This is a genomic window from Camelimonas sp. ID_303_24 (assembly GCF_053543495.1).
In genome coordinates, this window is sequence record NZ_JBLLJM010000012.1 from 1 (window position 1) to 99,772 (window position 99,772).

Annotated in this window: 86 protein-coding genes, 2 tRNA genes, 2 pseudogenes and 1 CRISPR repeat array; of the genes and pseudogenes, 58 read left to right on the forward strand and 32 right to left on the reverse strand. The window is 66.9% G+C overall.

Annotated features, from left to right (window positions below):
- Nucleotides 1-773: pseudogene (locus ACERNI_RS12210) on the reverse strand (hypothetical protein); the annotation flags it as partial.
- Nucleotides 774-865: 92 nt separating this feature from the next.
- Here ACERNI_RS12210 and dusA point away from each other — a divergent pair.
- The 6 genes from dusA to ACERNI_RS12240 all read left to right on the forward strand — a co-directional run bounded on the left by dusA (nt 866) and on the right by ACERNI_RS12240 (nt 6,653).
- Nucleotides 866-1,912, forward strand: a complete 1,047-nt coding sequence (gene dusA, locus ACERNI_RS12215; RefSeq protein WP_448833567.1) for a tRNA dihydrouridine(20/20a) synthase DusA — start codon at nt 866-868, stop codon at nt 1,910-1,912.
- Between the two features lie 149 nt (nt 1,913-2,061).
- The gene (locus tag ACERNI_RS12220; RefSeq protein WP_448833568.1) at nt 2,062-2,562 is read left to right on the forward strand and encodes a MaoC family dehydratase; all 501 of its coding nucleotides are present in this window, start codon (nt 2,062-2,064) and stop codon (nt 2,560-2,562) included.
- Nucleotides 2,563-2,774: 212 nt separating this feature from the next.
- Nucleotides 2,775-3,809, forward strand: a complete 1,035-nt coding sequence (gene cobT, locus ACERNI_RS12225; protein WP_448833569.1) for a nicotinate-nucleotide--dimethylbenzimidazole phosphoribosyltransferase — start codon at nt 2,775-2,777, stop codon at nt 3,807-3,809.
- Nucleotides 3,806-4,354: a thermonuclease family protein gene (locus ACERNI_RS12230; RefSeq protein WP_448833570.1), complete on the forward strand. Its 549-nt coding sequence runs from the start codon at nt 3,806-3,808 to the stop codon at nt 4,352-4,354. Before cobT ends, ACERNI_RS12230 begins: the two co-directional genes overlap by 4 nt.
- A 920-nt stretch (nt 4,355-5,274) precedes the next feature.
- Complete coding sequence (locus ACERNI_RS12235) at nt 5,275-5,889, forward strand: glutathione S-transferase family protein (RefSeq protein WP_448833571.1); 615 nt, start codon at nt 5,275-5,277, stop codon at nt 5,887-5,889.
- Nucleotides 5,890-5,891: 2 nt separating this feature from the next.
- Nucleotides 5,892-6,653, forward strand: a complete 762-nt coding sequence (locus tag ACERNI_RS12240) for an MBL fold metallo-hydrolase (RefSeq protein ID WP_448833572.1) — start codon at nt 5,892-5,894, stop codon at nt 6,651-6,653.
- Nucleotides 6,654-6,758: 105 nt separating this feature from the next.
- Here ACERNI_RS12240 and ACERNI_RS12245 read toward each other — a convergent pair whose 3' ends face one another.
- Nucleotides 6,759-7,637, reverse strand: coding sequence for an NAD(P)-dependent oxidoreductase (locus tag ACERNI_RS12245; RefSeq protein ID WP_448833573.1), 879 nt, complete (start codon nt 7,635-7,637; stop codon nt 6,759-6,761).
- A 377-nt stretch (nt 7,638-8,014) separates the two neighbouring features.
- Here ACERNI_RS12245 and ACERNI_RS12250 point away from each other — a divergent pair, with 377 nt between their 5' ends.
- The 4 genes from ACERNI_RS12250 to ACERNI_RS12265 all read left to right on the forward strand — a co-directional run bounded on the left by ACERNI_RS12250 (nt 8,015) and on the right by ACERNI_RS12265 (nt 12,386).
- A complete protein-coding gene (locus ACERNI_RS12250) occupies nt 8,015-9,193 on the forward strand; it encodes an Mrp/NBP35 family ATP-binding protein (protein WP_448833574.1) in 1,179 nt (392 codons plus the stop codon).
- A gap of 598 nt (nt 9,194-9,791) precedes the next feature.
- Complete coding sequence (locus ACERNI_RS12255; RefSeq protein WP_448833575.1) at nt 9,792-10,121, forward strand: hypothetical protein; 330 nt, start codon at nt 9,792-9,794, stop codon at nt 10,119-10,121.
- A gap of 248 nt (nt 10,122-10,369) precedes the next feature.
- Nucleotides 10,370-11,458 carry a TRAP transporter substrate-binding protein gene (locus ACERNI_RS12260; RefSeq protein ID WP_448833576.1) on the forward strand — a complete coding sequence of 363 codons (1,089 nt, stop codon included), beginning with the start codon at nt 10,370-10,372 and terminating at the stop codon, nt 11,456-11,458.
- Between the two features lie 553 nt (nt 11,459-12,011).
- Nucleotides 12,012-12,386, forward strand: coding sequence for a gamma-butyrobetaine hydroxylase-like domain-containing protein (locus ACERNI_RS12265; RefSeq protein WP_448833577.1), 375 nt, complete (start codon nt 12,012-12,014; stop codon nt 12,384-12,386).
- 222 nt (nt 12,387-12,608) lie between these two features.
- Here ACERNI_RS12265 and ACERNI_RS12270 read toward each other — a convergent pair whose 3' ends face one another.
- Nucleotides 12,609-13,193, reverse strand: coding sequence for a L,D-transpeptidase (locus ACERNI_RS12270; RefSeq protein WP_191320130.1), 585 nt, complete (start codon nt 13,191-13,193; stop codon nt 12,609-12,611).
- A 311-nt stretch (nt 13,194-13,504) separates the two neighbouring features.
- On the opposite strand from ACERNI_RS12270, the gene ACERNI_RS12275 reads away from it, so the two are divergent.
- Nucleotides 13,505-13,579 (forward strand) — tRNA-Val (locus tag ACERNI_RS12275).
- Between the two features lie 207 nt (nt 13,580-13,786).
- Here ACERNI_RS12275 and ACERNI_RS12280 read toward each other — a convergent pair.
- The 4 genes from ACERNI_RS12280 to gph form a co-directional block, all read right to left on the reverse strand.
- On the reverse strand, nt 13,787-15,013 hold the full coding sequence (locus ACERNI_RS12280; RefSeq protein ID WP_448833578.1) for an ABC transporter substrate-binding protein: 1,227 nt from the start codon (nt 15,011-15,013) through the stop codon (nt 13,787-13,789).
- Between the two features lie 264 nt (nt 15,014-15,277).
- On the reverse strand, nt 15,278-16,477 hold the full coding sequence (locus tag ACERNI_RS12285; RefSeq protein ID WP_448833579.1) for an ABC transporter substrate-binding protein: 1,200 nt from the start codon (nt 16,475-16,477) through the stop codon (nt 15,278-15,280).
- A gap of 245 nt (nt 16,478-16,722) precedes the next feature.
- The gene (locus tag ACERNI_RS12290; RefSeq protein ID WP_448833580.1) at nt 16,723-17,535 is read right to left on the reverse strand and encodes an enoyl-CoA hydratase/isomerase family protein; all 813 of its coding nucleotides are present in this window, start codon (nt 17,533-17,535) and stop codon (nt 16,723-16,725) included.
- A 186-nt stretch (nt 17,536-17,721) separates the two neighbouring features.
- The gene (gph, locus tag ACERNI_RS12295; protein WP_448833581.1) at nt 17,722-18,417 is read right to left on the reverse strand and encodes a phosphoglycolate phosphatase; all 696 of its coding nucleotides are present in this window, start codon (nt 18,415-18,417) and stop codon (nt 17,722-17,724) included.
- 205 nt (nt 18,418-18,622) lie between these two features.
- Between gph and ACERNI_RS12300 the strand changes: the two genes are divergently transcribed.
- The 7 genes from ACERNI_RS12300 (at nt 18,623) to ACERNI_RS12330 (ending at nt 25,851) form a co-directional block, all read left to right on the forward strand.
- Nucleotides 18,623-19,018 (forward strand): hypothetical protein, encoded by a 396-nt coding sequence (locus ACERNI_RS12300; protein ID WP_448833582.1) that lies wholly within the window; start codon nt 18,623-18,625, stop codon nt 19,016-19,018.
- A 174-nt stretch (nt 19,019-19,192) separates the two neighbouring features.
- Nucleotides 19,193-19,888 carry a ribose-5-phosphate isomerase RpiA gene (rpiA, locus tag ACERNI_RS12305; RefSeq protein ID WP_448833583.1) on the forward strand — a complete coding sequence of 232 codons (696 nt, stop codon included), beginning with the start codon at nt 19,193-19,195 and terminating at the stop codon, nt 19,886-19,888.
- Nucleotides 19,889-19,890: 2 nt separating this feature from the next.
- Nucleotides 19,891-20,487 (forward strand): GNAT family N-acetyltransferase, encoded by a 597-nt coding sequence (locus ACERNI_RS12310; RefSeq protein ID WP_448833584.1) that lies wholly within the window; start codon nt 19,891-19,893, stop codon nt 20,485-20,487.
- Nucleotides 20,488-20,714: 227 nt separating this feature from the next.
- Nucleotides 20,715-21,221, forward strand: coding sequence for a DUF2059 domain-containing protein (locus tag ACERNI_RS12315; protein WP_448833585.1), 507 nt, complete (start codon nt 20,715-20,717; stop codon nt 21,219-21,221).
- A 276-nt stretch (nt 21,222-21,497) separates the two neighbouring features.
- Complete coding sequence (locus ACERNI_RS12320) at nt 21,498-22,781, forward strand: O-antigen ligase family protein (protein ID WP_448833586.1); 1,284 nt, start codon at nt 21,498-21,500, stop codon at nt 22,779-22,781.
- A gap of 57 nt (nt 22,782-22,838) precedes the next feature.
- The gene (gene gor, locus ACERNI_RS12325; RefSeq protein WP_448833587.1) at nt 22,839-24,203 is read left to right on the forward strand and encodes a glutathione-disulfide reductase; all 1,365 of its coding nucleotides are present in this window, start codon (nt 22,839-22,841) and stop codon (nt 24,201-24,203) included.
- Between the two features lie 262 nt (nt 24,204-24,465).
- Complete coding sequence (locus tag ACERNI_RS12330; protein ID WP_448833588.1) at nt 24,466-25,851, forward strand: class II 3-deoxy-7-phosphoheptulonate synthase; 1,386 nt, start codon at nt 24,466-24,468, stop codon at nt 25,849-25,851.
- Nucleotides 25,852-26,068: 217 nt separating this feature from the next.
- Here ACERNI_RS12330 and ACERNI_RS12335 read toward each other — a convergent pair whose 3' ends face one another.
- A complete protein-coding gene (locus ACERNI_RS12335; RefSeq protein ID WP_448833589.1) occupies nt 26,069-26,680 on the reverse strand; it encodes a cysteine hydrolase family protein in 612 nt (203 codons plus the stop codon).
- 206 nt (nt 26,681-26,886) lie between these two features.
- Here ACERNI_RS12335 and gltX point away from each other — a divergent pair, with 206 nt between their 5' ends.
- Nucleotides 26,887-28,221, forward strand: a complete 1,335-nt coding sequence (gene gltX, locus ACERNI_RS12340) for a glutamate--tRNA ligase (protein ID WP_448833590.1) — start codon at nt 26,887-26,889, stop codon at nt 28,219-28,221.
- A gap of 484 nt (nt 28,222-28,705) precedes the next feature.
- On the opposite strand, the gene ACERNI_RS12345 is transcribed toward gltX, so the two are convergent.
- On the reverse strand, nt 28,706-29,911 hold the full coding sequence (locus ACERNI_RS12345; protein ID WP_448833591.1) for a DUF2865 domain-containing protein: 1,206 nt from the start codon (nt 29,909-29,911) through the stop codon (nt 28,706-28,708).
- A 560-nt stretch (nt 29,912-30,471) separates the two neighbouring features.
- Here ACERNI_RS12345 and ACERNI_RS12350 point away from each other — a divergent pair.
- From ACERNI_RS12350 to cimA, 4 genes are all read left to right on the forward strand, one after another.
- Nucleotides 30,472-31,074 carry a CreA family protein gene (locus ACERNI_RS12350; protein ID WP_448833592.1) on the forward strand — a complete coding sequence of 201 codons (603 nt, stop codon included), beginning with the start codon at nt 30,472-30,474 and terminating at the stop codon, nt 31,072-31,074.
- A gap of 212 nt (nt 31,075-31,286) precedes the next feature.
- Nucleotides 31,287-33,053: a cysteine--tRNA ligase gene (cysS, locus tag ACERNI_RS12355; RefSeq protein ID WP_448833646.1), complete on the forward strand. Its 1,767-nt coding sequence runs from the start codon at nt 31,287-31,289 to the stop codon at nt 33,051-33,053.
- A 9-nt stretch (nt 33,054-33,062) separates the two neighbouring features.
- Nucleotides 33,063-33,584: a GNAT family N-acetyltransferase gene (locus tag ACERNI_RS12360; protein WP_448833593.1), complete on the forward strand. Its 522-nt coding sequence runs from the start codon at nt 33,063-33,065 to the stop codon at nt 33,582-33,584.
- The gene (cimA, locus tag ACERNI_RS12365; RefSeq protein WP_448833594.1) at nt 33,581-35,176 is read left to right on the forward strand and encodes a citramalate synthase; all 1,596 of its coding nucleotides are present in this window, start codon (nt 33,581-33,583) and stop codon (nt 35,174-35,176) included. Before ACERNI_RS12360 ends, cimA begins: the two co-directional genes overlap by 4 nt.
- A gap of 201 nt (nt 35,177-35,377) precedes the next feature.
- On the opposite strand, the gene ACERNI_RS12370 is transcribed toward cimA, so the two are convergent.
- The 3 genes from ACERNI_RS12370 to ACERNI_RS12380 form a co-directional block, all read right to left on the reverse strand.
- Nucleotides 35,378-35,983: a hypothetical protein gene (locus ACERNI_RS12370; RefSeq protein ID WP_448833595.1), complete on the reverse strand. Its 606-nt coding sequence runs from the start codon at nt 35,981-35,983 to the stop codon at nt 35,378-35,380.
- Nucleotides 35,984-36,659: 676 nt separating this feature from the next.
- Complete coding sequence (locus tag ACERNI_RS12375) at nt 36,660-37,889, reverse strand: ABC transporter substrate-binding protein (RefSeq protein ID WP_448833596.1); 1,230 nt, start codon at nt 37,887-37,889, stop codon at nt 36,660-36,662.
- 347 nt (nt 37,890-38,236) lie between these two features.
- Nucleotides 38,237-38,887, reverse strand: a complete 651-nt coding sequence (locus ACERNI_RS12380) for an LOG family protein (protein ID WP_448833597.1) — start codon at nt 38,885-38,887, stop codon at nt 38,237-38,239.
- 99 nt (nt 38,888-38,986) lie between these two features.
- On the opposite strand from ACERNI_RS12380, the gene ACERNI_RS12385 reads away from it, so the two are divergent.
- The 6 genes from ACERNI_RS12385 (at nt 38,987) to yacG (ending at nt 46,025) form a co-directional block, all read left to right on the forward strand.
- Nucleotides 38,987-40,411, forward strand: coding sequence for a LysM peptidoglycan-binding domain-containing protein (locus tag ACERNI_RS12385; RefSeq protein ID WP_448833598.1), 1,425 nt, complete (start codon nt 38,987-38,989; stop codon nt 40,409-40,411).
- A 571-nt stretch (nt 40,412-40,982) separates the two neighbouring features.
- Nucleotides 40,983-42,905, forward strand: a complete 1,923-nt coding sequence (locus ACERNI_RS12390) for an ABCB family ABC transporter ATP-binding protein/permease (RefSeq protein ID WP_448833599.1) — start codon at nt 40,983-40,985, stop codon at nt 42,903-42,905.
- A 562-nt stretch (nt 42,906-43,467) separates the two neighbouring features.
- Entirely contained in the window at nt 43,468-44,166 is a 699-nt protein-coding gene (locus ACERNI_RS12395; RefSeq protein WP_448833600.1) for a phosphatidylserine decarboxylase, read from the forward strand.
- A 16-nt stretch (nt 44,167-44,182) separates the two neighbouring features.
- The gene (gene pssA, locus ACERNI_RS12400) at nt 44,183-45,070 is read left to right on the forward strand and encodes a CDP-diacylglycerol--serine O-phosphatidyltransferase (RefSeq protein ID WP_448833601.1); all 888 of its coding nucleotides are present in this window, start codon (nt 44,183-44,185) and stop codon (nt 45,068-45,070) included.
- 49 nt (nt 45,071-45,119) lie between these two features.
- The gene (locus ACERNI_RS12405) at nt 45,120-45,752 is read left to right on the forward strand and encodes a Maf-like protein (RefSeq protein WP_448833602.1); all 633 of its coding nucleotides are present in this window, start codon (nt 45,120-45,122) and stop codon (nt 45,750-45,752) included.
- Nucleotides 45,753-45,788: 36 nt separating this feature from the next.
- Entirely contained in the window at nt 45,789-46,025 is a 237-nt protein-coding gene (gene yacG, locus ACERNI_RS12410; protein WP_448833647.1) for a DNA gyrase inhibitor YacG, read from the forward strand.
- A 287-nt stretch (nt 46,026-46,312) separates the two neighbouring features.
- Here the strand turns inward: yacG and ACERNI_RS12415 are convergent, their stop codons facing one another.
- Nucleotides 46,313-46,492, reverse strand: coding sequence for a hypothetical protein (locus ACERNI_RS12415; RefSeq protein ID WP_448833603.1), 180 nt, complete (start codon nt 46,490-46,492; stop codon nt 46,313-46,315).
- A gap of 561 nt (nt 46,493-47,053) precedes the next feature.
- Here ACERNI_RS12415 and ACERNI_RS12420 point away from each other — a divergent pair.
- Together ACERNI_RS12420 and ACERNI_RS12425 are read left to right on the forward strand one after the other, a co-directional pair.
- Nucleotides 47,054-47,863 (forward strand): SDR family NAD(P)-dependent oxidoreductase, encoded by an 810-nt coding sequence (locus tag ACERNI_RS12420; RefSeq protein WP_448833604.1) that lies wholly within the window; start codon nt 47,054-47,056, stop codon nt 47,861-47,863.
- 213 nt (nt 47,864-48,076) lie between these two features.
- Complete coding sequence (locus tag ACERNI_RS12425) at nt 48,077-48,841, forward strand: SDR family NAD(P)-dependent oxidoreductase (RefSeq protein ID WP_448833605.1); 765 nt, start codon at nt 48,077-48,079, stop codon at nt 48,839-48,841.
- 152 nt (nt 48,842-48,993) lie between these two features.
- On the opposite strand, the gene ACERNI_RS12430 is transcribed toward ACERNI_RS12425, so the two are convergent.
- Together ACERNI_RS12430 and ACERNI_RS12435 are read right to left on the reverse strand one after the other, a co-directional pair.
- On the reverse strand, nt 48,994-49,968 hold the full coding sequence (locus tag ACERNI_RS12430; RefSeq protein WP_448833648.1) for an LLM class flavin-dependent oxidoreductase: 975 nt from the start codon (nt 49,966-49,968) through the stop codon (nt 48,994-48,996).
- A gap of 85 nt (nt 49,969-50,053) precedes the next feature.
- Nucleotides 50,054-50,299, reverse strand: coding sequence for a hypothetical protein (locus ACERNI_RS12435; RefSeq protein WP_448833606.1), 246 nt, complete (start codon nt 50,297-50,299; stop codon nt 50,054-50,056).
- Nucleotides 50,300-50,323: 24 nt separating this feature from the next.
- Between ACERNI_RS12435 and ACERNI_RS12440 the strand changes: the two genes are divergently transcribed.
- Nucleotides 50,324-50,701, forward strand: coding sequence for a hypothetical protein (locus ACERNI_RS12440; RefSeq protein ID WP_448833607.1), 378 nt, complete (start codon nt 50,324-50,326; stop codon nt 50,699-50,701).
- Nucleotides 50,702-50,744: 43 nt separating this feature from the next.
- On the forward strand, nt 50,745-51,521 hold the full coding sequence (locus ACERNI_RS12445; RefSeq protein ID WP_448833608.1) for an SDR family NAD(P)-dependent oxidoreductase: 777 nt from the start codon (nt 50,745-50,747) through the stop codon (nt 51,519-51,521).
- 217 nt (nt 51,522-51,738) lie between these two features.
- Here ACERNI_RS12445 and ACERNI_RS12450 read toward each other — a convergent pair whose 3' ends face one another.
- Nucleotides 51,739-52,995: an ABC transporter substrate-binding protein gene (locus ACERNI_RS12450; protein ID WP_448833609.1), complete on the reverse strand. Its 1,257-nt coding sequence runs from the start codon at nt 52,993-52,995 to the stop codon at nt 51,739-51,741.
- A 300-nt stretch (nt 52,996-53,295) separates the two neighbouring features.
- Here ACERNI_RS12450 and ACERNI_RS12455 point away from each other — a divergent pair, with 300 nt between their 5' ends.
- On the forward strand, nt 53,296-53,685 hold the full coding sequence (locus ACERNI_RS12455; RefSeq protein WP_448833610.1) for a VOC family protein: 390 nt from the start codon (nt 53,296-53,298) through the stop codon (nt 53,683-53,685).
- A gap of 84 nt (nt 53,686-53,769) precedes the next feature.
- A complete protein-coding gene (locus tag ACERNI_RS12460; RefSeq protein WP_448833611.1) occupies nt 53,770-54,225 on the forward strand; it encodes a PaaI family thioesterase in 456 nt (151 codons plus the stop codon).
- Between the two features lie 118 nt (nt 54,226-54,343).
- Here ACERNI_RS12460 and ACERNI_RS12465 read toward each other — a convergent pair whose 3' ends face one another.
- Nucleotides 54,344-54,562: a hypothetical protein gene (locus tag ACERNI_RS12465; RefSeq protein WP_448833612.1), complete on the reverse strand. Its 219-nt coding sequence runs from the start codon at nt 54,560-54,562 to the stop codon at nt 54,344-54,346.
- A gap of 267 nt (nt 54,563-54,829) precedes the next feature.
- Between ACERNI_RS12465 and ACERNI_RS12470 the strand changes: the two genes are divergently transcribed.
- From ACERNI_RS12470 to ACERNI_RS12500, 7 genes are all read left to right on the forward strand, one after another.
- Nucleotides 54,830-55,102 carry a hypothetical protein gene (locus ACERNI_RS12470; RefSeq protein ID WP_448833613.1) on the forward strand — a complete coding sequence of 91 codons (273 nt, stop codon included), beginning with the start codon at nt 54,830-54,832 and terminating at the stop codon, nt 55,100-55,102.
- On the forward strand, nt 55,099-55,731 hold the full coding sequence (gene msuE, locus ACERNI_RS12475; RefSeq protein WP_448833614.1) for an FMN reductase: 633 nt from the start codon (nt 55,099-55,101) through the stop codon (nt 55,729-55,731). The genes ACERNI_RS12470 and msuE overlap by 4 nt, the downstream gene beginning before the upstream one ends.
- A 20-nt stretch (nt 55,732-55,751) precedes the next feature.
- Complete coding sequence (locus tag ACERNI_RS12480) at nt 55,752-56,717, forward strand: aliphatic sulfonate ABC transporter substrate-binding protein (RefSeq protein ID WP_448833615.1); 966 nt, start codon at nt 55,752-55,754, stop codon at nt 56,715-56,717.
- A 26-nt stretch (nt 56,718-56,743) separates the two neighbouring features.
- On the forward strand, nt 56,744-57,955 hold the full coding sequence (gene ssuD / locus ACERNI_RS12485) for an FMNH2-dependent alkanesulfonate monooxygenase (RefSeq protein WP_448833616.1): 1,212 nt from the start codon (nt 56,744-56,746) through the stop codon (nt 57,953-57,955).
- A complete protein-coding gene (locus ACERNI_RS12490) occupies nt 57,952-58,854 on the forward strand; it encodes an ABC transporter permease subunit (RefSeq protein WP_448833617.1) in 903 nt (300 codons plus the stop codon). Before ssuD ends, ACERNI_RS12490 begins: the two co-directional genes overlap by 4 nt.
- Nucleotides 58,855-58,865: 11 nt before the next feature.
- Nucleotides 58,866-59,693 (forward strand): ATP-binding cassette domain-containing protein, encoded by an 828-nt coding sequence (locus tag ACERNI_RS12495; RefSeq protein WP_448833618.1) that lies wholly within the window; start codon nt 58,866-58,868, stop codon nt 59,691-59,693.
- Nucleotides 59,694-60,080: 387 nt separating this feature from the next.
- Nucleotides 60,081-61,298, forward strand: a complete 1,218-nt coding sequence (locus ACERNI_RS12500) for an ABC transporter substrate-binding protein (RefSeq protein WP_448833619.1) — start codon at nt 60,081-60,083, stop codon at nt 61,296-61,298.
- A 327-nt stretch (nt 61,299-61,625) separates the two neighbouring features.
- Here ACERNI_RS12500 and ACERNI_RS12505 read toward each other — a convergent pair whose 3' ends face one another.
- From ACERNI_RS12505 to ACERNI_RS12515, 3 genes and pseudogenes are all read right to left on the reverse strand, one after another.
- Nucleotides 61,626-61,757 carry a YegP family protein gene (locus ACERNI_RS12505; protein ID WP_448833649.1) on the reverse strand — a complete coding sequence of 44 codons (132 nt, stop codon included), beginning with the start codon at nt 61,755-61,757 and terminating at the stop codon, nt 61,626-61,628.
- Between the two features lie 36 nt (nt 61,758-61,793).
- Nucleotides 61,794-61,955: pseudogene (locus ACERNI_RS12510) on the reverse strand (YegP family protein); the annotation flags it as partial.
- Nucleotides 61,956-62,136: 181 nt separating this feature from the next.
- On the reverse strand, nt 62,137-63,312 hold the full coding sequence (locus tag ACERNI_RS12515; protein ID WP_448833620.1) for an NAD(P)/FAD-dependent oxidoreductase: 1,176 nt from the start codon (nt 63,310-63,312) through the stop codon (nt 62,137-62,139).
- Between the two features lie 64 nt (nt 63,313-63,376).
- Here ACERNI_RS12515 and ACERNI_RS12520 point away from each other — a divergent pair, with 64 nt between their 5' ends.
- A complete protein-coding gene (locus ACERNI_RS12520) occupies nt 63,377-63,730 on the forward strand; it encodes an ArsC family reductase (protein ID WP_448833621.1) in 354 nt (117 codons plus the stop codon).
- Nucleotides 63,727-64,764: an oxygen-dependent tRNA uridine(34) hydroxylase TrhO gene (gene trhO, locus ACERNI_RS12525; protein WP_448833622.1), complete on the forward strand. Its 1,038-nt coding sequence runs from the start codon at nt 63,727-63,729 to the stop codon at nt 64,762-64,764. Before ACERNI_RS12520 ends, trhO begins: the two co-directional genes overlap by 4 nt.
- Nucleotides 64,765-64,769: 5 nt before the next feature.
- Here the strand turns inward: trhO and ACERNI_RS12530 are convergent, their stop codons facing one another.
- The 5 genes from ACERNI_RS12530 to ACERNI_RS12550 all read right to left on the reverse strand — a co-directional run bounded on the left by ACERNI_RS12530 (nt 64,770) and on the right by ACERNI_RS12550 (nt 71,949).
- Nucleotides 64,770-66,494 (reverse strand): ABC transporter permease, encoded by a 1,725-nt coding sequence (locus ACERNI_RS12530; RefSeq protein ID WP_448833623.1) that lies wholly within the window; start codon nt 66,492-66,494, stop codon nt 64,770-64,772.
- A 101-nt stretch (nt 66,495-66,595) separates the two neighbouring features.
- Complete coding sequence (locus ACERNI_RS12535; protein WP_448833624.1) at nt 66,596-67,621, reverse strand: Fe(3+) ABC transporter substrate-binding protein; 1,026 nt, start codon at nt 67,619-67,621, stop codon at nt 66,596-66,598.
- A gap of 160 nt (nt 67,622-67,781) precedes the next feature.
- Nucleotides 67,782-68,828, reverse strand: a complete 1,047-nt coding sequence (locus ACERNI_RS12540; RefSeq protein WP_448833650.1) for an ABC transporter ATP-binding protein — start codon at nt 68,826-68,828, stop codon at nt 67,782-67,784.
- Nucleotides 68,829-69,242: 414 nt separating this feature from the next.
- A complete protein-coding gene (locus ACERNI_RS12545) occupies nt 69,243-69,701 on the reverse strand; it encodes a carboxymuconolactone decarboxylase family protein (protein WP_448833625.1) in 459 nt (152 codons plus the stop codon).
- 445 nt (nt 69,702-70,146) lie between these two features.
- Nucleotides 70,147-71,949 carry a cytochrome c biogenesis protein DipZ gene (locus ACERNI_RS12550; protein ID WP_448833626.1) on the reverse strand — a complete coding sequence of 601 codons (1,803 nt, stop codon included), beginning with the start codon at nt 71,947-71,949 and terminating at the stop codon, nt 70,147-70,149.
- A gap of 292 nt (nt 71,950-72,241) precedes the next feature.
- Between ACERNI_RS12550 and ACERNI_RS12555 the strand changes: the two genes are divergently transcribed.
- The 3 genes from ACERNI_RS12555 to ACERNI_RS12565 all read left to right on the forward strand — a co-directional run bounded on the left by ACERNI_RS12555 (nt 72,242) and on the right by ACERNI_RS12565 (nt 77,587).
- On the forward strand, nt 72,242-72,829 hold the full coding sequence (locus ACERNI_RS12555; RefSeq protein WP_448833627.1) for a hypothetical protein: 588 nt from the start codon (nt 72,242-72,244) through the stop codon (nt 72,827-72,829).
- 216 nt (nt 72,830-73,045) lie between these two features.
- A complete protein-coding gene (locus ACERNI_RS12560) occupies nt 73,046-74,335 on the forward strand; it encodes an efflux RND transporter periplasmic adaptor subunit (protein ID WP_448833628.1) in 1,290 nt (429 codons plus the stop codon).
- Nucleotides 74,336-74,347: 12 nt separating this feature from the next.
- Nucleotides 74,348-77,587, forward strand: a complete 3,240-nt coding sequence (locus tag ACERNI_RS12565; RefSeq protein WP_448833629.1) for an efflux RND transporter permease subunit — start codon at nt 74,348-74,350, stop codon at nt 77,585-77,587.
- Nucleotides 77,588-77,678: 91 nt separating this feature from the next.
- Here ACERNI_RS12565 and poxB read toward each other — a convergent pair whose 3' ends face one another.
- The gene (poxB, locus tag ACERNI_RS12570) at nt 77,679-79,415 is read right to left on the reverse strand and encodes a ubiquinone-dependent pyruvate dehydrogenase (protein WP_448833630.1); all 1,737 of its coding nucleotides are present in this window, start codon (nt 79,413-79,415) and stop codon (nt 77,679-77,681) included.
- Nucleotides 79,416-79,740: 325 nt separating this feature from the next.
- Here poxB and ACERNI_RS12575 point away from each other — a divergent pair, with 325 nt between their 5' ends.
- Both ACERNI_RS12575 and ACERNI_RS12580 read left to right on the forward strand, forming a co-directional pair.
- Nucleotides 79,741-80,793, forward strand: coding sequence for a phosphotransferase family protein (locus tag ACERNI_RS12575; protein ID WP_448833631.1), 1,053 nt, complete (start codon nt 79,741-79,743; stop codon nt 80,791-80,793).
- Between the two features lie 91 nt (nt 80,794-80,884).
- A complete protein-coding gene (locus ACERNI_RS12580; RefSeq protein WP_448833632.1) occupies nt 80,885-81,238 on the forward strand; it encodes a nuclear transport factor 2 family protein in 354 nt (117 codons plus the stop codon).
- Between the two features lie 168 nt (nt 81,239-81,406).
- On the opposite strand, the gene ACERNI_RS12585 is transcribed toward ACERNI_RS12580, so the two are convergent.
- From ACERNI_RS12585 to ACERNI_RS12595, 3 genes are all read right to left on the reverse strand, one after another.
- Nucleotides 81,407-82,960 carry an acyl-CoA synthetase gene (locus tag ACERNI_RS12585; protein ID WP_448833633.1) on the reverse strand — a complete coding sequence of 518 codons (1,554 nt, stop codon included), beginning with the start codon at nt 82,958-82,960 and terminating at the stop codon, nt 81,407-81,409.
- A gap of 116 nt (nt 82,961-83,076) precedes the next feature.
- Nucleotides 83,077-83,721, reverse strand: a complete 645-nt coding sequence (locus ACERNI_RS12590) for a TetR family transcriptional regulator (protein ID WP_448833634.1) — start codon at nt 83,719-83,721, stop codon at nt 83,077-83,079.
- Between the two features lie 793 nt (nt 83,722-84,514).
- Nucleotides 84,515-85,936: direct repeats of the CRISPR family, unit length 32 nt; unit sequence GTCGCCCCCTACGCGGGGGCGTGGATCGAAAC.
- A gap of 109 nt (nt 85,937-86,045) precedes the next feature.
- Nucleotides 86,046-87,275, reverse strand: coding sequence for an MFS transporter (locus ACERNI_RS12595; RefSeq protein WP_448833635.1), 1,230 nt, complete (start codon nt 87,273-87,275; stop codon nt 86,046-86,048).
- A gap of 313 nt (nt 87,276-87,588) precedes the next feature.
- Here ACERNI_RS12595 and ACERNI_RS12600 point away from each other — a divergent pair, with 313 nt between their 5' ends.
- Nucleotides 87,589-87,873, forward strand: coding sequence for a hypothetical protein (locus tag ACERNI_RS12600; protein ID WP_448833636.1), 285 nt, complete (start codon nt 87,589-87,591; stop codon nt 87,871-87,873).
- A gap of 451 nt (nt 87,874-88,324) precedes the next feature.
- Here the strand turns inward: ACERNI_RS12600 and ACERNI_RS12605 are convergent.
- Nucleotides 88,325-88,410: transfer RNA gene (locus ACERNI_RS12605), tRNA-Leu, on the reverse strand.
- A gap of 468 nt (nt 88,411-88,878) precedes the next feature.
- Here ACERNI_RS12605 and lipB point away from each other — a divergent pair.
- The gene (gene lipB, locus ACERNI_RS12610) at nt 88,879-89,655 is read left to right on the forward strand and encodes a lipoyl(octanoyl) transferase LipB (protein WP_448833637.1); all 777 of its coding nucleotides are present in this window, start codon (nt 88,879-88,881) and stop codon (nt 89,653-89,655) included.
- Nucleotides 89,656-89,757: 102 nt separating this feature from the next.
- Nucleotides 89,758-91,365, forward strand: coding sequence for a carboxyl transferase domain-containing protein (locus ACERNI_RS12615; RefSeq protein ID WP_448833638.1), 1,608 nt, complete (start codon nt 89,758-89,760; stop codon nt 91,363-91,365).
- Nucleotides 91,366-91,618: 253 nt separating this feature from the next.
- Here ACERNI_RS12615 and ACERNI_RS12620 read toward each other — a convergent pair whose 3' ends face one another.
- Nucleotides 91,619-92,392 carry an FkbM family methyltransferase gene (locus tag ACERNI_RS12620; protein ID WP_448833651.1) on the reverse strand — a complete coding sequence of 258 codons (774 nt, stop codon included), beginning with the start codon at nt 92,390-92,392 and terminating at the stop codon, nt 91,619-91,621.
- A gap of 507 nt (nt 92,393-92,899) precedes the next feature.
- Here ACERNI_RS12620 and map point away from each other — a divergent pair.
- Together map and radC are read left to right on the forward strand one after the other, a co-directional pair.
- Nucleotides 92,900-93,706, forward strand: a complete 807-nt coding sequence (map, locus tag ACERNI_RS12625; protein ID WP_448833639.1) for a type I methionyl aminopeptidase — start codon at nt 92,900-92,902, stop codon at nt 93,704-93,706.
- 139 nt (nt 93,707-93,845) lie between these two features.
- A complete protein-coding gene (gene radC, locus ACERNI_RS12630; protein WP_448833640.1) occupies nt 93,846-94,559 on the forward strand; it encodes a RadC family protein in 714 nt (237 codons plus the stop codon).
- 91 nt (nt 94,560-94,650) lie between these two features.
- Here the strand turns inward: radC and ACERNI_RS12635 are convergent, their stop codons facing one another.
- Nucleotides 94,651-95,253: an exopolysaccharide biosynthesis protein gene (locus tag ACERNI_RS12635; protein WP_448833641.1), complete on the reverse strand. Its 603-nt coding sequence runs from the start codon at nt 95,251-95,253 to the stop codon at nt 94,651-94,653.
- 576 nt (nt 95,254-95,829) lie between these two features.
- Here ACERNI_RS12635 and ACERNI_RS12640 point away from each other — a divergent pair.
- The 4 genes from ACERNI_RS12640 to ACERNI_RS12655 all read left to right on the forward strand — a co-directional run bounded on the left by ACERNI_RS12640 (nt 95,830) and on the right by ACERNI_RS12655 (nt 99,715).
- Complete coding sequence (locus tag ACERNI_RS12640; RefSeq protein ID WP_448833642.1) at nt 95,830-96,315, forward strand: CidA/LrgA family protein; 486 nt, start codon at nt 95,830-95,832, stop codon at nt 96,313-96,315.
- Entirely contained in the window at nt 96,312-97,046 is a 735-nt protein-coding gene (locus ACERNI_RS12645; RefSeq protein ID WP_448833643.1) for an LrgB family protein, read from the forward strand. The genes ACERNI_RS12640 and ACERNI_RS12645 overlap by 4 nt, the downstream gene beginning before the upstream one ends.
- 116 nt (nt 97,047-97,162) lie before the next feature.
- Nucleotides 97,163-99,190 carry an ATP-binding protein gene (locus ACERNI_RS12650; RefSeq protein WP_448833644.1) on the forward strand — a complete coding sequence of 676 codons (2,028 nt, stop codon included), beginning with the start codon at nt 97,163-97,165 and terminating at the stop codon, nt 99,188-99,190.
- Nucleotides 99,191-99,283: 93 nt separating this feature from the next.
- Complete coding sequence (locus ACERNI_RS12655; protein ID WP_448833645.1) at nt 99,284-99,715, forward strand: DUF1489 family protein; 432 nt, start codon at nt 99,284-99,286, stop codon at nt 99,713-99,715.
- The last annotated feature ends 57 nt before the right edge of the window (nt 99,716-99,772 follow it).

Sequence of the window (99,772 nt, forward strand, 5' to 3'; positions counted from 1 at the left end):
CGCAGGACAATCAACTTCGCCCGCTTCGTACACCTCGCGGCAATAAGGGTCTGGATGCGATGAATGTCGATCAGTCCTAGTATCCGGTCACCCTCGTAGTCCTCCCACCGGATCCGCGTAATTTCCTCGATCCGGCGCGTCGAGAAAATGGCGAAGGCGAGAATGTGCATCATGGGAGAGGCATTGGCCCGCCGCTCCATGAAGTGCTTCATCAGCCTGTCGAGTTCGTCGAGGGTAGGGCGACGGTCGCGCTCGTTGCTTCTGGCGATGAGGCCGAGACGCCGGGCCACCGCAAGGGCGTCGACCATGGCATGTTTGTCCAGAGGATAGTCCCATGCCGGCTTTGCGACTTCCATCACCGCCGACAGGCCGCTGAGATAGCCTGCGACCGTCGACGCCTTCCGGGTCTTCGCGAGGTCGCTCGCAAAATCCACGATGCGCTGGCTTGTAATGTCATCGCACCGCGTCTCGGCGAATTCTGATTTGCTCAGGAAGTCCATGACCTGAGCGCGAGACGGGCCGATGGATCGCTTGTTCTCGGCTGTAAACCGCTTGATGGCGTCGGCGAGCGTGATGACTGGCCGCGATGCCCGGTCGAGCGCTCCGGGCTCGCGTAGCTCCGTTTCCCGCTTGGCGATCCAGGCAGCGGCAATCTGCTTCCTGTCAAACGTCTTGCTTTCGCGGTATACGATGTCACCGCCCCGCATGATGACAATTTTCGCCATATAGGCGTTGCTGCCATCCTTGCGTTTGCGGGTAAGGATCGTTCCCATCGGTTGTTACAAGCCCCAAGCGGTTGTTACTTTGTAACGACTAGCCCGAAAAAATGCCCCTGAAAACCGAAAAATACGCAGCCATACGCACCATGACAGACGCCGCCGGACAGCCGGAAACCCAAGGCACGCCAACGATTCCCGCCAATCCCTCGCCCTGGCGTTTCTGCGTGGCTCCGATGATTGACTGGTCGGATCGGGAATGCCGGTTCTTTCACCGGCTGATGAGCCGTCGCGCCCGTCTTTACACGGAGATGATCACAACCGGGGCCATCATTCATGGCGACCGGGCGCGGTTGCTGGGGTACAGCGGGCAGGAGCATCCTGTCGCCATCCAGCTTGGCGGCAATGATCCGGCGGTCCTGGCGCAGTGCGCCCGTGTTTGCGCTGATCTGGGCTATGACGAGATCAACCTCAATGTCGGCTGTCCGTCAGATCGGGTGCAGGATGGGGCTTTTGGCGCCTGTCTGATGCGGCAACCGGCGCTGGTGGGTGATTGCGTCGCCGCCATGAAGGCGGCGGTGCGCATCCCGGTCACGGTGAAGTGCCGCATCGGCGTTGATGATCAGGATCCGGAAGTCGCGCTTGAGGAACTGACCGGCGCCGTCGTCACTGCCGGCGTCGACGCTCTCATTGTGCACGCGCGCAAGGCCTGGCTGCAGGGGCTGTCGCCGAAGGAAAACCGCGACATCCCGCCGCTCGACTATGCGCGGGTCCATCGCCTGAAACAGGCCTGGCCCGATCTGCCGGTCGTCCTTAACGGCGGCCTTGGGTCGATCGGGGAGGCGGCGCCGCATCTGTCGGGGCTCGATGGCGTCATGCTGGGGCGCGCCGCTTACCAGAATCCGGGCCTGCTGCTGTTGGTCGATCCAGAACTGTTCGGCGATGCGCCGCCCGTGGCCTGTGAGCGCGCCGCGCTGGAGGCGCTGCTGCCCTACATCGACGAACGCCTGGAGGCGGGTCTGCGTCTGTCTCAGATCACCCGCCATTTGCTGGGGCTGTTCCCCGGGCAGCCTGGCGCCCGGGCTTTCCGCCGCCATCTCGCCACGTACGCCACAAAGCCTGGCGCGGACCGGCAGGTGCTCATTGATGCGATGAATCTGGTGCGGCCCTTCCCGGAGCGCGTCGCGGCGCAGTAGGGCGCTTGCCGCCCTCCCGCAAGGCTGGCAGTCTTCCCGGCAAGCATTCCCTGCAAGGCGAGCGCCTTCGTTCGCTGGGAAAATGCTTCAGGCAAAATCAGGGTGATGCGGCGCAGAACGACCGGCCACCTGAGCAACGGGAGAACGCCATGGCCGATGCAGCGCACGCCGATGCGGGGCAGCAACCGAAATTCGATCCGCTATCGCGCCCGCTTGTGCCGCTGCGGGGTTTTGACGAGTTGAAGGTGGGCGAGCGTTATCCATGCCCGGCGCGCACCATAACCATGGCGCATTTCTCGGCGTTTCAGGTGGTCAGCGGCGACAATCACCCCATCCACTACGACAGGGACTATTGCCAGGCGACCGGCTACCCGGACCTTCTGGCCCACGGCCTGCAGGTGCTGAGCGCCACGGCGGCGGGCGCGGGGCTGTTTCCGCATGTGATTGGCCCGAAGCTGGTTGGCTTCGTCGAGGTGCAGGCCAGGTTCCTCAAGGGCGTTTTTCCAGACGACACCCTGTACCCGTTGCTTGAAATCACCGAACTGGTCCGCCAGCGCAGCACTGGCCTCGTGCACATGCGCGCCACGGTGGAGAACCAGAAGGGCGAACTGGTGCTGGATGGGCGTCATTCCTATCTGCTGCGGCTGTAGGGCCACGCGTAACGGCGAGCATGTCTCTGGAGCCCGCTGGCGCCCTTCACCCGGAGGGCGGCGGGGAGTATAGCAGCGGGCATCCAGACGCCGTTGGCGTCTTCAACCATTCAGGTTTTGGGGCGGTTCTCGCTCCGCCAAATCGGGTTCGGGCCAGCGGGCCGGCCAGCTGCGCCGGTGGGACGCTGGCGCGCGCCGGCAACAGGAACGACATGGCCCCCAGCTTTTCAGGACTTCCGTTCGACGACATCCGCCACATGATTCGTGAATTGCCGGGGCCGGATGTGGACGCCGCCGCCAATGTGCGCGAACGCGACGCAGAACTGACCAAGCCGGTGGGCTCGCTGGGGCGGCTGGAATCGCTGGTGGAATGGCTGGCGGCCTGGCAGGGACGCTCGAAGCCGTCGGTCAACCGGCCGGTGGTGTGTGTGTTCGCCGGCAATCACGGCGTGACGGCGCGCGGCGTCTCCGCCTATCCGCAGAGCGTCACCCGACAGATGCTGGAGAATTTTGCCGCCGGCGGCGCCGCGATCAACCAGATCTGCGCCGCTTACGATCTGGGCTTCAAGGTGTTCGATCTGGCGCTGGACGTGCCGACCGGCGACATCACCTGCGAGGACGCGCTGGACGAGAAATCCTGCGTCGCCACCATGGCTTTCGGCATGGAGGCCATTGCTGGCGGAACCGATCTGCTGTGCCTTGGCGAACTTGGCATTGGCAACACCACCGTCGCCGCCGCGATTTTCGCCGCGCTCTATGGCGGCGATGCGGCCCATTGGGTTGGGCGCGGCACTGGCGTCGATGACGCGGGCCTGGCGCGCAAGGTTGCCGCCGTCGAGGCGGCGCTGGCCCACCACGGCGCCAATCTGAAGGACCCGCTGGAGATTTTGCGCCGCATCGGCGGCCGGGAGATCGCAGCGTCCGCCGGCGCCATTCTGGCGGCGCGGGCCCAGCGCATTCCGGTGGTGATCGACGGCTATGTCATTACCGCAGCCGCCGCCATCCTGCACGCGCTGGAGCCGACGCTGATCGACCATTGCGTCGCCGGTCACTGTTCGGCGGAGGGCGCGCACGCCGATGTGCTGGCGCGGATTGGCAAAAAGCCGATCCTTTCTCTGGGCATGCGCCTTGGCGAAGGCACAGGGGCGGCGCTGGCCGCTGGCGTCATCCGCGCCGCCGTTGCCTGCCACAACGACATGGCCACGTTCGCGATGGCGGGCGTCGCCGGCAAGGACGTTTCCGGGTGAGCCGCCGGTCGCGCCAGGGGGCGTTTTTCTCCCCCAGGCGCTTCAGCGCCTCCGATGTGCTGCTGGCGGCGTCGCTGCTCGCAGCGTGCGCCGCCGTGGTTACCATGTTGCCCGAGAAGGAGAAGGGCGAACTGCTGCAGGGGCGGGCGCGGGCCATCGACGGCGATTCCGTCCGCCTGAATGGCGTGGAAATCCGCCTCGCCGGGCTGGATGCGCCGGAGCTGCGCCAGACCTGCGAGCGCAACGGCCAGAGCTGGAATTGCGGCGAGGCCGCCCGCAGTTTCCTTGCCACGCGTCTTGGCCGCGCCGAGGCAAACTGCCGGAGCCAGGGGCTGGACCGTTATGGCCGCACCCTGGCGGTCTGCTCGGTGATGGGAGAGGACATCAACGCCGCCCTGGTTCGCGAGGGCATGGCGGTGTCCTATGGCGCTTATGGGCGCGAAGAGGCGGAGGCGCGCGCGGCGCGGCGCGGCGTCTGGGCCGGGCAGTTCATGACGCCGCAGGAGTGGCGGCGGCTGCATCCACGCCGCGACCGGAGCCCCTGAGGCTGGAACCCTGGCTCTTTGCCCAGGCATGCATGGGTATTCCACCCGGCAGTTGGGTTGCGGCAATGGCGGGCTTTGCAGGCCGCGGCTGCGCCAGCAGGCTCAGGGCGCGTTGTGGTGGACGCACGCAGCTTCCGCAAAACAGTCGCGAACGACGATATATGCTCCCATCGCATGGCATGTTTTTCACCCATGCGTCATCGATCTCGTCTTACCTAAAGTCATGTGCGCTGGCGCACGTACGCAAGGGAGTGGGCGCCGTATGGTCAAGCCATCAAATCCCGACGACCTCCGTAGAGATTTGACACAGCCCCCCTGAAGGCGTCGCGTTCCCCCCACGCGGCGCCTTTTCTTTTGCGTCGCCGCGATCTGCGACTGCCGCAAGGCCCCGGGCAGCCGCAGCTGCGTATCCTGGGGGGCAAGGGCCGGGCAGGGCGCGCCGGGACGCGACCCGCGCCAGATCAGGACGCTACGGAAAATCCGGATGTCGACGACAGAATTTTGTCGCAGCCGGGAACCTCACGGCGCTGTCGACGTTAAGCATAGGATCGCAGCGATCATTCTGATCCTGACCCCGATCTTGAGACCCTCCTGACTACAGGGCATGTCACGCCGTGGTGTAACGTCACCCGGCGATGCATGCCCTTTTTCTTTGACGCCTTTCGCTGAAGAGTTTTCCTGGCATGTCGCGGATCACCAGGGGCGAATCCGTTTCACCCATCTCTGGCGGCGCCAATCCATGCGCCGCGCAATTTGGCGGGAGGCGTTTGCTGGAGCAGCGGCTTGCCTGCATCGCGCGCTGGCGCGGCGGCCCCGCTTCGCCCCGTGCGTGTGGGTAAGAGGCGGGGGCGTCTCCCGAACCTGTTGACCTCCCGGAGGCGTGATGTTCCCCTGCCGCCAACAACGTATGGGAGCCAGGGATGAAGCTTTACGAAACGCCGCGCACGCCGAACCCACGCCGCGTGCACATTTTCATGGCCGAAAAGAACATCGACATCCCCCGCGTCGCCATCAGTCTGGCGTCGGCGGAGCACAAGGGAGAGGCATTCCGCAAGGTGACGGCCGTGCAGCGCGTGCCGGCGCTTGAGCTGGATGATGGAACCGTGATCGCCGAGTCGGTGGCGATCTGCCGGTATCTTGAGGAGTTGCATCCCGAGCCGGCCCTGTTCGGCCGCGACGCCCGGGAGCGGGCGCTGGTTGAGATGTGGAACCGCCACGTGGAGTTCTACCTGGCCCAGCCGATCTTCGCCGCCTTCCGTCACGTCAACCCGGCGATGGCCGCCATGGAGCAGCCGCAGATCGCCGAGTGGGGCGAGGCCAACAAGCTGAAGGCCGTGGATTTCATGCGCGTGCTGGACCAGGAGCTGGCGAACCGCGCATTCATCGCTGGCGATGGGTTTTCCATTGCTGACATCACCGCCATCTGCGTGGTTGATTTCGGCAAGGTGGCAAAGATCGCCGTGCCGGACGATCTGCCGAACTTCAATCGCTGGCGGGCGGATGTCTCGGCCCGCCCCAGCGCCAGCGCGACCTGAGCATGCGCGTAACGGTCGTCGGATGTGGCGACGCATTTGGGGCGGGAGGCAGGTTCAACACCTGCTTCCTGGTCCATGCGGGCGGCCGGACGCTTGCGCTGGATTTTGGCGCATCCTCGCTGATAGCCCTGAAAAAGCTGGGGCTGGCGTCGACGGATGTCGACGCCGTGGTGGTCTCGCATCTGCATGGCGACCACTATGGCGGCCTGCCGTTCCTGCTGCTCGACAGCCAGTATGAGGCGCACCGGCGGCGCCCGCTGACGCTGATGGGGCCGCCAGGCATGGCGACGCGCCTGCCGACGTTATGCGAGGCCATGTTTGCGGGAACATGGAACACCTCATGGCGGTTTCCCATGCATCTGGCGGAGTTGCCGTTGCGGACGCCGGTGGAGATCGCCGGTTTTACCGTGGAAAGCATTGAGGTGATCCACCCCTCCGGCGCGCCGGCCACCGGGCTGCGCGTGCGCCATGGCGAACGCCTGCTCGCCTTCTCCGGCGACACCACATGGACCGATGCGCTGGTTGACCTTGCAGACGGCGCCGACCTGCTGATTCTCGAATGCATGGGGCGCGGCAAGGGACGCTATGGCGTCGTGCCGTCACATCTGGATCTGGAGGTCATCGAGGCGAAGCGCGACGTCCTGCGGGCGCGGCGCATCATGCTGACCCACATGGGGCCGGGCATGCTGACGGATGAAGCAGCCGCCCACGCGCACGCGCGCGGCTACATGCTGGCGCGCGATGGGCTGGTCATCGAGGTGTGAGCGTGGCCTGACCCGCCCGCAAGCCCGCAAGCCCGCAAGCCCGCAAGCCCGCAAATGCCGGAGGGCGTTTTCCGCGCGCCGGGATCGCGGGACAGGGCAGGTTGCTCAGGCCTTGCCGGCTTTCGGCAGGCGGGCGATCAGGCTTGAGGTGTCCCAGCGCGCGCCGCCGAGCGCCTGCACTTCGCCGTAGAACTGGTCCACCAGCGCCGTCACCGGCAGGCTGGCGCCGTTGCGGCGGGCCTCGGCGAGGCAGATCGACAGATCCTTGCGCATCCAGTCAACCGCGAAGCCAAACTCGAACTGGCCGGCGTTCATGGTCTTGTGGCGGTTCTCCATCTGCCAGGACTGCGCCGCGCCCTTCGAAATCACGTCCACCACGGCCTCAACATCAAGCCCGGCGCGCTGGGCGAAGCTGACGCCCTCGGCCAGGGCCTGCACCAGGCCGGCGATGCAGATCTGGTTGACCATCTTGGTCAGTTGCCCGGCGCCAGCCGGCCCCATCAGCCGGCAGGCCCGGGCGAAACTGGCGATGACAGGCTCCGCCTTCGCGTACTGCCCGGCGTCGCCGCCGCACATGACGGTGAGGGCGCCGTTTTCCGCCCCGGCCTGGCCGCCGGAAACCGGCGCGTCGATGAAGCCGAGGCCGCGCCCGGCGGCCTCCGCCGCAAGTTCCCGCGCCACATCGGCGGAGGCGGTGGTGTGGTCCACAAAGATCGCGCCGGGGGCCATGCCATGAAAGGCGCCATCCGGCCCGGTCGTCACCTGCCGCAGATCATCATCATTGCCGACGCAGGCGAAAACCAGGTCGCAGCCAGCGGCCGCCTCGCGCGGCGTCGCAGCAACGCGCCCGCCATGGCGCGCCGCCCAGGCCTCTGCTTTGGCCGCGGTGCGGTTGTAGACCGTGACCTCGTGTCCGTTGGCCCGCAGATGTCCGGCCATGGGAAAGCCCATCACGCCCAGACCCAGAAACGCCGTCTTCGCCATGCCGCACTCCTCTTGCGCCTGCCGGAGCGGAATTTGCCCACACCGGCCGGGCTCCCGCTCTACCGCGTTATTCATACCGTTTCATCAGCCTGAAGGGGCCACGACCCTGTTGCGAACGCGCGTTCGTGCAAGGACCAAGCTGCGTTCGGGCAAGATGCCATGGCGCGTTCGCCCAAAACGCCGCGCCGGGCGGGAAAAATCCATCCGGCCGGGATGAAAATGCGTTTCGCCGATTCAGGTTTGAACGGAAACCGCCCCGGATCCTTCATAGAGCATCTTCAGGCAAAGTGGATACCGCCGCTGGGGGCCCGGCTGGGCCACAGGCGCGCGCCACGGACGCATTGACCGCTCGCGGGAGGGCGCCCCATATCAACGCCATGATCACCAGGGACCAGGTGCTGGCGGCGCTCGCCCGCGTGCCCGGACCGGACGGCGTGACGCCGCTGCCGGAAACGGGCCTCATGTCGGATGTCGCCATTAATGGCGACCGCGTTTATGTGGCGATCCGCACGGAGGCGGCGCGGGCCGCCGCCATGGAGCCGTTATGTCGCGCGGCCGAGCAGGCCATCGCCGCGCTGCCGGGGGTTGCTGGCGCGCTTGTCGCGCTGACCGCCGAGACGGCGCCGGGGGCTGGCGGGCGCGCCGCTCCGGGCGCAGGTCGGGGGGCTGGTGGTCATGGCGCAGGCCATCGCGCCGCTCCTGGCGCAGGACATGGCGCTGGCGCCTCGCGGGCCGCCGCCGGGCGCAATCGCGCCGCCGTGCCGGGCGTGCGCCACATCGTGGCGGTCGCCAGCGGCAAGGGCGGCGTTGGCAAGTCCACAACCGCCTGCAATCTGGCCCTGGCCCTTTCGGGGCTCGGTCTCAGCGTCGGCCTGCTCGACGCGGACATTTACGGCCCCTCGGCGCCGCGCCTGTTTGGCATTTCGGAAAAGCCGGAGATGCTTGAGAACCGCATGCTGAAGCCGCCGGTGCGGTGGGGCGTGAAGGTGATGTCCATCGGTTTTCTGGTCGATCCGGAGGCGGCCATCATCTGGCGCGGCCCCATGGTGATGTCGGCCCTGCAGCAATTGTTGCGCGAGGTGGTCTGGGGCGATCTGGACGTGCTGGTGGTGGACATGCCGCCTGGCACGGGCGACGCCCAGCTCACCATGGCGCAGAACGTGCCGCTGGCGGGCGCGGTCATCGTCTCCACGCCGCAGGACCTGGCGCTGATCGACGCCCGGCGCGGTGTTGCCATGTTCGACAAGGTCGACGTGCCGGTGCTGGGCGTGGTGGAAAATATGTCCACCTTCATTTGCCCGGCCTGCGGGACCCGCTCGGATATTTTTGGCCATGGCGGCGCCCGCCATGAAGCGGAGCGCATTGGCGCGCCGTTCCTTGGCGAAATCCCCTTGCACATGACGATTCGCGAGACCTCGGACGCTGGCCGGCCGGTGGTGATCTCGGAGCCGGAAGGGCCGCACGCTGCAGCCTACCGCACCATCGCCGAAGCCATCGCCGCCCGCCTGGTCGCTGGCGCCGCGGCCCGACAGGCGCCGCGCATCGTGATCGACTGATCGCGCCGCCAACCCGCTCCCCCCGGCAAGAGGGGGCGGAAGGGAGAGGTGAGAGGGCGTCGCGCGTTGGGGTCCCGCTTCGCGTCTTGGGAGCGCGTTGCGCATTGCGTGCGATCCGGGCGTTGCCCTCTGGTCAGCAAGCGCTGGCTCCGCGCGTCCGTGAGGCCGCGCATTGCCCGGGCGGTCTCCTCACCCCCAAGGGCAACAATCATCAGAATGGAGGGCGGCGTTCTGCTCCCTGAAGGGGCATGGGCTCCTCAAAGGTCCTGGCCCGCTGAAGGTTCGCCGCTCCCGGGGGGGGGCTTGCGCCCGGGCGGCTCCCGGGAGGGGTGGCGGGGCGTGGAGGCGGTCCATTACGGAATGATACATTCGTATTACGACGTATTGTCGCAGAATATTTCTTGAATGAATAAAAAGTGACAAACTTGTTTTCAGAATAATTATGATTTGCCGCGCGCAGATGTCGCGGTTTGCGGTGAGATTTGCTGCTTTACTGCCGGGGTGGGGTTTCATAGCATTTACAGGCTGGAGCGTGCGCGCGCCGGGTGCGCGGGCCGCGGGAATCAATTGGGTTTCGGAGCGGCAGCTCCGGATGCGCATGGAAGAGGAGGCGCGCATGGCAGGCCGCCACGATATTCCGTTTTCGATCCGCTCCGCGCCCGCCGCTGCGGCGATGGGCGGGGTCGGCGGCGCCTTTCAGAAGGCGCGGCGAGTGCGCTCGCCGGTGGTCGGCGCGGTTCTGCTGACGGTTGTCGGCGGATACGGCGTTCTGATCGGTGAAACCGGGCGTGAGGCGTCCGCGCCGGGGCCGGCTCAGACGGGCCTTGCCCAGGAACAGCGCCGGACGGCGGTCGTATTCCCTGAGAGAAATGCGCAGTTGTTGTCGGTTGCGCGTCATGTGGTCTGGCCGCCCGCCACTGGCCGTTGACGGGGCGCGCTGCCCCAGCCGGCGCTTCACCGGAGTGGAGCGGGGGCGTCTCTCGATCTGGCCAGGCGTCATCTGGCTCAGGCGTCATTACCCAGGCGTTCTGCTTCTGACGTCCACGTCAATCCTGTGGCGTCTCAACCAATGTATGATGCCATGGCTGGTAATTTCTGTTGCGCGATGCTTGCCGCGCTGGTTTTCTCTTGCACGTAATAAATGGTTCGGTTCCGGAACCGCAGGAGGAAAACGCGATGAAGCGTCGTCAGTTTTTGCAGGCTGCCAGCACAGGCGTTGTGGGCGCTGCGGTTGCTTCTCCGGCTATAGCCCAGTCTGCGCCTGAAGTACGCTGGCGCTGCACGTCAAGTTTTCCAAAATCGCTGGATACCATTTTCGGGGCGGCGGAAGACTTCTCGAAAGCCGTTTCGGATATGACCGACGGCAAGTTCCAGATCCAGGTCTTCGCGTCGAATGAAATCGTTCCAGGTCTGCAGGCGCTGGACGCTGTCCAGGCCAATACCGTGGAGATGTGTCACACGGCTTCGTATTATTACGTCGGCAAGGATCCGACTTTTGCCTTTGGTTCGGCGATCCCGTTTGGCCTCAATGCGCGCATGATCAATGCCTGGTTTCTCACCGGCGGCGGTCTCGACCTGATGAATGAGTTCTACAAGAAGTATAACGTGACCATGCTGCCCGGCGGTAACACCGGCACCCAGATGGGCGGCTGGTTCCGCAAGGAAATCAATTCGGTTCAGGATCTGAACGGGCTCAAGATGCGGATCGCCGGCATTGCCGGCCAGATTCTGCAGCGTCTGGGCGGCGTACCGCAGCAGATCGCCGGCGGCGACATCTATCCGGCGCTGGAAAAGGGCACCATCGACGCCGCCGAATGGGTCGGGCCGTATGATGACGAGAAGCTCGGCTTCGCGCGCGTCGCCAAATATTATTATTATCCCGGCTGGTGGGAAGGCTGCGCCGCCCTGAACTTCTTCATCAACCAGGCCAAGTTCAATGAACTGCCGAAGACCTATCAGGCTGTGGTGCGCACCGCAGCGCTGATGGCCAACCAGCAGATGCAGGCGAATTACGACACCAAGAATCCGGGCGCCATCAAGCGCCTGGTCGCTGGCGGCGCCCAGCTGCGGGCGTTCCCCCAGGACGTCATGGAGGCCTGCTACAAGGTCTCAAATCAGCTGTATGATGAGATCTCGGCCAAGAATCCGGAGTTCAAGAAGGTCTATGAGGCTGTCCGCACCTTCCGCAACGATTCATATCTGTGGTGGCAGGTCGCTGAATATACCTTCGATAATTTCATGATCCGCGCCCGCGCGCGCGGCTGAGGCCTTCCGGCAAAAGTCGGCTCCTCTTTTCGGAAGGGGCCGTATCGCCCAGGAGGGGCAGGGCGCCTTACGCCAACAGGGTTTTGCCAGCAGGACTTGACCGGAAAAGCGCCGGCGTCCGGCGGCCGCGTGAGAACGGTCATGTTCGCAGGACGAACGCCAGCCTTTTGGGGCTGGCGTTTTGCTTTTGCGGGCATTGCGCCGAAGTCGTTGCAGGGGCGGGCTACTGGCCGCGCGCTGCGGCGGGAGCATCGCCTGGACGCCGGTCGGAAGGGGGCTGATGATGCGCAACCCGCAAAAGGCCTCATCAGCGTGACGCATGCCCTTGCAGGGCCGGACGCGCGCCGTTCAGGTCTGGCCAGAAACCGATGCGTAATAGCGCATGTGCAAAAGCAGACGTGTCAGACCCACGGGTTTGGTGCTACGGGCATGAGGTTGCCAGAGCGCGGCTCCATGATTCTGGCTGAATCGATCCTGGTTGAATGCGTCTGACGCGTGGGCAGGCCTTTCGGGCGCGGCGGGCCTCGCTCCAGGACCTTCTGGAGAGGACAGCATGAGCGGGCAAGACGCTGGGGATGATGGGGCCTGGCCGGAAGAACTCCGGTTGCGCTCAGGCAAGGATGGCCTGGTCATTACCTTCACCGATGGCGTGAGGGGCGAGCTGTCCGCCGAGTTTCTGCGGGTCTGGAGCCCGTCGGCGGAGGTGAGGGGCCATGGCGCCGCTGACCGGAAAACCGTTGGCGGCAAGCGGGACGTGCTGATATCCGCGCTGGAGCCGATCGGCAATTACGCCGTGCGCATTGTTTTCGACGATGGTCACGACACCGGCCTGTATGGCTGGCGCCTGCTGCGCCGCATGGTCACCGCACAGGAGGCCATGTGGGCGGAGTATCTGGCTGAGCTCGCTCACAAGGGCATGAGTCGCTAGCGGACCCGGGAGCGGCGGCGCCCGCTTTCCTCATTGGCGCGCCTCAAACACGGAACAATCCGTTTCCCGGCAACCCGGCCTTTTCGTTGAGGCAGGATCCAGCCGTTTGCCAGGCTGGCCGTGTCAGCGAAGGGCGTTGCGGATTGGCCATGAAGCGGATTGGTCATGAAAAAGGGCCGGAAATTCCGGCCCTTTTGGATTCCCTGTATCAGGGGCGGCGGCTTAGCGCACAACCACCACGCGCGTGCCGACGGGGACGCGGGCGTAGAGGTCGATCACATCCTCATTCATCATCCGGATGCAGCCTGACGACACCGCCTGGCCAATCGTTTCCGGCTCGTTGGAGCCGTGGATGCGATAGAGGGTATTGCCGAGATACAGCGCGCGCGCGCCCATCGGGTTGTCCTCACCGCCAGGCATGAAGCGCGGCAGGTCGGGGCGGCGCTTCAGCATGGAGGCGGGGGGGGTCCAGGTCGGCCATTCGCGCTTCATGGTGACGCGCTCGCTGCCGGCCCATGAGAAGCCCTCGCGACCAACGCCGATGCCATAGCGGATGGCCTTGCCGTCCGGCAGCACGAAATACAGCCGCCGTTCGGAGGTTGAAATGACGACGGTGCCAGGCGCGTATTTGCCAGAATATTCCACGACGGTGCGCGGGATATTCGTCGCTTTCGCCCTGAAGTTGGGGGCATCATAGACAAGCGGCTGGCGAGTGAGCGGGTCGATCTCGGGATAGGCAAATGCAGACGGCGCGAACGACGCCAGTCCAGCCAACAGACCGACCATACCGAAAGTCAAGCGACGCATCATTGCCTCGTCCGGGAAACCAGGGGTGAAGTGTGACGTTCATATCGGGAAATACGCCGAACTGGCGCAATGTTCCCTTGTTTGCGACAAAATGCTCAAGGCGGGGTTAACAGGCAATGCGGGCGGCGGCCGAAGGGGCAATTGCCAGGGTGTGTGTGATGCATGGGCAACAGTTGCCGCGAGCCACGGCGGGAGGCTGAAACAGCCTCCAGGGGAAACTGTGCATGACGGCGCGCAGGCCGCTTGACGGCGTCCGCGGCGGCGCCTATGAGTGGCGCATTCCCGGCGACGTCATGCGTCGCAACCGGTTAGGGCGGTTAGCTCAGCGGGAGAGCACACGCTTCACACGCGTGGGGTCACTGGTTCAATCCCAGTACCGCCCACCATTTTCCTCACAATTTGACTGAACAGGTTTGACCGGCTGCGCCCGGGCGCGGCGGATGTCGCGTGGCTGCGGCGTGTTGCCGGCATGCGATGCTTCTGGCGCGAAATGCTTCCGGGTGGCCGGGAAACTGTGTCACGCGCCTGCGTCAGGCGCTGGCGCTGGAGTTCCCGGCGAAGCGGCGACCGCTCCGCCGGGAGACGTTCTGACCTTACTGCTTCACCAGCGGGCAGCCGCCGTCCTTGATGGAGCGGAAAGCCTGATCGCCGGGCACTTCGGCGATGATCTTGTAGTAGTCCCAGGGCTTCTTCGAATCTTCCGGCTTCTTCACCTCCAGCAGCAGCATGGAATGCACCATGCGGCCGTCCTGGCGCAGCACGCCATGATCGGTGAACATGTCCTTCACCGGGGTTTCGCGCATTTTCGCCATCACCTTGTCAGCGTCAGTGGAGCCCACGGCCTTCACCGCCTTGAGGTAATGGGTGGCGGCGCTCCAGTTCGCCGCCTGGTTCATGGTCGGCATGCGGCCAGTGCGCTTGAAGAAGCGGTTGCCGAACTCCCGGGTTTTCTCGTCCTTGTCCCAGTACCAGGCCTCGGTGATCACCAGGCCCTGCGCCGTCTTCAGGCCCAGGCTGTGAATGTCGGAGATGAACATGACCAGGCCGGCCAGTTTCTGGCCGCTCTGCCCAAGGCCGAATTCCGCCGCCTGCTTGATGGAGTTGATGGTGTCGCCGCCGCCATTGGCCAGGCCGACGATCTTCGCCTTCGAGTTCTGGGCCTGCAGCAGGAAGGAGGAGAAGTCCTGATTGTTGAGCGGGTGCCTGGCGCTGCCCAGCACCTTGCCGCCGGCCGCCTTGACGAACTCGCTGGTGTCGCGCTCCAGCGAGTGGCCGAACACATAGTCCGCGGTGATGAAGAACCAGGTGTCGCCGCCTTCCTTCACGATCGCCTGGCCCACGGTCTTGCCGTTGGCGTAGGTGTCCCAGGTCCAGTGGGCGGTATAGGGCGAGCAATGCTTGCCGGTGATGTCGGAACTGCCGGCGCCCGTCACCATCACGACTTTCTTGCGATCATTGGCGATCTGCATCGTGGCCAGCGCGGTGGCCGAGGTCGGCAGGTCGAGAATGACGTCGACGCCGTCATTGTCATACCACTGGCGGGCAATGGCCGAGGCCTGGTCCGGCTTGTTGAGGCTGTCGGCCGCGACAAACTCGATCTTCTTGCCGAGCACTTCGCCGCCGAAATCCTCGATAGCCATCTTGATGGCCTCGATGCCGCCCTTGCCGCCGATGTCTGAATACACCGACGCCAGATCGCCCATCATGCCGATCTTCACCGGCCGGTCAGCGGTCTGCGCCGCCGCTGGCGCGGCAAACGTCGCGCTGAGGGCTGTCGCGCCGAACAGGGCAGAGGCAAGCGCCTTGCGGATGGTTGTCATGTTTCCTCCGGACCGGTTGTTCTGGTTCCGGGGAGATCATGGCGGATATGACAGGTGGTCGCAATGTGGATGCGTGGAGATGTATTTGCGCAAATATCATACTTTCGTATGAAGATGTGTTTGCTGAATTACTGGGCGCCCAGGTGTTCTTGCGGCTTTCATGTTTAAAAGGCCAGAGGAAATTATGATGAGAGCTGGGAAGCATGCATGCAACGCAGACGCCCGGCGGCAAGCCGGGCGTCTGGTCTGGGCAATGTCAGCGCTTCAGCCCTTCAACAACTTGCACTCGGACTCCGAAACCGGCCGGAACGCGTCCTTGCCAGCGATCGTGCCGGTGATCTCCAGATAATCCCACGGCTTCTTCGAGGCTTCAGGGGCTTTCACCTTCATCAGCCAGATATCGCGGACCAGCTTGCCGTCGGCGCGCAGTTCGCCGTTCTTGATGAAGGGCGCCTTGATCGGGCCGCTGCGCAGTTGCGCCAGCACCTTGTCGGTTTCCACGGATTTCGCCGCTTCCGCCGCGCGCAGCCAGGCCAGCGTGCCGCTGTAGTTCATGGCCTGCGTCTCGGACGGCGGGCGGCCCATCTTTTTGGCGTAACGCTCGGAGAAGGCGCGGCTCTCATCATCCGCGTCCCAATAGAAAATTGACGACACCGTGGTGTTCTGCGACGCCTTCAGGCCCACCGAATGCACGTCGGAGAGCAGCAGCGCCATGGCCGCCGCCTTGGTCTTGTCGTCGAAAATGCCGAACTCCTGGCCCTGCTTCAGCGCGTTCTGCTGGTCGGCGATGGCGCTGGCGATGGCGATGACATTGGCGCCGGAGTTCTTGGCCTGCATCAGGAAGGAGGAGAAATCGAGGTTGTTGATCGGGTGGCGCACGGAGCCCAGCACCTTGCCGCCCATGGCCTCCACGTTCTTGCGGGTGTCGTTCTCCAGGGCGTGGCCGAAGGCGTAGTCCGCCGAGATGAAGAACCATTTGTCGCCGCCGGACTTCACCACCGGGCCGGTGATGCCCTTGGCGAACTGGTAGGTGTCATAGCCCCACTGGATGGCGTTTGCGTTGCAATGCTTGTTGGTGAGCTCGCTGCTGGCGGCGCCGGTGGCGACGGAGAGGCGATTCTTATCTTTGGCGATGTTCTGCACGGCGATGGCCACGGCGGAGCTGCCAAGGTCCATGATCATCCGCACGTTGCGGGTGTCGTACCAGTCGCGGGCGATGGCGGCGCCGATGTCGGCCTTGTTCTGGTGATCGGCGCCGATCACTTCGACCTTCTCGCTCAGCAGCTTGCCGCCAAAGTCTTCTACCGCCATGCGCGCAGCTTCCACCGAGCCTGGCCCCTGGGCGTCGGAGAGGGGGCCAGCAATGTCGGTGAGCACGCCGATGCGGATGGTTTCAGCCTGGGCCGCCGCGACGCAGGTGATCAGCGCAAGCGCGGCGACGCCGGCTTTCAGCAGGTGTTTCATCGGTTTCCTCCCGGGCCGGCGGTTGTCTGACGCGAGCCGCCGCCGTGCTGTATTATTGTGTTGTTGCACGCCGCGAGCGGCTGAAGGCTTCCGATGCTGGAGCCATCAGCCGGGTTGTGGCGTTATACCTGTTTGATGCGTGGTTGACCTGGAGCGGAGCCGGCAGTCAATGGCGGCCGGCTTTCGGGTCCTGTTTGGTGGAGCCATGGCCGGCGCGCTGCTGGCGCCCAAGGCGTCTCCAGGCGTCAGCGTCCCTTGAACACCGCCGGGCGTTTTTCCATGAACGCCGTCATGCCTTCCGCCGCGTCTTCCGATTTGAACAGCGGCAGCAGTTGCAGGAACACGTGGTGCACGTGGTCATTGAACTGCTCGGAAAGGCCCATGCGCATCATGCGCTTGGAAGCCTGCACGGCGAGAGGGGCGTTGCTGGCGATATCCAGCGCCAGTTCGCGGGCCTTCGCCATCAACTGGTCGTCCGCCACCACATAGGAGGCGAGGCCCCATTCGACAGATTCTTCAGCCGAAAGCGTGCGGCCGGTGAAGATCAGCTCCGCCGCCTTCGACCAGCCGATCATGCGCGGCAAAAACCACGTGCCGCCCGATTCCGGCACCACGCCGCGCCGGGTGAAGGCCGCCGCCAGCTTGGCTGATTTCGCCATGATGCGGATGTCGCAGCCCAGCGCCGTGTCCATGCCATAGCCGGCGGCGCCGCCATTGATGGCGCAGATGATCGGCTTGTCCATGGCGTGCATCACGGTGGGCGGCGTGTTGCGCAGGTTCAGGTTGGTGGGGGAGGAGGCTGAGCTCATCAGCTTGGCTCCGGCCTCGCCCTTGGGGCGCAGGTCGAGGCCGGCGCAGAAGGCGCGGCCCTTGCCGGTGAGGATGACGCAGCGCACCTCGGGGTCCTCGTTGGCGCGCACCAGCAGCTGGGTCAGCTCGTCCAGCATGGGGCCGGAGATGGTGTTCATCCGCTCCGGCGCGTTGAGGGTGATGGTCGCGACGTGGCTGTCGACGTCGTACAGAACTTCCTGAACCTCAGGCGCGGTGGCGGCGTCCATGGCGTGTCTCCCTTGTGCTTTGTTCTGAAACTGGCTTTTCCCAGAAACAGCACGCCGGGGACGCCGTGTCGAGAGGGGCGGCGCATGCGGACGACAGGGCGCCGGCGGCTCCGCCTTGCAGGGCGCCTTTTCAGGGGGGCTGGCGCGTCGCGGCGGTGCGGCCGCGCCTCGCGCCGACATGGCCCGTTACCCTCCGGCGGCCTGGAGGCGCGCTGGCAACAGCGAGGCGGCGGCGTCATACAGGCCGTCGAAATGGTCGAGCACCACGTCCGGATTCAGTTCGGCCACCGGAATGTCGGTGTAGCCGAATGTCATGCCGACAACGGGCACGCCGCCGGCCCTGGCGGCGTTGATGTCGGCGGCGCTGTCGCCCACCATGACCGCCCGCGCCGGATCGCCGCCAGCCAGCAGCACCGTTTCGGTGATGTGGCCGGGGTGCGGCTTGCGGAAGGCGAAGGTGTCGCCGCCGCAGATGGCGGCGAAGCGCGGCGTCAGCTCCAGGGCGTCGAGCAGCAGGCGCGCCAGCCCCTCCAGCTTGTTGGTGCAGATGGCCAGCCGCCAGCCGGCGTCGGAAAAGCGTTGCAACGATTCCAGCGCGCCGGGGAACGGTTGCGAGTGGTCCGCGATATGCGCGGCGTAATGGTCGATGAAGCTGGCGAACAGCGCGTCCATCCGCTCCGGCGCGGCGGTCGCGCCGGCCGCCGCCATGCCGCGCTCCAGCAGGGCCCGGGCGCCGGCGCCGGTCATCGCCCGCACCTGGTCCAGGGTCACCGGCGGCAGGCGCTCGCCCGCCAGCACGGCGTTCAGCGTCGCCAGCAGATCCGGCGCGGTGTCCACCAGGGTTCCGTCCAGATCCAGCACCAGGGTTGGCGGGGTGGTCATGTCTGCTCCTGTGGAATATGGGCCGCCGCGTCGGACATGAGGGGCGGCGGATGCGGCAACGCGCTGATTTCAGAAGATTTATGCAAACGGGCCAGGGGGCGGAAATTGCGGCGGTCATGATATGGCCGTCAGCGACTCTGATACATTAACGCCGTTGTTGTTCGCTAGCGGTCGATTCGTCGCTTCTTGTCAGGGGATTGGATTCATGTCGCAGAAGAAACGCGCCGCGTCCGCCGGTTTGCGGCGGGCGGTGTTCGCAGGCGCGCTGGCAGCAAGCGCGCTGGGCGCGACGGCGGCGCGCGCCGGCAACTTTGATTTCGCTCCCGCGCCACAGGTCGATCTCAACCGCATCTACCGGGTCGAGCGCGTCACGGGTGAGATGGGCGCCTGCCAGTATGGCCTGAAAGAGGGTTCTGTCGGCGTCACCCTGTGTTATGGACCGGGCGAAGGCGGCGGCGCGCAGACGCCGGGGGACTACCGGCTGGTCACCTCGCGCCACGAGCGGGAAGGCGGCGTGTTCCGCATCAACGATCGCACGGGCGAGATGAGCATCTGCTACGTCTTCAACGAGAAGGTGGTCTGCACGCCGCAGGCCAGATAAAGCGTCTCCGGCGACATGGCGCGACAGACGCGGCGTTACGCCATGTCGGGGAGCAGCGGGCGACAGCCACGCAAACGCATTGTTTCAGGCCTGGGGCAGAATGCCGGTCCGGCGGGACCGGATCTTGCGCCAGGCGACCCGCCCCAGACGGCGGCGCGACCGGGACAGGACAGGATGAGTTCAGAAGATCTGAAGCGCCAGGCGTCGGCGCGCGCCCTTGAGGCAGTGACCGACGGCATGCGTCTGGGGCTGGGCACCGGCTCCACGGCGAAGCATTTCGTTGAATTGCTGGGCGACCGGGTGCGCGGCGGCCTGAAGGTTATCTGCGTGGCGACGTCGGAAGCCACCCAGGCCCAGGCCGAGGGCGAGGGCATTCCCATGTCCACCCTGGATCAGACGCCGGAGCTTGATCTGGTGGTCGACGGCGCCGACGAACTGGACGAACAGCTCCGCCTGGTGAAGGGCGGCGGCGGCGCCCTGCTGCGCGAGAAAATTGTGGCTTCAGCCAGCAAGCGGATGATCGTCATTGCCGACGACAGCAAGAAAGTCGCCGTGCTTGGCAAGTTCCCGCTGCCGGTCGAGGTCAATGCTTTTGGCCTGGAGGTGACGCGCCGGCAGATCGCCGCCGCGGCCGCCCGTTGCGGCTGCGCGGGGGAGCTCGTTCTGCGCCAGCGCGACGGCAAGACCTTCGTCACCGATGGCGGCCACTACATCATTGACTGCCATTTTGGCGCCCTGCCGCAACCGGAGGCGCTGGCCGATGCGCTCGTCGCCATCCCCGGCGTGGTGGAGCACGGCCTGTTCATCGGTCTGGCTTCCGGCGTGGTGCTGGCCGCGCCTGGCGGGTTGATCGAACTGGGACGGGTGTGAGCATGGCGGCGGCGGCTTCCGGCGACTGGACCTGGCGGGCGATGGCCGCCGGGGATCTGGCGAAGGTGTTGCAACTGGCCGCCGTCATTCATCCGGATTATCCCGAGGACGCCGCCGTGTTCGCCGAGCGTCTCGGCCTGTATCCGCAAGGCTGCCTGGTGCTGGAGATGTCTGGCGAAGCGGGCGAGGGTTCTGACCACGCTCCTGACAGGCCCCCTGGGCCGGTTCTCGGCGGCTATCTGGTTTCCCATCCCTGGACTGCCGGCGCGCCGCCGGCGCTCAACAGCCTGCTGGGGGCGTTGCCGCCGTTTCCGGCGCTGCACTATCTGCATGACCTGGCCCTGCTGCCAGCCGCGCGCGGAACCGGCGCGGCGCAGGCGGCGGTGGTCCGCGCGGCGGAGGTTGCGGCGCAGGCCGGGTTCGAACGCCTTGGCCTTGTGGCGGTGAACGGCGCGGAGGCGTTCTGGCGGCGCTGTGGTTTCGCGCCGTCGGCGGATGCGGCGTTGCAGGCCGCCGCGCGAAAATACGACGCGGCGGCGTCGTATATGACCCGCGCCGTCGCCGGCCCTGAACGGCTGGTGGCCGGTGGCCGCAAATGATCGTATGAGGTTTGGGCGTCCGGGACGGGTGAGGCCCGGCGATGTGATTTCCCGTAAGGCGGGCCGCCTTGCCTGCGCCCCCGCCCAGACGCGCCGGGGTGAAGTGACAGGTGCGAATGAAAGCCGCGCGGGAGCGTAAAACAGAACCGCGCGGGAGCGTGGAATAAAAGCGTCAAACAACAGGGTAGAGCAGCGTTGCTCTGGAATCTGGTGAGCTGGAGAGACTGATGAACCGATTTGCCCGCCTTGCCGCCATTGGCCTGATCGCGGTTACGGCCCCACTGGCCGCCGGCGCCGCCTTCGCCCAGAGCAAGGAGCCGACCGAGGCCCAAATGTCCGTGGCCCGTGAAGTCGTGAAGGCTTCCGGCCTCGACCGTTCATTTGAGGCGGTGGTTCCCGGCCTGTTCGCCCAGGTGCGTGAACAGCTGGTGACCCGGCCCGAAATCAAAACGGATGTCGAGGAGATCATCGTCAAGATCACGCCGGAGATTAACGCCAAAACCAATGACATGATCAATGTCGCGGCGAAAATTTTCGCCGAGCAGCTTCCGGAAGCCGACCTCAAGCAGGTCGCCGCTTTCTTCACCTCGCCGGCCGGCGTGAAATATGTGCAGAGCCAGCCAGCCGTCATGCAGGAAATGATGGCGCGCATGCAGGACTGGACCCAGTCCCTGTCCGGCGTGGTGGTCGAGCGCATCCGCAACGAACTGCGCCAGCGCGGCAAGACGTTCTGACGTCTGACAGGCGCGCGGCCTTTGACCGGCGCGCGGGCGGCTGGAGCATGAAGCGGGATGCGGTTGGACAGAACCGCAGCCCCGCTCCAGTTCTCCGGTTGCGCATGATTTTTCGCGGGCGGGCGGCATCCACCTGTCCGCATCGTGCTCTCGTGGCCCGGACGGCGGCGCGCGTCAGCCCTTGCCGCGCGCGCGCCATCAGGTTTTCTTGACGCGGTGGCCGGAGCTATTCCGGCTATCCACGCAATGGCGCAGCAACGGGCGGGGACGCCAGACATGTCGACAGTCAACGCCTGGAAGCGCGCGCCTGAGCCGGGCCATCCCGCTGGCGCGCGTCTGGAGCAGGCCGCGTGGGTTGTGCTGGCGGCCATGCCGCTGGCGCTGGCCTTCGCCGTGCGCTCGTCGGCGGCGCTTATTGGCGTCGCCGCGTTGCTGGCCCTGGCCGGCGCTGTGGTCGCCGGGCGTGGACGTGGGCTGGCGCGCGACGCCTGGGCGCACGCCCGGTCGCTGCCCGGCGCTTTCCTGCCGCTGTTGGCGGCGCTTGCCGCATTGTCGCTGCTCTGGCATCCGTTTCCCCGTCTCGGGCTGTTCGCCATGGGCGAAGCGTTCGCGCCGCTTGTCGCCGCCGTCATTCTCGGCCTCAGTCTCGGCCGGCTGCCGCGGCGCGCTGTTTTCCCCTTGTTCGCCATCCTGTTTGCCCTGGCCTGCGCCGAGGTGCTGGTCGAGCTGCTCACCGGCATGGCCTGGCGTCACGCCGCCGGCATGCGCCCGGCGCTGTTCGTGCTCAACAAGCCGGTAATCTGCTTCGTCGTGCTGTACTGGCCGCTCTGGAGCCTGTCGGAAGGCATGCCGCGTCGCGGGCTGGTCATGGGCGCGCTCGCCCTGCTGATGGCTGCGGCGGTGTTCAAGTCCGTCTCGGGCGCCGCCATGCTGGCGCTGATCTGCGGCGCGCTGACTTTCGGCCTGGCCCGCCTGGCGCCGCGTTTCGCCTGGGGGCTGGTGATGGCTGGCCTGTTCGCCGCCCTGGCGTTGGCGCCGGTGAAGGGCGATCTGGCCCATCGCGCCGTGCCGGGCTGGGCGCTGGACCGCCTGCAATCCCTGCACGCCCGCGATCGCGTCGAGATCTGGCAAAGCTTTGGTGAGGTGGTGCAACTGCGGCCATTCACCGGCGCCGGTTTCGGCGTCAGCCCGAAGATGGGCGATGCGCCCGTGGCGCTGCTGGTTCCTGGCGAGCATCGCACCCTGCTGGCCGTCGGCCATCCCCATGACATGTTCCTGCAGGTCTGGTCCGAGCTGGGCGCGCCTGGCGCGCTGCTCGCGGCGGTGGCGCTGGCCTGGCTCGGCAAGGCGCTGCTGACGCTGCGCCGGCGGGAGGAGTTGCCCCCGGCGCTGGCGGCGATCTCCGTCGTCATCATCATCGCCGAGGTCGGGCACGGCGCCTGGCAGGGCTGGTGGCTGGCCATTCTCGGCGCGGCGGCTATCTGGTTCTGCAAATCATTCGAAGCCGTGCGACACGACACGGCGCCACCTTCCGCAGCGGGCGACAATTCCGCCAGTTGAGGACTGTTTTGACAAGGCGGCGCCAGTTCCGGGAGCGCCGCCACAGGAGCTTGCCAGATGAGCGCGTATGACGTGGACCTGTTTGTCATCGGCGGTGGTTCCGGCGGCGTGCGCGCGGCGCGCATCGCGGCGACCCACGGCGCCCGCGTCATGGTTGCAGAAGAATTCCGCATGGGCGGCACCTGCGTCATTCGCGGCTGCGTGCCCAAGAAGCTGCTGGTCTACGCCAGCCGTTTCGCGCACGAATTCAGCGATGCGGCCGGCTTCGGCTGGACGCTGCCCCAGGCGCCCGCCTTCGACTGGGCCAGCCTGATCGCCCGCAAGGATGCGGAGATCACCCGCCTCGAAGGTCTGTATCGCAACAATCTGGTCAATTCCGGCGTCGAGATTGTCGAAGCCCGCGCCGTGGTCGCCGGCCCCAACGCCGTGCGCCTGCTGCCCGATGGCCGCGTTGTCACGGCGGAGCGCATCCTCGTCGCCACCGGCGCCTGGCCGACCCAGCTGCCTGGCGTGCCGGGCATCGAGCACGCCATCACCTCCAACGAAGCCCTGCACCTGCCGCATCAGCCGCGCCGCATCATGGTCGTCGGCGCTGGCTACATCGCGGTGGAGTTCGCCGGTATTTTCGCTGGTCTGGGCAGCGAGGTAACGCTGGTTCATCGCGGCGACCGGCTGCTGCGCGGCTTCGATCATGACCTGCAGGATGGTCTTGCCGCCGCCCTTGGCCAGCAGATGGACCTGCGCCTCGGCAACCAGCTGGCGCGCATCGACCGCACGGCCCAGGGGCTGGACGTGGCGTTGAGCGATGGCGCAACGGTGCAGGTTGACGCCGTGCTGCTGGCCATCGGCCGTCTGCCCAATACCCGTGGGCTGGGACTTGAGGAGGCGGGCGTCAGGCTGGATGCGCTGGGCGCCGTGCAGGTGGATGACTATTCCTGCACCAGCGTTCCCTCAATCTACGCCGTGGGCGACGTGACCAACCGCGTCAATCTCACGCCGGTCGCCATCCGCGAAGGCCACGCCTTCGCTGACACGGTCTTTGGCGGGCGCGCCGCCACGGTTGACCACAGCCTGATTCCGACGGCGGTGTTCTCGACGCCGGAAATCGGAACCGTCGGCCTGACAGAGGAGCAGGCGCGCGCCAGCCATGGCGATGTGCTGATCTTCCGCACCGCCTTCCGCCCCATGAAGGCCACACTCTCGGGCAGCGCCGAGCGCATGATGATGAAGATCATCGTCGATCGCGCCAGCGACCGGGTGCTTGGCGTGCACATCCTTGGCGAGGGGGCGGGCGAGATGATCCAGATCCTCGGCATCGCCGTGAGCATGGGGGCGACCAAGGCGGATTTCGACCGCACCATCGCCGTGCACCCCACCGCGGCGGAGGAACTGGTGACCCTGCGCACGCCGGTCAATCCCTGACGCAGACCGGGCTGGCGCGCGGCCTCAGGCCGCCCGGCCGACTACTGTCGTTTTATGCTTCATTATTGTCGGCGGCGGCTGTATAAGCCCCGTTTCCGGGCGTGTCTCCCGCAGCGCACAACATGCTGCCCCGGCGGGAGACGGGTTCCGACAATAACGGGCAGGGCGCCTCCGCCATCGCGAGCGGTCGCGTCGCAGGAAAATGCCCGGGGGCAGTGCGGCGGCTGCCATCCACAAACGGCCCGCCGCGGGAGTGACGAAGATGAGTGAGCGGTGGACGCCCGCCTCATGGCGCCAGAAACCAGTGCAGCAGATGCCGGCCTATCCCGACGCCGCCGCCCTTGCGGCTGTCGAGGAGCAACTGTCCGCGTTTCCGCCGCTGGTTTTTGCCGGTGAGGCGCGGCAACTGAAGCGCGCGCTCGGCAAGGTCGCGGCTGGCGAAGCTTTTCTGCTTCAGGGCGGCGATTGCGCCGAAGCATTTGCTGAACATAGCGCCGACAATATCCGCGACTTTTTCCGCGTCTTCCTGCAGATGGCGGTGGTGCTCACCTTTGCCGGCGCCTCGCCGGTGGTGAAGGTTGGCCGCGTTGCTGGCCAGTTCGCGAAGCCGCGCTCGGCCAACACCGAGACCATCGACGGCGTCGAACTGCCGAGCTATCGCGGCGACATCGTCAACGACATTGGCTTCACCACCGATGCGCGCTCGCCGGATCCGCGCCGTCAGCTGATGGCGTTCCGCCAGTCGGCCGCGACGCTGAACCTGATCCGCGCCTTCGCCAATGGCGGCTACGCCAATCTGGACAACGTGCATCGCTGGATGCTGGGCTTCGTCAAGGACAGCCCGCAGTCGGGCCGTTACCAGGAGCTGGCCAACCGCATCACCGAGTCGCTCGACTTCATGCGGGCTATCGGCATTGATCCGGAAACCCATCCGGAGATGCGCTCGACCGAGTTCTACACCAGCCACGAGGCGCTGCTGCTTGGCTACGAGCAGGCGTTGACCCGCGTCGATTCGACCACCGGCGACTGGTACGCCACCTCCGGCCACATGCTGTGGATCGGCGATCGCACCCGCCAGCTCGACCATGCCCACGTGGAGTATTTCCGCGGCGTGCAGAACCCGATTGGCGTCAAGTGCGGTCCCTCGCTCGGCGGCGACGAACTGCTGAAGCTGATCGACGTGCTGAACCCGGAGAACGAGGCTGGCCGTCTGACGCTGATCTGCCGCTTCGGCGCCGACAAGGCTGGCGACCATCTGCCAGGCCTGGTGCGGGCGGTGCAGCGCGAGGGCCGTTCGGTGGTGTGGTCGTGCGACCCGATGCACGGCAACACCGTGAAGGCCGGCGCTTTCAAGACGCGGCCGTTCGACCTCATCATGTCGGAAGTAAAGACCTTCTTCGACGTGCATGCGGCCGAGGGAACCTATGCGGGCGGCATCCACCTGGAGATGACCGGCAAGGACGTCACCGAGTGCACCGGCGGCGCCCGCGCCATCTCCGAGGCGGGCCTGTCGGACCGTTACCACACGCACTGCGACCCGCGCCTCAACGCGGAGCAGGCGATCGAGCTGGCCTTCCTGGTCGCCGAGCGCCTGAAGCAGGAGCGGGCGGGCAAGCTGCGCGAGCACCGCGCGGCGGCGGCCGAGTAAGCTTGCGCCCCATTGCCTGACGACATGACAAAGGCCCCGGATCAGCCGATCCGGGGCCTTTGTTGTGGGGCGTTCCAGGGAGCGTTCCAGAAGAGCGGTCCTTGGGAGCGCCCTCTGGGAAGCACCCTCTGGGGAACGCTCCTTGGGGTATTTGCTTCGCATGATGATGCGCGAACAGGCGGCGTTGCCCGTCCGCATCATGCGCAGGCCTCCGGCTTCAGTCGGCGATATTGTCCACGCCGACCACATCCGCGTACCGGTCCGCAATTTCAGCCAGGGCGACGCGCTGCACGTCGGCCGCCGGGATTGAAGGGCCGTCGAGGGCGTCCGGCAGGGCGCGCGTCGCAGTAGCGTCGGCCGCGACAAGACTGTTGTAGCCGTGGTCGAGGGCGGAGCGCGCGGTGGCGCTGACGCACATGTGGGTCATGAAGCCGGCCAGGATCAGTTGCGGGCGCGCCAGATCCTGAAGGATGGCGTGCAGGTCTGTTCCGGCAAAGGAATTGGGGAGCCTTTTGCGGACAATCTGCTCCGCCCCACGGGGCGTCGCCTCGTCCAGGAAGGCGCCGCCGGCGCTTTCAGGGTCGAACAGGCCGCCAGGGCGGCCAATCTGGGCGACATGGATCACCGGGGTTCCGGCGGCGCGTGCCCGGGCCAGCAGCACGCCGAGACGGTTTATGGCCTGGCCGACGCCGGCCAGAGGCAGGGCCCCTGACCTGTATTCATTCTGCGCGTCGATGATGACCAGCGCCGCCTGCGAAAGCCGGGCCAGTTGCGGTTGGGCGCCGGCGAGCGAGAGCAGCGTGCGGGGCGCATCGGTTGCATGCGGCATGGGATGTCCTCGTTGAGGCATGGGATTGCCCGGGCGCAAATCCAGCACGACGCGTCGGCCCTGTCCATTCCCGCCCGCCCATTGCCGGTGGGGGGCCGCAGGCCCGCCATCTCCCGGTCATGGAGAGGCCCTGTCCGTGCGTTGCGTCGGGCCATCGCCTCGGTCATAACCGGCGCATGACCCAGATCGCGCCAGGTAACTCACCGATGATCGTCCGTTTCGCCCCGTCGCCCACCGGCTACCTGCATATTGGCAACGCACGCACGGCGCTGCTCAACGCCTTGCTGGCGCGCCGGGCGGGCGGGCGCTTCATCCTGCGCCTCGACGACACGGATCTGGAGCGCTCGCGCGATGAATATGCCGAAGCGATCCGCGAGGATCTGGCCTGGCTTGGCCTGACGCCGGATCAGGAGTTCCGCCAGTCCGACCGCATGGCGGCCTATGAGGCGGCGGCGCAGCGTTTGCGCGACGCTGGCCGGCTGTACGCCTGCTACGAAACCGCCGACGAACTGGACCGTCGCCGCAAGCGCCAGCTGGCCCGCGGGCTGCCGCCGGTTTACGACCGGGCGGCGCTGAAGCTGACCGGGGCGGAAAAGGCTGATCTGGAGGCCCAGGGCCGTCGTCCGCACTGGCGCTTCCTGCTGGAGCCAGGCGTGGTGACCTGGACCGATCTGGTGCGCGGCGATTCACGGGTCGAGAGCGGTTCGCTGTCCGATCCTGTGCTGATCCGCGAGGACGGCAGCTTCCTCTACACGTTGCCGTCGGTGGTCGATGACGTCGAGATGGGGATTACCCATGTGGTGCGCGGTGAGGACCATGTCACCAACACCGCCGCCCAGATCCAGATTTTCGAGGCGCTGGGCGCGCCGCCGCCCCGGTTTGGGCACCATAACCTGCTGACCACCGCGAGCGGCGAGGGCCTGTCCAAGCGCCTCGGCCACCTCTCCCTGCGCGGCCTGCGCGACAGCGGCCTGGAGCCAATGGCCGTGGCCGCGCTGGCCGTGCTGGTCGGCACGGCGGAAGCGGTGCGCCCCATCGCCAGTCTCGACGCTTTGGCCGCGCTCGTTGACCTGTCCGGCATTTCCCGGGCGCCCGCCAAATTTGATGAGAGCGAACTTGCCAATCTCAACGCCCGGCTGCTGCACGACATGGCGTGGGCCGACGCGGCGCCGCGCCTGGCGGCATTGGGGCTCGCCACCAGCGAGCCGCTGTGGCTGGCGGTGCGCGGCAATATCGGCCGCCTTGCCGAGGTCGCGGATTGGGCCCGGATTATTGCTTCGGGTCCGGAGCAGATGCCAGATACCGGCATGACCGACGCTTTTCGCGCCGCCGCCGTCGCCGCGCTGCCGGTTGAGCCCTGGTCGATGGATACGTGGAAACAGTGGACCAGCGCCATCCGCGACCACACCGGCGCGAAGGGCAAGGCGCTGTTCATGCCGCTGCGCCTCGCGCTCACTGGTCAGGAGCACGGCCCCGAACTGGCCGCCCTGCTGCCGCTGATCGGTCGCGCAGAAACCCTGCGCCGGCTTGGCGGAGCGTAAGGCGGCAACTGGCGAACCAGGGCGCATGCCCTGACGGCGCGCCGTTTTCAACCGCGCATCGGCCGTCATGCTGGCGCGCCTGTTGTGGCCGGCGCGCGCGTCACGCAACTGAGCCGCCGCCTGCGCCCGTCATGCCGAGCATGCCCGCCCCATCCGGCGCCGGCTACCACGCCCACGACGCCCGGCGCGTGGGCAGCGCCCGGCGGCGTCGCATCGCCGGGGCTTGGCCCGTCCATCCAGGTGTTTGCCAAGGCTTGGTGGGCAAGGCTTCCTGGCCAAGCCTTCCTGGCCAAGCCTTTGTGGCCAGGGCCTCCTGGCCACGGCTGCTCCGTTTGCGCTGATCGCGCGGTGGCGCGCGCCTGCCTTATGTGCTGCGGAGATCAGCGCCGCCGGGGCCAGGGCATGCCTGGATGCCGGGCGTCTTGTGTCAGACGGAGCGGCAGGCCTCCGGGCGCAACACGCCGCGCCCGGTCCCTGGCGCGTCTCAGCGCTCCTTTCCTGGCGCGGTTGGCTCCACAAAAATGTTCGGCGCCACCACGCGCACCTTGGCGCGCTGGCCGCCCTGGCCAACGGTTTCGCGCACCTGGCCTTCGCGGGCGCCGACGGTCTGTTCCTCGTTGATGGTCTGCGGGCCGATGCCCGATGACTCATTCGAGGCGGTCGGCAGGGTGGAGGGGTCGACCGGGGCTTCCTCGTCCGCCTCGGGGGCGGGCGTGGGCTCCGGCTTCCGGCTGGCGGCGACGGTCTTCGGCCGCGACAGCTCTTCCGCCTTCTCCTCGGTGACGATCATGTCGCCCCGGCCGGATTTCAGCATGTTCTCAGCCGGCTGCAGCGCCGTCGCCCAGCTTTCGTCTTCCTTGCGGCATGAGCAGGCGGGATCGAAGGATTTTTTATATTTCCCGGCGTTCGGCAGCTCCGTATAGGGCTTGCCTTCCCGGTTGCCCGCCCGCTCGATGATCCCATCGCCGGACATGAAATACACCAGCGTCTGGGTGCTGGGGCACAGCGCCTGGCACATGTCCTCGGCGCCCTCGCGGCGGTTGGAGGGCAGCGGGAAGAAATAGCCGTCGCAAGCCCGCACGCAGACCACGCGAGAGCCACCGTAACGCGGCGTATTCTCGGTCGCCTGGCGGTGGGTGTTCATTTCGTACTGCTGCTGGTCTGGCGGCGGCGGCGGCGCGGCCTGGCCGCCGCCAAACAGCCGTTCGAAGAAGTTCGGTTCACGCTGGGCGCCCGGGCTGCAATAGCGGGCGATGGCCGCCATCAGGGCCTGGCGCCGGGCGGGATTGCCCTGGGCCTGGCCCTGGGCGCTGGCGTAGGCGCCCTGCAGGGCGCGAAGCCGCGCGTCGATCTGGCCGCACTGTGGAGGCCGGTCGCCAAAAAACAGGACGCCGCGATCACAGCCCAGTCGCGACCGCTGCGACTGCAACTGGATGATCTCGCCGCGAATCTGGCTGGCCTGGCCCGCCGCTTGCGGATTGCCCCGGGAAAGCGCCGCCAGTTCGGCCCGATACTGGTCGCACGCCGGCGACTGGGCCATGGCCACCACGGCGCTGGCCGTGAGGGCCAGGGCGCCAAGGCCGACGACCTTCAGCGCGCGCCGGCCCGTCGCCGACAACCAGCTCCCGATCGCGGAAGGCATGGGAACGTCGGACAGGGCATGGGAAACCGGGGCGCGCCGCAGGTTCATCGAATCATCCCGCTATCGCATTTTCAGGCGACGCGGACGCCGCGCCACAGGGAGAAAATGCGCCAAAGCAAAAAGTTAGCGTACGTATATGCCAGCCAGAGCCCGGTTCCAGACCCGCTGGAGCCTGTCATCCGGCAACTGTCCGCTAGTGACCATTCTATCTCGCCGCAAATGCGGCGGTTCGCAAGTTTTCCGGTTGTTGCAGCGCCGTCCGGACGGCGCCTGACCCGCATCCGTGGCCTCGCGGACACGGCTGTACGGGCTTTGCCCGCGACCGGATCGCTTGCCAGACGCCCGCGCCGTCGCCATGTGTAGCTGGATCGGGCGTAGCATGGACCGGGTGTGGTCTGGCGTGGGCGTAACCAGGCCGGGGCTTGATCCGCGAGAACCCGGCCGGGTTGTCGCGGCAATCCGGCGCGTCGTTGCTTTCGTGACGGCGATTCCATTCATAGTGAGGCTCTTCCCCTGTGGGACGAAGCTTTCCCCCCTAACGGGACACCATATTCTCCTGCATGACGGCCTCCGTCGCGCGGGAAAATGCTCTGGCAGGCAGGACACGCATGCAGATGATCAGCGCCGGGACGACATCCAGCCAAAAAACCGGCAATCGCCCAACCGGCGCCAGGGCGGGGCGGGGCCCGGTCCCGGTCGCCCGGGCCCTCGTTGCTGGCGCTGTCGCGGTTTTGGCGGCGCTTGCCGGCGCCACCGCCGCCCTGGCTGACGGGCCGGACGTTATCCTGAAGAAATCCACCGTCTGGAAGTTCATGACCCCGGACGACAAGCTGGTGGTCTATGGCATTGACGATCCGCTGGTCGACGGCGTCGCCTGCCACTACACGCTGCCCGAGCGCGGCGGCGTCAAGGGCATGCTGGGGGTGGCCGAGGAGGTGTCCGACATCTCGCTGGCCTGTAGCCAGATCGGTCCGATCACCATCAAGGAAAAATTCTCCCAGGGCGATGTGGTGTTCTCGGAGCGCCGGTCGCTGGTCTTCAAGAAGATGCAGATCGTCCGCGCCTGTGACGAGAAGCGCAACACGCTGGTTTATCTGGTCTATTCGGATCGCGTGATCGAAGGTTCGCCCCAGAACGCCACCGCCGCCGTGCCGATCACGCCATGGGGCGGCCAGGGCGCGCCGGTGAAGTGCGCCGACTGGGTGAAATGAGCGGAGCCTTTCGTTCACAGACACTGGCGCGGGCGCTTGACGGCGCGCCCGCGCCGTCGCAAAACATCGCCATGACGACGGCCCGCATTATTATTGCGATCTGCATTATAACCGGCTAGCGCGCTGCGCGGCCCGGAGCCGTCCCCTTTTCAGAACCTGAAAATTGGATTGCACTCCCGGCCGCCGGCCTTGGGAGAGGTACGACCGTGCAAATCGATGCGCAGAACGACGCGCCGCGGCAGGCTGGCCCGGAAGATGTCCAGGACAGGGGCTTGCGCCTGTACAACACCCTGTCCCGCGCGAAAGACGATTTCCGACCCATCGATCCGGCCAATGTGCGCATGTACGCCTGCGGCCCCACCGTCTACGACGACGCCCACATCGGCAATGCCCGGCCCATCATCGTCTTTGACGTGCTGTTCCGCGCGCTGCGCCAGCTTTATGGCGCCGATGGCGTGACCTATGTCCGCAACATCACCGACGTCGACGACAAGATCAACGCCCGCGCCGCCGAGCGCGGCGTGACGATCCGCGATCTCACCGAAGTCACGGCGCGGCGTTTTCACGCCGACATCCGCGCCTTGGGCGTGCTGATGCCCGACCAGGTCAATGTGGACGGCGAGCCGCCGCGCTTCATCGAGCCGCGCGCCACCGAGCATATCGTCGAGATGCGCGATCTCATCGAGCGCCTCATTGCCCGCGACATCGCCTATGTGGCGGAGGACCACGTGCTGTTCTCCGTCGCCGCCATGGGCCGCAAGGCGGGCATGCCGCGTTATGGCTCCCTCGCCAACCGCTCGCTGGATGAGATGCTGGCCGGCGCCCGCGTCGAGGTGGCGCCCTACAAGCGCGACCCCATGGATTTCGTGCTGTGGAAGCCGTCGAAGGCGAACGAGCCTGGCTGGCCGTCGCCGGGCGGCATCGCCGTTGAGGGGCGCCCCGGCTGGCATATCGAATGCTCGGCCATGTCGTGGAAGCACCTGATCCAGGGTTTTGCCGGCCGGGTTGCCTGCGATCCCGCCGAAGCCAATGTCTTCGACATTCACGCCGGCGGCATCGACCTGGTGTTTCCGCATCATGAGGACGAGATCGCCCAGTCGTGCTGCGCGCTCGATGCGCCGCGCATGGCCAATTACTGGCTGCACAACGGCTTTCTTCAGGTCGAAGGCCAGAAGATGTCGAAGTCGCTCGGCAATTTCGTCACCATCCGCGACCTGCTGACCAGCGGCAAGTTCGGCGGCCCGTGGGCCGGGCCGGTGATGCGCTGGGCCATGCTGGAAACCCACTACCGCCAGCCCATCGACTGGACCGAGAAGCGCCTTGCCCGGGCCCAGGCCGAGCTGGAGACCATTGCCGGCGCCATCGGCGCCCTGCAGGGCCGTTTCTTTGGCGGCTGCGACATCACCCTGCGCCGCTGGATCGCCGACCTGGACCAGGCCCCGCCGGCGGCATTCCTTGGTTTTCTGCTGGACGATCTCAACACCCCCGGCGCCATTGGCTGGGTGCGCGGGCTGATCGGCCGCATGGCCTCGGATCTGGAAGCTGCTGGCCAGGTGATCCGCGCCCTGTCGTTCCTCGGCCTGGTCAGCCGCGAGACGCCGCTGGCGCTGGCCGCGCCGCTGGGCTGCGGCCAGTTCAGCCCCGAAACCGGCATGTTCGGCTTCAGCATGAGCCGCATCTGGCGCACGGCGCATGTCAATGGCGACGCCCGTCTGCTGGAATCCACCCGCGAGGAGCTGGCGCGCAAGAAAATCGCCATCGAGACCGACGCCAACGGTCTGGTGTCGTTTCGCAGCGAGGCGGGTGACGATCCGGCCCTGGCGCGCCTCAACGCGCTCATCGCCGATCGCGCCGACGCCCGCGCCCGCAAGGACTGGGCGGCGGCCGACCGCATTCGCGATGAACTCGCCGCCATGGGCGCCGTGGTCAAGGACACGAAGGATGGCGGCGTTTCCATCGAATGGGCGGCGGGGAAATAAGGGGCGGCCATGGGACAGCAATTCAACGCGGGCCTGCGCCCGTTTCTGCCCTCGGACGGCCCGGCGCTGGCCGAGATCTTTCGCGAGGCCATCCATGTGCTGGCGGAGGACGATTATGACGACGCCCAGCGCGACGCCTGGGCGTCAACCGCCGACGACGATGAGGCCTTCGCCGGCCGCCTCGCCGGAAATTTGACCCTGGTCGCCGTTGTCGGCGGCTCGCCAGCCGGTTTCGCCTCGCTGCGCGGCAAGGATCACATCGACATGCTGTTCGTGCACCCGTCCGTCGCCGGGCAGGGCATCGGCGCCATGTTGCTCGGCGCCCTGGAGAAGCTGGCGACGGCGCGCGGCGCCGCCGCGTTGACGGCGGACGTTAGCGACGTGGCCTCGCACCTGTTTGGCAAGCTGGGGTTCGAGCCGCAGCGGCGCGAGACCGTGGATATCGACGGCGTCTGGCTCGGCCGCACCGCCATGCGCAAGCAACTTGCCGGCAACAACGACAAAAACACTGCGCCTGGGGGGCGGCAATGACGCGGGAACGGCTGTATCTGTTCGACACGACGCTGCGCGATGGCGCCCAGACCACCGGGGTCGATTTCTCCCTCGATGACAAGCGTCAGATCGCCGGCATGCTCGACCGGCTCGGGCTCGACTATGTGGAGGGCGGCTATCCGGGGGCCAATCCCACCGACACCGAGTTCTTCCAGGAAAAGCGCACGAAGAACGCAACCTTCACCGCTTTCGGCATGACCCGCCGGGCCGGCCGCTCCGCCGCCAACGATCCAGGCGTCGCAGCCCTGCTCGACAGCAAGGCGGACGCCATCTGCTTCGTCGCCAAGAGCTGGGACTACCAGGTGCACGTGGCGCTGGAAGTGCCGCTTGAGGAAAATATCGCCGGCATCCGCGACAGCGTCGCCGCTGCGAAAGCGACCGGCCGCGAGGTGATGCTTGATTGCGAGCATTTCTTCGACGGCTACAAGGCCAATCCCGAATACGCCCTGGCCTGCGCGAAGGCGGCCTGGGAGTCCGGCGCCCGCTGGGTGGTGCTGTGCGACACCAACGGCGGCACGCTGCCGGACGAGGTGGAGCGCATCGTCGGCGAAGTCGCGCGCCATGTCCCGGGCGACCATCTTGGCATCCACCCCCATGACGACACCGGCTGCGCCGTCGCCAACGCCCTGGCGGCGGTGCGCGCCGGCGCCCGGCAGATCCAGGGCACGCTCAACGGCCTCGGCGAGCGTTGCGGCAACGCCAATCTGGTCTCGCTGATCCCGACCCTGATGTTGAAGGAGCCGTACGCCTCGCGCTTCCAGCTTGGCGTAACGCGGGAGGGGCTCGCCGGCCTCACCCACGCCTCGCGGGCGCTGGATGAGGTGCTCAACCGCGCGCCCAACCGCCATGCGCCTTACGTCGGCGCCAGCGCCTTCGCCACCAAGGCCGGCATCCACGCCTCGGCGGTGCTGAAGGATCCGCGCACCTATGAGCACGTGGAGCCGGAAACTGTCGGCAACAGCCGCCAGTTGCTGGTGTCATTGCAGGCCGGCAAGTCCAACATCCTGGCCGAGCTGGAGCGGGTCGGCATCCAGGTCGACAGGGATGACCGCCGCATTGGCCGGCTGCTTGAGGTGGTGAAGGAAAAGGAGGCGGCGGGTTACGCCTATGAAGGCGCCGACGCCTCGTTCTACCTGCTGGCGCGGCGCGTTCTCGGCGACCTGCCGGAGTTCTTCGACGTGGAGCGCTTCAGCGTCAGCGTCGAGCGCCGGTTCAACGCCCTGGGCGAGCAGGTGACGGTGGCCCAGGCGGTGGTGAAGGTCCGGGTCGGCGATGAGGAGCTGATATCTGTGGGCGAGGGCAATGGCCCGGTCAACGCCCTCGACGTCGCCTTGCGCAAGGATCTGGGCAAGTACCAGCCGCTGATCGAGGGCCTCGGTCTGCGCGACTTCAAGGTGCGGGTTTTTCAGGGCGGCACCGACGCGGTGACCCGGGTGCTGATCGAAAGCGGCGACCGCAGCGGCGACAGCTGGGTGACGGTTGGCGTCAGCCCCAACATCATCGACGCCTCCTTCCAGGCCCTGACCGATTCCATCATCTACAAGCTGGTGAGGAGCGGCGCGGAGGCGTGAGCGGACGGGACAGGCGCGCCGCCGGCGTGCTCCCGGCCGGAGGGACGCCCGGCGAGTGATGGCGGCGCAGGCGGCAAAAACCAGGGGCAAGCCCCGTTGCCCGATGAACCGGGCTATCTCCTCCAGGGGCCCCTTGGCGCCGGGGCAGCCTTCGGCAGGCCGGACCTGCCGGGTCGAAGGACGCGCGTTCGCCCCCTTCGGTCAGAGAAAGCGCGCGGCCCCAAGCGTATCCATCAATGGCCTCTCGCCTCTTTCAATGGCGGCAGCCGCGTCGCGAACCCGGCTGGCGCCTCTGGCTTCTGCGGTTGCGGCAGGCAGGGAAACCGGCTCTTCCTGTACGGCAGGTGCTGCTGGGCGGGGTTTGTCCTCCCGTCTGGGAGGGATTGGTCGAAACATCGGCGATGGCAATTCTCTGGCCGGCGCTGGCTCCAGCGATCCGATGCGTTGCGGCAACGGGGGAGGAAGCAGGGCATTTTCGGCCTCTGCCTGCCGCGCCTGGAGATCTTGAAGATAAGGCAGCTGCGGGCGATCCCAGAGAACGCGCTCTCGCAACGCCGGTTTCGGCGCGACTATTCCGCCGCCGGGGAAGCGGACCTCATCCGGCGGAAGCATCGCAACTTGAGGACGCATCGCGGGTTTGATTTTGCCCTGAAACAGCCCCTCCAGCTGTTTCGGCCCGTTCAGGGTCATGTTCGGCCGGACATGAACGATATGCCTGAAATCCGTTGGGTCGTCGATTTGGCCAGGCGTGATCTTTTGCTTTCCAGCGCCGCCAGTCGTGGGGGAGAGCGAAGGGAACTGAGGCATGTCGATGCACCGGGTGACGGGTGTGATCGTGCTGCCGCCGGTTGATCGCGTCGCGGCGGGACCAATCAGACGTCAGCTGGGGTTGCCAGACATCAGGAGGCGTCGGACGCTCTGATGGGCGTGTCGCAATGTATCTGGCTGCCCGCAGGTTTGCGAAGTGCTTTCCCAGGCCGGACGTTTCGCATTAATGCGCGGTTTGCTTTACTTGATAGTCTCAAAGCCTGACTTGCGGATGCTGCCGTCTGCCCATCAGGGCGGGGCGCACGGGCAAGAAGCGGCCCCCCGAAGCGGCCCCCCGAAGCAGTCCGCCCGAAGCGGCCGCCCAACGGAGACGCAGAACTCAGGCGCAGACTGTTTGCCTCCGGAGCAGAAGACCATTCCGGGACTTGGCCCTCGCCGGGGCTCCGGGATTTGGCCCCCGCCGGCGGCGGATGCCGCACTGCGCCAGGCCCCACGCAGCGGGGCGCTGTCGGGGCGGGGCGCTGTCGGGGCGGTATCCGCGCGGCCTTGTGGTTGCCTCCAGTCCCCAGCGTTGCCGGGACTGGCGCAAGCATCCAGCTGAGCATCTGGCCGCCAGTTGAATCACGATGGCGAAATACTGATCCAATGTATTGATGAATAACAAAAAAAGGCTGGCGCGAGGCCAGCCTTTTCGTTCGCATCACACAAGAAGCGCTTACTTCTTCTCGGCGTCCACCGGCGGGTCGAGGCGGGTGCAGCCGCCGTCGGCGATCGAACGCATGATGTCGTCGGCCTTGACCACCTGCTTGATTTTCAGCAGGTCCCATTCGCCGTTCTTCACTTCTTCCGGCTTCTTCACCTCAACGAGCAGCATGTCGTTCATCAGGCGGCCGTCGGCGCGGACCTTGGCGCCATGGGCGAAGAAGTCGTTGACCGGCGTCTCCTTCATCTTGCGCATCACGGTCTTGCCGTCGGTGGACTTCGAGTCCTTCACGGCCTGCAGGTAATGCTTCACCGAGCTGTAGACGGCGGCGTGGGTGTGGTCGGGCATGCGGCCGTCGTTGACGGCGGCGAAGCGCTTGGCGAACGCGCGGCTTTCGTCGTCACGGTCCCAATAATAGCCCGAGAGGTACTGCACGCCCTGGGTGGCCTTGGCGCCAAGCGCGTGCACCGAGGTCAGATAGAAGATCAGCACGCCGAGCTTCTGGTTGCCTTCGCCCACCTGGAACTCGCGGGCCTGCTTCAGGCTGGTCACCGTGTCGCCGGAGGCGTTGGCGAACGCGACGATGTCGGCGCCGGAGGCCTGGGCCTGCATCAGGAACGACGAGAAGTCCATGGTGCCGACCGGGTGGCGCACCGAGCCGAGGACCTTGCCGCCATTGGCTTCGACGACCTTGGTCACCTCATTCTGCATGGCGTGGCCGAAGGCGTAGTCGGCGGTGATGAAGTACCAGGTCTTGCCACCCTGTTCGACGACCGACTTGGCGAAGCCCTTGGCCAGCGAATAGGTGTCATACAGCCACATGGCGCCGGTGGGCGAGCAGGCCTTGCCGAACACCTCGGCGGTGGCCGAACCGGAGTGGACGACGATCTTGCCGCGCTCGCGGGCGATTTCCTGCACCGCCAGCGAGATGGCGGAGTTGCCGATGTCGAAGATCGCCTCGACGCCTTCCTGATCGTACATCTGGCGAGCGAGCGAAGCGCCCATGTCGGTCTTGTTCTGGTGGTCAGGCCCCAGAACCTTGATCTTCATGCCGTTGATTTCGCCGCCGAAGTCCTGGGCGGCCAGCTCGGCCGCGCGCACGGAGCGGACGCCGCCGGCGTCGGCGAACACCGAGCTTTTGTCATTGAGGACAGCGATATTGAGCGACTTCTTCTCCTGGGCCGAAAGGCCGGCCAGGGGCGTCGCCACTGCGAGGCTGAGCGCCAGGCAGCGCAAGAACATGGATTTCATCATTCCCTCCCGGAAGCATGGCGGCGCGCATCCGCTCCAGGTCTCGCCGGGCCGCTCGCCCGCTAGCCGGGCTGTTCCCCAAAGAGGGCGGCGTGACGGCGGACCGGTCAGGGACTGACGGACCACGCATGAAACAAGGGGTTCTACTAGCCTGGCGGGCCCAGCGGCGCAATCACGTCCGCGTGAGCCTTTAGGATAGGGGGAGCGGTGCGACGCGCCGCCTGGGCGGCGCCAGGTCTGGGCGGCGCTTGACCTGGGCGGCGCCTGGCCTGGGCGGCGCCTGGCCTGGGCAAGGCTTTTGACCTGACCAGGCGGCCCGGCTGGCGCAAATGCTCGTCTCAGAACGGGCCGGGAACAGGCGGCCGGTCGTCGCCGGGGTCCCGCGTAGCTGCGCGGACGGCCGCGATGGCGGCGAGCAGGGCGTCGATTGCTTCAGCCGGCTCCGTCGCGGTCAGGTAGGTGGCGTCGAGATCAGGGCGCAGGAACATCGCCTCGCGCATGTGCCGCAGGAGCGCGAACAGCGGGTCCCAGAAACCCAGGGTGTTCAGCACCATGATGGGACGCGTGTGCTGGCCAAGCTGCGACCAGGTCATCTGCTCCACCAGCTCTTCCAGCGTGCCGATGCCGCCTGGCAGGGCCAGGAACGCGTCCGCCCGCTCGTACATCAGGCGTTTGCGCGTATGCATGTCGGGCACGATGATGGTTTCCCGGCCTTCCGCCGCCGGATCCGGCATGTGCTCGCGCTGGATAAGGAACCCGGGGATAATGCCGGTGACGCGGCCGCCATGGGCCAGCGCGCTGCGCGCCACCTCGCCCATCAGCCCGATGTCGCCGCCGCCATAAACGAGGCCGACGCCCCGCTGGGCCAGCAGGGCGCCGACCAGGCGCGCGGCTTCCGTGAACTCCGGGCTGGCGCCGGCTCCCGAGCCGCAAAATATGCAGATGGCGGGCGCGTCCCCATCAGGCCGCTTGAAATCCGGACTGTTCATTTGGCGTACTGTGCTTCCTCTGGGCATGATGTAAAGGCGGCGCGCGCCTGTATACTCATCGCGGTTGCTTCCAGGTGGCGGCATGGAGATTGAGCACGGATGAGCGAGCCCGCACTGCCGCCTGTCAACGTCAAAACAATTGCGCGCGTGGCGTTGGCGCTGGTCGCGCTGGTGAGCGCCGGCATTCTGATCCTGACATTTGGACCATTGCGTGACAGGGCGTCGCATATGCCGGTCGCGGACGCGGGAGAACCTCCACAATCGCCGCCAGCCGGCCCCGTGGCGAAGGGGGCGGCCGGGGATGCGGCGGGCGCGGCAGCCATTCCAGGCAATGCGGCTGCGCCAGGCAATGCGGTCCCGCCTGGCAATACGGCCGCTGCGCTTGGCGACGCGGCGGGCGGGGGCATTCCCAGTTTTGATGTGGTGCGGGTCGAACCGAATGGCGAGGCGGTCATCGGCGGCCGCGCCAGGCCAGACGCCGCCATTGAGCTGCTGATGACCGAGGCCGGCGGCGCGGCTGCCGCAGCGGAGCCGCGCGTGTTGCAGCGCGCTGTGACCGATGCGTCGGGCCTGTTCGCCATGACCAATGGCCCGCTGCCCGCCGGCGCCCACGTTCTGTCGCTGCGCGTCAGGGCTCCCGACGGGAGCTGGACGCCCTCCCGCCAGACCGTGAGCGTCACCATCCAGCCGCCCAAACCGCCGTTGGTGGCCCTGCTGGCGCCGGACAAGGCGGCGACCCTGATTTCCAGTCCTGAACAGGGGCAAGGACCGGGGCAAGGACCAGGGCGAGCGCAGGGACAGGCCTCGACGGGAGCGCCGGGCGAGGGGGTGGCCAGCGGCGACGGGGCCGGAAAGCCAGGCAGTCCGGATGCGGCTGCGGGCAACGCGCGCATATCCCAGGTGGAAACGGATGATGACGGACGCCTGTTCGTTGTCGGGGCTGCCCGGCCCGGCGCAAACGTGAGGCTGTATCTTAACGACGCCTTGCTGGCTTCCGGCGTCGCCAGCGCCAGCGGGGCCATCGAATTCGCGCTGCAATCGCCGCTGCCGGCGGGCGACTACCGGGTGCGGCTGGATATGGTGGATCCGGCAACGGGCAAGGTGCTGTCCCGGGCGGAAGCGCCCTGGGAAAATGCCCGCGCCACCACCGCTGGCGGCGCGGCTGGTGCTCAGGCAAAAGACGGGCAGGCGGCTTCGACAGGGAAAAAGCCGTCCCGCGACGCCATCCAGGCGGTTCCGGTGCGCACCCATGTGGTGGCGCGCGGCGACACCCTGTGGAGCATCAGCCGCCGCACCTACCAGCTCGGCTCCCGCTACACGACGATCTACGACGCCAACCAGGACCAGATCGCTGACGCCAACCGGATCTATCCAGGGCAGGTGTTTGTTCTGCCCGAGAAAGGCCCGCCCGCGCCGCCCCGCGCCGGCGATGCGCCCCTCCGGGGGCGGGCGCCAGGCCAGGATGGAGCATCCGGCCATGGCGGGGTCTCTGGTCATGGCGGGACCTCCGGCGACGAGAAATAACCAGATCAGCGCCCATTGCAGCGGTTTGGCCATGTTGGCCGATGGGTCTGAAATGGGCGTGAAAACAGCTGGTTGGCGCGGAATTCTGAATCATTTTGTGCGCCGCCCAGGCGCGGCCTGGCCGATCCGCCGCTCCGCGCCGGCTGTCAGCGCCTGCAAATGACAATGGCCATCGCAGTCGATCATCGCCATCCTGGCGTCGCGCGGCTCGCGCGGAGCCTTGTCGCGAAGGCTGGAGCCTGATTTTTCCGATAAAATGCGTAAGATCAGAACGATAGGGTGTCTCTGGCAGGCGGGCCGCCACAATGAGTGCCTGAAGCAACCGGCGGTGAAGTAGCGCCTCCTGGCGCAAAAGCGCATCAATCCAGTGCGATAGGGCAAAATCCGGATTCAGTTTGACAGGGTTTTGCTCCTTGACAGGGTTTTGCTCCCGGGGCCGCGATGGCGTAAGGCTGCCGCCAGTCAAAGTGAGAGACCGCCGCTGGCCAGCCGGGTTCCCGTGAAACGGTCTGGCAGCGGGAACAATGCATGCACCCGCCGCCGGCGGCGACATGCGCCTGGAAGGTTTTGGATGCCCCGTGGTTTCGGGCGTAATACCGGCGCGCTGCCCGCGCCAGCTCCCGCCGCATCGTCCGGAGAAAGTGGCGGCCTGCTCGGCGCCGCCCGCCGGCTCGCGCCCTATGTCTGGCCGCCGGCCGATCGCGGCGACCTGCGCCTGCGAATCTATGTCTCGACGGTGCTCATCCTGGCGGCCAAGCTGGTCACCGTCGGCATGCCTTACGCCTACAAATGGGCGACCGACGCGCTGGCCGGCGACCAGCCGCTGGCGGCGGGCGCCAGCCTCGCCTGGCTGTGGCAGGCGCCTCTGGCGCTGACCCTGCTTTATGGGCTGACCCGCATCGCCATTGCGGTGCTCACCCAGATGCGCGACGCCATTTTCGCCACCGTCACCATGGCGGCGGTGCGCCGGCTGGCCGCCGACACCTTCACCCACATGAACCAGCTGTCGCTGCGCTTCCATCTGGAGCGCCGCATGGGCGGCCTCACGCGGGTGCTGGAGCGGGGGCGCACGGGCGTGCAGGAGCTGTCGCGCCTGTTCGTGCTGCAATTGCTGCCGACCATCGTCGAGTTTGGCCTGGTGCTGGCGGTGCTGACGCTGGAATTTGACTGGCGATACGCCCTGATCGTCGTCGTGATGGTGACGACCTATATTCTCTACACCTATTTCGCCACCAACTGGCGCATCGCCATCCGCAAGCGCATCAACGAGAGCGACAATCTGGTGCAGACCCGCGCCGTCGATGCGCTGCTCAACTTCGAGACGGTGAAGTATTTCGGCGCTGAAGCGCGCGAGGCGAAGCGCTACGACGAGTCCATGGCGCGCTATGAGCGCAACTCGGTGCAGAGCTACGTGTCGCTGGCGGTGCTGAACGCTGGCCAGGTGGTCATTTTCACGCTTGGCCTCACCGCCGCCATGGCGCTGGCCGTGCATGACATCCGGGCCGGCAGGACCACGGTCGGTGGTTTCGTCATGATCAACGCCATGCTGATCCAGCTGTCGATTCCCCTGAACTTCATGGGCATGATCTACCGCGAGGTAAAACAGTCGCTGCTCGACATCGGCCAGATGTTCGGCGTGCTCGACCAGGCCCCGGAAATCCGCGACGCGCCGGATGCGACGCCGCTGGCCGTGGCCGGGGGCGCCGTGCGTTTCGAGAACGTGCGCTTCGCCTATCATCCTGACCGGCAGATCCTGAAGGGGGTCAGCTTTGAGGCCCCGGCCGGGCGCACCCTGGCCATCGTTGGCGCCTCGGGCGCGGGCAAATCCACCCTGTCGCGGCTGCTGTTCCGGTTTTACGAGCCGTCCTCCGGCCGCATTCTCATCGACGGCCAGGATATTTCCCGCGTCACCCAGGACAGCCTGCGCGCCGCCATCGGCATGGTGCCGCAGGATACGGTGCTGTTTAACGACACCATCGCCTACAACATCCGTTATGGCCGCTGGGACGCGAGCGATGACGAGGTGCGGGAGGCGGCGCGCCTCGCCCAGCTGGCGCCGGTGGTGGCGGCGATGCCGGCTGGTTACGACACCCTGGTGGGCGAGCGCGGCCTGAAGCTCTCCGGTGGCGAGAAACAGCGCGTCGCCATCGCCCGCACCATCCTGAAGGCGCCGCCGATTCTGGTGCTCGACGAGGCGACCTCGGCTCTCGACAGCTTCACCGAACGCGAGATTCAGGATGCGCTGGCGGCGGTGAGCCGTGGGCGCACTACCCTTGTCATTGCCCACCGGCTGTCGACCATCGTCAACGCCGACGAGATCATGGTGATGGACCAGGGCGAGGTGGTGGAGCGGGGGACCCATGAGGCGCTGCTGGCGGCGGGCGGGGTCTACGCAGGCCTGTGGAATCGCCAGCGCCGCGCCGAGCAGGCCCTGCAGACCCTGAAAGAAACCGGCGAAGAGGAAATGGCGACAGGCGCAAAAGCAGCCGGCTGAGCCGCGCATTGGCGGGCATCATGCGCAATTGGCTGTGCGAAGCCGCGCCGCCGCCGTCCGAAAATCCCTGTGCGGCGCAATTGCCGCGTTCACAGCTGGCGGGTTGTGTTACAATAAACCATCGTCCATGCGCCCACCTCCGCCGGAGGTGGGCCGGGCGCCGCGCGCCGTCCCTGACAGCGCCGCGCGTTGTCCCTGACGGATCGTCTGGCGGACCGTTGCCAGCCGGGGTGGGGCGATGGCGGATTGTCGCTGGTCTGGCCAGCATGGCCGCGTCATCAACATGATCCCCGAAAGCCGGCCAGGTTTTCGGGGATCATGTTCATGTCCGGGCAGACCGCATGTCCGGGCAGGCTATATGTCCAGGCAGACAGTATGTCTGGTCAGATTGTATGTCTGGACAGGTTGCGCGATCGCCAGGCTGATCCGCGGGGCCGGTTCCGGCCGTGTTTGGGCAAAATGGCAATTTCGCCCAGGTTTGTATTAACGCCAGGTTTTCTGGTTATACCCATTGTCGCCCGGGAAGCGGGGCTGTTTCGCCGGGGATGCTCAGGGAGCGCGAATGTCGATCTACAACTCGGTCCGTGAAACGCTGGTTCCGATCCACAAGGAGGGATACCCGTTCATCGCCATCGGGGTCGTGGCGTCATTGCTGCTGGGTTGGCTGTGGGAGCCGCTGGGCTGGATCGGCGCGCTCATCACCCTTTGGATCTGCTATTTCTTCCGCGATCCGGTGCGCGTCACGCCGCAGGACGAGGGGCTGGTGATCTCCCCGGCCGACGGTCGCGTCAGCAGCATTGTCGAGGTGGTTCCGCCGCCGGAGCTGGCGCTGGGAACCGAGCCGATGCTGCGCATCTCCGTGTTCATGAACGTGTTCGACGTGCACGTGAACCGCGCCCCCGTCGCCGGCCAGGTGCGGCGCATCGCCTATACGCCAGGCCTGTTCCTCAACGCTGACCTGGACAAGGCCAGCGAGGATAACGAGCGCAGCGCCATGGTGATCGAGACCCCGCGCGGCCCGGTCGGCGTGGTGCAGATCGCCGGCCTGATTGCCCGTCGCATTGTCGGCTTCGTCCAGGAGGGCGACGCCCTGACCACCGGCCAGCGCTATGGCCTGATCCGCTTCGGCTCGCGCGTCGACGTGTTCCTGCCCAAAAGCGTCACGCCGCTGGTGGGGCTGAACCAGCGCGCTGTCGCGGGCGAGACCGTGCTGGCTGATTTGCGCGCCGAAGGCCCGCGCCGCACCTTCGTCAGCGCCTGAGCCTGGAGCGCGCACGATGGCCGACCTGTTTCCACCTTTTCCGCCCGACAATGGCGAGCCAAGACGCCGCGGCCTGAAGTCGGTGCCATTGCGCGTCCTGGTTCCCAACGTCATCACTCTGGTGGCGCTGTGCCTTGGTCTCAGCGCCATTCGCCTGGGGATTGAGGGCAAGCTGGAGATGGCGGTTGTCGCCATTCTCGCCGCCGCGATTCTCGATGGCGTCGACGGGCGGGTGGCCCGGCTGCTGAAGGGCACGTCGCGCTTCGGCGCCGAGCTGGATTCGCTGGCGGACTTCGTCAATTTCGGCGTCGCTCCGGCCCTGCTGATGTACACCTTCACCCTCGACGGCCTGCGCTCGGTCGGCTGGATCGTGGCGCTGGTCTATGCGGTGGCCGCCGCGCTGCGGCTCGCCCGTTTCAATGTGATGCTGGATGATCCGACGCGTCCGGAATGGATGAAGAACTATTTCGTCGGCATGCCGGCCCCGGCCGGGGCCCTGTGCGCGTTGTTGCCGGTCTATTTCCATCTGCTGGGCCTGCCGACGCGCAGTTTTGCCGGGCTGATCGCCATATTCATGCTGGGCATCGCGTTCCTGATGGTGTCGAAGACGCCCACATGGTCGGGAAAGACCATCGGCCAGCGCATACCGCGCGAGTGGGTGCTGCCGCTGTTCGTCGCCTGCGTGCTCGTGGTCGGTCTGCTGGCCAGCTACACCTTCGAGCTGCTGTCGGTGATCACCATCGCCTATCTGGCGCTGATCCCGCTCGGCGTGCTGTCGTACCGGCGCAATCTCCAGCGTCACCCCCCTGTGGCCGCGCCTGCGGCGGCCCAGGCATCGACGCCGGTGGAGCCGGCCTCCGCCGCGTCACCGCCCGCCGCCGCGCCCGCCGACGACCGGGCCTGAGCCGGCTCCCGGCTCTTCCGCACTGATTTGACCGCCGGAGACTGACTGAATGACGGCAGGAACTTCGCCGGCCTTGCGCCTGGTTCTCGCGTCGGCTTCGCCGCGCCGGCTCGCCCTGCTGGAGCAGGCGGGCGTCCAGCCCGCGGCCCTGTTGCCGGCCGATATCGACGAAACGCCCCAGAAAACCGAGAAACCGCGCGATTATGCGCGTCGCATGGCGCGTGAAAAGGCGCGCGAGGCGGAGCGGCTGCTCAGGGAGACCGACGCCCAGGCCGATTCTTACGTGCTCGCCGCCGACACGGTGGTGTCTGTTGGCCGTCGCATCCTGCCAAAAACGGAGCTGGTGGAGGAGGCGGACGCCTGCCTGCGCCTGCTGTCGGGCCGCACCCACCGGGTTTACACGTCGGTTTGCCTGATTTCGCCGCGTGGCGGCGAGCGCGACCGCATCGTTGAAACGCGGGTGCGCTTCAAAAATTTGGCGCGCGAGGACCTGGCGGCCTATCTCGCTTCGGGCGAATGGCGCGGCAAGGCCGGTGGTTACGCCATCCAGGGTCTGGCGGGCAGCTTCGTGGTCAAGCTGGTGGGCTCCTATACCGCGGTTGTTGGTCTGCCCCTGTATGAAACAGTCAACCTGCTGGCCGGCGAGGGTTATCCTGTGCGCGCCAGCTGGACGGCGGCCTGAGCGGCGCCGGGAGGCTGATATATGAACAATGATGAGCTGAAGCAGGACAACCAGCCCCAGGGCCGCCAGAATCACGACAGGAATCCTGAGGGCGGCGCGGCGCGGAACAAGGTCGCGCCCGCAACGCCCTGTCCGGTCTGCGGCAAGCCGGCCATCGCCGCGCACGATCCATTCTGTTCAGCGCGTTGTGCGGACGTCGATCTCAACCGCTGGCTCACCGGATCTTACGCCATCCCCGGCCGTCCCGTTGTGGACGATGAGACTGAGGACTGAGCGGAGGGCTGATCCGCCTGGCCAGTCATATTGGCCGGTCATCCTGGCCAGTTCTCCCCGCCAGTCATGGCGTCAGCGTTCTGGCACCTGTGGCGGCGCCGTCTGGCGAAGCGGGCGTCGCTTCGCTGCGCGCGCCGGTCGCGCCAGCCCGTTGACACGGCGATCGCGGCGGCTGGCCCGGCGAGAAAGCTTCCCCCGTTCCCTAATGCCTCGATACGGGCTTTCCGCCTGTATCGTCTGGCGGAGCGATCGCCAGGCTTCCCCTGAGGGGAAACGCCTGGCGCAGATCAGACCGGAATGCTTGGCAGGATAAACGGGAAGATCGCGAGGGCGGACACCACCACCAGCACCAGGGCCACCACTGCGGTGCGCACGCTGCCTTCCTGGCCGGCGTCCTGAACCGGGAGCATTCCGGCGGCCCCTTGCGAATGGGCGGCGGGAACGTGGTTGCCGATATCGTATGTCATGCTGCGCCTCTGGCCCCGCCGCTGCATGCGCCGGGCTTTCTGTGGTTGCGCGTCATGTCAGGCAGGCCCTGGGCCATACCTCACTATCCCGGGTCGTGGACGGCAGGGTCCTGGACGGCGGGGCGAACGCTTTTTGTTCCGTTTTGGCGGGGCGGTGACCGGATGATCAGGCGGCTCGCTGTTGTCTGGCGTGGTAACGTCGCCTCTCTCGCATTGGTTCCGGGCCCCCAGGGAGTTTCTGCGCCGCGCGCCAGAAGGTGGACCGGCTGCACTCATTGGGTTTTGCTGGCATCCGGGCGGCGCAAGGCGCGTCTGGAAGGGCATTTTTCACAGTGATGTGAACATTCAGGATCGCCCGTGCGCCAACGCCCGCCGCGCCCGGGTTGCGCCGGGAGCCGCCGCGCGCGGATCAGCCTGGCGCAAAAAGCCGTTCAAATTCCCTGTGTTTGCTCTACAACCGCTGGCGGCGCCCTATGGCCCAGTAAAATTGGCTCGGGAACAAACGTCATGATCCGCCAAACGTCGCGCGAACCATGGCAAGCCTGATGCGCGGGAGGAAACATGGCTGATTTCAGCGATATGAACGTCATTGTCACAGGCGCGGCCACGGGCCTTGGCGCGGCGACGGCCATTGGCCTTGCCCGCGCCGGCGCATCGCGCCTGACGCTCAACTATTCGTCCAGCAAGGAGGCCTGCGAGGCCACGGCCGGGGCCTGCCGCGCCGCTGGCGCGCGCGACGTGCGCGTCGTGCAGGGCGACGTTTCCAGCGATGACGATTGCCGCCGCATCGTTGCCGCCGCGGCTGACTGGGGGGCTGTCCATGCCCTCGTCAACAACGCCGGCACGACCATGCATGTGCCGCACGGCGCCCTTGACCAGCTTTCGGCCGAAGATTTCCATCGCATCTACGGCGTTAACACCGTGGGCCCGTTCCAGATGGTCCGCGCCGCCCGCGACCTGCTGGAAGCGGGGGCCAACGCCTGGGGCATTCCGGCCTCGGTGGTGAATGTGTCGTCCATCGCCGGCATTTCCGGCATCGGCTCATCCATTGCTTACGTGGGCTCGAAGGCGGCGCTCAACGGCATCACCCTGTCGCTGGCCCGCGCCCTCGCGCCGCTGATCCGCGTCAACGCCTTGTGCCCGGGCTACATGGACACGCCCTGGTTCGTGAAGGGCACCGGCCAGGACGCCGCCGACAAACTGCGCGAGTCGGTGAAGCAGACCACGCCGCTCAACGCCGCCCCGACCCCGGAAGACGTCGCGGAGGCCGCCGTGTTCCTGGCGGGACCCGGCTCGCGGTTCATGACCGGCGAAATCGTCCCTTACGACGCCGGCTCGCGACTCACGGGGCCAGGCCCGCGCAAGCGGTAAATTGCTCCGCGCAAGCGGTAGAATGCTCCGCGCGAGCGGCCGGCTCCCCACCCCGGCGCTGATTCCGTGCAGGCGAAATTCCGGTTCACGTGCGCGAATTTTGTCCAGGGCGCTGGCAAGCGCCGTCAGATGCGCTAACAGGTGTGGCGAGAGACAGTTTCCGTGCGGACGCTTTGCGCCCGCCGCCATTACGTTCGACAGGAGTAGTTTTCCATGAAGCTTGAAGGCATCACCGCCCTCGTCACCGGCGGCGCGTCCGGTCTTGGCCGCGCCACGGCGGAGAAGCTGATCGCCGGCGGCGCCAATGTCGTCATCGTCGACCTGCCGGCTTCCGACGGCGCCAACACGGCGAAGGAACTGGGTCCGAAGGCGCAGTTCGCGGCTGCCGACGTCACCAGCGAAGCCGACATGCAGGCGGCGGTTGATCTCGCCAACGCCAACAACAACCTGCGCGCGGTGGTGCACTGCGCCGGTCGCGGCGGCGCCCTGCGCGTTCTCGACAAGGCCGGCAATCCTGGCGCGCTCGATCACTATGAAATGGTGGTGCGCATCAACCTGATCGGCACCTTCAACGTGCTGCGTCTGGCCGCCGCCGCCATGGCGAAGAACGAGCCGGTGGGCGAGGAACGCGGCGTGGTGGTCAACACCGCCTCGGTGGCCGGCTATGAAGGCCAGATCGGCCAGATCCCTTACGCCTCCGCCAAGGCCGGCATCATCGGCATGACCATCGTCGCCGCCCGCGACCTGGCCGGCCGCGGCATCCGCGTCAACACCATCGCGCCTGGCATCTTCGACACGCCGCTGCTCGGCCGCCTGCCGGAGCCGGTGCGCCAGTCGCTGGGCGCCAGCGTGCCGTTCCCGCAGCGTCTGGGCACGCCGCAGGAGTTCGCCCTGCTGGCCTCGCACATCATCGAAAACCCGATGCTGAACGGCGAGACCATCCGCCTCGACGGCGCCATCCGCATGGCTCCGCGCTGAGTCTTGCCTGCCCCTTGCCTGCCCCTTGCCTGCCCCTTGCCGGAGCGCTTCCGCCCAAGCGGGGCTCCGGCAAAGCGGGCGCTGTTCTGACGTAAAAAGGCCGCCCTGGATCGCTCCAGGGCGGCTTTTGCTTGCCGGCTCGAAAACCGCCGTTACAGGCTGGCCGCGATCTCGTAGGAGCGCAGGCGCGCGGCCGGGTCGTGAATTGCCGTCGCCACGATGAGTTCATTGGCCCCGGTGCGGCGCACAATGGTCTCCAGCTGCTGGCGGACCGTTGTGGGCGAGCCGACCGCCGCGCATGACAGCATCGCCATCACATGCGCCTTTTCATGCGGCTGCCAGTAGCTTTCGATGTCGTCGATCGGCGGCCGCAGCTTGCCGCGCGCGTTCCGGATCAAATTGACGAACTGCTGCTGCGGCGAGGTGAACAGGCGGATGGCTTCCGCGTCCGTATCGGCGGCGATGACGTTGACGCCGACCATGACATGCGGGCGCTCCAGCTGCGCCGAGGGCTTGAAGCGCTCCAGGTAAACCGCGACCGCTTCTTCCAGCGCCGCCGGGGCGAAATGCGAGGCAAAGGCGTAGGGCAGGCCAAGCACCGCCGCCAGTTGCGCGCCATAGAGGCTGGAGCCCAGGATCCACAGGGGCACGTTGGTGTCCGTGCCTGGCACAGCCTGGATGACCTGGTTTTCCTGCAAGGGGCCCAGCAGCGCCTGCAGCTCCAGAACGTCCTGGGGAAACTGGTCGGCGCTGCCGGCGTCGCGGCGCAAGGCCCGAAGGGTGCGCTGGTCCGTGCCTGGCGCGCGTCCGAGCCCCAGGTCGATGCGGCCGGGGAACAACGTCTCCAGCGTGCCGAACTGCTCGGCGATCACCATCGGCGAATGGTTGGGCAACATGACGCCGCCGGCGCCAACGCGAATCGTGTTCGTGTGCGCCGCCACGTGCCCGATCACCACGGACGTCGCCGCGCTGGCGATGCCGACCATGTTGTGGTGCTCGGCCAGCCAAAAACGTCTGTAGCCCCACGCTTCCGCGTGTTGCGCCAGTGAGACGGTGTTGCGCAGCGCGTCGGCGGCTGTCGACCCTTCAGGAATGAAGGCAAGATCCAGAACGGACAAGGGGGGCAAGGACAAGGCTTTCTCCTGCAGGCGTCATCACCAGTCAGCGGCGTGGACTGGCCGTCAACCCGGCGCGCGCTGGAGAAAAATGCGATCAACGGGAATCGGAATTTTTCTCTACCATTTTGAATGGAAACGCATTTTCTGCGCGATATTGGCTCCGCGCCGCCAGAATGCGCTCCAGCTCATTCGCAATGCCGACCATCGGCGGAATGAGCGTCCACAACATCGGTTGGGCCGGCGTTCTTAACAAGGGGGCCCGGGAAATAACTGACCTGCCGACCTGCCTGGGCGCCGGATCGCCGCTGATATTGCGCCTGGCGGCAAACGGTTGTTCCATGCACAAAACGACAGGATGGGATGGATGCGCAGAAGGCAGTGGATTGGCGTCGACCTGGATGGAACCCTGGCGCACTTCGATGAATGGCGGGGCGTCGAGCATATAGGCGAACCGGTGGGGCCAATGGTTGAGCGGGTGCGCCGCTGGCTGGAGGAAGATCGCCTGGTCAAAATTTTCACCGCCCGGGCCTCGGTGGACGAGCCCCTGCGCGGCGAAATCGTCGCGCATATTCACGCATGGCTGGAGCGGCAGGATCTGCCGCGCCTTGAGGTGACCTGCATCAAGGATCTGTGGATGCGCGAATTGTGGGACGATCGCGCCGTTCAGGTCATTCCCAACACGGGCATATCGGTGGCGGACGAGCTTGAGGCCGAGCGCCTGGCGCGAAGCGGCAAACCCTGACCCCTGATCCGGGCGCCCCGGGGCATCTTTTGGAGAACAGCACATGCAGGACAAATCCCGCCTCGATCAGAAGGTCGCGCTCATCACCGGCGCCAATGGCGCGATCGGCCGGGCGACGGCGGCGGTGCTCGCCAGCCGGGGCGCGGCCATTGCCGCCGTCGATATGCCGGGAACGGACTTCAGCGGCTACGCGGGCCTGTTGCCGGCCGGCGCCCGGCTGTTCACGACGACGGCCGACGTCACCGACGAGGCGGCGGTTGCGGCCATGGTCGCGGCGACCGTGGCGGAGTTTGGCCGCATCGACATCTTCTTCAACAATGCCGGCGTCGAGGGGCCGGTGAAGCCGGTTGAGGCGCTGTCGCTCGCCGAGTTCAGCAAGGTGATCGACGTCAATGTGCTCGGCGTCTTTCTTGGCCTGAAACATGTACTGCCGGTGATGTACGGGCAGGGCGCCGGCAGCGTCATCAACACCTCCAGCGTCGCTGGCCTCACCGGCTCGCCGGGCCTGTCGGCCTACACAACCTCCAAGCACGCGGTCATTGGCCTGACCCGTTCGGCGGCGGCCGAAGCCGGCCGCAGGGGCGTGCGCGTCAACAGCGTCAATCCGGGCCCCATCGAAAGCCGGATGATGGCGTCGATCAACGCCGGCCAGGCTGCGGACGCCGCCGCCGCCCATGAGCGGACGGCGCGGGCGATCCCCTCCGGCCGCTATGGAACGCCGGAGGAGGTGGCGGAGCTTGTCGCCTTCCTCGCCAGCGACGGCGCGGCCTTCTGCAACGGCAGCGTCTACAGCGTCGACGGCGGCCTCAACGCGGTGTGAGGCGACCTGGTTCCGGTCCGTCGCCGGGCGGTTGCCGTTCCAAAAAAAAGCGGGCGCTCCATCAACTGGAGCGCCCGCTGTCCGTTATGGCGCGGCGCCATTTGTCCGCATTCAGGGCAGGCGCGTCCAGCCTTGCCGCCGGACGCCCTTTTGCACAGCCCCTGGAACGTCCCGCGCCCGGACGTTTCGTGTCCGGACGTTTTTGGGCCGCTTTGCCTTACTGCGTCTTCTTCGTCGCGTTGGCCGAAAGCAGCGGACCTTCCGGCTGCCAGCCGTCGCCCCGGAACACCATGACCTGCATGTCCTCGATCGGCAGGTGATCGGTCGGCGAGGTGTTCATGACGATGCCTGGCAGCAGCACCTCCGGACGGAAGTCCTTCAGGTTGCTGGCGACCTTCATGACGTTCTCGCGGCTCAGGTCGTCGCCGGCCTCGCGCAGCACGTGCTCCAGCGTCTGGGCCGCAGCGTAGGCGTAGATCGGCAGGGTGCTGTCGCGGTCGAGATCAGGGAGATATTTCTCCATGAACGCCTTGAACTTCTTCATGCCGGCCTCGTCCCGCCACTTCGGGTCGGACGCATCCATGATGTAGTTGGCGGTGATGGCGCCCTGGGCGTTGTCCAGCCCGGCGGGAACCAGCACGGTCTTCTTGGTGGAGGCCACATTGTTGAGGATGTGGACCGGCTTCCAGTTCAGCTCACCCAGCTTGCGGATGGCCTGGGCGGCGAACTTCGGCGTCGACAGGTTGACGAAGAGGTCGGCCCCCGAAGCCTTGAGCTTGACCATCTGCGAGTCGACGGTGGCGTCCGACAGATCGTAAGGCGCCTCGGCGACGATCATCGAGACCTTGTCGCCCAGACCTTCCCGGAAGCCCTTGTAAATGTCCTTGCCGTATTCGTCGTTCTGAACCAGCACGGCGATTTTGGCGTTCGGGTATTTTTCCTGGATCAGATTGGCGTAAATCCGGCCCTCGGTGGCGAAAGCGGGATTGAACGGAATGGTCCACGGGTAGGTTTTGGGGTCATCGCCGAACTTGGTGCCGCCCGACGACAGCATCAGGTGCGGAACCTTCTTTGCATTGACATACTTCAGGACGGCGGTGTTCGAAGCCGTCCCGAGCGTCTGCCACAGGAACAGCACCTCATCCTTTTCAAGCAGCTTGCGGGTCTGCTCGACCGCCTTCGGCGGGCTGTAATGGTCGTCGTAGGAAATGAAGCTGATCTTGCGGCCGTTGATGCCGCCATTGTCATTGAGCATGCGGACGTAGGCGTCATGCACCTTGCCCACGAGGCTGAACGACGAGGCGGGGCCGCTGTACGGCACGAAATTGCCGACCTTCACCTCGGTATCCGAGGCGCCGGGGCCGTACTTCTTCTCAGCCTGGGCGTGAAACGTCGCGGCAAGGGCAAAAACGCCGGAAAGGGCGATGGTGGCGAAGCGGCGCGAAACGGGCGCGCGGGTCGTCAAACTGGTCACCTGAGTCCTCGTGTGGCGGCGCGTTTTTTTGATTTCCGGAATGCCTTGGGTCCCCCTGTTTTGCGCCTGGAGCGCTGATAACAAGGTTCCGGGTCACCTGCGACAGGGAATGCGCAAACACATTGTCGCGTCCGGTGCATAAGCTTCCCGCGCACAGCTTGCTTGCGTCCGCCGCGCCAGATGTCAGAATGCCGCCGCCCGCAATATGTCACGAAAAACAGGGCGCATCGCGAAAGGGGCAGGGCGCCGGGGCAAGACGCTCCCGATTGGCCCCTGCGCCGGAAAATGGGAGGAGCTCGCATGTTCAGCCACATCACCGTTGGCAGCAACGATCTGGAACAGTCCCGCAAGTTTTACGACGCGCTGCTGGCGCCGCTCGGCGTGGGCCCGGGCGCGGTTGGCCACCTGCACACCACCCGGGTGTTCTACAGCCACAACGGCGCCATGCTGATCCTCACCGGGCCGCTGAACGGCGAGCCGGCCACTGTCAGCAACGGCGCGACCATCGGCTTCGCCGCCGGCAGCCCGGCCGAGGTCGACGCCTGGCACGCCGCGGGCGTCGCCAATGGCGGCGTCACCTGTGAGGACCCGCCAGGTCTGCGCGAAACGCCGCTTGGCGCCTTCTATCTGGCCTATGTGCGCGACCCTGACGGCAACAAATTGTGCGGCTTCCACGCCGTTGGCGCCTGATCCGGCGCCAGGCCGAAGCTTGCAACAGGGCGCTGTTTGCCACAGGCCGAAGCTTGCAAGAGGCCGAAGCATGAAAGGCCTCTCATGAGCGATGATGCGACGATCCGGAACGGGGCGGGCCCAGGCACCCCGCCTGCAGGCCGGGGCGGCCGGCCGCTGGTGAATCCACCGGCGGCGCAGTTGCTGGGTCGCCGCGTCATCTCCTATGATGCGGAGGCCGGTCGCGGCGCTTATGTCTATGTGGCGCGGCCGGAATTCTGCAATCGCCACGGCACGGTGCAGGGCGGCATTCTGGCGGCGATGCTGGATTCCGCCACGGGCTTCACGCTGATCGAGAGCTTGCCCGATGGCCTGACCGCCGTGACGCGGGACCTCAACACCCGCTTCCTGAAACCAGCTTCCCCCGGCGAAATCTTCGCGGAGGCGCGGGTGACCCAGCGCGATGAGCGCGGCGCCCATGTGGAAGGCGAACTGCGCAGCCCGGACGGCGTCACCCTGGCCACCGCTGTCGCCGTCATGCGCTTCGTCCGGCGCGGCTGACCAGTCCCGTATATATCCAGGCGCGAGATTCCGGCCCCCCGCTTTGCGGGCTGGCCGGCGGCAGGTCGCCTTCCTGGCGCCGAAACGGCATTTCCCATTCGCTCCGCCGCGCAGAAAATCATGCCGTGTCCTGGCCTGAAAAGCGCAATTCTTCCAAACTGTTCCAGATCCTTCGATAGCGGTTGACCGGGCGACGTCGTCGTTTTTTCATGACGTTGGTCATAACGATCCGCGGGCATTTGACATCAGCAGCTTGCGCCGCGTCACCAAACGCTAAAGCTCCGCCTTTCCACCCCAGCGGCAAGGCGGATCGGGCTGGAGCAGTTTCATGCACCATTTTTTTGCTTCCCGCAGCCGCGCGCTGCCCCTGCAGATCTCCTGTCGCCGGACCTCGGCGATGTGCTGTTGTTGACGGCGTTCTGGCGCCGTTGACGGCGCCGCCGTCCGCCTGATCCTGCCGCCGTCTTGTCAGGCGGCTTCGCGCAGGGGGCCGACGCTTCCGCCGCGACAGCTTCTGGCGCGCCAGGCCCAAAGGCGGCTCGCGCCCGTTCCTTCCCCATTCTGCAGACCCGCCACGTCGGTCGCTCCGGCGCAGGGAGGCTTCATGTCTTTTTCACTGTCATCTTCCGGCGCCGCCATTGCCGGCCCCGCCAACGGGCCGGCGGCGTTCATCATCGAGGTGGGCGGCGCGGCCGCCGGCATTGTCGCCGCCGACGGCGCCCGCTTCCGCTTTCACGCCGCCGGACCACGCTTCCAGCCGCTTGACGGCCAGATTTTCCGGACGCCGGGGGAGGCCGAACGGGCGGCCCGGCGCGTCATCAACAGCCGCCAGCCCGTCCGGGGCCACGCGGCGCCTGCAAGGGAGGCGCGCCGATGAGCGCTCTGCGACTGGTCGCATTTAGCGGCAACACCCATCGTCCTTCGAAGACCCGCGCCGTGGCGGAGGCGGCGATCGCGGCCGTCGCCCGCCGCCAGGCGGTCGATCCGGAACTGTATGACCTGGTCGATATTGGCCCCGGCGTCGGCGCGTTCAGCCGCAGCAAGCTGCCGCTCGCCGGCCAGGAGGTTCTTGAGGCCATCGAGGGCGCCGATGCGCTCATCATTGGCACGCCGGTCTACAAGGGCTCGTTCATCGGCCTGCTCAAGCACCTGATCGATTTCATCGATCCGGCGGCGCTCGCCGGCAAGCCGGTGCTGCTGGCCGCCACCGGCGGCGGCCATCGCCACGCGCTGGTGGTGGAGCACCAGTTGCGGCCGCTGTTCGGCTTCTTCAGCGCGCTCAGCGTGCCCACCGCCGTCTACGCCGCCGACGCGGACTTCACCGATGGCGCGCTCACCGCGCCGGACGTGCGCGCCCGGCTGGAGCAGGCCGCCGGCGAACTCGCGGCTTTGACCAGCCGCGCCCCAAACCTTGCCGCCCCAAACCTTGCCGCCCCGCAGCCAGCCGCCAACGGCCATGTCGCGGCCGTCCGCGCCGCCGGCGCGCGCTTCGCCACGCTTTCATGAGCAGGCCTGGAGACAGCATCATGTTGAACAAACGCCGTTTTCTCTCCGCCGTGTTGGGCGCGACCGCCCTTGTCGCCTCCGGCCCCGTCTTCGCCGCCGAAAAGGCCCCTGATGAGGTGCGCATCGGCTTCCAGAAGGCCTCGGTCTCCATCGTCGCCCGCCAGTCCGGCGCCATTGAGAAGCGCCTGAAGGAACTGGGCGTGAAGAACGTCAAATGGGTCGAATTCCAGTTCGGGCCGCCCTTGCTGGAGGCGCTGGGCGCCGGCGCCATCGACTTCGGCGCTGTCGGCGACACGCCGCCGGTCTTCGCCCAGGCCGCCGGAGCCAGAGTGGTCTATGCGGCGGTCAGCCCGGCGTCGAAACACGCCATTCTGGTGAAAAGCGACTCCCCCATCAAAAGCGTCGCTGACCTGAAGGGCAAGCGCGTGGGCATTCCCAAAGGCTCCAGCGCCCACAACCTCACCATTCAGGCGCTCGCCGCCAATGGTCTGAAGTTCACGGATATCCAGCCGGTCTATCTGTCGCCATCCGATGGCGTCGCCGCCTTTGGCCGCGGCTCCATCGACGCCTTTGCCGTCTGGGACCCGTTCTTCGCCCTGGTGGAGCTGAAGCAGGGCGGCCGGCCGGTGACGGGGCTGGAGAAGCTGCCGCCCACCAACGCCTTCTACCTCGCCAACCGGGACTTCGCGGACAAGCATCCACAGCAGCTGAAGGCGGCGCTGGAGGAGATCGGCAAGATCACCGACTGGGCCGGCGCCAACCGTCAGGCCGTCGCCGAAGCCTCGCAAAAAGCCACCGGCATCGACGTGGACGGCAACCGGCGCGCCATCGACCGGGCGGAATATTCCCTGCGACCGCTCACCGACGTGGAGGTGAAGCAGCAGCAGAAGGTGGCGGACGCTTTCTTCGAACTGGGCCTGATTCCGCGCCAGATCACCATCAGTGAGGCGGTGTGGACGCCGCCGCAGCAAAAGGCTGGCCGCTGAAGCGGCGCGTGACAACGGAGCAAGCCATGCCTGACACATCCGTCATTTCTTCCGCCGCCGCTTCCGCCGCTACCCCGGCAGGCGCCGATCCGCTGAATTTCTTCTGGTTCATTCCCACCCACGGCGACGGTTCCTATCTCGGTTCCGAGACCCGGCAGCGCCCGTCGGATTTCGGTTATTTCCGCCAGATCGCCCAGGCCGTCGACCGTCTGGGTTATCAGGGCGTGCTGCTGCCGACCGGCCAGAACTGCGTCGATTCATGGATCACCGCCGCTGGCCTCGCCGAGGCGACGGAGCGGCTGAAGTTCCTCGTCGCCCTGCGGCCGGGCGTCACCACCCCGTCTTTCGCCGCCCGCCAGACCGCGGCGCTGGATCGCCAGAGCAACGGCCGGCTGCTGCTGAACGTGGTGGTGGGCGGCGTGCCGCTTGAACTGGGCGGCGACGGCATTTTCCTCAATCACGACGAGCGCTATGAGCAGGCGGCCGAATTCCTGACCATCTGGCGACGTCTGGTCGCCGGCGAGACGGTGAACTTCACCGGCAAATACTATCGGGTGGAAAACAGCCGCCTCGATTTCCCGCCGGCGCAGGAGCCGCATCCGCCGCTGTATATCGGCGGCTCGTCTGACGCCGGCATCGAACTGGCGGTGGACCAGACCGAGCTTTACCTGACCTGGGGCGAGCCCCCGGCGCAGGTGGCGGAGAAAATCGCCAGGGTGCGCGCCGCTGCGGCGCGGCGCGGCCGCAGCGTCCGCTTCGGCATCCGCCTGCATTTCGTCGTGCGCGAAACCAATGAGGAAGCCTGGGAGGCGGCGAACCGGCTGATCAGCAAGATCAGCGATGAGCAGATTGCCTTCGCCCAGGAGCGGCTGCGCACCCTCACCGACTCGGTCGGCCAGACCCGCATGCTTGATCTGCACCAGGGCCGGCGCGACCGCCTGGAGGTGTCGCCCAATTTGTGGGCCGGCGTTGGCCTGGTGCGCGGCGGCGCTGGCACCGCGCTGGTCGGCGACGCCAAAACCGTGGCGGAGCGGCTGCGCGAATATCAGGCGCTGGGCATCGATACGGTGATCGGCTCCGGTTATCCGCATCTGGAGGAATCGTACCGGGTGGCCGAGCTGCTGTTCCCCGAACTGGGCATTGAGCGCCCAGGCGCGACCTGGCGCCGGGGGCTGGCCAACGAGTTCGCCGCCGGCGCCGGCGTCGGCCCGGTGGATCTGCGGGCGGCGGCGTCATGAGCGACGCGGCCCTCAAACCACCGGCGGCGGCGACCGCCCGAACCATCGCGTTTCCACCGGAAGCCGCGCTCTCTCCTCCAGCGGGCGCGCGGCCGCCGCAAGGGAAGTTTGCCCGCTTCGGCTCCGCCGTGGCCGCCGGAATCGGCGGCGGCCACCTGACGGGCTGGCTGGTTCCCGCCCTGATCGTCATCGTGTGGGAAGCCCTGGCCCGCATCGGCTATCTGCAACCCAATGTCCTTCCGGCGCCGTCGGCGATCGTCGCGGCGGCGATCCGGCTCACGGCCTCCGGGCAATTGCCGGAGAGCATCGCCGTCAGCACCCTGCGCGCCCTGTCAGGTTTTGTTGTCGGCGGCGGCATTGGCCTTGCGCTTGGCCTTGCCAATGGCCTGTCGCGGCTCAGCGAGAAGCTCACCGACACCAGCCTGCAGATGGTGCGCAATGTGCCGCACCTGGCGCTGATTCCGCTGGTGATCCTGTGGTTTGGCATCGATGAGGGCGCCAAGCTGTTCCTTGTGGCGTTGGGCGTATTTTTTCCCATGTATATCAATACGCTGCACGGCATCCGTAATGTCGATCCGCAACTGATCGAGATGGGTCGCATTTACGGCATGAAGCAGGGCGAGCTGTTCTGGCGGGTCATTCTGCCGGGGGCGCTGCCGTCGATCTTCGTCGGGCTGCGCTATGCGCTCGGCATCATGTGGCTGACGCTGATTGTCGCCGAAACCATCGCCGCCGAATCCGGCATCGGCCACATGGCGATGCAGGCGCGCGAATTCCTGCTGGTCGATGTGGTGATGCTGTCGATCATCATCTACGCGCTGCTCGGCAAGGCCGCCGACAGCATCGCCCGCCTGCTGGAGCGCCTGTCGCTGCAGTGGCACCCGGCATACCGGAAATAAAGGAGGCGACCATGGCTGCCCAGACAGCAGTTTCCCGACGCCAGACTGTTGCGGCGTCTGCCCGCGTGGAGCCGGCAAAGCCGCAGGGCGGCGCCGCCGTCACCCTGCGAGGTCTCGCCCGCGCCTTCGGCGACAAGCAGGTGTTGCGCCACGTCGACCTGCATATTCCGGCTGGCCAGTTCGTCGCCATTGTCGGCAAGAGCGGCTGCGGCAAGAGCACGCTGCTGCGCCTGATCGTCGGCCTCGACCAGCCGAGCAGCGGCCACATCGCCCTGTCCGGCGTTGCCGGCGGCGAGGCAGTGGGCGGCGCCGACGGCGTGCGCATCATGTTTCAGGAGCCGCGCCTGCTGCCGTGGGCGCGGGTGCAGGGCAATGTCGAAGTCGGGCTGGGGCGCGATCTGCCGAAGGCCGGGCGTCAGGCCATCGCCGCGCGCACGCTGGAGGCGGTGGGCCTTGGCGACCGGGGGGGGGAGTGGCCGTCGGTGCTCTCCGGCGGCCAGAAACAGCGCGTCGCTTTGGCCCGCGCTCTGGCCAGCGGTCCGCGCCTGCTGGCGCTGGACGAGCCGCTGGGCGCGCTCGACGCCCTGACGCGCATCGACATGCAGCGCCTGGTCGAGAAGGTGTGGCGCGAGCAGGGCTTCACCGCCATCCTCGTCACCCATGACGTCAGCGAGGCCATCGCCCTTGCCGACCGCATCCTCGTCATCGACCAGGGAACCATCGCCGCCGACCTGCCCGTCGCCAGCCCGCGCCCGCGCCACCGGGGCGATCCCGAACTCGCCGCGCTCGAAGGCCGCATCATCGACGCCCTGTTCAACGATCAGGCGGCGGGGATCTGACGAGAGCGGGGGCAGGAGGCGCCACAGGCAGCAGGAGGCGCCACAGGCAAAGGACGGGAAAACCGGCGAAGACGCGGATGCCCGGATCAGGCCCGGGCATAACGCGGTGGAAAGCAGGCGTTGGGCGTCTCGCCTCTTCCCGTCGCCATCTCCCCCGACCTCTCTCCCGGTCTCTTACCCGGTCTCTCCCCCGTCATGGCCGGACCTGATCCGGCCATCCACGCGGCAACGCCGCGTAAGGTGGATGCAATCAGCGCGCGAAAACCCGGGGGGCCGCCTGTAGCCAGCTTCACAAGGCTTTACACGGCGCGCCGGGCAATTATCGTTCCGGTTGCAACGACCGGCGCGCCCATAACAATGCGCCGGCGGAGGAAACCGGAGCCCATCATGAATACGACCCGCCGTTCGTTCCAGACCGGCCTGCTCGCCCTCGCCGCCGGCGCTTTCGCGCCCACGATTCCATCGGCTTTCGCCGCCGGCAAATCCGGCCCAGGCGTCACGGCGACGGAGATCAAGCTGGGGCAGACCATGCCCTACAGCGGCCCTGCGTCAGCCTATGGCAATATCGGCAAGGCCGAGGCCGCCTATTTCAAGATGATCAATGACAACGGCGGCGTGAATGGCCGCAAGATCAATCTGATCAGTCTCGACGACGGCTATTCGCCGCCCAAGACTGTTGAGGCGACCCGTCGCCTGGTGGAGCAGGAAGAGGTGTTCGCCATCGTTGGCGCGCTTGGCACCGCGCCAAACGCCGCGATTCACAAATACCTCAACAGCAAGGGCGTGCCGCAATTGCTGATTTCCAGCGGCATCAGCAAGTTCAACGATCCGAAGAACTTCCCATGGACAATGGCGGCGTTGCCGAACTATCTGAACGAGGCGCGCATTCTTGCCGTCTACGCCATGCAGCAGAAGCCCGGCAAGAAAATCGGCCTGCTGATGGCCAATGACGATCTGGGGCGGGACGCCCAGGCCGGCATCCGCCAGGCGCTGGGCAAGGACGCCGCCAGCCTGCTCGCGGTTGAGAGCTACGAACTCACCGACACCAATGTGGATTCGCAAATCCTGAAGCTGAAGGCTTCCGGCGCGGAGACGCTGATTACCTACGCCTCGCCCAAATTCGCCGCCCAGACCATCCGCAAGCTGAAGGAAATGGGCTGGCAGCCCACGCATCTGCTGTCGAGCATCGCCGCGTCGGTCGCCGGCGTGCTGGAGCCTGCCGGACTGGACAACAGCGTGGGCGTGATTTCCGTGACCTACGCCAAGGATCCGACCGATCCGGCCTGGGATGCCGACCCGGGCATGAAACGCTGGCATGCGTTCATGGACAAATACATGCCCGGCGCCAACAAGGGCGATCTCAATTACACCACCGGCTATTACATCGCCGATTTCGCCACCCGGCTGCTGAAAGCCTGCGGTGACGACCTGACGCGCGAGAACCTGATGAAGCAGGCGGCGAATGTGCCGGGCTGGGAGTTCGATACGCTGATCCCCGGCGTCAAGGCGCAAACCTCGCCGACCGACTTCGCCCCGCTGAAGCAGATGCAGATGATGGTGTTCGACGGCAAGCGCTGGAAGCTGACCGGCGGTCTGCTGGAATAAGGCTGGCGACCCATTCCCTGAGAAGCCTCCTTCCCCTCCACATCATGCCCGGATCTGATCCGGGCATCCAGGTCTTCGCGTGCGTCACGCGGGCCTTGTCTTCGCGTGCGTCACGCGCGCCTTGCGTGGCGGCGCCGCGCTGATGGCCGGACCAGGTCGGGCCACGACGGTGGAGAGGTGGAGCGGTGAATGGCTGGAATGGCGAGGAAGCCGTGGGGGCGGGAGGCGGCGGCGCGGGGCATGGCATCGCGCTCCGGCCCGGCCCGGTGACAAGGCCTGGCGGCATTGCCGCCGCCAGCGCCAGTCGCCCGCTCGGGTTTGAGCTCTTTAGACGTCCACCACCGGGGCCAGCGGTGCGTTTTTCTTCACCGACTCGATGCCCTTTTCCCGGCTGGCGGCGCTCTCATAGCTCTCGCTGGTGCCAATAACCTGGCCGTTGGCCGCCTTCAGGTTGAACATGTGCTTGCCGCTGCCGGTTTCCTTGCGCTCATAGCGGTTGTCATCCGGCGCGTTGGTCTGCACCGACTGGATGCCGTTGATGGCGCTGGCGCGCTGGCGGTAACCCTCGCTGGCCAGAATGTTCTGGCCGTTGGCCGCCTTCAGCCGGAAACGGTATTCGCCAGCCTTGTCGACGTAGACTTCAAATTTGGCCGCCATGGACGTATCTCCGGTTTTTCTGGTCGCCTGTCGCGGTCGCATGCATTTCGACGCGACGGCGCGCCCCGTTTACAGATCATCGTCAATTGCAGGGCGCCATGACAAGGGCGCTATACCGTCGGATGCGAAAATTTCGCATGCGAACGATGTTTTTTGCTTCGCGGCCAGCTGATCATGGAGGTCAGGGGATACATTTTGCGCCGCCAGGCGGCGTCAGGCTTGAGTCTGGCTGGCATAGACCGGCGACATGGGCCGCGATGGCGAGGCAGGCGGTGAGGCCGGGGCTCTCGATGCCGAACAGGTTCACCAGGCCGCGCACGCCGTGCCGGGCGGGGCCGTCAATGCGGAAATCCGGCGCCGCCGCGCCGGGGCCATGCAGCTTGGGCCGAACCCCGGCCCATGCGGGGGCCAGCGCGCCATCGGGCAACCCTGGCCACCAGGCGCGGATGGCGGCCTCGAATATCGCCGCGCGCGCCGGATCCACCGTTACATCGTCCGGCGCCTCCGTCCATTCGACATCGGGGCCAAAACGCAACTGGCCGCCGAGGTCCAGGGTGGCGTGCACGCCGAGACCGGCGGCGACGCCCGTCGCCGCTGCGCCGGTTGGATAGATCAGCCGCGAGAACGGGTTGCGCCCGCTGAAGGCAAAATAGTTGCCCTTGCCGTACCATTGCCGGGGCTGGCTTCGGGGTTCAAGGCCCGCAGTGCGCCGCGCCAGCTCCGGCGCGCCGTGCCCGGCGGCGTTGATGACAATTGGCGCCGCCAGCTCCGTCTCCACGCCGCCTGGGTCCCTGGCAAGCACCCGCAGGTCGTCCCCGTCACGGGCGATGCGCACGGCCTCCGCGCCCAAAGCGATGGCCCCGCCAGCGGCGGTGAGATCGCCAGCCAGCGCCTGCATCAGGCCATGGCCATCAACGATTCCGGTGTCGCCGCACAGCAGCGCCGCGACGCAGGCGATCTCCGGCTCCAGCCGGCGCGCCGCGTCCCCGTCGAGCAGGGCGATGTCGCGCACGCCATTGGCCCTGGCCCGCGCCAGCAGGCCTGGCAGCGCGGCGGCTTCCCCATCATTGCCCGCCACCAGCAATTTGCCGCAGAAGCGCGTTTCCACCCCGGCGTCGGCGCAATAACGGGCGAGCAGCGCCCGGCCTGACGCGCAGAATTGCGCCTTCAGCGAACCGGGCGGGTAATAGATGCCAGCGTGCAGCACGCCGGAATTGCGCGAGGACGTCTCGCGGCCGATGCCCGCGTGGCGTTCGAGCACGATGGTTTCGTGGCCGGCCCGCGCCAGCTGGCGGGCGATGGCCAGGCCGACAACGCCGCCGCCGATGACCACCGCGCCGGTGCGATATGTACTCATTCCGCCTTCATGTGGTTTTCAGATGCCGCCCGGTGTATGGACTGCATTTTGGCAGGAGACAGGCGTGACGGCCACGACCATTTATGGAATCCGCAATTGCGACACCATGAAGAAGGCGCGGGCCTGGCTCGACAGCCGTGGCGTTGCATACGCCTTTCATGACTACAAGACCGCCGGCATTGACGCGGCGACCCTGGAGGGCTGGGCGGCGCAGGCTGGCTGGGACAAGCTGCTGAACCGCGCGGGCACGACGTTTCGCAAGCTGCCGGAAAGCGACCGCGCCGATATCGATGCGGGCAAGGCCGTGGCCCTGATGCTGGCCCAGCCGTCCATGATCCGGCGCCCGGTGCTGGTTCAGGACGGCCGCATCCTCATCGGCTTCAAGCCCGAACTCTATCAGGAATTCTTCGGCGCATGACCCGCACAGGCTCCGCCCCCCATCGCGATTCCGCCCCCGATGGCCATGGGGAAGCGCCCGTTTGCGTCGCGGCGCTGTATCATTTTGCCCGCTTCGCCGATCACGCGGCGCTGCGCGAGCCGCTGGCGCGCCTGTGCTGCAGCCTTGGCGTCAAGGGCACGCTGCTGCTGGCGCGCGAGGGCATCAATGGCACCATCGCCGGCTCCGACGCCGCCATCGCCCAGGTGGTCGATCATGTGCGCGCCCTGCCTGGCTGCGCCGGGCTGGAGGTGAAATATTCCCGCGCCGGCGTCATGCCGTTCTGGCGCATGAAAGTGCGGCTCAAGACCGAGATCGTTACCATGGGTCAGCCGGATATCGACCCGCTGCAGGATGTGGGCGCCTATGTGGAGCCGGGGGAGTGGAACGCGCTGATCGCCGATCCGGACACCATCGTGATCGACACCCGCAATGACTATGAGGTGGCGGTGGGCGCGTTTCGCGGAGCCATCGACCCGAAAACCCGGACGTTCCGCGAATTCCCCGAGTGGTTTCGCGCCGAACGTGAGCGCCTGCTGGGCGCGGGCGGGCAGCCCAAGGTGGCGATGTATTGCACCGGCGGCATCCGCTGCGAGAAGGCCACCGCCTTCCTCAAGGCGGAGGGCGTGGAGCAGGTCTTTCACCTCAGGGGCGGCATTCTGAAATATCTGGAGACGGTGCCGGAGACTGACAGCCTGTGGCAGGGCGACTGCTTCGTTTTCGACCAGCGCGTCACCGTGCGCCATGGTCTGGCCCAGGGCGACTACACCTTGTGCCACGCCTGCCGCCGGCCCCTTTCTGCCGCCGATCGCGCCGCGCCGCAATATGTTGAAGGCGTCAGTTGCGCCGCCTGTGACGATACGCTCGATGACGACCGCCGCGCGGCCCTGGCCGAACGCCAGCGTCAGGAAATGCTGGCGCGGCGACGGGGGGCGGCGCATCTCGGCGCCAGGCAGCGTCAGGAGCGGCTTCAGGAGCCTCGTCAGGGCCAGGAGCCCGGTTCCGGCGACAGCTGAAAAGCTTACCCGGGCTGGCGGCGGCCAATGCGCGCCAGCACGATGACCGGCAGCATGCCAACCAGCACGATCAGCAGGGCGGCGAGGGCGGCGTCCTCATAGGAGCCGCGCGCCGCCTCGCCATACAGGTGGGTGGCCAGGGTTTCCAGGTTCAGCGGCCGCAGCAATAGCGTCGCCGGCAATTCCTTCATGCAGTCGACAAAGACCAGCAGGCCGGCGGAAGCCAGGGCGCTGGCCGACAGCGGCAGGTGCACCCGCCGGAACACGCCGGTGACGTTCTCGCCCAGGCTGCGGGCGGCGTGATCCAGCGATTGGGGAATGCGGCTGAAGCCGGCGTCGACGGAGCCGGTCGAGATGGCGAGAAATCGCACCGTATAGGCGTAGCACAGCGCCGCGCCCGAGCCGATCAGCGCCAGCCCGGTGGCGACGCCGAACCAGGTCTGCGCCGTCTGGTCGATCCAGCGGTCCAGCGCCGCCACGGGAACCAGCACGCCAATGGCGACAACCGTGCCCGGCATGGCGTAGCCGATGGTGGACAGCCGTTGCAGCAGCGCCGTGAAGCGCCCGGGCGCCGCGCGCGCCGTCCAGGCAACCACCAGGCCCAGCGCCAGGGTGACCAGCGTGGCGAGGAGGGCGAGGGCCACCGTCGTCAGGGTTTCGCTGAGGATGTTCGCCGACAGGCCGGCAAAGCGGAAGCGCTTCCAGGCTTCGACAGCCAGATAGCTGGCCGGGGCCAGAAAGCCGATGATGACCGGCAGGGCGCAGAAGGCGGCGGCCGCGAGGCCCGCGCCGGTTCCCAGCCGCTGCGGCGTCAGGCTGCGGGCGCGCTGCGGGCTGGTCCAGTAGCGCTGGCGGCGGCGGGCGTGGCGCTCCGCCATCACCAAGATTAGCACGAAGGCCAGCATCACCAGGGCGATCTGCGCCGCGCCGGCCAGATCCGAACGGGTGACCCAGGTGGTGTAGATGGAAATGGTCAGGGTGTTGACGCCAAGGAACTCCGAGGCGCCGATGTCGTTCAGCGTTTCCATCAGCGCCAGGCTGACGCCGACGGCGATGGCCGGGCGGGCCAGCGGCAGCGCCACCCGCCAGAACACCTGGCCGCGCCGGGTCCCCAGGGTGCGCGACGCCTCGACCAGATTGGCGGCCTGGGTCAGGAACATCGCCCGGGTCGTCAGATAGACGTAAGGATACAGCACGAAGCCCAGCAGTATGATGCAGCCGGCCATCGAGCGGATGTCGGGCAGGCGGAATTCGCGCGGGCTGGCGTAGCCCAACAGCCAGCGGACGCCTTCCTGCACCGCGCCGAGCGGATGCAGCAGATCGAGATAGGCGTAGGCGACGATATAGGTCGGCGTCGCCAGCGGCAGCAGCAGCGCCCATTCGAAGACGCGCCGGCCGGGAAATTCATGGGCCGTCACCAGCCAGGCCGTGACGCAGCCAAGCACCGTCACCATCACGCCGACGCCGGTGAGCAGAACGGCGGTTTGCAGCGCGGCGTCGGGAATGACATGGGCCAGCAGGTGCGGCCACAGCCCGGTTGAACCCCGCGTCGCCTCCCAGAGCAGCGCCAGCGCCGGAATGGCGACCAGCAGCGCGGTGAGCGTCGCGCCCACAATCCAGACGCGGCCGGCGCGCCAGGCCGGACGGTTGGCCCGGCGATGGACGAAACGGCGCCGGGGGGCGCTGCTGGCGGCGGTTGGGGCGGGGGGGCTGGCGAGTGCTTCGGTCATCACGACATGCGGTGGACGCGGCCAGAGCGTCCTCCGGTCAGGCGATGCCGCCTGGCCGGAAGGCGCTTCAGGGCCACGCCCTTCAGGATGGTGTGTCGAATTTATTTGTCGAAACCGATTTCCTCGGCCATCTGGCTCGCCTGCTTGCGGTGCTTGACCACTTCGGTGAGCGGGATGGGATCAATCTTCAGTTCGCCGAAGGTGGCGACGATCGGGTCGAGCTTCGCGCCAGCTTTCACCGGATATTCGAAATTGGCTTCGGCGTAGATTTTCTGGGCGCCGTCGGAAACCAGATATTCCATCAGTTTGATGGCGGCTTCCCGGTTCGGCGCGTGTTTGGCCAGGGCCGCGCCGCTGACATTCACCTGCGTGCCGCCATTGTCGAAGGTCGGCAGCAGCACCTTGATGGCCTCGCCCCAGGTCTTCTGGTCGGGGCCGCCCTTTCCGGAGCGCATCAGGCCGACATAATAGGAATTGCCAATGCCGATCTCGCAGATGCCGCCGAGAATGTCCTTGGCCACCTCGCGGTCGCCGCCGCCCGCCTTGCGCGCCAGATTGTTGCGCAGGCCGGTCAGCCAGGTCTTTGTCGCCTCCGGCCCGTGATGGGCCATGTAAGCCGCGAACAGCGCCGTGTTGTAAGGATGCTGGCCCGAGCGGATGCAGATCTTGCCCTTCCATTTCGGGTCGGCCAGGTCCTCGTAGCGGATTGCCTTCAGGTCGAGGTCCTTCGCCGCGTAAAGCACGCGGCCGCGCGCCGAGAAAGCGAACCAGTTGTTGTCCGGATCGCGCAGGGCGGCGGGCACCGCGGCGTCCAGCACGGCCGATTTCACCGGCTGCGTCAGGCCCTTCTGCACCAGATCGGCGAGGCGGCCGGCGTCAACGGTCATCAGAATGTCGGCGGGCGAACTGGCGCCTTCCGAGGCCACGCGCTCGGCGAGCCCGTCCTTGAGGTGCACGGTGTTGACCTTGATGCCGGTGGAGGCGGTGAACGCCTCCAGCAACGGCTTGATGAGGCCTGGCTCACGGGTGGTGTAGATGTTGACCTCGGCGGCCATGGCGCCAGCGACGCTACCCAGCAGCAGGGCGCCGCCCAGCAAGGCGGAGCGGATCGAAACATGCTTTGTCATGTGGCCGTCTTCCCGAGCGTTTCCTGCAAGGATGCCGCGCTTTGTTAGTGTAGAATGATTCAAAACTGGCGAATGCTTCCCCTGCGGGGCGGCATTGCCGCTGAACCTTCCTCAAACACATGACGACGCTGCTTTCAATGCATATCTATTTCGCCAGGGATCAATTCGCGGGAAAGATCATGACCCCATCAGCCGCCGCCACAATGGACAGCTTGTCGCCCGGACGCGCCGGCGCCTGTCCCATGACCCGCATCACCAGGGGGTCGTCGAGGCCGGCGACGCGCAAGGTCAGCTCCTCCACGTCGCCGAGAAACAGGCCGCCGGTCACCTGCGCCGCCGCGCCGGCGCCTGGCGCCGCGACCTGGAGGGCGTGCTGGCGGATGCAGACGATGGCGTCCTGGCCATCGGCCAGCGTGGTGGGAAAGGCGCCCAGCGGCGTGGTCACCGCGCCGCCGCGCGCCACGCCGGCCAGCCTGTTGCAGGGCCGGAAGAACTCGGCGACGTACAGCGAGCCTGGCTGGTCATGAATTTCGCGGCCGGTTCCGGTCTGCGCCACCCGTCCGTCCTGCATCAGCGCCACCCGGTCTCCGGCTGCCAGCGCCTCTTCCGGATCGTGGGTGACAATGATCGCCGCCGTCCCCAGATCGCGCAGGATGGCCAGGGTTTCGGCCCGCACCCGGTCGCTCAGGCCCCGGTCGAGGTTGGAGAATGGCTCGTCCATCAGCAGCAGCACCGGCTGCGGCGCCAGCGCCCGCGCCAGGGCGACCCGCTGCTGTTCGCCGCCGGACAGGGTGTGCGGATAGCGCTCGGCCATGCCGGCGAGGCCGATGCGCGCCATCACCTCCGCGGCGCGCCGCCTGGCCTCGGCCTTTGGCAGCCGCCGCAGGCCGAAGCCGATGTTTTCCGCCACAGTCAGGTGCGGAAACAGGGCGTAGTCCTGAAACATGAAGCCGATATTGCGATCTTCCGGCTCGACGAAGCCGCCGGGACCGGCGATCTCCACGCCGTTCAGCACGATTGATCCGGCGTCCGGCGCGTCAACGCCGGCGATCAGGCGCAGCAGCGTGGACTTGCCGCAGCCGGACTGGCCGACCAGGCAGATGATCTCGCCCGACGCCAGCGTCAGGGAAACGGCGTCCAGCGCCTGCTTGCCGCCGAAGCGGCGCGACACGCCGCGCACCGCCAGCATGGGCGGGGCTTCAGGCATTTCCGTTGCTGGCGGATCCGCATCTGGCAAGTGGCGCTTCCTGTCGTGCTTCCTGAAACTGTCGCTGGCCCTCGCCGGATAGGACAGCGCGCCCGCCAGGGCAAGAGCCGCGGACACAACAACGGGCGACACGGCAAGGAACGACACGGCAAGGAGGCGACACGGCAACAGCGGGCGCCGGAGCCCAACCCGTTCCGGCCAGGGCGTCTGCCAGAACCAGCCCTCCGCCCCGCAAACATTTCACCGCGTCATGGCCGGGCTTGATCCGGCCATCCACGACGCAACGCCGGGCAAATCCGCGTCCGCTCCACCATGATGAGGACGTGGTTGGACGAAGGCGTGGATGGACGAAGGCGTGGATGCCCACAACAGGTGCGGGCATGACGTGGGAGGGGGAAACGCGATGCGCCAGCCTCAAGGCAGGCGCGGGTTGTCAGCCGTGGCAGACCCAGGGAGGCTCCCGCCAGCCTGCGCCTGAAACACCGCGTCGACCGGAATTTGCATGCCATTGGCCAGAGCGTTGGTCTGCGAGGCGAGGCCGATGACCGCCAGCAGTTCCGCGTGCTGCGCGTCGGTCATCCCTTTGGCCTTCGCGGCGGCGGTGTGGGAGTGGACGCAATAGGCGCAATTGTTGGCGGTGGAAACGGCGATGTAGATCATCTCGCGCGTCAGGGGATCAAGTGCGCCTGGCTGGGTCATGATCTGTTTGACATCGCCCCAGATGCGCGCCAGCAGCGGCGGATTGTTGGCCAGCGCCAGCCAGAAATTATTGATGAACGATGATTGCCGGACGACGCGAATATCGTCGAGCACCGCCCGTGCTTCTGGAATGCCGTCAGCTTCTTCGACAGTAAGCAGCCGGATCGTCGCCATGGTTGTCGTCCTTGCAGAGGTGAGGTGGCGTTACCCTACGTCGTCGCCCGCGCCGCTTCAGCCCCCGTGTGCGCAGGTGGATTTGGCGGGCGGATTTAACCGCCGCGCTGGTTAATGGGCAATGATGCCGGCGTTGACGCCCGTTGCCGGCCATGTTGATGAGGAAGCTGGCGCCCGGAGCAGCTCGATGGACGCACGGGCTATATCACCAGGCTGTTCGGGCAAAACGGCCGCCGCTTCATCCTGTTCTCAAATGGCTGCACGCCAGGGCGGCAGAACTGACGCCGCGCGCGCTTCCCAGGGGCGCCGCGCTTCGCGTCCGCCGCCCTGATGGCGCGGGCCGCCAGCGGGCGATGCGTTCAGGCTGCTCCGCATCTCCGTTGTAGTTTTCTGGCGTCGCATGATGATGTGCGAGCAGGCGGCGTCCGCCTGTTCGCGTCATGCCCTAGCCGAAGGTGAAGGCGTAGGCTTCCACGCCCGGATCGAGAAAGCGGATCTCGAAATTGTGCGGCGTCACATCGCCTTTCTGGCGCACCAGCTGGTAGAGCCGGTTTTCCGTGACGGTTCCGGCGCCGGCGGCGTCGATATCGACGCCGTGGCTGTCGCCGGGGGGCTTGCCGTCGATGGTCACCACGAAGCGCACCGGCTTGCCGGCCGGGCCTGGCCCCAGCACCAGATGCAGATCGCGGGCGCTGAAGCGGTAGCTGATGGCGCCGCCGCTGGCGTCGAGCCGGGCGTGCTCGGCGCCGACGGTCCATGCGCCGGCGAGGCCCCACTGGTTGGTCTGCGGTTGCGGCGCCTCATAGAGGCGGGAGGCGTCGGCGGTGAGGCCACCTGCCGAAGCGAAGTTTTCCGCCCGTTTGTAGCCGAGATAGGTCTCGTGGGAGCGCAGGTTCCCAACGTCCGGCGCTGCTTCCGCGCCGGTTCCGGCAGGCGCCGCCGGCGCGCCCTCCGCCATGACCACGCCGCTGGCGCCGGCCTCGCGCAACAGGTCCTGGATGGCCTGCCCGGTCTCGGCGTACTGGCCTTCGCCGAAATGCCGGTAGCGGATGCGCCCATTGGCGTCGATCAGGTAATGGGCCGGCCAGTACTCGTTCGAGAACGCCCGCCAGATGGCGTAGTCATTGTCCACCGCCACCGGATAGACGATGCCGAAATCACCGATGGCCTTGCGGACATTGGCCAGGTTCTTCTCAAAGGCGAACTCCGGCGTGTGCACGCCGAGCACCACCAGGCCCTGATCGCGATATTTCGCCGCCCAGGCCCGGAGATACGGCATGGTGCGGATGCAGTTGATGCAGGAATAGGTCCAGAAATCCACCAGCACGACCTTGCCGCGCAGTTGCTCGCTGGTCAGCGGCGGCGCGTTCAGCCAGTCGGTGGCGCCGGCGATGGCGGGGGCCGGGCCGAGGTCGGGCAGGGCGCTTCTGAAAGGTTGTCCGGCGCCAGGCGTAGTCGTCTGCGCGGATTTGCGGGCATTGCTGTCCGGATAGGTGGTGCGCACCACGCTGTCGGATGGCTTGGGGCGGAAACGGTCGACCACCGCCTGTTCCAGCGTGGCGGTGCTTGTGTACGACAGGCGGGACAGCAGGCCCGTATCGAGCCCAAGGGCAATAGCGGCGACGCCCGCCAGCACCGCGACGCCAAGCCCCTGACGGACACGCTCCGCGACGCCCGGGGAGCGCTTCAGCCGGTCAAAGATCCGGCCGCCGGCCAGCAGGGCCAGGGCTATGGAAGTGGCTGCGCCGGCCGCATAGGCCAGCAGCAACAGGGTCGTGCTGACATTGGCGCCATTCAGCGCGGCGCCCGTCAGCAACAGGCCGAGGATCGGCCCGGCGCATGGGGCCCAGAGCAGGCCGGTGGCGACGCCCAGCGCCAGCGAGCCGGCGACGCCGGGTCCGCCATTGCCGGTTCCCGAGCGGTTGAGCAGGCGCTCGCCCAGCCGCACCATCGGGCGCGTCGCAAAGGCGGCGAGGCGCGGCGACAGCAGGCTGAGGCCAAAAGCCGCCAGCAGCGCCATGGCGATGATGCGGCCATATTCATTGGCGCGCACCGCCCAGGCGCCGCCGATCGCCGCCAGCGAGGCGACGATGGCGAAGGTGATGGCCATGCCGGCGAGCATGGGCAGCGTGCTGCGCAGGAAAGGTTGCCCGGCGCGAGCGAATACGAAGGGGAGAACCGGCAGGATGCAGGGGCTGACGATCGTCAGCACGCCGCCGAGAAAAGCGATGATCAGCAGCGTTGCCATGATGTCTCCCAGGAGATGCGGCCAGAAGATTCGGCCAAGAGACGCGAGCAAAAGCCCCCGGCAGGAGTCGCGAAGCGCACGGCAGGCCAGCCGCGCCGGAACCTGACGGATGCCTGGCAATCTCGCGCAGGATTCGGGTGAAAATTGGCCGCGCCAGCCATGCCGCCCCCATATGGCGCGCCCTGTCTGTGAGGCGCCTGCGCGAATGCAGCGCCATGTCGCGGGGGGAGGACGGGTTTTCATCGCGGCCGGGTTTTGTTCCTGGCGATGGATCAGGCATATTGGCCAGGTGATGACGTTAGCGACAGGCGGCCCCCGGTGGCGCATCGCGCATGGGCGCGGCGCTGCGACGTTTCCCCGGCATGGGGCGGCGACGCGGTCGGCTGCCTTTGTTCGCTCGCTCTGGCTTGAGGCGGTTGCCCTGCTGGCTGTCGGGCTCCAGAAGCTCGCGTTCAGGGAGATCGCGGCGGCTGCAAGGGGCGCGACCCGCGCCTTGTTGACTGGCCTCGTCTGCCTCGCGCTCATCGTCACGCCCGCCGCCGCGCTTGACTCCCAGGGCGGGGACCCCGCCGCTGCAGTCGCGCTGCTGGAGGTGCAAAGTGGCGAACACGGGCGCCTGGACGTCGCCCACATCGGTCATGATCACCTCCGATACGATCACCTCCGATACGATCGGGCCGGGCATGATCGCGCCAACCCGGACATCACCAGTCCGGACCTGCATGGGGCGCACCATTGCTGCCACAGCCATGTGGCGCCGGCGCAGTCATTCCGGAGCATGGTCCCGATCGCCGTTCGCCATCTGACCTGGCGCGTCGGCGACAGCGATGTCCTGCCCCCCCGCGATCCGGCCCCGCCGCTGCGTCCACCCCGCGCCTGAATGCCTGAACAGACCGCCGCGTGCGCTTTCGTGAGCGAGCGCACGCGTGTGCTGTCGCGCGTGGCCGTCGCTCTGCATCGCCGGAACAGCTCCGGGAAAGCAGAAGCGAACTGGCGATAAGACGCGTTAATTCAGTCAGATAGAGAAGATTTCTGATCCAGATTGATCAGAGCTTCTCCGGGGCCGCGCGCATTGCCGGCCGTCAGGAATTTCCGGATGAAACGCCGTTTCTTGCTTGCCTCGGGCGCCATTGTCGCCGCCGGGGCGCTTGCTCTCACCTCACCTGGCATCCTGCCGCAGGCAGGGCGCATCGCCTCCGCCTGGGCGGGCCCCGGCCATGACCATGGGCCGGCCCCGAAACCTGGAGCGGATAAAGGCCAGAAGGCCGGCGACAAACATGGGGCCGCTGACAAACAGGAGGCCGGCCACGATCACGACGATGAGGGGCTGGTGCACATGACCCCGGCAGAGGCGGCCGCGCATGGCGTTGACGTCGCTGTGGCGGGGCCCGGCGTCCTGACCATGGCGTTGAGCGCGCCAGGGGTGATCGCCCCTGACAGCGACCGCATCGCCCGCATCGCCGCCCGGGTCGTCGGGACGGTCGCCGTGCTGAACAAGCGGCTGGGCGATGCGGTTTCCAAAGACGAAATCATCGCGGAGCTGGACAGCCGTGAGGTCGCCGAGGCGCGTAGTGAATATTTCGCCGCGCTGACCAATCTGGAGCTGCAGAAGACGCTGTTCGCCCGCGAACAGGAGCTGTGGAACCGGCGCGTGTCCGCCGAGCAGCAATATCTGCGCGCCCGCAATTCGTTGCGGGAGGTGGAGCTGCGCGTAGAGCTGGCGGCCCAGAAGCTGACGGCGCTGGGCCTGTCGCCTGGCGATGTGGCGGCGTCGCGCAATGCGGGAGCGTCCCAGTCGTTCCAGCGTTATCCGCTGCGCTCGCCCATCAGCGGCCGGGTGGTGGAGCGTCGGGTAGATCTGGGCGCGCCGGTGGGCGGCGAGGGCCAGGAGAAGGAGCTGTACGTCATCGCCGACCTGTCGAAGGTCTGGATCGATCTGGCGATTCCGGCCGATGAACTGTCCCGCATCCATGAAGGGCAGGAGGTGCGCGTTGCGGCGCAGGACGGCGCGGCGACGAAGGGGCGGGTGATTTTCGTCAGCCCCATGCTGACCCCGGACACCCGCTCGGCCCGCGTCATCGCCGAGCTGGACAATGCAGGGTTGCGCTGGCGTCCCGGCGGTTTCGTCACCGCCCGCGTGACGGTTGGCGAGGAACCCGTCGGGCTGCGCATCCCGCGCGCCGCCACGCAGACCATCAACGGCCGCCCGGCGGTGTTCGTCCAGACCCCCGAGGGGTTCCGCATCAGGAATGTCGTTCTGGGGCGCGATGACGGCGTCCATGTCGCCGTGACCTCGGGGCTGGCGGAGGGCGAGCTGGTCGCGACGCGCAACGCCTTCCTGCTGAAGGCCGAGCTCGGCAAGGCCGAAGCCGAACACGCTCACTGAGGAGAGGACGCCATGATCGCACGCATCCTCGCGTTCTCGGTGGAGCGCCGCTGGCTGGTGGCGTTGCTGACGCTGCTGGTCGCGGCCTTCGGCGCCTGGTCGGCGCTGAAACTGCCCATCGACGCAACCCCTGACATCACCAACAACCAGGTGCAGATCAACGCCGTCGCGCCGGCCCTGTCGCCGGAGGACGTGGAGCGGCAGGTGACGTTCCCCCTGGAAACCGCCCTGTCTGGCATCCCCGGCCTCGTCAGCACCCGCTCCCTGTCCCGCAACGGTTTTTCCCAGATCACCGCCGTGTTCAGCGACGCCACGGATCTGTATTTCGCCCGCGCCCAGGTGAATGAACGCCTTGGCGAGGCGCGCGGCGTCCTGCCGCCTGGCGTCGAGGTGCACATGGGGCCCGTCACCACCGGCCTTGGCGAAGTCTTCATGTGGACGCTGCACATGAAGGAGCCTGACGGCCGGCCGGAAACCGACGGCAAGCCCGGCTGGCAGTCGGACGGCGGCTTTCTCACGCCCGAGGGCGAGCGGCTGGCCAGCGATCTGGACCGCGCCGCCTGGCTGCGGGCGCTGCAGGACTGGGTGATCCGGCCGCAGATGCGCGCCGTGCCTGGCGTTGCCGGCGTCGACGTCATTGGCGGCCATGTCCGGCAATATCAGGTGCGGCCCGATCCGGCGCGCCTTGCCGGCCTTGGCCTGTCCTTCAGCGACATCGCCACGGCGCTCGCCGCCAGCAACCAGAACCGGGGCGCCGGTTATGTGGAGCGGGGCGGCGAGGGCTATGTGGTGCGCTCCGGCGGCCGGCTGACCAGCATGGACGATATTGGCGCCGTGGTGGTGACCACCCGCGCCGGCGTGCCGGTGCGCATCCGCGATGTGGCGACGGTTGGCGCGGGCCAGGAACTGCGGGTCGGCGCGGCCTCTGAAAACGGCCGCGAGGCGGTGGTCGGCACGGCGCTGATGCTGATTGGCGGCAACAGCCGCGACGTCGCCGCCGCCGCCGGCGACAAATTGCGCGAGATCGCCAGATTGCTGCCGCCAGGCGTGGTGGTGGAGCCGGTGCTGGATCGCACCACGCTGGTGGACGCCACCATCCGCACCGTCGCCAAAAACCTGACGGAAGGGGCGCTGCTGGTCATCGCCGTGCTGTTCCTGATGCTCGGGAACATCCGCGCCGCCGTGATCACCGCGCTGGTGATCCCGCTGGCCATGCTGATGACCATGACCGGCATGGTCCGCGCCGGCGTCAGCGCCAATCTGATGAGCCTCGGCGCGCTCGACTTTGGCCTGATCGTTGATGGCGCAGTGATCATCACCGAGAACGCCCTGCGGCGGCTTGGCCTGCGCCAGCATGAGCTGGGCCGCGCGCTGGGGCTGGAGGAGCGCCTCGCCGTCGTCCGCCAGTCGGCGGAGGAGATGATCCGGCCCACGGTCTACGGCCAGGCGATCATCATCCTCGTCTATGTGCCGATGCTGTCGTTCACCGGCGTCGAGGGGCGCATGTTCACCCCCATGGCGCTGACGGTGATGATGGCGCTGGCCAGCGCCTTCGTGCTGTCGCTCACTTTCGTTCCGGCGATGATCGCCATCGTCATCTCCGGCAAGGTGCTGGAGAAGGACGTGGCCATGGTGCGCTGGCTGAAGGCGCTGTACCGGCCGGCCCTCGGCGCCAGCATGCGCCGCCCGGCCGTCATCCTGCTGGCGGGCGTGCTGCTGGCTGCGGCGGCCGGCGGCATGTTCCTGCGCCTTGGCCAGGAGTTCATCCCCCAGCTGGATGAGAAGAACCTCGCCATGCACGCCATGCGCATTCCCTCGACCTCGCTCAGCCAGTCGCTGGCGATGCAACTGGCGGTGGAGCGCAAGATCAGCGCCTTGCCGGAGGTGGCGCTGGTGTTCTCCAAGACCGGCACGGCGGAGGTTGCCTCCGACCCCATGCCGGTGAACGTCTCCGACACCTTCATCATGCTGAAGCCGGAGGCGGAATGGCCGGATCCAAAACTCGGCAAGGAGGCGTTGATCGCGAAAATCCGCGCCGCGGCGGGGGCGTTGCCCGGCAACAATCTGGAGTTCACCCAGCCGATCCAGATGCGGTTCAACGAACTGCTGGCGGGTTCCCGCGGCGATCTGGCGGTAAAGGTGTTTGGCGATGATTTCGCTCGGCTGGCGCCAGCGGCGGAGGCAATCGCCGCGCAGTTGCGGGCGACGCCGGGCGCTGTCGACGTGAAGGTTGAGCAGATCTCTGGTCTGCCATTCCTCAACATCGACGTGGACCGGCAGGAGATCGGCCGCCTCGGCCTGAGCCTCGCGGCGGTGCAGGATGTGATCGGCGCCGCCATCGGCGGCCAGCACGTGGGCCAGATCTTCGAGGGCGACCGGCGCTTCGACATCGTCATCCGGCTCGACGACGCCCTGCGCGCCGATCTGGAGGCGCTGAAGAACCTGCCGGTGGCCTTGCCCGCCGGCCCGCCAGCCCCAGCGGGAGCTTCCGGCGCCTCAACCGGGCTGCGCTCCGTGCCGCTACGCCAGGTGGCGCGGATTTCGGTTGAGGAAGGTCCCAACCAGATCAGCCGCGAAAACGGCAAGCGCCGCATCGTTGTCACCGCCAATGTGCGCGGTCGCGACATCGCCTCGGTGGTGGACGACGCCCGTCAGCGCATCGCCGCCAATGTCGCCTTGCCCTCCGGCGCGTGGCTGGCGTGGGGCGGCCAGTTCGAGAACCTGGCCGCGGCCCGCCAGCGGCTGATGATCGTCACGCCGGCCTGCTTCTTGCTGATCTTCATCCTGCTGTTCCAGGCGCTTGGCTCGACGCGCGACGCCCTGCTGGTGTTCAGCGCCGTGCCCTTCGCGCTCACTGGCGGCGTCATTGCCCTGTGGCTGCGCGGCATGCCGTTCTCGGTGTCCGCCGCCGTCGGCTTCATCGCGTTGTCGGGCGTCGCGGTGTTGAATGGCCTGGTGATGATCAGCCGCATCCGCCAGCTCGCGGAGGAGGGCGCGCCCGTGCGCGAGGCGGTGTGGGAGGGGGCGATCACCCGCTTCCGGCCGGTGGTGATGACGGCGCTGGTCGCCTCGCTGGGCTTCCTGCCCATGGCGCTGGCGACGGGTACGGGGGCCGAGGTGCAGAAGCCGCTGGCCACCGTGGTGATCGGCGGCCTGGTCAGCGCCACCCTGCTGACCCTGCTGGCGCTGCCGGCTCTCTACGCCCTGTTCGGGGCGGCCGGGCGCAAGCCTGACGCGCCTGCCGCCGCCTGATGCATGCTCCGGGCGGGCGCTCCTGCCCGCCCGGAGTGTTTCTGGCGTTCCAGTGCTCCCGGCTTTGAGCGCGCTCTGGCCGGAGCGCGCCCTAACGCCCAAACAGGTTGGTCTTGACCAGGTCGATCACCTCGTCGCCGCGCCCGCTCATCACCGCGCGCAGCATCCACAGGCCAAAGCCCCTGGCCTGCTCCAGGGCGATGGTCGGCGGTATCGACAGCTCCTGTTTCGCCGTCACCACGTCCAGGAGCGCCGGGCCGTCGTGGGCGAGGATTTTCGCCATGGCGTCGGGCAATTCCCCGGGGTCTTCGACGCGCAGCGCCATCAGGCCCATGGCCCGCGCCATCGCCGCAAAGTCAGGGTTTTGCAGATCGACGCCGGTCTCGACGAAACCCGCCGCCTTCATCTCCATGGCCACGAAACCGAGCACGCCATTGTTGAAGACGACGACCTTGACCGGCAGCTTTTCCTGGCTGAGCGTGATCAGGTCGCCCATCAGCATGGTGAAGCCGCCGTCGCCGGAGAGCGACACCACCTGCCGCCCTGGCTGCGCCGCCTGGGCGCCGATGGCCTGGGGCAAAGCGTTGGCCATGGAGCCGTGGGCGAGCGAGCCGAGCAGGCGGCGACGGCCATTCATTTTCAGGTAGCGCGCCGCCCAGATCGTCGGCGTGCCCACGTCGAAACTGAACGCCGCGTCGTCCGCCGCCAGCTCGCTGACCAGCCGCGCCACATATTGCGGATGGATCGGCTTGCGGCCCGGCGTTCCTTCCGCGAGGGCGTCGAGCCCGGCGCGGGATTTCACATAGCGGGCGAGGCTGTCGTCCAGATGCTGGCGATCCTGCTTGACCGCCAGGCGCGGCAGCAAGGCGGCGACCGTCGCCTTCACGTCGCCGACCACGCCGAGATCCAGCTTGCAGCGGCGGCCCAGATTGGCGGGGCGAAGATCGACCTGGGCGATCGTCGCGTCGGTGGGGAAAAACTGCTTGTAGGGAAAATCCGTCCCCAGCATCAGCAGCATGTCGCAGTTCTGCATGGCCTCGTAGCCGGAGGCGAAGCCGATCAGTCCGGTCATGCCCACATCATACGGGTTGTCGTATTCCACATGCTCCTTGCCGCCCAGCGCGTGGACAATGGGGCTCTTCAGCGCTTCGGCCAGAGCCATCAGTTCAGCATGGGCGCCGGCGCAGCCGCGCCCGCAGAACAGCGTCACGCGCTTCGCGTCATTCAGCAGCTTCGCCAGCCGGTCCAGCTCGGCCGTGGCCGGTGTGACGACGGGGGCCGGCGGCAGCAGGCCGGCTTTCGGCGACACGGCCCGCGCCGGCGCCGCCTGCAGGGCGACGTCGCCAGGAATGACCACGACGGCGACGCCGCGCTGGCCAATGGCGGCGCGCACGGCGTTCTCCATGACATAGGGCATCTGTCGCGGGTCGGAGACCAGCTCGCAATAGACGCTGCATTCGCGGAACAGCTCCTGCGGATGCGTCTCCTGAAAATAGCCGCCGCCAATCTCCGATGAGGGGATTTGCGCCGCGATGGCCAGCACCGGCGTGCGGCTGCGCTGGGCGTCGAACAGGCCATTGATCAGGTGCAGATTGCCCGGCCCGCATGAGCCGGCGCAGACCGCGAGCTGGCCAGTGATCTGGGATTCGCCCGCCGCCGCGAAAGCCGCGACCTCCTCGTGCCGCACATGCACCCAGCGAATTTTCCCCCGGCTGCGCAAACTTTCCGTAAGCCCGTTGAGACTGTCGCCGACCACGCCGTAGATGCGTTCGACGCCAGCCTGCTCAAGGGTTTCAACCATGAGGTCGGCGATGTTTCGGGTGGCCATTGATCTCTCGCTGCCAGGCGGGACGCTGTCGCCGGTCTTGTCGCCCTGGCGACCCGGCTGAACGGCTATCCGCATCCATCCAATAGACCGGAGCGGCGCGGCAATCGTGCATCGCCAGCGCTGCTCCGGGCGTCAGTCAAACCCATTTCCGCGTCGCCGTCATGTCAAACCGGACGTGAACGGTCCGCCGTGCGCCAGAGCAGCCGGAGCGCGCGCCTGGCATAAAATGATCGATCGGACTTTAACTGTCCGATGGGTAACTTTAAGCTGCCTGCATGGGACCGCCGCGATCTGACGGGCGGATAAACAGAATCAGGAGAAACGCATGACCGGGGAGGTTGCGTTGACGCGGGCGGGTAACGGCCAGTTCCAGGAGCTGGCCGTCCGCGCGCAGGACATGGTCCGCCAGTCCCTGAACGCTGATGTGCGGATCAGCGACTTCGGCGTGATGGAGGATGGCCACGCCGGGCTGACCTATGGTTTCGACGTGCGCGAACCCGGCGGCGCCATGCGCGGCGGTTACATTCTGAAGCTGGCGCCAGCCGGCGTTACCCGGCGCGGCAACACCGATGTTTACCGCCAGTACCCGCTGTTGCGCGCCCTGAAGGGGCAGGGTCTGCGCGTGCCGGAGGTTCCCTGGGCCTCCGCCGGGGAGGACATGCTGGGCGCGCCATTCATCGTTATGGAAAAATTGCCCGGCCGGGTTTTCGTCGTCTGGGAGCCGCACCCGTCGCTCGCGGCGGATACGGCGACGGCGCGCTCCGTCTGGCTGCAGACAGCGGAACTGCTGGCCAGCGTGCACCGGATCGACTGGCAAACCGTGCTGCCGGACTGGGAGGAGCCGCGCCTGTTGCTGGAGGAGATCGACCGCTGGAAATCGGTGCTCCGCCACGCCGACAATCCTGACTGGGCGGCGGCGGGACAGGCGCTCGACGCCGCCTTGCGCGCCAGCCTGCCTGACCCGGCGCCGGTTGGCCTGGTGCACGGCGACTACCAGCCGGGCAATATCCTGTTCGACAACGGCCGGGCGACCGGCATTATCGACTGGGAACTGGCCTCGATCGGCGCCCAGGGCCTTGATGTGGGCTGGATGCTGATGATGTCTGACGGCCGGGCATGGGACGCCGGCTGGCAGCCGGTGGCGCCGGTTTCCGGCGAGGACATCGTTGCCGCCTACGCCGCGGCCGGGGGGCCGGCGCTCGGCAATCTGGCCTGGCATCAGGCGCTCGCCCAGTATCGCCTCGGCGCCATCGCCTGCCTTAACGTCAAGCTGCATCGCACCGGCAGGCGTCGCGACGATCTGTGGGAGCGTTTCGCCCCCTCCATTGCAACCCTGTTCGGCCATGGCCTTCGCCTGGTGGAGGGCAGGGGTGGATGAACGCCTGCTTTGCGCGGAGTAGAATCTCAGGGGCGCGTCAGAGCTCTGGCGTCGGGTTGGATATCGTATGGATTGCTTGCAGGAGGAGAGGATGACGCCGCGTCAGACCGTGGAGCGCTGGGTCGCGATGTTCAATGCTGGTGACGCTGCTGGCCTGGCCGACCTGTACCATCCGCAGGCGATTAATCACCAGGTGACGCAGGAGCCAGTTGAGGGGCGGGAGGCTATCCACGCCATGTTTTCGCGAGAATTCGCGTCAGTTGGAATGCACTGCATTGTCGAAGCGATTCATGAGGCCGGCGAGGTCGTGGCGCTCGAATGGCGCGATCCGGCGGGCCTGCGCGGTTGTGGCTTCTTCACGGTGCGTGATGGGCGCATAACCTTTCAGCGGGGATATTGGGACAGGCTGACCTTTCTCAGGATGCATGGCCTGCCTTTGGAGTAGCTTTGCAGGCGAAGCGTAAAGCGCATCGGGTTCCCGGTCCGCCGCACATGGCGCGGCGCCGGGCTGCGTTCCCGACAAGGCAACGCGGGTCAGGTGCATCGGACCTTCCCGCCAGAAAGCCCCGGCGTTTCCGCCAGGGCTCCCAGGGACAGTTCGTGGACGCCAGCTTCAGGCGACGTTGCGCTCGCGGTTGTCCCAATAGGGCTTGCGCAGGTCGCGTTTCAGGATCTTGCCGGCGCCGGACATCGGCAGTTCCGTGCGGATCTCGACGCTGCGCGGGCACTTGTAGCCGGCGATCCGCTCCTTGCAGAAGGCAATGACGTCTTCCTGAGTGGTTTCGGCGCCTGGCTTGAGCACGATCACCGCATGCACGGTCTCGCCCCAGTGGTCGTGCGGAATGCCGATCACCGCGCACTGCAGCACGGCGGGGTGCTGGGCCACGGCGTTCTCCACCTCGGTGGAATAGATGTTCTCGCCGCCGGAGATGATCATGTCCTTGATGCGGTCGACGACGAAGACATAGCCGTCCGCGTCCATGTAGCCGCCGTCGCCGGTGTGCATCCAGCCGTCGATCACCGCCTTCGCGGTTTCCTCGGGGCGCTGCCAGTAGCCCATCATCACCGTGTCGCCGCGCACGATGATCTCGCCGATCTCGCCGCGCGGCAGCTCCTGGTTGTTGTCGTCGACGATGCGCACGTCGACGCCGAGGGTGGCGCGGCCGGCCGAACGGTGCCGGCCGATTTCGCGCGCCGCGCCGATATGGTTGGCCGAGGAGTTGAAGGTGGCGATCGGCGACAGCTCGGTCATGCCGTAGACCTGCACGAAACCGACGCCAGGCAGGCGCGCCGCCGCGCGATCGAGCACCGCCTCGCTGATCGGCGAGGCGCCGTAGACGATGCGGCGCACGCTGGAGAGATCGAAGCCGCCGATGGTCGGGCTGTCGACCAGCATCTGGATCATCGTCGGCACCAGCAGCAATTCGGTCGCCTTGTGGCGCTGGATAACGCCAGCGAGGCCATCCGGGCTGAACGCCTTCAGGATGACGTTGCAGCCGCCGCTGATCAGCAGCGAATACATGGCGGCGCCATTGGCCAGGTGGAACATCGGCGCGGCGTGGACATAGACCGTGTCCGCGGCGAACAGCCCCTCGGCCAGGGCGTTCATGGCGTTGGCCACCAGATTGCCATGGCTGAGCATCACGCCCTTGGAGCGGCCGGTGGTGCCGCCGGTGTAGAAAATGCCGGCCAGCGCATCGCGGTCGCACATGGCGTCTTCCACCGGCGCGGCTTTGGCCAGCAGGGCTTCATAGCTGGGGATATTGGCCGGGGCAGGGGCGTCGTCAGCCCAGATCAGCGTCACGCCGGGAACCTGGGCGACCAGCTCGCGCGCCGGCTGCTCGAACGCCGCGTCGATGAACATGATCTTCGCGCCGCTGTCCTCCAGCGCATCGCGGTTTTCGGCGACGCTCCAGCGAATGTTCAGCGGCACGATCACCGCGCCGGCCCAGGCGGTGGCGAGGTAGAGCTCGAGGTAGCGGCTGCTGTTCAGCGACAGCACGGCGACCCGGTCGCCCCGTTGCGCGCCCTGCTGTTGCAACACGCCGGCGAGGCGGGCGACGCGGTCGCCGACCTCGGCCCAGGTCATGGAGGTATCGCCGTCGATGACGGCGGTTCCATTGCGGTTGACCTGAAGCGCGCGGCGCAGGCCGTGAGTAATGTTCATGGCGGTCTTCCTCTCTGGCGTTCCCGGGTGTTCGTGCGTATCTGGCTTTCTTGCGCGCCCGGGTTTTTCTGGAGCGTTATTGTTATTGTTATTATTGGCAGGTTGGCGCGCGTCGTTCAGGACGCGCTGGCGATGCCTTCCGTAAGGCGTAGCGCCATTTCATCGCCGATCTGTTCCGGCGTGCGGTCGCCGCCCGGCTGATGCCAGTGGCCGATCCAGTTCAGCGCGCCGGTGATGGCGAAAGCCGTGAGTTTGACGTCGCAGGGGCGGATTGATCCGTCGGCGATGCCTTCGCTGATAAAGGCGCGGAAGCCGGCGTCGATCAGCCGCTTGCCGGCGCGCACGTCGCGCCGCGCCTCCGGCGACAGCACCCGGTCGTCGATGCGCACCAGGCACTGGCCGAAGTCCTGGGTCATGGTCAGCGCGTGGCCCCGGATCAGTCCGCGCAAACGGAACAGGCCGTTGCCCTCCAGTTGTCGCATCCGCGTCAGCGCGCCCTCGGACAGCTCCTGACCGAGATTGTAGCACTCGATCAGGATTTCTTCCTTGTTGGCGAAGTAGTTGTAGAGCGCCGGCTTGGTGATGTTCAGCCGCTCCGCCACCTCGTTCAGCGAGGTGCGGTCATAGCCCTGCTCCAGAAACAGGTGCACGGCGACGCGCAGCACCGCCTCGCGCTTGATGTCGCGGGCCCGGCGCCGGTCTTCGAAAGGCTCCCATGGCGACGCGACGTCTGGGACTTTCCTGCTCCTGGACCTGGTCATGGCAAGCGCCGCTTCCTCTCGCTGAACGGTGGAAAAGCCAGCCCCGTTGCGTATGAGTCAATATATTACCATTGGGTCATGTCAAGACTTGTCGATAATTTACGGCCGCTGACCACGGCATGCGTTCTGTCGCTTGCACGGGGGACTTGTAACAGGATCTTGTGAAAGGGACCCGGGGAAGAGGATGCGAAACCCATGCGGCGCTTCAGGCGCGCGTAGCCCCGGCGGTTGCCGCAGCGGCGGGATCTGCCTTTGCGCCAGTGGCCGGTTGCGTGCGCGCACGTAACTGGCAGTATGTCCGGGCGCCTGAGGTTTCCCGCTGGCGTCCGATCTTTTACGTGCGCGCGCAACTGGCAGTCGCGAAGAACTGGCGACGTCATAGCGGACGCCGCGACCTTTTATGTGCGCGCAACTGGCAGCGGCGGAGTGCGTGGTGACTGGCGTGCAGCGCTTCGCGCATGAGACCAGTGAGTCGTGGGCTTGGCTCTGGCGTCAGCATGGCCCCGCCCAAGCAGCGCTTTGCGCGTGAGGCGAAGGCGCCGCCCTCGCAGTGCGATCGCGCGGCGTACGCCCCCTGGTCGCGTTGCACGCGACAGTCGCGACAAGTGCACTGGGCGCGAACCACAAGCTGGCCCAGCACCTCCGGCAGGTTCGCGCTGCCGCCAAACCGCTGGTCTCACAACATTTTCCCCGCCGGCCCCATTCTCCCAATCCATCGCCAAAACCCACACCGCCGCCATTCGCGGAGCTGGAAGCAATTGCAACGGGCGATCAACGGATTAGTAGTAGTGGGGTCGCCCCCTACGCGGGGGCGTGGATCGAAACAGCAGAAGCAGGAATGGTACTGGGGAGATTTCGCGTCGCCCCCTACGCGGGGGCGTGGATCGAAACGAGACACTGGGTTTCATGATGCTGGCGGATCGCCATGTCGCCCCCTACGCGGGGGCGTGGATCGAAACCAGGGCATCCTGCACGTTATCGGCTCCGGCCACGTCGCCCCCTACGCGGGGGCGTGGATCGAAACCTGCTCCCGAGAGCGGGGTGGAGAGGCTGCGGGCGTCGCCCCCTACGCGGGGGCGTGGATCGAAACCTGTTGGCCCGTCTGCCGTCCGGCCGCTGCCTGGGTCGCCCCCTACGCGGGGGCGTGGATCGAAACATCTGTTCCGCCGCATACCAGTCCAGCTCCTTGGGTCGCCCCCTACGCGGGGGCGTGGATCGAAACATCCTTGGCCATCGGCGTCGCCTCCCTTGGTGGTCGCCCCCTACGCGGGGGCGTGGATCGAAACACCGCCGCGCGGGCCAAAACAGCCCTTCCCGCACAGTCGCCCCCTACGCGGGGGCGTGGATCGAAACTGCTGGAAGATGACCTGCTCTGCTCGCGTGACGATAGTCGCCCCCTACGCGGGGGCGTGGATCGAAACTCCCATCTGGTTTCGGCAGCCAACTTCGTGCCGTGTCGCCCCCTACGCGGGGGCGTGGATCGAAACGACAGCCAACTTCGTGCCGTTAGGTTGGACTACGTCGCCCCCTACGCGGGGGCGTGGATCGAAACGTTGCGATTATTGTCCTCGCAACGCCGACGTCCGAGTCGCCCCCTACGCGGGGGCGTGGATCGAAACTTCCGGTGCGCATCACGCAGGGCCGGCGCGAGAGTCGCCCCCTACGCGGGGGCGTGGATCGAAACGCTCCGGGAGGATTACGCGCCGTTGATCGAATTGTCGCCCCCTACGCGGGGGCGTGGATCGAAACTGGTTTTGCCGCCTGTTCCGCCGGCTGGCCGTCCGTCGCCCCCTACGCGGGGGCGTGGATCGAAACAGGGCTAGGCTAAAAGTCTTTTCCGTCCAAGGTCGTCGCCCCCTACGCGGGGGCGTGGATCGAAACCATGCCTCGGCGGCCTCGGACTTCGTCTCGCGCGTCGCCCCCTACGCGGGGGCGTGGATCGAAACTCGTCGACGTTGATCTCGCGAAACGGGAGGCGGGCGTCGCCCCCTACGCGGGGGCGTGGATCGAAACAGAGGCATACCACGCCAACTCCGTGGCCAAGCACGGGTCGCCCCCTACGCGGGGGCGTGGATCGAAACATGGAGATCGTTTCCGAGGTGCTGGGCGGGTACGGCGTCGCCCCCTACGCGGGGGCGTGGATCGAAACGCTCCCGGCCTCTTTTGGGGAGCCCGCTGCCGCTGTCGCCCCCTACGCGGGGGCGTGGATCGAAACTGGGCAGCCCTCAGATTGCCGCCTGAAGCCCTGAGGTCGCCTCCCGTGCGGCGGCTGCGACCCCAGATCGGCCCAGTTCCCGGTTCGCCCGTGCGCTGGGCCGGGCCGGTCAGGTGTCGGCCTGGGCCTGGCGCAATCTGGCTGCCCAGGCCAGGGCGAGGCTGGCCAGGCCGATCGGGATGAAGGACAGCCAGAGCACGGTGGACCAGCCATAAGCCGTCAGCAGGCCGCCGGACAGGAACGAGCCAAACGCCATCGTGCCGAATACCAGGAAGTCGTTGAAAGACTGGACGCGGGTCTTTTCCTCGGGGCGGTGACACTCCAGCACCAGCGCAGAGGCTCCTACGAAACCGAAGTTCCAGCCGACGCCAAGCAGCGTCAGGGAGAGCCAGAAATGGCCGACGCCGACGCCAGTCAGGCCAACGGCCGCCGCGGCCGCTATCAGCAACATGCCGGCGCCAACCACTCTGGCGACGCCAAATCGCATGATCAACTGCCCGGTGAAGAAACTGGGCCCATACATGGCGATGACATGCCATTGCAGGCCCAGATTGGCGTCGGTCTGGGACAGGCCGCACATCTGCATGGCCAGCGGCGCCGCCGTCATGAGAAAGTTCATGAGCAGATAGGAAACGACGCCGCAAACGACGGCGACAATAAAGCGGGGCTGGCGGGCAATGACGGCAAGCGGGCGCCCGCCTGATGCCTCCTCCGCGGCGGGGGGCGGCAGCCGGACGGTGACGAGCAGCAGGGCCGACAGGGCCGCGACAAGCGCCTGCGCCGCGAAGGTCGCCGCAAACGTGTACGGCTGCCAGATATTCATCGTGTAGGTCACGAGTTGTGGACCGATCACGCCAGCGAACACCCCGCCGGCCATGACGGTGGACAGGGCGCGCGGGCGACGCGCGGGCGGGGCGCAGTCGGCGGCGGCGAAGCGGAATGACAGCACGACGGCGGCATAGCCGCCGCCCAGGAACGTGGCGACGCAGAACAGCCAGAACCACCCATACGTCACCGCCAGCGCGGCGAGCAGGCCAGCAAAAACACCGCATCCTGTGCCTGTGAGGAAGGCGGCGATGCGACCGTGGCGGCGGGCAATGGCGCCGGCCGGCAGGGTGCAGATCGCCATGCCCACGACGAATATGGAAATCGGCAGCGTCGCCAGAACCGGGCTGGGGGCGAGCGTATGCCCGACAATCGCGCCGGTCGCATAGATAACGACGGCATTCGCGCCCGCCAGGGCCTGCGCGATGGCCAGCTTCAGCACGTTGCTTCGCTCGAAGCGATACAGGGAGGCCTCTGAAAAATCGGTGATGGGGCTGTGTTTCGCGTGTGTCATGGGGTTCCCGACCGTGGCCAGTCAAATCGCGGCCGGCGCGTTGCGATCCTGACGCCTGGCGTGGATCAGGTCAAAGCGCTTCTGCGCCATGAGGCGAACGCCACCCCTTCTGTAGTCATGCCGGATCGTGAAGATGTTGAGGGGGGCGGCGCCTGGCAAAACAGCCGTTCGCCTGGGGCATGTTCACTGGCTTGTTTGGTGCAAGATAAGAAACATGAAATATAGTTTATGTCTGGCTCACCCGTTTTCTTCGGACGGGTGGGCGCGAGGCGGCGCGACCGTGGCCTGTACCCGCCCGTGAAGGAGACGCAGCATGGAACAGCTTCTGATTAACCTGATCGCGGGCGCGGTGGGCGGTAACGCGGCAGGCAAGGCATCGCCTGCGCTCGACATGGGCGCGATTGGCAACACCATTGCGGGTCTCGTCGGCGGCGGCATTCTGGGCCAGCTGGTTCCGCTTGTGCTGCCAGCGGTTCAGGCTTCCCTGGCCAGCGGGAATTTCAGCATCGGCAGCGTCGTGACCAATATTATCTCGGGCGGCGCCGGCGGCGCGATCCTGACGGCGATCGTCGGCGCCATCAAAAACAGGAATGCCTGACAGAAGGGATATTGCGCGCGGGCGTGCGGCGGGCGTGCGGCGGGCGCCCAGTCGGCGCCACCGCGTGCTTGCTGGCGCTCTCAATGCCCGGCGCTCCCTGGGGGGCTTTGCCGCCCAATCCAGCGGGAGCGAGCTGTTGGGGGGAGTGGCCTGCTCCAAATTCACCGGCGGCGCATTGCCCGCGCAGGTCCTCGATTTCCTCAGGTGCGGGAGCGTCCCCATACGCGACAAAGGCTCCGGCGCGATGCGCCCGTCGGCCCGAGGCGATGCGCGCCCTCAGCCTGACGACAACGTCCAGCAGGGTGCGCAGCCGTCACAGCCGCATTGATGACTTCGGCTTTTTAAAGGGGCTGGCCATAATCAGAGCGATGTCTGAGTCCCTCTCGGTGAGAGTGGGGACGCCGTAAGCTCTTGTTATCAGGAAGATTATTTGCAGCCAATCACTTAGGATTGGTGCGGTCGAGAGGACTCGAACCTCCACCCCGTTTCCAGGACTAGCACCTCAAGCTAGCGCGTCTACCATTCCGCCACGACCGCTCGTGATCAACGCTCCGGGCTGTTTCTGGGTCATCCTGAGGGGGGTGACCGTCTGCGAAACACGCCGTCCGCTGTCGATGAAGGGGCGTGTAACAGAAGGTTCAGGCGTCGACAAGGGGCCGCTGTGAACAAGTCGGACATAGCTGTGGGTTATGCGATGCGGCTGGTCTGGGGCTTCGGCCGCGCGGCTGCGCGCTTGCATTCGGCGGAGCGAAGACAGACATCTGTTCCGGGATATGCTGGCACTGCTCCGGCGCGGGGCGGTCTGGCTTCGCACTGGCCATGCCTCACGCTGGCCCTTCGCGTGGGCTCCCTTCACGTGGAGCTGGAGCGCTTTTCGATCGGCCGGTTCGGGCTGATCGGAAAACGCTCCAGACAGGGAGAATTGGAGCGGTTTGCGCCCCCGACTGATCGCAAACTGCTCCAGGCCAAGGCGTCAGGGCGTTGCAGGCACAGGAGATGCGCGGGATGGCCGGGCAGCACACCATCGTTACGGAAACCAGCGAGCGGGACACGGCGCCAGCCGCATGCGGCGCAGGCGGCTGGCCGGCGCACGTGTTTCAGGCGGACGCGGAGGCGCCGCCGGTGGAGTGGCTGGTGAGCGATGGCCTCGTCGCCTATGACGACGCCGTCGCTTTCATGGAAGAGCGGGTCGCCCGCATCGCCGCTGGCGAGGCGCGCGAGTTGGCCTGGCTGGTGGAGCACCCGCCGCTATATACCGCCGGAACATCCGCGAAGGCGGAGGACCTGGTGGCGCCAGGGCGTTTTCCGGTGTTTGAAACCGGCCGGGGCGGGCAGTTTACCTATCACGGGCCTGGCCAGCGGGTGGTCTATGTCATGCTGGATCTGAAGCGGCGGCGGCCGGACGTGCGCGCCTTCGTTTGCGCCCTGGAGGACTGGCTGATTGGAACCCTGGCCAGTTTCAATATCACCGGCGAGCGGCGGGCGGGGCGGGTTGGCGTCTGGGTGCGGCGGCCGGAAAAGGCGCCGCTGCCGGATGGGACAATGCGCGAGGACAAGGTGGCGGCCATCGGCATCCGCGTGCGGCGCTGGGTGTCGTTCCATGGCGTGAGTCTGAATATCGAGCCGGAACTTGAGCACTTCTCCGGCATCGTGCCGTGTGGCGTGCAGGGCCATGGCGTCGCCAGCCTGGTGGAGTTGGGCATCCCCGTGACCATGCCGGAGGTCGATCACGTGTTGCGCCAGCGGTTTGAAAGCGTTTTTGGGCCTACAAAGCGCGCCTGAGCCGGCGGCGGCGTAGGGGCCGCGGGCGCCCTTCTACCAAAATCGGACTTGAATTCTGTGCGATACGCGTCAGTACTGGCCGGATCAGACGGGAGAATGCGCGTGCCGATTTTAGAAACTGCGATCAGCCGGGAGAGCGAGGATTTCCGCGCCAACGCCGCAGCATGGGAGGTTTTGCGCGCCGAATTGCAGGCCAGACGCGACGCGGTGTTCGCCGGCGGGCCGCCGAAAGCGCGCGAGCGCCATGTGGGGCGCGGCAAGCTGTTGCCGCGCGAGCGGGTCGCCGGGCTTCTCGATGCGGGCGCGCCGTTTCTCGAAATTGGCGCCCTGGCGGCGGACGGCATGTATGGCGAGGCGATTCATGGCGCCGGGCTGATCACTGGCATTGGCCGGGTCAGCGGCCGCGACGTGATGATCGTCTGCAACGATTCCACCATCAAGGGCGGCACTTACTACCCGATGACGGTGAAGAAGCACCTGCGCGCCCAGGAGATCGCCGCCGAAAACCGGCTGCCGTGCATCTATCTGGTCGATTCCGGCGGCGCCAACCTGCCGCACCAGACCGAGGTGTTTCCGGACCGCGAGCACTTCGGCCGTATTTTCTTCAACCAGGCCAACATGTCGGCCCAGGGCATCCCGCAGATCGCCGTGGTGATGGGCTCGTGCACCGCCGGCGGAGCCTATGTGCCGGCCATGTCCGACGAAACCATCATCGTGCGCCGTCAGGGCACCATCTTCCTGGGCGGCCCGCCGCTGGTGAAGGCGGCGACGGGCGAAGTCGTCTCCGCCGAGGATCTGGGCGGCGCCGACGTACACGCGCGGCAATCAGGCGTTGCCGACCATTATGCGGTCGATGACAACCACGCCCTGGAAATCGCCCGCCGCATCGTCGGCACGCTGAACAGCGTCAAGCGGCCGGACATCGATCTCGTGGCTCCGGTCGCCCCGGCGTATGACGCAGCCGACCTGGAAGGCCTGGTCCCGACCGACCTGAAGAAGCAGTACGACGTGCGCGAGGTCATCGCCCGGCTGGTCGACGGTTCGGAATTCGATGAGTTCAAGAAGCTGTACGGAACCACGCTCGTCACCGGCTTTGCCCGCATCCATGGCATCCCCGTGGGCATCATTGGCAACAACGGCATCCTGTTCTCGGAAAGCGCGCTGAAGGGGGCGCATTTCATCGAGCTGTGTTGCCAGCGCCGGATTCCGTTGCTGTTCCTGCAGAACATCTCCGGCTTCATGGTGGGGCGCCAGTATGAGGCGGGCGGCATCGCCCGCGACGGCGCCAAGCTGGTCACGGCGGTGGCGTCGGCGCGCGTGCCCAAGATCACCCTGGTGATTGGCGGTTCGTTCGGCGCCGGCAATTACGGCATGTGCGGCCGGGCCTATTCGCCGCGCTTCATGTTCACCTGGCCATCCAGCCGGATTTCGGTGATGGGCGGCGAGCAGGCGGCCAGCGTGCTGGCCACGGTGAAACGCGACAATTTCGACGCCGAGGGCAAGGTCTGGTCGCCGGAAGACGAAGAGGCGTTCCGCGCGCCGATCCGCGCCCAGTATGAAGTGGAGGGCAACCCCTATTACGCCACCGCCCGCCTGTGGGACGATGGCGTGATCCTGCCAACGGAAACCCGCGACGCGCTGGGCCTGGCGTTTTCGGCCTGCCTGAACGCGCCGGTGCCGGAGACGAAGTTCGGCGTGTTCCGCATGTAAGCGGCGTTCGGGCGCTCTATTGCCCTGGCGTTGCTTCGTGGATGGCCGGGTCAAGCCCGGCCATGATGTGGTTTGGGTGGGGTGGGCAGGGTCAAGGCCAAGAGCGAGGCATCGAACCGGCTTGCCGCTGGATGAGTGCGCGCCGGCCGCGGCCTGAGCGTTATCCTGAAACCAGCGCCAGCTTGCGACTGGCGCGATCTCGCGACCAACGCCAGTTTGCGACCGCCAACATCATGCAAAGAGCCGGGGTGGCTCAGTCCGCGTCGCGTTCGAAGACGAAATTGAGCCGGGTGCGCAGGGCCTGGCGGTAGCCGCGCTGGGCGACCAGGGCTGGCAGGTCGATCTGCCAGCGCTCCGAACCGTCCTCCATGATCAGCAGGCGCGGCAGCAGGGCGTCGGGGGCGTTGCGCAGGAACGGCTCCAGGATGATATCCTCGGCGCCTTCCACGTCGAGCTTCATGGCGTCAACGCGGTCAAAGCCTTCGTCAGCCAGCAACTGCAACAAGGGCACGGCGGAGACGCGGATGTTGTTCGCTGCGCTGGAGGCCAGCACCTTCAGGCTCGACTCGCCGCTGTTGTCGGGGTCGAGGAACAGGGTCAGTTCCCCGGCCTTGTCGGCGACGGCGCAGGCAATGGCCTTCACCGTTGGCCACGGGCACTGGCGAATATTGAAGGTGAGGCGTTCGAAAATATCCGGCTGCGGCTCGATGGCGAGAATGCGGGCTTCAGGGCCCGCCAGCGCCGCCACGTAAGCGGAATAGGCGCCGATATTGGCGCCGATGTCGATGAAGCGGAAACCCCGGCCGGCGCCGCGGGTTTCTTCGACGTGACGGCCAAGAATGGCCAGTTCCTGCGGATCGAAGAACTGCGGCGTGAACAGCACCTTCTTTTCGCAAACGTTGCGATAGGGATAGAGCCGCATGCGGGCGCCAAGCGCCTCCACATCAACCGGGGCGCCCTTCAGGGAGCGGATGGCCAGTTTGCGCAAGGCCAGGGCGACGCGGCGCCCGGCCCAGGTTTCCGGCATCTTGCGGGTGACGCCGAGCACGGCGCGGGTCAGCGCGTCAGGGGCGAAGGCGCCAAAGCTGTCGGCAGGGGCGTGGCCGGCGGTCGCGCCTGCCTGCCTGGGGGGTGTCTGCCGGGTGGTCTCGGTCATGGTCACAATAACCGCTTCAATTTGGGGCTCGCGGCTGGGGTAGCCAGCGTGAAGCACCCGGGCGTTTTCTGGTGAAGCGACACGCTGCCGCCGGAAAACGCATCTGACAAAAAGATGGAGCCTTTTCCGGCGTCGCCGCCGGAAAAGGCTCCAACATCAATCCGGAAGGCGCGAGGCGCGCCGCCAGACGGGACGATTTATGGTGCATACACTGCTCCGCCATGGCGTGTAAAATAAGGCTGCGGCCAGACCATGAGGCGGCGCCGTGCGGCGGCTGGCGGCGGGATCCGGAAAATGGCGGCCCCATCTGCGGCTTGACGCGCCGCGCGGGGGGGTGCATCCGGGGGCAGGTCCGGAATAAACAGAGAGGGCGCGCTGGTGGCCAGGCGGCGTACGGAACAGATCAGACTGCACGAGCCCGCTGACTTCGAGGGCATGCGCAAGGCCGGCCGGCTTGCCGCGGAAATTCTCGACATGCTGGTGGGTCGGGTCAATCCTGGCGTCACCACGCTGCAGATTGACGACTGGGTGCGCGCGTTCGGCCTGCAGGGCGGAGGCTATCCGGCGCAGCTCAACTACCGTGGTTTCGGCTTCTCCTGCTGCACCTCGATCAATCACGTGGTTTGCCATGGCATGCCAAATGACAAGCCGCTGCGCGAAGGCGACATCATCAATATCGACGTGACGGTGATCGTTGACGGCTGGCATGGCGACAGCAGCCGCATGTACGCGGTTGGCGAGATCCCGCGCAAGGCGGCGCGCCTGATCGACGTGACGTATGAATGCCTGCAGCGCGGCCTGGCGGCGGTGAAGCCGGGCGCGACCACCGGCGACATTGGCGCCGCCATCCAGGAATATGCCGAGAGCGAGCGCTGCTCCGTGGTGACGGACTTCTGCGGCCACGGTCTTGGCCAGGTGTTCCACGACAATCCGTCGATCCTGCACTTCGGCCGTCGCGGCGAGGGGCCGGAGCTGAAGCCGGGCATGTTCTTCACCATTGAGCCGATGATCAATCTGGGCAAACCGGCGGTGAAGGTGCTGTCGGATGGCTGGACGGCGGTGACGCGCGACCGCTCCCTGTCGGCGCAGTTTGAACACTCCGTGGGCGTGACCGAAACCGGCGTGGAAATTTTCACCAAATCTCCGGCAGGGCTGGACAAGCCGCCGGTAATATTGGGAAAGTAAATCCAGATAATGACTTCAGCGGCCAGGTTTGATTCACTGGCCAGAATCTGGCGCGCTGGAGCGTTTTTCTGCAAAAATAATGCGGGTTTGGAGTCGTCTCCGGATCAGGGCGTCCGGGACGCATGGCGTGAGGGCCGGGATGACCGGGAAGCAGGTCGCTGTCGATCCGCCGCATCATTACGGTCATCGCGACCGGTTGCGGGCGCGCTTCCGCGATGGCGGCGCCGACGCCCTGCCGGATTACGAACTGCTGGAACTGCTGCTGTTCCGCTCCATTCCCCGGCGGGATGTGAAGCCGCTGGCCAAGGCGCTGGTGGCGCGCTTCGGCTCGTTCGCCGAGGTGATCGCCGCGCCGCCCCGGTTGCTGGCCGAGGTGGAGGGGGTTTCCCAGGCGGTCGCGCTCGATCTGAAGATCGTGGCGGCGGCGGGCGGGCGCCTGGCGCGCGGCGCGGTGGTGAAGCGGCCCGTGCTCGCCTCCTGGTCCCAGGTGCTGGAATATTGCCGCACGGTGATGGCTTTCGCCGAGCGCGAGCATTTTCGCGTGCTGTTTCTCGACAAGCGCAACGCCGTCATCGCCGACGAGGAGCAGCAGCGCGGCACGGTCGATCACACGCCAGTCTATCCGCGTGAGGTGGTGCGCCGGGCGCTGGAGCTGTCAGCCTCCGCCATCATTCTTGTGCACAACCATCCATCAGGCGATCCCTCGCCTTCATCCGCCGACATTCGCATGACGCGGGAGATCATGCGCGTCGCCGCGCCGCTCAATGTCACCTTGCACGACCACATCATCGTTGGTCGCAATGGACACGCCAGCATGCGCGGTTTGCGTCTGCTGGAGCCGGACGCGGCCTGATGCGCGACTGCTGACGCGTTGCGCGGCGCGGGCGATCGGGAGCTTTGGCAAGACGTATCGCAGCCCTGGCGCCGGTGGGAACCGGCCTGGCTCAGAAGCCAAACAGCGACGCCAGGCCGCCAACAATCGCCACGACGAAGCTGAGGCTGAGGGCAATGCCGATCACGCCAAAGGTGATGCCGCTCACCGCCATCACGCCGTCGCGCTCCACCAGGCCGAGGCCGACAAGGCAGGCGGCGAAGCCAAGCGGAATCTGGCCGATGAACGGCGGCGCCACCAGCAGGCCCGCGGCGATCAGGAACAGCAGCACGCCGGTTATGCGCATGCCCCATGGCTTGTTGAAGAACGCCAGCCGCGTGCGCGAGATGCGCTCAAGCCGGTAGACCGCCGGCAAGGCCCGGGCGATGGCGCGGGCCACGTCCGCGCGCGCCATGGTCTTGCGCATCAGCGTTGGCGGAAGCCAGGGCGTGTTCATGCCGATGACGATCTGCACCGCGACGAAACCAAGCAGCAGGCCGGAAATCAGCGGGATCGGCGGCGGCATGGGCAGGCAGTTGGGCAGCCCCAGCACCACCACAAGCAGGGCAAAGGCCTGCTGGCGGAGCGAGCCTACAATCTCGCCAACAGACACGCGCTCGCTGGAGCCTCCGGCGAGCGCGATCAGGACGTCGGAGGTGCGTTGCCTGGTGTCCAAGGGTTCTGCCGAAGGGTTGTCGATCTGAAGCAGCTGTTTAGCCTGGATTATGGACTCTGGCCAACGGGGGCAACGCTGGCGGACGACGTTTGTGGCCCGTGTATCCATGTCTCGCGAGAATCCGGCGCAATCATGTCGGCCGGCCGCGCGGAAACGTCACCCGGAAGCCGGCGCGGAGCGGCGTACGGGCGCCGGGCGCGATGGATTTTCAGCGTGGCGGCCGGCGCGCCTTTGTTCGTGCAAGGCGGTATACCGCCCAGCAGGCGCCCGGTGAGTCGCGGCGCCCGGCTGGCTGTCGTTGATTGCCGATTCCTGACGCTCTCTGTCATGGAGGCGCGCCGGGAGCCAGAGCGGAACATATCTCCGGGTGGGTCGGATTTGACATTTTTCGCCCGCCGCATATCACGCGGGGCGCCAGCGCCAGGTTCACCTGTCTGGCTATAAAATCAATACGTTGACATTGGTTTCATCTCACCGGCATGCGCATCCTTCCAGGCAGCCTGGTGGAGCGAACGTCGGCGGCAGGCCATTGGCGAGGCGCCATCCAGCCCTCATCAGGAACGTCATGGTGATGCAATGACAGGATATTTGCCCGGACTATTGGCGCTGTTGCTCTGTCAGCTGGCGGGTGAAGCCTTGTCGCGCCTGCTGCGGCTGCCGCTTCCAGGCGCCGTGCTGGGTCTGCTGATGATGACCGTGATCCTCCTTGCCTTGCGTGGACGGACGCCGAAAAGCCTTGTGCACGCCAGCCGCGCGCTGATTGGCGTGCTGTCGCTGCTGTTCGTACCCGCGGGCGTTGGCGTCATCAGCCTCGGCAAGGTGGTGGCGGGACAGACCACCGCCATGGTCGTGGCCCTGCTGGCCTCGGTGATGATTACCCTTGTGGTGACGGCGTGGGCGTTCGTGGCGACCAGCCGCTGGCAGGAGCGGCGTCTCGCAGGGCAAGGACACGGCGGGCAAGGACACGGCGCACAAGAGCAGGGTGCGCAAGAGGGCTGTGGACAGGAGGGCTGTGAACAGGAGGGCGCCGGGATGCGGCGCGCCGGGGGAGACGCGCCATGACTGGAGCCGATATTCACCAGAACCTGACGTCGCTGATGGTCTGGGCGGAGCAGGCCCCGCTGGCGTGGATCGCGCTGACCCTCGGCGCCTTCGTCCTCGCCACGTGGATCGCGGGCAGGACTGGCAACCATCCGCTGGCCAACACGGTGATGATGTCGGTGGCGCTGGTCAGCGCCGCGCTCTGGCTCGCAGGCGCGCGCTACGAGGACTATTTTCGTGGCGCGCAGTTCATCCATTTCCTGCTGGGACCAGCGACGGTCGCGCTGGCGATTCCCCTGGTCGAGAACATTGCGCTGGTGAAGCGGGCGCTGCTCCCCATCGTCGTCGCGCTCATTGCCGGCGCCCTGACGGCAATCGTCTCTGCGGTTGGCTTCGCATGGGCGCTGGGCGGCTCGCCGCTGCTGCTGGCTTCGCTGGCGCCGAAATCGGTGACGGCGCCGATAGCCATGAGCGTGGGCGAGGTCATCGGCGGCCTGCCGGCGCTGGCGATGGTGGCGACGGTTTCCACCGGTATTCTTGGCGCGATGATCGGCCGGCCGCTGTTCGACGCCATGAAGATTCGCGATCCGGCGGCGCGCGGTTTCGCCATGGGGCTGGCGGCGCATGGCATCGGCACGGCGCGGGCTTTCCAGTCCAGCGAGGTGGCGGGCGCCTTCGCCAGCGTCGGCATGGCGCTGAACGGCATGTTGACGGCGCTGTTGCTGCCAGCGCTGGCGGCGTTGTTGCGCTGAGCCGCCCAAGGCAAGCCAGACGACGAAGGCCCCACGACGAAAGCCCAGCTTGGAATGGCCGGTACGGTGCGGTACTAATCGCGGGCTTCGGGAGGAAGCGGCAGGAGGCAGTAAGCGTGTTCGACAGCGTATTGATCGCCAACCGGGGCGAAATCGCCTGCCGCGTGGCCCGCAGCGCCCGGGCGCTTGGCATGCGGGTGATCGCCGTACACTCGGAGGCGGATCGCGATGCGCCGTTCGTTCGCCAGGCGGATGAGGCGATCTGCATCGGCCCCGCCGCTGCCGCCGAAAGCTATCTGCGCATCGACCGGATCATCGCGGCGGCGCAGCGCAGCGGCGCCCAATGTATTCACCCAGGCTACGGCTTTCTTTCCGAACGGCCGGATTTTGCCGACGCCTGCGCCGCCGCCGGCATCGTCCTGGTGGGGCCGCCGGCCAGCGCCATGCGCGCCATGGGCCTGAAGGACGCCGCCAAGGCGCTGGCGCAGAAGGCCGGCGTGCCGGTGGTGCCCGGCTATCACGGCGAGAACCAGGACCCTGATTTCCTGAAGCAGCAGGCCGACGCCATTGGCTATCCTGTGCTCATCAAGGCGGTTTCCGGCGGCGGCGGCAAGGGCATGCGCCGCGTCGACGCGGCGGAGGATTTTCTGGCGGCCCTGGAGAGCGCCCGGCGCGAGGGCGCCAGCTCATTTGGCGATCCACGCGTGCTGGTCGAGAAATACGTGCTGTCGCCGCGCCACATCGAAATCCAGGTGTTCGCCGACAGCCACGGCAATGTGGTCCATTTGTTCGAGCGCGACTGCTCATTGCAGCGCCGGCACCAGAAGGTGATCGAGGAAGCGCCGGCGCCGGGCATGACCGAATCCATGCGCGCCGCCATGGGCAAGGCGGCTGTCGACGCCGCCCGGGCCGTTGGCTACGTCGGCGCCGGCACGGTGGAATTCATCGCCGACGGACGCGATGGCCTGCGGCCGGACCGCTTCTGGTTCATGGAAATGAACACCCGTCTCCAGGTGGAGCATCCGGTTACGGAGGCAATCACCGGCCTTGATCTGGTGCGGTTGCAGTTCGAGGTGGCGGCGGGCGGCCGGCTGCCGTTTGCCCAGGACGACCTGCGCATCGACGGCCACGCGGTGGAGGCCCGCCTCTACGCGGAGGATCCGGAGCGCGGCTTCCTGCCGTCCACCGGCCGCATCTGGCTGCTAGATCTGCCGCAGGGCGAGGGCGTGCGCGTTGATTCGGGCGTCGAAGCCGGCGGCGAGGTATCGTCCTGGTACGATCCGATGATCGCCAAGATCATCGCCCATGGCCCGACCCGCGAGGCGGCGCTGGACCGGCTGGCCCGGGCGCTGGGCGACACCCGCGTCGCCGGGCCGCGCGCCAACGCGGCCTTCCTCAAGCGGCTTGTCGAGGCGGCGGACTTCCGCGCCGGAGCTTTCGATACCGGCTTTATCGATGCGCATATGGATGAACTGGGCGTGCTGCCGGCTGGCTCGCCGGCGCCCGCGCCGGACGCCGCCGCCGTAGCCGCCGGCGTGCTGGCGCTGCAATTGCAGGCGGGAGCAGCGCCGGTTGCGGCGTCGTCAGCCTGGGCTGATCCCTGGGCAGCGTTGCAAGGCGACCGCCCGGCATTCCAGTTGCTCGGCGCGCGCACGGTGCGGCGACAGGTCACCGCGGATGGCGACAAGGCTATCGCGGAGGTGCGCTGGGGCGATGACGGGCTTGCCGTGACGGTGGACGGCGCCGAAGCGCGGATCACGGATGTCAGGGCTGGGGGCTCCAGGGGTGCGGATGGCGTTGTCGCCTTCGCCGGCGGGGCGGTCGCGGTGCGCGCCGACGCCAGACAACTGGTGATCAGCCAGGGCCGGCAGGTGACAGTCGCGCCCTTTGATCCGTTCAGCGTCGACCTCGATCACGTCGGCGATGCTGGCGGCGTGGTGAAATCCCCCATGCATGGCAAGATCATCGCGGTGCTGGTGGAAGCCGGCGCCGAGGTGACCAAGGGGCAACGCCTCGCCGTGGTCGAGGCGATGAAGATGGAGCACCCTTTGACAGCGCCCAGGGCTGGCGTCATAGCAGAGGTGCGCGCCAGCGTCGGCCAGCAGGTGGCGGAAGGCGCGGCAGTTATCATGCTGGCGGAGTGAGCCTGGGCTCGCTCCCGGCGCCGGTTGCGGCGCCAGACGCCGGACAAGAAACCGGAGCTTCCGCAATGCGGCGGCTCTGGCATGGCGAAATGGATGGCTCTCAATCTGATCAAACTGTGCGTCGGCTGCGATTCGATCCAGGACCTTGAGGGCTGGATCGCCGCCAACGCCAAGGCCGCCCGCAGCGGCGGCTTCGACTATGAACAGGTCGCCACCACGCGGATGATGCCGAAACGGCGGGCCGAGATGGATGGCGGATCGCTCTATTGGGTCATCAAGGGGCAGGTCGCCTGCCGCCAGCGCATTCTCGATCTGCGCCCGTTCACCGACGGCGATGGCATTGGCCGCGTCCACATTGTTCTTGAGCAGACGGTAGTGGCGGTGAAGCCGCGCCGGCGCGGCGCTTTTCAGGGCTGGCGCTATCTGGAGGCAAACGACGCCCCCGAAGATCTGGCTGGCGACGCCGATACCGGCGCCATGCCCGAGGCGATGAAGCGGGAACTGGCTGAACTCGGGTTGCTGTAAAGCGTCCCGATGGAAGACAAAGCGGCGGCCCTGGAGCTTTGTCTCCAGGGCCGCCGC

Bases quoted from the DNA above. Each gene is read 5' to 3' on its own strand.
- poxB (WP_448833630.1), bottom strand. From the start codon at position 79,415: ATGGCCACCCGAAACATCGCCGACCTCATGGTTGAAACCCTTGAGCAG.
- ACERNI_RS12420 (WP_448833604.1), top strand. From the start codon at position 47,054: ATGGCTGATTTCAGCGATATGAACGTCATTGTCACAGGCGCGGCCACG.
- trhO (WP_448833622.1), top strand. From the start codon at position 63,727: ATGACCCGCACAGGCTCCGCCCCCCATCGCGATTCCGCCCCCGATGGC.
- radC (WP_448833640.1), top strand. From the start codon at position 93,846: ATGACCGGGAAGCAGGTCGCTGTCGATCCGCCGCATCATTACGGTCAT.
- ACERNI_RS12565 (WP_448833629.1), top strand. From the start codon at position 74,348: ATGATCGCACGCATCCTCGCGTTCTCGGTGGAGCGCCGCTGGCTGGTG.
- ACERNI_RS12505 (WP_448833649.1), bottom strand. From the start codon at position 61,757: ATGTTCAACCTGAAGGCGGCCAACGGCCAGGTTATTGGCACCAGCGAG.
- ACERNI_RS12640 (WP_448833642.1), top strand. From the start codon at position 95,830: ATGACAGGATATTTGCCCGGACTATTGGCGCTGTTGCTCTGTCAGCTG.
- ACERNI_RS12310 (WP_448833584.1), top strand. From the start codon at position 19,891: ATGGCGGCGGCGGCTTCCGGCGACTGGACCTGGCGGGCGATGGCCGCC.
- ACERNI_RS12280 (WP_448833578.1), bottom strand. From the start codon at position 15,013: ATGACAACCATCCGCAAGGCGCTTGCCTCTGCCCTGTTCGGCGCGACA.
- ACERNI_RS12370 (WP_448833595.1), bottom strand. From the start codon at position 35,983: ATGCCTCAGTTCCCTTCGCTCTCCCCCACGACTGGCGGCGCTGGAAAG.
- ACERNI_RS12620 (WP_448833651.1), bottom strand. From the start codon at position 92,392: ATGCCGGAAACCTGGGCCGGGCGCCGCGTCGCCCTGGCCTTGCGCAAA.
- ssuD (WP_448833616.1), top strand. From the start codon at position 56,744: ATGCCTGACACATCCGTCATTTCTTCCGCCGCCGCTTCCGCCGCTACC.
- ACERNI_RS12595 (WP_448833635.1), bottom strand. From the start codon at position 87,275: ATGACACACGCGAAACACAGCCCCATCACCGATTTTTCAGAGGCCTCC.
- ACERNI_RS12425 (WP_448833605.1), top strand. From the start codon at position 48,077: ATGAAGCTTGAAGGCATCACCGCCCTCGTCACCGGCGGCGCGTCCGGT.
- ACERNI_RS12220 (WP_448833568.1), top strand. From the start codon at position 2,062: ATGGCCGATGCAGCGCACGCCGATGCGGGGCAGCAACCGAAATTCGAT.
- ACERNI_RS12655 (WP_448833645.1), top strand. From the start codon at position 99,284: ATGGCTCTCAATCTGATCAAACTGTGCGTCGGCTGCGATTCGATCCAG.
- ACERNI_RS12360 (WP_448833593.1), top strand. From the start codon at position 33,063: ATGGGACAGCAATTCAACGCGGGCCTGCGCCCGTTTCTGCCCTCGGAC.
- ACERNI_RS12375 (WP_448833596.1), bottom strand. From the start codon at position 37,889: ATGTTCTTGCGCTGCCTGGCGCTCAGCCTCGCAGTGGCGACGCCCCTG.
- ACERNI_RS12480 (WP_448833615.1), top strand. From the start codon at position 55,752: ATGTTGAACAAACGCCGTTTTCTCTCCGCCGTGTTGGGCGCGACCGCC.
- gltX (WP_448833590.1), top strand. From the start codon at position 26,887: ATGATCGTCCGTTTCGCCCCGTCGCCCACCGGCTACCTGCATATTGGC.
- ACERNI_RS12540 (WP_448833650.1), bottom strand. From the start codon at position 68,828: ATGCCTGAAGCCCCGCCCATGCTGGCGGTGCGCGGCGTGTCGCGCCGC.
- ACERNI_RS12585 (WP_448833633.1), bottom strand. From the start codon at position 82,960: ATGAACATTACTCACGGCCTGCGCCGCGCGCTTCAGGTCAACCGCAAT.
- ACERNI_RS12250 (WP_448833574.1), top strand. From the start codon at position 8,015: ATGATCACCAGGGACCAGGTGCTGGCGGCGCTCGCCCGCGTGCCCGGA.
- ACERNI_RS12465 (WP_448833612.1), bottom strand. From the start codon at position 54,562: ATGGTGCATGAAACTGCTCCAGCCCGATCCGCCTTGCCGCTGGGGTGG.
- ACERNI_RS12580 (WP_448833632.1), top strand. From the start codon at position 80,885: ATGACGCCGCGTCAGACCGTGGAGCGCTGGGTCGCGATGTTCAATGCT.
- ACERNI_RS12500 (WP_448833619.1), top strand. From the start codon at position 60,081: ATGAATACGACCCGCCGTTCGTTCCAGACCGGCCTGCTCGCCCTCGCC.
- ACERNI_RS12270 (WP_191320130.1), bottom strand. From the start codon at position 13,193: ATGCGTCGCTTGACTTTCGGTATGGTCGGTCTGTTGGCTGGACTGGCG.
- ACERNI_RS12335 (WP_448833589.1), bottom strand. From the start codon at position 26,680: ATGCCGCATGCAACCGATGCGCCCCGCACGCTGCTCTCGCTCGCCGGC.
- gph (WP_448833581.1), bottom strand. From the start codon at position 18,417: ATGACCACCCCGCCAACCCTGGTGCTGGATCTGGACGGAACCCTGGTG.
- ACERNI_RS12265 (WP_448833577.1), top strand. From the start codon at position 12,012: ATGAGCGGGCAAGACGCTGGGGATGATGGGGCCTGGCCGGAAGAACTC.
- cimA (WP_448833594.1), top strand. From the start codon at position 33,581: ATGACGCGGGAACGGCTGTATCTGTTCGACACGACGCTGCGCGATGGC.
- ACERNI_RS12255 (WP_448833575.1), top strand. From the start codon at position 9,792: ATGGAAGAGGAGGCGCGCATGGCAGGCCGCCACGATATTCCGTTTTCG.
- ACERNI_RS12285 (WP_448833579.1), bottom strand. From the start codon at position 16,477: ATGAAACACCTGCTGAAAGCCGGCGTCGCCGCGCTTGCGCTGATCACC.
- ACERNI_RS12600 (WP_448833636.1), top strand. From the start codon at position 87,589: ATGGAACAGCTTCTGATTAACCTGATCGCGGGCGCGGTGGGCGGTAAC.
- ACERNI_RS12390 (WP_448833599.1), top strand. From the start codon at position 40,983: ATGCCCCGTGGTTTCGGGCGTAATACCGGCGCGCTGCCCGCGCCAGCT.
- ACERNI_RS12330 (WP_448833588.1), top strand. From the start codon at position 24,466: ATGAGTGAGCGGTGGACGCCCGCCTCATGGCGCCAGAAACCAGTGCAG.
- ACERNI_RS12405 (WP_448833602.1), top strand. From the start codon at position 45,120: ATGACGGCAGGAACTTCGCCGGCCTTGCGCCTGGTTCTCGCGTCGGCT.
- ACERNI_RS12315 (WP_448833585.1), top strand. From the start codon at position 20,715: ATGAACCGATTTGCCCGCCTTGCCGCCATTGGCCTGATCGCGGTTACG.
- pssA (WP_448833601.1), top strand. From the start codon at position 44,183: ATGGCCGACCTGTTTCCACCTTTTCCGCCCGACAATGGCGAGCCAAGA.
- cobT (WP_448833569.1), top strand. From the start codon at position 2,775: ATGGCCCCCAGCTTTTCAGGACTTCCGTTCGACGACATCCGCCACATG.
- ACERNI_RS12415 (WP_448833603.1), bottom strand. From the start codon at position 46,492: ATGACATACGATATCGGCAACCACGTTCCCGCCGCCCATTCGCAAGGG.
- ACERNI_RS12460 (WP_448833611.1), top strand. From the start codon at position 53,770: ATGAGCGATGATGCGACGATCCGGAACGGGGCGGGCCCAGGCACCCCG.
- ACERNI_RS12235 (WP_448833571.1), top strand. From the start codon at position 5,275: ATGAAGCTTTACGAAACGCCGCGCACGCCGAACCCACGCCGCGTGCAC.
- ACERNI_RS12345 (WP_448833591.1), bottom strand. From the start codon at position 29,911: ATGAACCTGCGGCGCGCCCCGGTTTCCCATGCCCTGTCCGACGTTCCC.
- ACERNI_RS12380 (WP_448833597.1), bottom strand. From the start codon at position 38,887: ATGAACAGTCCGGATTTCAAGCGGCCTGATGGGGACGCGCCCGCCATC.
- ACERNI_RS12530 (WP_448833623.1), bottom strand. From the start codon at position 66,494: ATGACCGAAGCACTCGCCAGCCCCCCCGCCCCAACCGCCGCCAGCAGC.
- ACERNI_RS12445 (WP_448833608.1), top strand. From the start codon at position 50,745: ATGCAGGACAAATCCCGCCTCGATCAGAAGGTCGCGCTCATCACCGGC.
- ACERNI_RS12435 (WP_448833606.1), bottom strand. From the start codon at position 50,299: ATGGAACAACCGTTTGCCGCCAGGCGCAATATCAGCGGCGATCCGGCG.
- gor (WP_448833587.1), top strand. From the start codon at position 22,839: ATGAGCGCGTATGACGTGGACCTGTTTGTCATCGGCGGTGGTTCCGGC.
- ACERNI_RS12560 (WP_448833628.1), top strand. From the start codon at position 73,046: ATGAAACGCCGTTTCTTGCTTGCCTCGGGCGCCATTGTCGCCGCCGGG.
- ACERNI_RS12470 (WP_448833613.1), top strand. From the start codon at position 54,830: ATGTCTTTTTCACTGTCATCTTCCGGCGCCGCCATTGCCGGCCCCGCC.
- ACERNI_RS12515 (WP_448833620.1), bottom strand. From the start codon at position 63,312: ATGAGTACATATCGCACCGGCGCGGTGGTCATCGGCGGCGGCGTTGTC.
- ACERNI_RS12575 (WP_448833631.1), top strand. From the start codon at position 79,741: ATGACCGGGGAGGTTGCGTTGACGCGGGCGGGTAACGGCCAGTTCCAG.
- ACERNI_RS12590 (WP_448833634.1), bottom strand. From the start codon at position 83,721: ATGACCAGGTCCAGGAGCAGGAAAGTCCCAGACGTCGCGTCGCCATGG.
- dusA (WP_448833567.1), top strand. From the start codon at position 866: ATGACAGACGCCGCCGGACAGCCGGAAACCCAAGGCACGCCAACGATT.
- ACERNI_RS12240 (WP_448833572.1), top strand. From the start codon at position 5,892: ATGCGCGTAACGGTCGTCGGATGTGGCGACGCATTTGGGGCGGGAGGC.
- ACERNI_RS12350 (WP_448833592.1), top strand. From the start codon at position 30,472: ATGCAGATGATCAGCGCCGGGACGACATCCAGCCAAAAAACCGGCAAT.
- ACERNI_RS12555 (WP_448833627.1), top strand. From the start codon at position 72,242: ATGACGTTAGCGACAGGCGGCCCCCGGTGGCGCATCGCGCATGGGCGC.
- msuE (WP_448833614.1), top strand. From the start codon at position 55,099: ATGAGCGCTCTGCGACTGGTCGCATTTAGCGGCAACACCCATCGTCCT.
- ACERNI_RS12290 (WP_448833580.1), bottom strand. From the start codon at position 17,535: ATGGACGCCGCCACCGCGCCTGAGGTTCAGGAAGTTCTGTACGACGTC.
- ACERNI_RS12455 (WP_448833610.1), top strand. From the start codon at position 53,296: ATGTTCAGCCACATCACCGTTGGCAGCAACGATCTGGAACAGTCCCGC.
- ACERNI_RS12545 (WP_448833625.1), bottom strand. From the start codon at position 69,701: ATGGCGACGATCCGGCTGCTTACTGTCGAAGAAGCTGACGGCATTCCA.
- ACERNI_RS12550 (WP_448833626.1), bottom strand. From the start codon at position 71,949: ATGGCAACGCTGCTGATCATCGCTTTTCTCGGCGGCGTGCTGACGATC.
- lipB (WP_448833637.1), top strand. From the start codon at position 88,879: ATGGCCGGGCAGCACACCATCGTTACGGAAACCAGCGAGCGGGACACG.
- ACERNI_RS12395 (WP_448833600.1), top strand. From the start codon at position 43,468: ATGTCGATCTACAACTCGGTCCGTGAAACGCTGGTTCCGATCCACAAG.
- ACERNI_RS12385 (WP_448833598.1), top strand. From the start codon at position 38,987: ATGAGCGAGCCCGCACTGCCGCCTGTCAACGTCAAAACAATTGCGCGC.
- ACERNI_RS12260 (WP_448833576.1), top strand. From the start codon at position 10,370: ATGAAGCGTCGTCAGTTTTTGCAGGCTGCCAGCACAGGCGTTGTGGGC.
- rpiA (WP_448833583.1), top strand. From the start codon at position 19,193: ATGAGTTCAGAAGATCTGAAGCGCCAGGCGTCGGCGCGCGCCCTTGAG.
- ACERNI_RS12535 (WP_448833624.1), bottom strand. From the start codon at position 67,621: ATGACAAAGCATGTTTCGATCCGCTCCGCCTTGCTGGGCGGCGCCCTG.
- ACERNI_RS12495 (WP_448833618.1), top strand. From the start codon at position 58,866: ATGGCTGCCCAGACAGCAGTTTCCCGACGCCAGACTGTTGCGGCGTCT.
- ACERNI_RS12490 (WP_448833617.1), top strand. From the start codon at position 57,952: ATGAGCGACGCGGCCCTCAAACCACCGGCGGCGGCGACCGCCCGAACC.
- ACERNI_RS12300 (WP_448833582.1), top strand. From the start codon at position 18,623: ATGTCGCAGAAGAAACGCGCCGCGTCCGCCGGTTTGCGGCGGGCGGTG.
- ACERNI_RS12245 (WP_448833573.1), bottom strand. From the start codon at position 7,637: ATGGCGAAGACGGCGTTTCTGGGTCTGGGCGTGATGGGCTTTCCCATG.
- ACERNI_RS12440 (WP_448833607.1), top strand. From the start codon at position 50,324: ATGCGCAGAAGGCAGTGGATTGGCGTCGACCTGGATGGAACCCTGGCG.
- ACERNI_RS12645 (WP_448833643.1), top strand. From the start codon at position 96,312: ATGACTGGAGCCGATATTCACCAGAACCTGACGTCGCTGATGGTCTGG.
- ACERNI_RS12320 (WP_448833586.1), top strand. From the start codon at position 21,498: ATGTCGACAGTCAACGCCTGGAAGCGCGCGCCTGAGCCGGGCCATCCC.